109 protein-coding genes and 1 tRNA gene (2 of these 110 cut by a window edge) are annotated in these 109,938 nt (G+C 68.1%); 66 read left to right on the forward strand and 44 right to left on the reverse strand.

Going from position 1 to position 109,938, the window contains the following annotated elements; all coding sequences use genetic code 11:
* The 9 genes from puhB to bchF form a co-directional block, all read right to left on the reverse strand.
* On the reverse strand, positions 1-614 hold the 5' portion of the coding sequence (gene puhB, locus ACQ5SP_RS01420) for a photosynthetic complex putative assembly protein PuhB (RefSeq protein WP_430935668.1). 25 nt of this gene lie to the left of the window's left edge; only the first 614 of its 639 coding nucleotides appear in the window; its start codon is at positions 612-614; the stop codon falls past the left edge of the window.
* Between the two features lie 16 nt (positions 615-630).
* Positions 631-1,404 carry a photosynthetic reaction center subunit H gene (puhA, locus tag ACQ5SP_RS01425; RefSeq protein ID WP_430935670.1) on the reverse strand — a complete coding sequence of 258 codons (774 nt, stop codon included), beginning with the start codon at positions 1,402-1,404 and terminating at the stop codon, positions 631-633.
* A 28-nt stretch (positions 1,405-1,432) separates the two neighbouring features.
* Positions 1,433-2,881: a PucC family protein gene (locus tag ACQ5SP_RS01430; RefSeq protein WP_430935672.1), complete on the reverse strand. Its 1,449-nt coding sequence runs from the start codon at positions 2,879-2,881 to the stop codon at positions 1,433-1,435.
* Positions 2,878-3,558, reverse strand: a complete 681-nt coding sequence (bchM, locus tag ACQ5SP_RS01435; protein ID WP_430935674.1) for a magnesium protoporphyrin IX methyltransferase — start codon at positions 3,556-3,558, stop codon at positions 2,878-2,880. The genes ACQ5SP_RS01430 and bchM overlap by 4 nt, the downstream gene beginning before the upstream one ends.
* Positions 3,558-4,454, reverse strand: coding sequence for a ferredoxin:protochlorophyllide reductase (ATP-dependent) iron-sulfur ATP-binding protein (gene bchL, locus ACQ5SP_RS01440; protein WP_430935676.1), 897 nt, complete (start codon positions 4,452-4,454; stop codon positions 3,558-3,560). The genes bchM and bchL overlap by 1 nt, the downstream gene beginning before the upstream one ends.
* A gap of 109 nt (positions 4,455-4,563) precedes the next feature.
* Positions 4,564-8,139 (reverse strand): magnesium chelatase subunit H, encoded by a 3,576-nt coding sequence (locus ACQ5SP_RS01445; protein WP_430935678.1) that lies wholly within the window; start codon positions 8,137-8,139, stop codon positions 4,564-4,566.
* Complete coding sequence (gene bchB / locus ACQ5SP_RS01450; RefSeq protein ID WP_430935680.1) at positions 8,129-9,658, reverse strand: ferredoxin:protochlorophyllide reductase (ATP-dependent) subunit B; 1,530 nt, start codon at positions 9,656-9,658, stop codon at positions 8,129-8,131. The genes ACQ5SP_RS01445 and bchB overlap by 11 nt, the downstream gene beginning before the upstream one ends.
* On the reverse strand, positions 9,655-10,941 hold the full coding sequence (locus ACQ5SP_RS01455) for a ferredoxin:protochlorophyllide reductase (ATP-dependent) subunit N (protein ID WP_430935682.1): 1,287 nt from the start codon (positions 10,939-10,941) through the stop codon (positions 9,655-9,657). The genes bchB and ACQ5SP_RS01455 overlap by 4 nt, the downstream gene beginning before the upstream one ends.
* Positions 10,938-11,426, reverse strand: coding sequence for a 2-vinyl bacteriochlorophyllide hydratase (gene bchF / locus ACQ5SP_RS01460; protein WP_430935684.1), 489 nt, complete (start codon positions 11,424-11,426; stop codon positions 10,938-10,940). Before bchF ends, ACQ5SP_RS01455 begins: the two co-directional genes overlap by 4 nt.
* Positions 11,427-11,770: 344 nt before the next feature.
* On the opposite strand from bchF, the gene ACQ5SP_RS01465 reads away from it, so the two are divergent.
* From ACQ5SP_RS01465 to bchJ, 8 genes are all read left to right on the forward strand, one after another.
* Entirely contained in the window at positions 11,771-12,574 is an 804-nt protein-coding gene (locus ACQ5SP_RS01465; RefSeq protein ID WP_430935686.1) for a cobalamin B12-binding domain-containing protein, read from the forward strand.
* 35 nt (positions 12,575-12,609) lie between these two features.
* A complete protein-coding gene (gene ppsR / locus ACQ5SP_RS01470; protein WP_430935688.1) occupies positions 12,610-14,040 on the forward strand; it encodes a transcriptional regulator PpsR in 1,431 nt (476 codons plus the stop codon).
* Positions 14,041-14,109: 69 nt separating this feature from the next.
* A complete protein-coding gene (gene chlG, locus ACQ5SP_RS01475) occupies positions 14,110-15,018 on the forward strand; it encodes a chlorophyll synthase ChlG (protein ID WP_430935690.1) in 909 nt (302 codons plus the stop codon).
* On the forward strand, positions 15,018-16,307 hold the full coding sequence (locus tag ACQ5SP_RS01480; protein ID WP_430935692.1) for a BCD family MFS transporter: 1,290 nt from the start codon (positions 15,018-15,020) through the stop codon (positions 16,305-16,307). Before chlG ends, ACQ5SP_RS01480 begins: the two co-directional genes overlap by 1 nt.
* Positions 16,308-16,310: 3 nt before the next feature.
* On the forward strand, positions 16,311-17,489 hold the full coding sequence (locus tag ACQ5SP_RS01485) for a geranylgeranyl diphosphate reductase (protein WP_430935694.1): 1,179 nt from the start codon (positions 16,311-16,313) through the stop codon (positions 17,487-17,489).
* On the forward strand, positions 17,486-18,001 hold the full coding sequence (gene idi / locus ACQ5SP_RS01490; RefSeq protein ID WP_430935696.1) for an isopentenyl-diphosphate Delta-isomerase: 516 nt from the start codon (positions 17,486-17,488) through the stop codon (positions 17,999-18,001). The genes ACQ5SP_RS01485 and idi overlap by 4 nt, the downstream gene beginning before the upstream one ends.
* Before the next feature lie 91 nt (positions 18,002-18,092).
* Positions 18,093-19,748: a magnesium-protoporphyrin IX monomethyl ester anaerobic oxidative cyclase gene (bchE, locus tag ACQ5SP_RS01495; RefSeq protein ID WP_430935698.1), complete on the forward strand. Its 1,656-nt coding sequence runs from the start codon at positions 18,093-18,095 to the stop codon at positions 19,746-19,748.
* Positions 19,749-19,755: 7 nt separating this feature from the next.
* A complete protein-coding gene (bchJ, locus tag ACQ5SP_RS01500) occupies positions 19,756-20,352 on the forward strand; it encodes a bacteriochlorophyll 4-vinyl reductase (protein ID WP_430935700.1) in 597 nt (198 codons plus the stop codon).
* A gap of 38 nt (positions 20,353-20,390) precedes the next feature.
* On the opposite strand, the gene ACQ5SP_RS01505 is transcribed toward bchJ, so the two are convergent.
* A tRNA-Ser gene (locus tag ACQ5SP_RS01505) sits at positions 20,391-20,480 on the reverse strand.
* Between the two features lie 377 nt (positions 20,481-20,857).
* On the opposite strand from ACQ5SP_RS01505, the gene nirK reads away from it, so the two are divergent.
* The gene (nirK, locus tag ACQ5SP_RS01510; protein WP_430935702.1) at positions 20,858-21,976 is read left to right on the forward strand and encodes a copper-containing nitrite reductase; all 1,119 of its coding nucleotides are present in this window, start codon (positions 20,858-20,860) and stop codon (positions 21,974-21,976) included.
* 74 nt (positions 21,977-22,050) lie between these two features.
* The gene (locus tag ACQ5SP_RS01515; protein WP_430935704.1) at positions 22,051-22,836 is read left to right on the forward strand and encodes a formylglycine-generating enzyme family protein; all 786 of its coding nucleotides are present in this window, start codon (positions 22,051-22,053) and stop codon (positions 22,834-22,836) included.
* Between the two features lie 361 nt (positions 22,837-23,197).
* Here ACQ5SP_RS01515 and ACQ5SP_RS01520 read toward each other — a convergent pair whose 3' ends face one another.
* From ACQ5SP_RS01520 to ACQ5SP_RS01530, 3 genes are all read right to left on the reverse strand, one after another.
* Positions 23,198-23,395: a Flp family type IVb pilin gene (locus tag ACQ5SP_RS01520; RefSeq protein WP_430936259.1), complete on the reverse strand. Its 198-nt coding sequence runs from the start codon at positions 23,393-23,395 to the stop codon at positions 23,198-23,200.
* 179 nt (positions 23,396-23,574) lie between these two features.
* A complete protein-coding gene (locus ACQ5SP_RS01525; protein ID WP_430935706.1) occupies positions 23,575-23,874 on the reverse strand; it encodes a hypothetical protein in 300 nt (99 codons plus the stop codon).
* A gap of 261 nt (positions 23,875-24,135) precedes the next feature.
* Positions 24,136-24,900 (reverse strand): DeoR/GlpR family DNA-binding transcription regulator, encoded by a 765-nt coding sequence (locus tag ACQ5SP_RS01530; protein ID WP_430935708.1) that lies wholly within the window; start codon positions 24,898-24,900, stop codon positions 24,136-24,138.
* Between the two features lie 277 nt (positions 24,901-25,177).
* On the opposite strand from ACQ5SP_RS01530, the gene glpD reads away from it, so the two are divergent.
* From glpD to ACQ5SP_RS01615, 17 genes are all read left to right on the forward strand, one after another.
* Entirely contained in the window at positions 25,178-26,779 is a 1,602-nt protein-coding gene (gene glpD, locus ACQ5SP_RS01535; protein WP_430935710.1) for a glycerol-3-phosphate dehydrogenase, read from the forward strand.
* Positions 26,780-26,798: 19 nt separating this feature from the next.
* On the forward strand, positions 26,799-27,890 hold the full coding sequence (locus ACQ5SP_RS01540; RefSeq protein ID WP_430935712.1) for an ABC transporter ATP-binding protein: 1,092 nt from the start codon (positions 26,799-26,801) through the stop codon (positions 27,888-27,890).
* Between the two features lie 11 nt (positions 27,891-27,901).
* Positions 27,902-29,005 (forward strand): ABC transporter ATP-binding protein, encoded by a 1,104-nt coding sequence (locus ACQ5SP_RS01545; protein ID WP_430935714.1) that lies wholly within the window; start codon positions 27,902-27,904, stop codon positions 29,003-29,005.
* On the forward strand, positions 29,005-29,877 hold the full coding sequence (locus ACQ5SP_RS01550) for a carbohydrate ABC transporter permease (RefSeq protein WP_430935716.1): 873 nt from the start codon (positions 29,005-29,007) through the stop codon (positions 29,875-29,877). Before ACQ5SP_RS01545 ends, ACQ5SP_RS01550 begins: the two co-directional genes overlap by 1 nt.
* The gene (locus tag ACQ5SP_RS01555) at positions 29,877-30,776 is read left to right on the forward strand and encodes a carbohydrate ABC transporter permease (RefSeq protein WP_430935718.1); all 900 of its coding nucleotides are present in this window, start codon (positions 29,877-29,879) and stop codon (positions 30,774-30,776) included. Before ACQ5SP_RS01550 ends, ACQ5SP_RS01555 begins: the two co-directional genes overlap by 1 nt.
* Before the next feature lie 15 nt (positions 30,777-30,791).
* Positions 30,792-31,064: a DUF2160 domain-containing protein gene (locus ACQ5SP_RS01560; RefSeq protein WP_430935720.1), complete on the forward strand. Its 273-nt coding sequence runs from the start codon at positions 30,792-30,794 to the stop codon at positions 31,062-31,064.
* Positions 31,065-31,146: 82 nt separating this feature from the next.
* Complete coding sequence (locus ACQ5SP_RS01565) at positions 31,147-32,865, forward strand: ABC transporter substrate-binding protein (protein ID WP_430935722.1); 1,719 nt, start codon at positions 31,147-31,149, stop codon at positions 32,863-32,865.
* A gap of 164 nt (positions 32,866-33,029) precedes the next feature.
* The gene (gene glpK, locus ACQ5SP_RS01570; RefSeq protein WP_430935724.1) at positions 33,030-34,517 is read left to right on the forward strand and encodes a glycerol kinase GlpK; all 1,488 of its coding nucleotides are present in this window, start codon (positions 33,030-33,032) and stop codon (positions 34,515-34,517) included.
* Positions 34,518-34,720: 203 nt separating this feature from the next.
* Entirely contained in the window at positions 34,721-35,977 is a 1,257-nt protein-coding gene (locus ACQ5SP_RS01575; RefSeq protein ID WP_430935726.1) for an ABC transporter substrate-binding protein, read from the forward strand.
* A gap of 58 nt (positions 35,978-36,035) precedes the next feature.
* A complete protein-coding gene (locus ACQ5SP_RS01580; protein ID WP_430935728.1) occupies positions 36,036-36,938 on the forward strand; it encodes a carbohydrate ABC transporter permease in 903 nt (300 codons plus the stop codon).
* The gene (locus ACQ5SP_RS01585) at positions 36,935-37,828 is read left to right on the forward strand and encodes a carbohydrate ABC transporter permease (protein WP_430935730.1); all 894 of its coding nucleotides are present in this window, start codon (positions 36,935-36,937) and stop codon (positions 37,826-37,828) included. Before ACQ5SP_RS01580 ends, ACQ5SP_RS01585 begins: the two co-directional genes overlap by 4 nt.
* A gap of 3 nt (positions 37,829-37,831) precedes the next feature.
* Positions 37,832-38,947 carry an ABC transporter ATP-binding protein gene (locus ACQ5SP_RS01590; protein WP_430935732.1) on the forward strand — a complete coding sequence of 372 codons (1,116 nt, stop codon included), beginning with the start codon at positions 37,832-37,834 and terminating at the stop codon, positions 38,945-38,947.
* 69 nt (positions 38,948-39,016) lie between these two features.
* Positions 39,017-40,762, forward strand: a complete 1,746-nt coding sequence (acsA, locus tag ACQ5SP_RS01595) for an acetate--CoA ligase (RefSeq protein ID WP_430935734.1) — start codon at positions 39,017-39,019, stop codon at positions 40,760-40,762.
* Positions 40,759-42,759, forward strand: coding sequence for a pyruvate dehydrogenase (acetyl-transferring) E1 component subunit alpha (pdhA, locus tag ACQ5SP_RS01600; RefSeq protein ID WP_430935736.1), 2,001 nt, complete (start codon positions 40,759-40,761; stop codon positions 42,757-42,759). Before acsA ends, pdhA begins: the two co-directional genes overlap by 4 nt.
* A gap of 3 nt (positions 42,760-42,762) precedes the next feature.
* The gene (locus ACQ5SP_RS01605; protein WP_430935738.1) at positions 42,763-43,995 is read left to right on the forward strand and encodes a dihydrolipoamide acetyltransferase family protein; all 1,233 of its coding nucleotides are present in this window, start codon (positions 42,763-42,765) and stop codon (positions 43,993-43,995) included.
* The gene (locus ACQ5SP_RS01610) at positions 43,992-44,237 is read left to right on the forward strand and encodes an acyl carrier protein (protein WP_430935740.1); all 246 of its coding nucleotides are present in this window, start codon (positions 43,992-43,994) and stop codon (positions 44,235-44,237) included. Before ACQ5SP_RS01605 ends, ACQ5SP_RS01610 begins: the two co-directional genes overlap by 4 nt.
* A gap of 4 nt (positions 44,238-44,241) precedes the next feature.
* Positions 44,242-45,225, forward strand: a complete 984-nt coding sequence (locus ACQ5SP_RS01615) for a zinc-dependent alcohol dehydrogenase family protein (RefSeq protein WP_430935742.1) — start codon at positions 44,242-44,244, stop codon at positions 45,223-45,225.
* Positions 45,226-45,228: 3 nt separating this feature from the next.
* Here ACQ5SP_RS01615 and ACQ5SP_RS01620 read toward each other — a convergent pair whose 3' ends face one another.
* Positions 45,229-45,600: a hypothetical protein gene (locus ACQ5SP_RS01620; RefSeq protein WP_430935744.1), complete on the reverse strand. Its 372-nt coding sequence runs from the start codon at positions 45,598-45,600 to the stop codon at positions 45,229-45,231.
* Positions 45,601-45,770: 170 nt separating this feature from the next.
* Between ACQ5SP_RS01620 and ppsA the strand changes: the two genes are divergently transcribed.
* Positions 45,771-48,155: a phosphoenolpyruvate synthase gene (ppsA, locus tag ACQ5SP_RS01625; RefSeq protein WP_430935746.1), complete on the forward strand. Its 2,385-nt coding sequence runs from the start codon at positions 45,771-45,773 to the stop codon at positions 48,153-48,155.
* Between the two features lie 28 nt (positions 48,156-48,183).
* Positions 48,184-48,648, forward strand: a complete 465-nt coding sequence (locus tag ACQ5SP_RS01630; protein WP_430935748.1) for a YbhB/YbcL family Raf kinase inhibitor-like protein — start codon at positions 48,184-48,186, stop codon at positions 48,646-48,648.
* Here ACQ5SP_RS01630 and ACQ5SP_RS01635 read toward each other — a convergent pair.
* Positions 48,645-49,571, reverse strand: a complete 927-nt coding sequence (locus ACQ5SP_RS01635) for a 1-phosphofructokinase family hexose kinase (RefSeq protein ID WP_430935750.1) — start codon at positions 49,569-49,571, stop codon at positions 48,645-48,647. The genes ACQ5SP_RS01630 and ACQ5SP_RS01635 overlap by 4 nt on opposite strands.
* A 149-nt stretch (positions 49,572-49,720) precedes the next feature.
* Positions 49,721-50,233 (reverse strand): hypothetical protein, encoded by a 513-nt coding sequence (locus tag ACQ5SP_RS01640; protein WP_430935752.1) that lies wholly within the window; start codon positions 50,231-50,233, stop codon positions 49,721-49,723.
* A 339-nt stretch (positions 50,234-50,572) separates the two neighbouring features.
* Between ACQ5SP_RS01640 and nusG the strand changes: the two genes are divergently transcribed.
* Positions 50,573-51,097 (forward strand): transcription termination/antitermination protein NusG, encoded by a 525-nt coding sequence (gene nusG, locus ACQ5SP_RS01645; protein ID WP_430935754.1) that lies wholly within the window; start codon positions 50,573-50,575, stop codon positions 51,095-51,097.
* A 39-nt stretch (positions 51,098-51,136) separates the two neighbouring features.
* Here the strand turns inward: nusG and ACQ5SP_RS01650 are convergent, their stop codons facing one another.
* The 3 genes from ACQ5SP_RS01650 to dctP form a co-directional block, all read right to left on the reverse strand.
* Positions 51,137-52,486: a TRAP transporter large permease gene (locus ACQ5SP_RS01650; RefSeq protein WP_430935756.1), complete on the reverse strand. Its 1,350-nt coding sequence runs from the start codon at positions 52,484-52,486 to the stop codon at positions 51,137-51,139.
* A 9-nt stretch (positions 52,487-52,495) separates the two neighbouring features.
* Positions 52,496-53,815, reverse strand: a complete 1,320-nt coding sequence (locus tag ACQ5SP_RS01655) for a TRAP transporter small permease subunit (RefSeq protein WP_430935758.1) — start codon at positions 53,813-53,815, stop codon at positions 52,496-52,498.
* Between the two features lie 89 nt (positions 53,816-53,904).
* On the reverse strand, positions 53,905-55,005 hold the full coding sequence (dctP, locus tag ACQ5SP_RS01660) for a TRAP transporter substrate-binding protein DctP (RefSeq protein WP_430935760.1): 1,101 nt from the start codon (positions 55,003-55,005) through the stop codon (positions 53,905-53,907).
* 239 nt (positions 55,006-55,244) lie between these two features.
* Here dctP and ftsH point away from each other — a divergent pair, with 239 nt between their 5' ends.
* From ftsH to bfr, 6 genes are all read left to right on the forward strand, one after another.
* On the forward strand, positions 55,245-57,107 hold the full coding sequence (ftsH, locus tag ACQ5SP_RS01665) for an ATP-dependent zinc metalloprotease FtsH (protein ID WP_430935762.1): 1,863 nt from the start codon (positions 55,245-55,247) through the stop codon (positions 57,105-57,107).
* A gap of 172 nt (positions 57,108-57,279) precedes the next feature.
* Positions 57,280-58,335: a homocysteine S-methyltransferase family protein gene (locus ACQ5SP_RS01670; protein WP_430935764.1), complete on the forward strand. Its 1,056-nt coding sequence runs from the start codon at positions 57,280-57,282 to the stop codon at positions 58,333-58,335.
* Complete coding sequence (metH, locus tag ACQ5SP_RS01675) at positions 58,332-61,004, forward strand: methionine synthase (RefSeq protein ID WP_430935766.1); 2,673 nt, start codon at positions 58,332-58,334, stop codon at positions 61,002-61,004. Before ACQ5SP_RS01670 ends, metH begins: the two co-directional genes overlap by 4 nt.
* 119 nt (positions 61,005-61,123) lie before the next feature.
* The gene (locus ACQ5SP_RS01680) at positions 61,124-61,309 is read left to right on the forward strand and encodes a hypothetical protein (RefSeq protein WP_430935768.1); all 186 of its coding nucleotides are present in this window, start codon (positions 61,124-61,126) and stop codon (positions 61,307-61,309) included.
* Between the two features lie 61 nt (positions 61,310-61,370).
* Positions 61,371-61,649 (forward strand): (2Fe-2S)-binding protein, encoded by a 279-nt coding sequence (locus tag ACQ5SP_RS01685; protein ID WP_430935770.1) that lies wholly within the window; start codon positions 61,371-61,373, stop codon positions 61,647-61,649.
* Positions 61,612-62,100 (forward strand): bacterioferritin, encoded by a 489-nt coding sequence (gene bfr / locus ACQ5SP_RS01690; protein WP_430935772.1) that lies wholly within the window; start codon positions 61,612-61,614, stop codon positions 62,098-62,100. Before ACQ5SP_RS01685 ends, bfr begins: the two co-directional genes overlap by 38 nt.
* 47 nt (positions 62,101-62,147) lie before the next feature.
* Here the strand turns inward: bfr and ACQ5SP_RS01695 are convergent, their stop codons facing one another.
* Positions 62,148-62,882: a response regulator transcription factor gene (locus ACQ5SP_RS01695; RefSeq protein ID WP_430935774.1), complete on the reverse strand. Its 735-nt coding sequence runs from the start codon at positions 62,880-62,882 to the stop codon at positions 62,148-62,150.
* A 687-nt stretch (positions 62,883-63,569) separates the two neighbouring features.
* Here ACQ5SP_RS01695 and ACQ5SP_RS01700 point away from each other — a divergent pair.
* A complete protein-coding gene (locus tag ACQ5SP_RS01700; protein WP_430935776.1) occupies positions 63,570-63,890 on the forward strand; it encodes an H-NS family nucleoid-associated regulatory protein in 321 nt (106 codons plus the stop codon).
* Positions 63,891-63,978: 88 nt separating this feature from the next.
* Here ACQ5SP_RS01700 and ACQ5SP_RS01705 read toward each other — a convergent pair whose 3' ends face one another.
* The gene (locus tag ACQ5SP_RS01705; RefSeq protein ID WP_430935778.1) at positions 63,979-64,290 is read right to left on the reverse strand and encodes a bactofilin family protein; all 312 of its coding nucleotides are present in this window, start codon (positions 64,288-64,290) and stop codon (positions 63,979-63,981) included.
* Positions 64,291-64,465: 175 nt separating this feature from the next.
* Between ACQ5SP_RS01705 and ACQ5SP_RS01710 the strand changes: the two genes are divergently transcribed.
* Both ACQ5SP_RS01710 and ACQ5SP_RS01715 read left to right on the forward strand, forming a co-directional pair.
* A complete protein-coding gene (locus ACQ5SP_RS01710; protein WP_430935780.1) occupies positions 64,466-64,873 on the forward strand; it encodes a DoxX family protein in 408 nt (135 codons plus the stop codon).
* Between the two features lie 237 nt (positions 64,874-65,110).
* Entirely contained in the window at positions 65,111-66,526 is a 1,416-nt protein-coding gene (locus tag ACQ5SP_RS01715) for a phosphomannomutase (protein ID WP_430935782.1), read from the forward strand.
* A gap of 6 nt (positions 66,527-66,532) precedes the next feature.
* On the opposite strand, the gene ACQ5SP_RS01720 is transcribed toward ACQ5SP_RS01715, so the two are convergent.
* A complete protein-coding gene (locus tag ACQ5SP_RS01720) occupies positions 66,533-67,855 on the reverse strand; it encodes an ABC1 kinase family protein (protein WP_430935784.1) in 1,323 nt (440 codons plus the stop codon).
* Between the two features lie 212 nt (positions 67,856-68,067).
* Here ACQ5SP_RS01720 and ctaD point away from each other — a divergent pair, with 212 nt between their 5' ends.
* Positions 68,068-69,759: a cytochrome c oxidase subunit I gene (gene ctaD, locus ACQ5SP_RS01725; protein ID WP_430935786.1), complete on the forward strand. Its 1,692-nt coding sequence runs from the start codon at positions 68,068-68,070 to the stop codon at positions 69,757-69,759.
* Between the two features lie 152 nt (positions 69,760-69,911).
* Here the strand turns inward: ctaD and ACQ5SP_RS01730 are convergent, their stop codons facing one another.
* On the reverse strand, positions 69,912-70,508 hold the full coding sequence (locus tag ACQ5SP_RS01730; protein ID WP_430935788.1) for a hypothetical protein: 597 nt from the start codon (positions 70,506-70,508) through the stop codon (positions 69,912-69,914).
* Positions 70,509-70,534: 26 nt separating this feature from the next.
* Entirely contained in the window at positions 70,535-71,047 is a 513-nt protein-coding gene (locus tag ACQ5SP_RS01735) for an Lrp/AsnC family transcriptional regulator (RefSeq protein WP_430935790.1), read from the reverse strand.
* A 174-nt stretch (positions 71,048-71,221) separates the two neighbouring features.
* Between ACQ5SP_RS01735 and ACQ5SP_RS01740 the strand changes: the two genes are divergently transcribed.
* The 3 genes from ACQ5SP_RS01740 to ACQ5SP_RS01750 are packed head-to-tail and all read left to right on the forward strand — an operon-like array spanning position 71,222 to position 74,179.
* On the forward strand, positions 71,222-72,271 hold the full coding sequence (locus ACQ5SP_RS01740; protein WP_430935792.1) for a pyridoxal-phosphate dependent enzyme: 1,050 nt from the start codon (positions 71,222-71,224) through the stop codon (positions 72,269-72,271).
* Positions 72,264-73,430 carry a M24 family metallopeptidase gene (locus ACQ5SP_RS01745; RefSeq protein ID WP_430935794.1) on the forward strand — a complete coding sequence of 389 codons (1,167 nt, stop codon included), beginning with the start codon at positions 72,264-72,266 and terminating at the stop codon, positions 73,428-73,430. The genes ACQ5SP_RS01740 and ACQ5SP_RS01745 overlap by 8 nt, the downstream gene beginning before the upstream one ends.
* On the forward strand, positions 73,427-74,179 hold the full coding sequence (locus ACQ5SP_RS01750; protein ID WP_430935796.1) for a maleate cis-trans isomerase family protein: 753 nt from the start codon (positions 73,427-73,429) through the stop codon (positions 74,177-74,179). The genes ACQ5SP_RS01745 and ACQ5SP_RS01750 overlap by 4 nt, the downstream gene beginning before the upstream one ends.
* Here ACQ5SP_RS01750 and ACQ5SP_RS01755 read toward each other — a convergent pair.
* A complete protein-coding gene (locus ACQ5SP_RS01755) occupies positions 74,176-75,513 on the reverse strand; it encodes an NAD(P)-dependent malic enzyme (RefSeq protein WP_430935798.1) in 1,338 nt (445 codons plus the stop codon). The genes ACQ5SP_RS01750 and ACQ5SP_RS01755 overlap by 4 nt on opposite strands.
* A 355-nt stretch (positions 75,514-75,868) precedes the next feature.
* On the opposite strand from ACQ5SP_RS01755, the gene ACQ5SP_RS01760 reads away from it, so the two are divergent.
* The 3 genes from ACQ5SP_RS01760 (at position 75,869) to ACQ5SP_RS01770 (ending at position 78,232) form a co-directional block, all read left to right on the forward strand.
* Positions 75,869-76,627, forward strand: coding sequence for an SDR family NAD(P)-dependent oxidoreductase (locus ACQ5SP_RS01760; RefSeq protein WP_430935800.1), 759 nt, complete (start codon positions 75,869-75,871; stop codon positions 76,625-76,627).
* 32 nt (positions 76,628-76,659) lie between these two features.
* The gene (locus ACQ5SP_RS01765; protein WP_430935802.1) at positions 76,660-76,839 is read left to right on the forward strand and encodes a hypothetical protein; all 180 of its coding nucleotides are present in this window, start codon (positions 76,660-76,662) and stop codon (positions 76,837-76,839) included.
* Between the two features lie 127 nt (positions 76,840-76,966).
* Positions 76,967-78,232 (forward strand): MFS transporter, encoded by a 1,266-nt coding sequence (locus ACQ5SP_RS01770; protein WP_430935804.1) that lies wholly within the window; start codon positions 76,967-76,969, stop codon positions 78,230-78,232.
* A gap of 19 nt (positions 78,233-78,251) precedes the next feature.
* On the opposite strand, the gene ACQ5SP_RS01775 is transcribed toward ACQ5SP_RS01770, so the two are convergent.
* Positions 78,252-78,575, reverse strand: coding sequence for an excinuclease ABC subunit A (locus ACQ5SP_RS01775; RefSeq protein ID WP_430935806.1), 324 nt, complete (start codon positions 78,573-78,575; stop codon positions 78,252-78,254).
* A 269-nt stretch (positions 78,576-78,844) separates the two neighbouring features.
* Here ACQ5SP_RS01775 and ACQ5SP_RS01780 point away from each other — a divergent pair, with 269 nt between their 5' ends.
* From ACQ5SP_RS01780 to ACQ5SP_RS01795, 4 genes are all read left to right on the forward strand, one after another.
* On the forward strand, positions 78,845-79,465 hold the full coding sequence (locus ACQ5SP_RS01780) for an exopolysaccharide biosynthesis protein (protein ID WP_430935808.1): 621 nt from the start codon (positions 78,845-78,847) through the stop codon (positions 79,463-79,465).
* A gap of 130 nt (positions 79,466-79,595) precedes the next feature.
* Positions 79,596-80,069, forward strand: a complete 474-nt coding sequence (locus tag ACQ5SP_RS01785; RefSeq protein ID WP_430935810.1) for a DUF411 domain-containing protein — start codon at positions 79,596-79,598, stop codon at positions 80,067-80,069.
* A gap of 178 nt (positions 80,070-80,247) precedes the next feature.
* Entirely contained in the window at positions 80,248-81,066 is an 819-nt protein-coding gene (locus ACQ5SP_RS01790; RefSeq protein ID WP_430935812.1) for a class I SAM-dependent methyltransferase, read from the forward strand.
* A 65-nt stretch (positions 81,067-81,131) separates the two neighbouring features.
* On the forward strand, positions 81,132-82,355 hold the full coding sequence (locus ACQ5SP_RS01795) for an FAD-binding domain-containing protein (RefSeq protein ID WP_430935814.1): 1,224 nt from the start codon (positions 81,132-81,134) through the stop codon (positions 82,353-82,355).
* A 7-nt stretch (positions 82,356-82,362) separates the two neighbouring features.
* Here the strand turns inward: ACQ5SP_RS01795 and ACQ5SP_RS01800 are convergent, their stop codons facing one another.
* The 7 genes from ACQ5SP_RS01800 to ACQ5SP_RS01830 all read right to left on the reverse strand — a co-directional run bounded on the left by ACQ5SP_RS01800 (position 82,363) and on the right by ACQ5SP_RS01830 (position 88,884).
* Positions 82,363-83,391 (reverse strand): biotin-dependent carboxyltransferase family protein, encoded by a 1,029-nt coding sequence (locus ACQ5SP_RS01800; protein WP_430935816.1) that lies wholly within the window; start codon positions 83,389-83,391, stop codon positions 82,363-82,365.
* Positions 83,388-84,158, reverse strand: coding sequence for a 5-oxoprolinase subunit B family protein (locus ACQ5SP_RS01805; protein WP_430935818.1), 771 nt, complete (start codon positions 84,156-84,158; stop codon positions 83,388-83,390). Before ACQ5SP_RS01805 ends, ACQ5SP_RS01800 begins: the two co-directional genes overlap by 4 nt.
* 12 nt (positions 84,159-84,170) lie before the next feature.
* Positions 84,171-85,457: a TRAP transporter large permease gene (locus ACQ5SP_RS01810; RefSeq protein ID WP_430935820.1), complete on the reverse strand. Its 1,287-nt coding sequence runs from the start codon at positions 85,455-85,457 to the stop codon at positions 84,171-84,173.
* On the reverse strand, positions 85,454-86,002 hold the full coding sequence (locus ACQ5SP_RS01815; protein WP_430935822.1) for a TRAP transporter small permease subunit: 549 nt from the start codon (positions 86,000-86,002) through the stop codon (positions 85,454-85,456). The genes ACQ5SP_RS01810 and ACQ5SP_RS01815 overlap by 4 nt, the downstream gene beginning before the upstream one ends.
* A gap of 31 nt (positions 86,003-86,033) precedes the next feature.
* The gene (locus tag ACQ5SP_RS01820; protein WP_430935824.1) at positions 86,034-87,071 is read right to left on the reverse strand and encodes a TRAP transporter substrate-binding protein; all 1,038 of its coding nucleotides are present in this window, start codon (positions 87,069-87,071) and stop codon (positions 86,034-86,036) included.
* A 24-nt stretch (positions 87,072-87,095) separates the two neighbouring features.
* Positions 87,096-87,914 (reverse strand): putative hydro-lyase, encoded by an 819-nt coding sequence (locus tag ACQ5SP_RS01825; protein ID WP_430935826.1) that lies wholly within the window; start codon positions 87,912-87,914, stop codon positions 87,096-87,098.
* Positions 87,915-87,987: 73 nt separating this feature from the next.
* On the reverse strand, positions 87,988-88,884 hold the full coding sequence (locus ACQ5SP_RS01830) for a LysR family transcriptional regulator (protein ID WP_430935828.1): 897 nt from the start codon (positions 88,882-88,884) through the stop codon (positions 87,988-87,990).
* A gap of 185 nt (positions 88,885-89,069) precedes the next feature.
* On the opposite strand from ACQ5SP_RS01830, the gene ACQ5SP_RS01835 reads away from it, so the two are divergent.
* Positions 89,070-89,504, forward strand: a complete 435-nt coding sequence (locus ACQ5SP_RS01835; protein WP_430935830.1) for a CBS domain-containing protein — start codon at positions 89,070-89,072, stop codon at positions 89,502-89,504.
* A gap of 52 nt (positions 89,505-89,556) precedes the next feature.
* On the opposite strand, the gene ACQ5SP_RS01840 is transcribed toward ACQ5SP_RS01835, so the two are convergent.
* Genes ACQ5SP_RS01840 through ACQ5SP_RS01855 form a run of 4 tightly spaced genes read right to left on the reverse strand, consistent with a single transcriptional unit; the run spans position 89,557 to position 92,798 of the window.
* Positions 89,557-90,444, reverse strand: a complete 888-nt coding sequence (locus ACQ5SP_RS01840) for a substrate-binding domain-containing protein (RefSeq protein WP_430935832.1) — start codon at positions 90,442-90,444, stop codon at positions 89,557-89,559.
* Positions 90,445-90,495: 51 nt separating this feature from the next.
* The gene (locus ACQ5SP_RS01845; protein ID WP_430935834.1) at positions 90,496-91,314 is read right to left on the reverse strand and encodes a substrate-binding domain-containing protein; all 819 of its coding nucleotides are present in this window, start codon (positions 91,312-91,314) and stop codon (positions 90,496-90,498) included.
* Between the two features lie 28 nt (positions 91,315-91,342).
* On the reverse strand, positions 91,343-92,098 hold the full coding sequence (locus tag ACQ5SP_RS01850; RefSeq protein WP_430935836.1) for an ATP-binding cassette domain-containing protein: 756 nt from the start codon (positions 92,096-92,098) through the stop codon (positions 91,343-91,345).
* The gene (locus tag ACQ5SP_RS01855) at positions 92,091-92,798 is read right to left on the reverse strand and encodes an ABC transporter permease (RefSeq protein WP_430935838.1); all 708 of its coding nucleotides are present in this window, start codon (positions 92,796-92,798) and stop codon (positions 92,091-92,093) included. The genes ACQ5SP_RS01850 and ACQ5SP_RS01855 overlap by 8 nt, the downstream gene beginning before the upstream one ends.
* A gap of 417 nt (positions 92,799-93,215) precedes the next feature.
* On the opposite strand from ACQ5SP_RS01855, the gene ACQ5SP_RS01860 reads away from it, so the two are divergent.
* Positions 93,216-93,740 carry a GNAT family N-acetyltransferase gene (locus ACQ5SP_RS01860; RefSeq protein ID WP_430935840.1) on the forward strand — a complete coding sequence of 175 codons (525 nt, stop codon included), beginning with the start codon at positions 93,216-93,218 and terminating at the stop codon, positions 93,738-93,740.
* Positions 93,741-93,771: 31 nt separating this feature from the next.
* Here ACQ5SP_RS01860 and ACQ5SP_RS01865 read toward each other — a convergent pair whose 3' ends face one another.
* Together ACQ5SP_RS01865 and ACQ5SP_RS01870 are read right to left on the reverse strand one after the other, a co-directional pair.
* The gene (locus ACQ5SP_RS01865; RefSeq protein ID WP_430935842.1) at positions 93,772-94,620 is read right to left on the reverse strand and encodes a DUF6782 family putative metallopeptidase; all 849 of its coding nucleotides are present in this window, start codon (positions 94,618-94,620) and stop codon (positions 93,772-93,774) included.
* A 347-nt stretch (positions 94,621-94,967) separates the two neighbouring features.
* Positions 94,968-95,300, reverse strand: a complete 333-nt coding sequence (locus tag ACQ5SP_RS01870; RefSeq protein WP_430935844.1) for a YegP family protein — start codon at positions 95,298-95,300, stop codon at positions 94,968-94,970.
* A gap of 216 nt (positions 95,301-95,516) precedes the next feature.
* Here ACQ5SP_RS01870 and ACQ5SP_RS01875 point away from each other — a divergent pair, with 216 nt between their 5' ends.
* Positions 95,517-97,061 carry a helicase HerA-like domain-containing protein gene (locus ACQ5SP_RS01875; protein WP_430935846.1) on the forward strand — a complete coding sequence of 515 codons (1,545 nt, stop codon included), beginning with the start codon at positions 95,517-95,519 and terminating at the stop codon, positions 97,059-97,061.
* A gap of 179 nt (positions 97,062-97,240) precedes the next feature.
* Here the strand turns inward: ACQ5SP_RS01875 and hemN are convergent, their stop codons facing one another.
* Complete coding sequence (gene hemN, locus ACQ5SP_RS01880; protein WP_430935848.1) at positions 97,241-98,596, reverse strand: oxygen-independent coproporphyrinogen III oxidase; 1,356 nt, start codon at positions 98,594-98,596, stop codon at positions 97,241-97,243.
* Positions 98,597-98,918: 322 nt separating this feature from the next.
* Here hemN and ACQ5SP_RS01885 point away from each other — a divergent pair, with 322 nt between their 5' ends.
* Positions 98,919-99,131 carry a DUF1858 domain-containing protein gene (locus ACQ5SP_RS01885; protein WP_430935850.1) on the forward strand — a complete coding sequence of 71 codons (213 nt, stop codon included), beginning with the start codon at positions 98,919-98,921 and terminating at the stop codon, positions 99,129-99,131.
* 15 nt (positions 99,132-99,146) lie between these two features.
* Here ACQ5SP_RS01885 and ACQ5SP_RS01890 read toward each other — a convergent pair whose 3' ends face one another.
* Complete coding sequence (locus ACQ5SP_RS01890) at positions 99,147-99,842, reverse strand: Crp/Fnr family transcriptional regulator (protein ID WP_430935852.1); 696 nt, start codon at positions 99,840-99,842, stop codon at positions 99,147-99,149.
* 100 nt (positions 99,843-99,942) lie between these two features.
* On the opposite strand from ACQ5SP_RS01890, the gene ACQ5SP_RS01895 reads away from it, so the two are divergent.
* The 4 genes from ACQ5SP_RS01895 (at position 99,943) to ACQ5SP_RS01910 (ending at position 102,774) form a co-directional block, all read left to right on the forward strand.
* The gene (locus ACQ5SP_RS01895; RefSeq protein ID WP_430935854.1) at positions 99,943-100,371 is read left to right on the forward strand and encodes a pseudoazurin; all 429 of its coding nucleotides are present in this window, start codon (positions 99,943-99,945) and stop codon (positions 100,369-100,371) included.
* 82 nt (positions 100,372-100,453) lie between these two features.
* Positions 100,454-101,656, forward strand: coding sequence for an NnrS family protein (locus tag ACQ5SP_RS01900; protein ID WP_430935856.1), 1,203 nt, complete (start codon positions 100,454-100,456; stop codon positions 101,654-101,656).
* A 295-nt stretch (positions 101,657-101,951) separates the two neighbouring features.
* Complete coding sequence (locus ACQ5SP_RS01905) at positions 101,952-102,299, forward strand: hypothetical protein (protein ID WP_430935858.1); 348 nt, start codon at positions 101,952-101,954, stop codon at positions 102,297-102,299.
* Positions 102,300-102,465: 166 nt separating this feature from the next.
* Complete coding sequence (locus ACQ5SP_RS01910; protein ID WP_430935860.1) at positions 102,466-102,774, forward strand: hypothetical protein; 309 nt, start codon at positions 102,466-102,468, stop codon at positions 102,772-102,774.
* A gap of 36 nt (positions 102,775-102,810) precedes the next feature.
* On the opposite strand, the gene ACQ5SP_RS01915 is transcribed toward ACQ5SP_RS01910, so the two are convergent.
* From ACQ5SP_RS01915 to ACQ5SP_RS01925, 3 genes are all read right to left on the reverse strand, one after another.
* Positions 102,811-103,194 (reverse strand): hypothetical protein, encoded by a 384-nt coding sequence (locus ACQ5SP_RS01915; protein WP_430935862.1) that lies wholly within the window; start codon positions 103,192-103,194, stop codon positions 102,811-102,813.
* A gap of 32 nt (positions 103,195-103,226) precedes the next feature.
* Positions 103,227-103,856 carry a transglutaminase-like cysteine peptidase gene (locus ACQ5SP_RS01920; RefSeq protein WP_430935864.1) on the reverse strand — a complete coding sequence of 210 codons (630 nt, stop codon included), beginning with the start codon at positions 103,854-103,856 and terminating at the stop codon, positions 103,227-103,229.
* Between the two features lie 249 nt (positions 103,857-104,105).
* Positions 104,106-104,945 carry a CPBP family glutamic-type intramembrane protease gene (locus tag ACQ5SP_RS01925; protein WP_430935867.1) on the reverse strand — a complete coding sequence of 280 codons (840 nt, stop codon included), beginning with the start codon at positions 104,943-104,945 and terminating at the stop codon, positions 104,106-104,108.
* A gap of 103 nt (positions 104,946-105,048) precedes the next feature.
* Between ACQ5SP_RS01925 and ACQ5SP_RS01930 the strand changes: the two genes are divergently transcribed.
* The 8 genes from ACQ5SP_RS01930 to ACQ5SP_RS01965 form a co-directional block, all read left to right on the forward strand.
* Entirely contained in the window at positions 105,049-105,348 is a 300-nt protein-coding gene (locus tag ACQ5SP_RS01930; protein WP_430935869.1) for a hypothetical protein, read from the forward strand.
* Entirely contained in the window at positions 105,345-106,367 is a 1,023-nt protein-coding gene (locus ACQ5SP_RS01935; RefSeq protein WP_430935871.1) for an ABC transporter substrate-binding protein, read from the forward strand. Before ACQ5SP_RS01930 ends, ACQ5SP_RS01935 begins: the two co-directional genes overlap by 4 nt.
* 50 nt (positions 106,368-106,417) lie before the next feature.
* Complete coding sequence (locus tag ACQ5SP_RS01940) at positions 106,418-107,185, forward strand: ABC transporter ATP-binding protein (protein WP_430935873.1); 768 nt, start codon at positions 106,418-106,420, stop codon at positions 107,183-107,185.
* On the forward strand, positions 107,178-107,990 hold the full coding sequence (locus ACQ5SP_RS01945) for an ABC transporter permease (protein WP_430935875.1): 813 nt from the start codon (positions 107,178-107,180) through the stop codon (positions 107,988-107,990). The genes ACQ5SP_RS01940 and ACQ5SP_RS01945 overlap by 8 nt, the downstream gene beginning before the upstream one ends.
* Positions 107,991-108,279: 289 nt before the next feature.
* Positions 108,280-108,699 carry a hypothetical protein gene (locus ACQ5SP_RS01950; RefSeq protein ID WP_430935877.1) on the forward strand — a complete coding sequence of 140 codons (420 nt, stop codon included), beginning with the start codon at positions 108,280-108,282 and terminating at the stop codon, positions 108,697-108,699.
* 89 nt (positions 108,700-108,788) lie between these two features.
* Complete coding sequence (locus ACQ5SP_RS01955) at positions 108,789-109,253, forward strand: hypothetical protein (protein ID WP_430935879.1); 465 nt, start codon at positions 108,789-108,791, stop codon at positions 109,251-109,253.
* Positions 109,254-109,280: 27 nt separating this feature from the next.
* Positions 109,281-109,745: a DUF1330 domain-containing protein gene (locus ACQ5SP_RS01960; RefSeq protein ID WP_430935881.1), complete on the forward strand. Its 465-nt coding sequence runs from the start codon at positions 109,281-109,283 to the stop codon at positions 109,743-109,745.
* Positions 109,717-109,938 carry the 5' end (the start) of a DUF2585 family protein gene (locus tag ACQ5SP_RS01965; protein ID WP_430935883.1) on the forward strand. 375 nt of this gene lie beyond the right edge of the window, so the window shows 222 of its 597 coding nt (coding positions 1-222); its start codon is at positions 109,717-109,719; the stop codon falls past the right edge of the window. Before ACQ5SP_RS01960 ends, ACQ5SP_RS01965 begins: the two co-directional genes overlap by 29 nt.

A 109,938-nucleotide genomic window follows, 5' to 3' on the forward strand; every position in this document is an offset into this window, starting at 1 on the left:
GTGGGCTGACGCTGGAGCTGCGGCGTGCTGACCCGGGCCTCGGCGGCCTCGGCCAGGATATGGGCGACGCGCTCGGCCTCGGGGATGCAGCGCAGGGCCGGCTGCGTGCGGCGCATCACCCAGGGTCGGACATGCGGCCAGCAGACGAGATAGGAGAGCCGGGTCTCGCCCATCAGGTCGAGCGCGATCGTCCCGGTGCCGCCCCGGCGCAGGTCGAGGCCCGCGTTGCGGATCTGCGTGAAGGGCAGGTTCAGCGTCACGGTGAGGGCCGCGCCGATCCGCATGGCGACGCGGCGGTTCGTGATGGTGTAGACGGCGGCGCGGGCCTGGACCCAGCCGACGATCATCAGGAGCGCGCAGACGATGGCGCCGAGGATGATGAAGGGGAAAGAGGCCCGGAACGCGATCACGGCACCGACCTGGTCGGCCATCGTGACGAAGCGCCAGACCGCCAGCGCCACGAAATAGCCGGCCACCCAGTAAAGGCTGAGCGATTCCCGTGTCAGCGCCCACCAGTTCGGGCGGCCCTGCCACAGGATGTGTTCACCCTCGGGCGGGCGTTCCGGCAGGCCCTTGACCGGCTCTACGGCGAAATCGTCGTGATCGTGGTGCATGGCACCCTCCCGTTTGTTAGCCGAGCTGCGGTTCGAGCCGGCTCTCGCTGGCATAGAGCGTGCCGCCGGCATAATAGCCGCAGATCTTGTCTTCCTCGAGCAGCGTCACCTGGTTCGGCGAGGCATGCGCGGGGACCCCCGCGAAATGCTTGCCGAAGATCGAACGAACCTTGACGCGCTTCGACTGGATCCGCGCCATGGTCAGCGGGATCAGGCGCTTGCCGCCGCCATGCGCGGAGTCGAGTTCGACCTCGAGATAGCGGACCAGCTGCTCGGGCTCGTCGATCCACATGTCGGTGATGGTGCCGACCTCCTCGCCGTCGCCGGCCTGCACCGGCAGGCCGCGCGGGTCGCGACCGGCGGCCACGTGGAAATGCTCGGTCGCGGCCATCGGCACGATCTTGGGATGGCCCTGGCCGTCCAGTTCCGGCACGTCGCGGCGCGGCGCCCAAGAGGCCGGGCCCACGCCGTCGGCCATCGGGTCGCCCGTCGGCACGAAGGGAAAGCCGTTCCCGGCGGCGGTCTTCTCGACGGCGATGTCCGCACGTTCCGGCGTCTGGCCCGAGGGCACGGTGACCTCGCCCCGGCCGTGCGGCAGCTTGAAGGTCTTGTCGTCGGGCACGGGGAAAAGGCCCTGGTTGGCCGAGGGGTTGCCGTCGTCGTCCTCGAGCGGGTAGCCCTCGCGCATGTTCTCGCGCTGGATGTAGAAGATCAGCAGCGCGAAGAAGATCCAGAACAGCCAGAGGCTGACACTGGCCAGATCGACTTGTCCAAAGAATGTTTCGGTCATGGGTCTGTCCTTTCGCAGGATCGGCGGGTCATGTCGGGAAGTCGGTCAGGCCGATCCGTCCCGTTCCCGTTTTCGGAGTTTCAGGCGTGGACCGGGCGTAGCGCACCAGCGGTCCGAGAACCGTGAGCGTCACGAACAGCAGTCCGATCTCGATGTGGTAGACGACGGAGTACCCGGTCGCCGGCGTGTTCAGGGCCTCGCCCCAGGCGCCGCTCGTGGCGATGGCGTTGACCGTGTCGCGGATCGCCCCGCCGAAGCCGATCGACAGCCCCGCCGCGGTGGCCTGCGCGGCGCCCCAGGCGCCCAGCGCCAGCCCGTGCCCGGCCTTGCCGCCGCGCGCCGGCATGGTCATGGCGGCGGTGAGCGTCGCCACCGCGAACAGCCCGGCGCCGAAGCCGATCAGCGTGGCTCCGGCGAAGAAGATCGTGGCCGATCCCATCGGCGCGGCGAAGATCACGGTCGAGAAGGCGGCGATGCCGGCAAGCAGCCCGTGCCCGGCGATGCGATAGGGGTTGGCACCCTGTCCGAGCATGCGCGCCGCAAGCCCGAAACCGGCCAGCGCGCCGGCGGCCCAGACGGTGGTCAGCAGGGTGGTCGACGCGACCGAGAGCCCGAGGATCTCGCCGCCATAGGGTTCCAGCAGGACGTCCTGCATGTTGAAGGCCAGCGTGCCCAGGAAGACCACGGCCAGCAGGCGCCCGGCCTGTCCGCCGGCCACGAGGTCGGCCCAGGCGTCGCGCAGGCGCGGGCGCGGCGCCTCGCGCTCGGCCCGGGTCATCGGGCGCACCTTTTCCTGTTTCCAGAGCGCGATCAGGTTCAGCAGGATGCCGACGACCGCCGCGCCCTGAACGACGCGCACCAGCCTGAAGCTGGAGAAATCGGTGAGCAGCCAGCCGATGATCACCGCCGAGAGCCCCATGCCGAGCAGGAACATCACGTAGAGCAGCGCCACTACCCGCGGGCGGGTCTCGTCGTCGGCGCGATCGGTGGCGAGCGCGAGTCCCGCGGTCTGGGTCATGTGCAGGCCCAGCCCGGCCATCAGGAAGGCCAGCGCGGCGAGGACCTCGCCGGCCCAGCCGGGGCCGACGGCCTGCTGGCCGCCCAGGACCAGCAGCGCGAAGGGCATCACGGCAAAGCCGCCCATCTGCCAGAGCGACCCGAACCAGAGATAGGGAATACGCTTCCAGCCGATGGCGCTGCGATGGGTGTCCGACCGGAACCCCAGAAGCGCGCGGAACGGCGCGATCAGGACCGGCAGCGCGATCATCAGCGCCACGATGGTCGCCGGCACGGAAAGCTCCACGATCATCACGCGGTTGAGCGTGCCGAGCAGCATCACGGTCGCCATCCCGACCGACACCTGGAACAGCGAGAGCCGGAGAAGCTGGCCCATCGGCAGCCCCTCGCTGGCCGCATCCGCGAAGGGCAGGATGCGCGTGGTCAGGTGCATCAGCGGCGAGGGACGGCGCGGGCTCATGACGCAAGCTCCATCGCCTGGGAGATGTAGAAGCCCGAGGTCACCCGCTCGAGCGCGGCGAGCCGGCCCGGCGCGCCGGCCTCGGCCAGAGCCTGGGCAAGACTGGCGGGGCTGTGCGGCACCATGGTCGGCGACCGGTCCGCGCGCGGGAACAGCTTGCCCACCCGCCACATCGTCATCAGCAAAGGCGTGCGCGGTGCAACGGTAAAGACGACGCGGCCGTCGGTGCGCCCGCCCAGCGTCGCGAGGGCGCGGGCGATATCCGCATCGGCGTAGTAGATCAGGCTGTCCATCGCCATCACGTGATCGAAGCGCCCGAGCCGCGCGTCCAGCATGTCCCCGGACCGGAAGCTCACCCGCCCCCGCAGGTCGATGGGCAAGCGGGCCTCGGCGATCCCGACCAGCGACGGCGAGATGTCGACGGCCACGACGTCGGCGCCCCGGGCCGCAAGCTCGGCCGTCATCTGGCCGGCGCCGCAGCCGGCGTCGAGAACCCGCGCGCCCTGCAGGTCGTCGGGCAGCCGCGCGAGCATCTGCGCACGCATCCGGTCGCGCCCCGCCCGCACCGTCTCGCGGATGCGGCTGACCGGCGCGTCGCTGGTCAGCCTCTCCCATGTGCGGGTGGCGGTGCGGTCGAAATAGGTCTCGACCCGGCTGAGCGTGCGGTCATAGGACATCAGTCGAACCCCAGCAGTTCGAAAATGTCGCGGTCTTCCATCGGTGCCGGCGCCATCGGGTCGGTGCCGCGATAGAGCGTCTCGGCGAGCCGCACGTACTCGGCCCGGCAGGCGACGATATCCTCGTCGTCGTCCATCTCGAACAGCGTCTTCTTCTTGAGCCGCGAGCGGCGGATCGCGTCCACATCGGGCATGTGCGCGATGCGGCGGAAACCGACTTCCTTGCAGTAGCGGTCGACCTCGTCGGTGTCCCTGGAGCGGTTGGCGACGCAGCCGGCAAGGCGGACCTTGTAGTTGTTCGACTTGGCCTGCACCGCGGCGATGATCCGGTTCATCGCGTAGATGGAGTCGAAATCGTTGGCCGTGACGATCAGGGCGCGGTCGGCATGCTGGAGCGGCGCGGCGAAGCCGCCGCAGACCACGTCGCCGAGAACGTCGAAGATGACCACGTCGGTGTCTTCCAGCATGTGATGCTGCTTCAGCAGCTTCACCGTCTGGCCCACGACGTAGCCGCCGCAGCCGGTGCCCGCGGGCGGCCCGCCGGCCTCGACGCACTGGACGCCGCCATAGCCTTCGGTGACGAAATCCTCGGGGCGCAGTTCCTCGGGGTGGAAATCGACCTCCTTGAGGATGTCGATCACCGTGGGCTGCAGCCGCCCGGTCAGGGTGAAGGTGCTGTCATGCTTCGGATCGCAACCGATCTGCAGCACCCGCTTGCCCAGCTTGGTGAAGGCCGCCGACAGATTGGAGCTGGTGGTCGACTTGCCGATCCCGCCCTTGCCGTAGACGGAAAAGACCTTGGCGCCCTCGATCTTCATCGACGGGTCCTGGTGGACCTGGACGGATCCTTCGCCGTCCTGTCCCCGAAGGGCCGGGATATCGTCGCGCGGGCTCATGTCGCCTCCTTTTCGGAGCGGCGTGCCGCCGCCTCCTGTTGCGTCGGTTGGGTTGGGTCCGCCGGGCGTTGCCGCGCCTGCGGCCGGTCGTCGATATGCGTCGCTGCGATCATTCGGCGGCCACCCCTTCGAGCCTGTCCTCGATGGCGTCCGCCGCGTCGCGAAGCGCGGCCAGCGTCGCCTCGTCCGGCTGCCAGTAGGCGCGGTCATGGGCTTCGAGCAGGCGGTTGGCCATGCGCGACGAGGCGGCCGGGTTGAGATCGGTCAGCCGGGCGCGCATCTCGTCGTCCAGGACGAAGGTCTCGGAAATCCGCTGGTAGATCCAGGGCGCGACCTGGCCCGTGGTGGCCGACCAGCCCATGGTATTGGTCAGCGAGCTTTCGATCTGGCGGACGCCTTCGGCGCCGTGCTTGAGCAGCGCCTCGTGGAATTTCGGGTTGAGCGAGCGCGACCGCGTCTCGAGCGCGACCTGGTCGGCCAGGGTGCGGACCTTGCCCGCGCCCCGCGTCGTGTCGGAGATGTAGACGGCGGCTTCCTGCCCGCCGCGGGCCCGCCGCACCGCGCGCGAGATGCCCCCGAGCGTGTCGAAATAGTGATCGACCGAGGTGACGCCGAGTTCCACGGATTCGAGGTTCTGGTAGGCCAGGTCCACGTCGCTGAGCGCCTGCTGCAACAGGGCCGTGTGCTGCTGGGCCTTGCCGTTGACGCCGTAGGCGAAGCTCTTGCGCGTCTCGTAGGCATCGGCGAGCTCGTCTTCCTCGCCGAAGGCCGAGCTGTCGACCAGCTGGTTGACGTTCGAGCCATAGGCGCCCTCGGCGTTCGAAAAGACCCGCAGGGCCGCCGTTTCCATGTCGCAGCCGATCTTCTCGGCATAGGCGATCGCGTGGGCGCGGATGAAGTTCTGTTCCAGCGGCTCGTCGGCCATCGCGGCCTTCAGCGCGGCCTCGGCCAGGAGCCTGGTCTGCAGCGGCAGCAGATCGCGGAAGATCCCCGAAAGCGTCATGATGACGTCGATCCGGGGGCGCCCGAGCTCTTCCAGCGGGATCAGGTCCGCGCCGCTCAGACGGCCGAAGCTGTCGAAACGCGGCGTCGCGCCGATCAGCGCCAGCGCCTGGGCCAGCGGCGCGCCGTCCGACTTGATGTTGTCCGAGCCCCAAAGCACCAGCGCCACGGTGCGCGGCAGGCTCTTGTGGGTCTCGAGCAGCAGTTCGGCCTGTTTCGCGCCCTCGCGGCAGGCAAAGGCGGTCGGCATACGGAACGGGTCAAAGGCATGGATGTTGCGCCCCGTCGGCAGGATCTCGGGCGTGCGGATCAGGTCGCCGCCGGGCACCGGCGGGGTGAAGCGCCCGTCCAGCGCGTTGAGGATGGCCGGGATCTCGCCGTTTTCCCGGAGCAGCCCATCGACACGGCGCCGGGTCTCGTCGTCGGCATCGGCCATCAGCGCGACATGCTCGGCGCGGGCCTCGGCGCTCATCGGGCGGCCGAGCACATGGAGCCCCTCGGGCACCAGTGCCTCCTCTGTCTCCAGCAGGGTCAGCCAGAGCGCGTCGGGATCGGCTCCGTCCATGTCCACCGCCGCGGCCTGCTCGGCGATCAGCTCTGCAAGCTCGGTCCGCTCGGGGGCTCCCGGCGCCATCTCGCGCCAGCGGGTCAGGCTGTCCTTCAGCTCGGCCAGCGCCTTGTAGAGCCCGGCGCTGGCCAGCGGCGGGGTCAGGTGGGTGACCGTGATCGCGCCCGAACGACGCTTGGCCAGCGTCGCCTCGGAGGGGTTGTTGGCGGCGTAGAGATAGACGTTCGGCATGTCGCCGATCAGCCGGTCGGGCCAGTCCCGCGCGCTCAGCCCGGCCTGCTTGCCCGGCATGAATTCGAGCGCGCCATGCATGCCGAAATGCAGGAGCACGTCTGCGCGGAAACCGTTCTTGAGCCAGAGGTAGAAGGTCGAGAAGGCATGCGTCGGCGCGAAGCCCCGCTCGAAGAGCAGCCGCATCGGGTCGCCCTCGTAGCCGAAGGTCGGCTGAAGCCCCACGAAGACCTTGCCGAATTGCGCGCCGAGGATGTAGACGCCGCGCCCGTCCGACTGCACACGGCCGGGCGCCGGACCCCATTGCGTCTCGATCTCGTCGAGCCAGGGCGTCGTCGCCACGATCTCGTCGGCGCTGACATGCGCCGCGACATTGGCTTCCTGGCCGTATTGCTGGGCATTCCCACCCAGCACGAGGGCGCGCAGGTCCTCGACCGTTTCCGGCGGCGTCAGGTCGTAGCCGCGGGCGGCCAGGGCCTGAAGCGTGTTGTGCAGCGACTGGAAAACGTCGAGATAGGCCGCGGTCCCGGCGGCCCCGGCATTGGGCGGGAAGCCGTAGATCACGATGCCGAGCCGGCGTTCCGCCGCCTGCGACCGGCGCAGCGCCACGAGCCGCGCGGCCCGCGCGGCGAGCGTCTCGATCCGCTCGGGGCAGGGCGCCATGGCGCGGCCGGAGATCGCACCGGGGCAGGCGCGGTCGCACCCGGCGCAGGCCGTGTCGCCGTGACGCCCGGCGAAGACCGTCGGGTTGGTCGCGCCGTCAAGCTCGGGCAGCGCGATCAGCATGGTCGTCTCGATCGGGCCGAGCCCCTGGCCGGAGTCGGCCCATTGCCCGAGCGTCTGGAATTCCAGCGGATGGGCCGCGAGATACGGGATGTCGAGCGATTTCAGGGTTCCGACGGCCGCGTCGGTGTCGTTGTAGGCAGGTCCGCCGACCAGCGAGAATCCCGTCAGCGAGAGCAGGGTGTCGATCGTCGGCCCGGCCGGGCCCTTGAAGAAGGCCTCGATCGCGGGGCGTCCGTCGAGACCGGCGGCGAAGGCCGGCAGGACGCGCAGCCCGCGGGCTTCCAGCGCGCGGATGGCGGCGTCGTAATGGGCGGTGTCGCCGGCCAGCACGTAGCTGCGCATCAGGAGCAGCCCGATGGTGCCGTTCGCCCCCGCCGGGGCGGGCAGGCGCGCGGGATCCGTGGTGATGCGCTCGTCCAGGTCCGGATGGTAGAGTCCGGTTTCGGGATACTCGAGCGGCGCGGGCGCCTGGGCGCCGCGCCATGCATCGTGCCGGCAATAGCGCGAGATCAGGAAGCGCACCATCGCCTCGATATTGTCGTCCGAGGCGCCCAGCCAGTACTGCATGACGAGGAACCAGGCCCGCAGGTCCTGCGCCTTGCCCGGTATGAGCCGCAGGATGCGCGGCAGCCGCCGCAGCATCCGCATCTTGCGCTCGCCGTCCTCGACCGAGGGGCCGTTGGATGCGCCGCGCATCTTGCGCATCAGCTTGCGCAGTTTCGAGTCGGGCGCCGACATGTCCAGCGTGCCCATCCGGGTCAGGCGCACGATCTGGCCGTCTGCGATCACCCCGGCCATTGCGTCGCAGTGATCGCGCCGCGCCCGCAGCGCGGGCAGGATCGCCTGCACGTGTTCCTCGAGGAAGAGGAGATTGGCGATGACGATGTCGGCGCCGGCGATGGCCGCCTCGGCCTCGGCCAGCAGGGCGGGGTTCTCGCCCCAGCCGGCGGCGGCGTGCACGCTGAGCTCCAGGCCCGGGAAATCCCGCGCCATCCGCTCGGCCGCGCGGGCGCAGGGGCCGGCCGAATGGGCGTCGAGCGTGAGGATCACCACGCTGTAGCCGGGCCTCGGCCCGGTTATGCCGGTCTCATCGCGCATAGTGGGCCTTGGCCTCGTAAAGGGTGTCGATCCCGATTTCGTAGAGCCCGCGCTCGGCGGCGAAGGTCTCGGTGTTGCGGCGGGCCTTGCCCCGCACGAAGAAGGGAATCTTCCGCAGCTCGCGCTCGGCCTCGGCGCGCCAGGTGATGGCGTCGGGTGTGGCCGCGGCGGGGGCCTCGGGCCGGTCCGCCGTCGGGACGCGCGGGACGTGCTGGCCGCCGTGATGGCTGGCCCCGGCGTCGTCGTGGAACTCGAAATCGTCGCGGAACATGTGCAGCAGGTGTTCCTCCAGCCCCATGACCAGGGGATGCACCCAGGTGTCGAAGATCACGTTCGCGCCCTCGATGCCCATCTGCGGGCTGTAGCGGGCCGGGAAATCCTGGACGTGGACCGGGGCCGAGATCACCGCGCAGGGAATGCCCAGCCGCTTGCCGATATGGCGCTCCATCTGGGTGCCGAGGATCAGCTCGGGGGCGAGCGCCTCGACCTGGGCCTCGACGTCGAGATAGTCGTCCGAGATCAGCGCCTCGACCCCGTAATCCCGCGCCAGCGCGCGGATCGGGCGGGCCATCTCGCGATTGTAGCAACCGAGGCCGACGACCTCGAAGCCCATCTCGTCGCGGGCGATTCGCGCGGCGGCGGCAACATGGGTGCCGTCGCCGAAGATGAAGACCCGCTTGCCGGTGAGATAGGTCGAGTCGACGCTTTCCGAGTACCACGGCAGGCGCAGCCGTGCCGTATCGAGCCGGGGCGTGACGCCCGCCAGTTCGGCGACCTCGGCGACGAAATCGCGGGTCGCGCCGACGCCGATCGGCACCGTCTTCGTATAGGGCAGGTCGAGCGCGCGCTCCATCCAGCGGCAGGCGGATTCGGCGGTCTCGGGATACATCAGCACGTTGAAATGCGCCGCGCCGAGCCGCGCGAGATCGGCCGGGGCCGCGCCCATCGGGGCGGTGACGTTGACGCCGATGCCCATCTCTTCGAGCAGCGCGGTGACCTCCGTGATGTCGTCGCGATGCCTGAAGCCGAGCGCGGTCGGCCCGACCAGGTTCGCGGTGACCTGCGGCGTCTTCTCGACCGGACGTGCCAGCGCGCGGACGAGCTGATGGAAGGTCTCGTCGGCGCCGAAGTTCTCCTTGCGCTGGTAGCTCGGCAGCTCGAGCGGGATCACGGGGACCGGCAGGCCCATGGTTTCGGCCATGCCGCCGGGATCGTCCTGGATCAGCTCGGCCGTGCAGGAGGCGCCGACGATCATCGCCTGCGGCTTGAAACGCTCATAGGCGCCCTGGCAGGCGGTCTTGAACAGGTTTGCGGTGTCGCTGCCCAGGTCCCGGGCCTGGAAGGTCGTGTAGGTGACCGGCGGGCGGTGGTTGCGCCGCTCGATCATCGTGAAGAGCAAATCCGCGTAGGTGTCGCCCTGCGGCGCGTGGAGGACGTAATGCAGCCCCGTCATGCCGGTGGCGACCCGCATCGCGCCCACATGGGGCGGACCCTCGTATGTCCAGACGCTGAGCTTCATTCCGCGGCCTCCAGCTTCAGCGCCGCGCGACGGCGCAGCGGCCGCGAGAAAAGCCCGGCAAGGTCGCCGGCCTGTTCGTAGAAATGCACCGGCGTGAAGACCAGCTCGATCGCCCACTTGGTCGTCAGCCCCTCGGCCTCGAGCGGGTTGGCGAGCCCGAGCCCGCAGACGGTAAGGTCCGGCCGCGCCGCCCGGCAGCGGTCGAGCTGGAGATCGACGTCCTGGCCTTCGGACAGGGCCGTGCCCTCGGCGAGGAGATCCAGCTCGGCCCCCACGACGCCCTTGTGCAGGTAGGGGGTGCCCACCTCGAGGGCCTCCATCCCGCATTCGCGGGTGAGGAAGCGCGCCAGCGGCACCTCGAGCTGGCTGTCGGGGAAGAAGAAGACCGACTTGCCGTTCAGCGTTTCGGTCGCCTTGGCCACGGCGTGGCGGGCACGTGCGCGGGGCGCGTCGGTGACGGCGTCGAAACGCGCCGGATCAACGCCGAATTCCCGCGCAACGGCGCGAAGCCACGCGGTGGTGCCTTCTTCGCCGAACGGGAAAGGCGCGGGAATGTGACGCGCCCCGCGTCTTTCCAGGGCGGCATGGGTTCCGCCGAGGAATGGTTGTGTCAGCGCGAAGACGGTGTTCGGCCCAACGGCCACGTCGCTGTCGGCATGACGTGCCGGCAGAACGGTCACATCCGTGATCCCCATCTGCGCCAACAGGTCGAGGGCCTGGTCCTCGACGACATCGGGCAGCGCGCCCACGAGCATCAACTGCCGCCGGTCGGTGGCGGGCAGGGCGGGCACCATCGCGGCGAGGCAGGCGTCCTCGCCTTCGGTGAAGGTGGTTTCGATCCCCGAGCCGGAATAGTTCAGCACGCGCACCCGCGGTGCGTGGCGGGCGCTCAGCCGTTCGGCGGCGCGGGCCAGGTCCAGCTTGATGACCTCCGACGGGCAGCTGCCCACCAGGAAGAGCTGGCGGATGTCGCCCCGCCGTTCCAGCAGGCGTTCGACCTGCGCCTCGAGCTCCTCCTGCGCGTCCGCGAGGCCGGCCAGGTCGGTCTCTTCGAGAATGGCCGTGCCGAATCGGGGCTCGGCGAAGATCATCACGCCGGCCGCGCTTTGCAGCAGATGCGCGCAGGTGCGCGAGCCGACGACGAGGAAGAAGGCGTCCTGCATCTTGCGGTGCAGCCAGATGATTCCCGTCAGCCCGCAGAAGACCTCGTGCTGGCCGCGCTGTTTCAGAACGGGGGCGTTGCGGCATCCGGCGGCCGGCGGTGGGGGCGTGTGCCGGGTCATGCGGGCTCCTGCATGTCGAGCCGCGCGGCGCGGAGTTTCAGCAGGAACTGCCCGGCATTGATGACGTAGGCGAAATAGGCCGCCAGCGCGAGCACCATCAGCCCGGCCGGATCGAGCGACCCGGCGAAGAGCGCCCAGATATAGGCGGTGTGCAGCGCGATCACGGCGAAGCTGAACACGTCTTCCCAGAAGAAGGCCGGGGCGAAGAGATACTGGCCGAAGACGACCTTCTCCCAGATCGCGCCGGTCACCATGATCAGGTAGAGAAACCCGGTCTTCACGAGGATCGAAACCGTCGCCGCCTCGTAGCCCGCGCCGGTCAGGAGAAAGCGCAGAACCAGACCGAGCGAGACGAGGAAGACCAGGAATTGCAGCGGGGCGAGGATGCCCTGCACCAAGGTCCAGACGCTTTCGTCGCGCCGTGCGCGCTGCGCTGCGGTGTAGAGCGCAGCCCGGTCGGGTTTCGGGCCATGCGTCGGTGCCATTCTTCCCCCCTGGCGGGCCAGTTTCTGGTCCTTGATGCTAGGGGCCTGGGCGGCAAAGTGTCAACTAAAACTTACACTCCGAACGGGCCTCTGGTGTCAGCGCAACTGGACTCGCCGCGAGCGCCACGCCCGAGTCGGGCATACATGCAAGAGTATGCTTATATTATTGGGTAATTGGCATGCAGGTATTTTCTTGTCATAACAGGCCGATGCGGTTGTTGCGGCTTGCGGCCTGTCAACTATATTTGACATTTTCGAAATTGACTCGCAAGGTTATGGTATCGGCTAGCTGATGTGACGCACCAGACGCACCGCGGCCAGCGCAAGGCCCAGGGGGGTGCAAAATGCCAAATGATTTTCGTAAAGAGCGGGCCGGTTTCTCGCACCAGCAGGGCAGGGGGATACGGTATCTCGCAGAATCGGCGCTGCGCAGCATCGCGTCGTCGCACAGCCCCGCCCACCCCGAGACACGGGCCGAATGGGTGGAGCGTTTCTGCGAGGCGCTGATGTCGCAGTCCGAGACCAGCCACCACGCCGTGATCACCGAGCTTGTCGCCAAGGGGGTGAGTTCGCAGGAGATCTACCAGGCCTACGTCCCCGAGGCCGCGCGCCAGCTCGGCCAGATGTGGCTCAAGGACGAGGCAAGCTTCGTCGACGTGACCGTCGGTGCGGCGCGTCTGCAAAAGCTGTTCCGCCACAGCGGCGACGAGGGCTGCGGCAAGTGGATGGATCGCAGCATCCCGCTCGGGCAGTCGATCCTGATGGCCGTGCCCGATTTCGAGGAGCATTCGCTGGGGGCCTTCGTGGCCGCGGACCAGTTCCGCCGACATGGCATCTGGGTGAACATGGCGATCGGCATGACCGCCGAAGAGATTGCGGAAGTCGTGCGCGAAGGCAGGTTCGCGATGGTCGGGGTCACGCTCGCCGTGCGGAAATCCATTGAACCGCTTGCGGACATGGTGAAAGATCTGCGCGCGAAAGTGGCCGAGTGCCCGCCGATCGTCGTCGGGGGCAAAGCGGTCGAGATCGCGGACGACATAGAAGACAAAACCGGTGTCGATCACGCCGTCAAAAGCGTCCGCGAGGCTGTAGAGCGGTGCGGGCTTGCGTCTGTCGCCGAAACATTGTCTGTTGACGCGTCGCTTTGACCGGGGGCGACGAAAAACGGCATTGAGGTGAAGGTGTGATACGGCAACTGAGGACATCGGAACGGTTCCGCGCTGGTGTCCTGCCAGAAGCTACCGATATCGATCAGGCGATCGAACGGTCTTCAGATATTGCCGTCGTAGTGGACGAAGCCGGTGTCGTCAGCGGAATCTCCGTCAATACAGAATGCCCGACGCTTGGGTGCCTCGACCACTGGGTGGGGCGGCCCTTCGCCGATTTCCTGACCGACGAATGTGTCGACAAGTTCGAAACCCGGGCCCGCGCGCTGCGCGAGAGCCCGGATGCGCAGGTGCGTCCGATCGAGCTCAACCACATCGACAATGCGAAGTGGGAGTTTCCGATCCGCTACACGATGCACCGGATCCGTGGCGGGGAGACGGTGCTGTTGCTCGGGCGGGATCTGCAGCCCTTCGCCGAGGTGCAGCAGCGACTCGTGCGCGAGCAGATGGCGCGCGAGCGCGAACAGCAGCGCATGCGCGGGGTCGAGACCTATTTCCGCGTGGTGCTGGAGGCCTCGGAGACGCCGCTGGTGCTGGTCGATCCCGAGGGTGGAAAGATCCGCGACCTGAACACGGCGGCGGCCCAGTTGCTGGGCAGCACCGTGGACGGATTGTCCGACAGCGGGATCGCGCAGGCCTTCGAGGGGCGGCGGCGCACCGAGTTCCTCGAGGCGCTCAAGGGCGCGGCCTCGACGAGCGAGCTCAAGGGAATAGAGGCGGTGGCGCGGCGCAACGGGCGCGTGGTCACCCTCCTGCCCGAGTTCTTCCGGGCTGCGGGCGATCTTGTGCTGCTGTGCCGCGTGACCGCCATCGACGACCAGGACGTGCGCGGGCCGGAATTCACGCAGTCGCTTGCATCGCTCTTCGCCTCGACGACCGATGCGATCGTGCTGACGGACGCCAAGGGCGTGATCCGCGAAGCCAACGAGGCCTTCCTCGTGATGACCGACGCCGCGCAGCTGCGCGACGTCAAGGATCAGTCCCTCGGCGAGTTCCTGATGCGCGGGACCGTCGACCTGACCCTGATCCTCGAGAACGCGATCAAGACCGGCCGCATTCGCAGCTACATGGCCCAGATCAAGAGTGTCGTCGGAACCCGCCTGCCGGTCGATATCTCCGCGGCACATCTTCGCCAGAGGGGCGGGGATCTCGGGATCGGGCTGATTATCCGGGACGTGTCCCAGGAGGACACCATGGCGGCCGCCGAGCCCGGTTCGATGGTCAGCCAGGATGCCGTCAAGAACGTGATGGACCTGGTCGGCACCGCCTCGCTGAAGGAGTTGGTCTCGGCGACGTCGGACGTGGTCGAGAAGATGTGCATCGAGACGGCGATCCAGATGACTGGGAACAACCGCGTCGCCGCGGCCGAAATGCTCGGCCTGTCGCGCCAGAGCCTCTACGTGAAGCTTCGCAAGCACGGCCTGCTGCATTCGGGCGGCGGCGACTGACGGCCCGCATCTCGCCGGGCGTCGGAAACACCCTTCCAATGAATCGGATTGTATAGTTTAATTGACACCATGAGTGTCAGCGAAACGTTACAATCCGATCTCCGCTACCCCGCGCCGCGCGCCGTGCTGCGGCTGTTGAAGCCGATTACCTGGTTCCCGCCGATCTGGGCCTATCTCTGCGGCGTCGTCGCCTCGGGGGCACCGGTCTCGTCGGCGCCGTTCCTCGTCCTGGTCGGTGTCGTGCTGGCCGGTCCCGTCGTCTGCGGGATGAGCCAGGCCGCCAATGACTGGTGCGATCGCCATGTGGACGCGATCAACGAGCCCGACCGCCCGATCCCGTCGGGCGCCGTGCCCGGGCGCTGGGGGCTCTGGATCGCGCTGGCGATGAGCGGGCTGGCGCTTGGTCTCGGGGCGTTGCTGGGGCCGTGGGGGTTCGGCGCCACCGTCGTGGGCGTGCTGGCGGCCTGGGCCTATTCGGCCGAGCCGGTCCGGCTCAAGCGTTCGGGGATCTGGGGGCCGGGACTGGTCGGGCTCTGCTACGAAGGGCTGCCCTGGTTTACCGGCGCGGCCGTACTTTCGTCCGGGGCGCCCTCCTGGCCAGTGGTCACGCTTGCCGCGCTCTATGCGCTGGGGGCGCACGGCATCATGACGCTCAATGATTTCAAGGCGCTGGAGGGTGATCGCCAGACCGGCGTGAACTCGCTGCCCGTGACGCTTGGCCCGGCGCGCGCCGCGCGGGTCGCCTGCTGGGTCATGGCGCTGCCGCAGGTCGCGGTCGTGGCCCTTCTGCTGGGTTGGGACAGGCCCTGGCACGCCGCCGCCGTGGCCGCGCTTTTGCTGGCGCAGCTCTGGGCGATGCGGGTGCTCCTGTCGGACCCGAAGGGCCGGGCGCCCTGGTATAATGCCACCGGCGTGACCTTCTACGTGACGGGAATGATGATCTCGGCGACCGCCTTGCGGGCAATGGGGGCGGGCTGATGTCGCTGGGCTGGATTTCCATCTTTCGGCTCGGGCTGGTCCAGATGGCGCTGGGCGCCATCGTGGTGCTGACGACATCCACGCTCAACCGGCTGATGGTGGTGGAACTGGCCTTGCCGGCGGTTTTGCCGGGGCTTCTCGTGGCGCTTCACTACGGGGTGCAGATCACGCGCCCGAACTGGGGTTTCCTGTCCGACGCGGGCGGGCATCGAACGCGCTGGATCATCGGGGGCATGGTCGCGCTGGCGCTGGGGGCGCTGGGGGCCGCCGCCGGCGTCGTGCTTTTCGAGACCAGTTTCACCGCGGCCCTGGTGCTGTCGGTGCTGGCCTATGCGCTGATCGGGCTCGGGGTGGGAGCCTCCGGCACGTCGCTGCTGGCGCTGCTCGCGACCGCCACCCTGCCGAGCCGCCGTCCCGCGGCGGCGACCATCACCTGGCTGATGATGATCGCCGGGATCGCCCTGACCGCCGGGACCGTGGGGGCGTTTCTCGATCCCTATTCGCCGGCGCTCCTGCTCCGGATCGTGGCCGTCGTCACGGGGGGCGCGGTCCTGCTGACGATCCTTGCCGTATGGGGAATCGAGTCGCGCGTACAGGCCGTGCGCGCGCGGCCGGACGCCACGCGGTTCCTCGACTGCCTGCACGAGGTCTGGGCCGAGCCCGCGGCGCGCAATTTCACGATCTTCGTCTTCCTGTCCATGACGGCCTATTTCATGCAGGAATTGATCCTCGAGCCCTATGCAGGCCTGGTTTTCGCCATGACGCCGGGACAGTCGACGACGCTCAGCGGTGCGCAGAACGGCGGTGTCTTCTTCGGCATGCTGACCGTGGGGATCGCCGCCACCGGCCTGTGCCTCGGGAGCCTGCGCGGCTGGGTCGTGGCCGGATGCCTCGGCTCGGCCGCCAGCCTCGGGGCCATTGCGCTGCTGGGCAAGACCGCGCTGGCGTCGATGCTGATGCCGGCCGTGGTGGCGCTGGGGTTCTTCAACGGCATGTTCGCGGTGGCGGCCATCGGGTCGATGATGGCGCTGGCCGGGCAGGGGCGCGATGCCCGCGAAGGGATGCGGATGGGTCTCTGGGGGGCGGCGCAGGCCATCGCCGCCGGCTTTGGCGGGCTGCTCGGCGCGGCGGCCGTGGACGTCATGCGCCTGGCGCTGGCCAGCGATGCCGCCGCTTTCGGCACGGTCTTCCTCGCCGAGGCCGCGCTTTTCGTCGTCGCGGCGCTGATGGCGCTGCGGGTCATCGAGCTTGGCCGGGGCCGCCCCGCCGCCATGGTTCCGGGAGAATGAAAGATGTTTGACGTCGTCGTCGTGGGCGGAGGCCCGTCCGGTGCAACAGCCGCAGAAGACCTCGCCCGGTCGGGCCACAACGTGGCGCTCCTGGACCGCGCGGGCCGGATCAAGCCCTGCGGCGGTGCCATTCCGCCGCGCCTGATCGCGGATTTCGACATTCCGGACGCGCAGCTCGTCGCCAGGATCACCACCGCCCGCATGATCTCGCCCACCGGGCGCCAGGTCGACATCCCGATCGAGAACGGCTTCGTGGGCATGGTGGACCGCGAGGATTTCGACGCCTTCCTCCGGGACCGCGCCCAAGGGGCCGGGGCGACGCGCCTGACCGGCACGTTCCAGAGGATCGCGCGCGACGGCGGCACGACCCGCGTGATCTACCGCGACAAGGAGAGCGGGGCCGAACGGGCCGTCGAGACGCGCCTTGTCATCGGGGCCGACGGCGCCCGGTCGCGGGTCGCGCGCGCCGAGGTGCCGGGCGGTGACAGCATTCCCTACGTCATCGCCTATCACGAGATCATCGAGGCACCGGGCAAGGTCGGCGCCTATGACCCGGCGCGCTGCGACGTTGTCTATGACGGCCGGATCTCGCCGGATTTCTACGGCTGGGTCTTCCCGCACGGGAAATCCGCCAGCGTTGGCATGGGGTCCATGGTGCCGGACGTCGATCTCAAGCGGGCGACGGCCGATCTGCGCGCGGCGAGCGGCCTGGCCGATTGCCCGACGATCCGCAAGGAAGGCGCCCCGATCCCGCTGAAGCCGCTCGACCGCTGGGACAATGGTCGCGACGTGGTCCTGGCGGGCGATGCCGCCGGCGTGGTCGCGCCAAGCTCCGGAGAAGGGATCTATTACGCCATGGTCGGCGGGCGCGTGGCGGCCACTGCGGCGGCGGCCTGTCTGGCTTCCGGGCGCGTGCGGGATCTGAAGCTGGCGCGCCAGCTTTTCATGCGCGAGCACAAGACCGTGTTCCGGGTGCTGGCCTCGATGCAGAATGCCTATTACAAGTCGGATGAACGGCGGGAGCGTTTCGTCTCGCTCTGCCATGATGTCGACGTGCAACGGCTGACCTTCGAGGCCTACATGAACAAGAAACTCGTGCGTGCACGCCCGCTGGCGCATCTGAAGATCGGCGTCAAGAACTTGGCGCATCTCGCACGCCTGGTGCCGGCGGCCTACGTATGACCGATCTCATTCCCGCCTGGGTCGAGGGCCGGCTGCAGCCGGTCGAAAAGCTGGAGGCGCATCGCCGCGGCCTGCGGCACAAGGCGGTGTCCGTCTTCGTGATGTGCGGCGACGCGGTGCTGATCCAGCGCCGCGCGCGCGGCAAGTATCACACGCCGGGGCTTTGGGCCAACACCTGCTGCACCCATCCCCGAATGGACGAGGCACCGGCGGCCTGCGCCGAACGCAGGCTGCGAGAAGAACTTGGGATCACCGGGCTGGATCTGTCGCCGCGCGAACAGGTGGAATACCGCGCCGATGTGGGCGGCGGCCTGATCGAGCACGAGGTCGTGGATATTTTCCTCGCGCGGGTGGCGCGGCGCATCCCCGTCAGCCCCAACCCCGACGAGGTGATGGACACCGCCTGGGTCGGGATGGCCGAGTTGTGCGCGCGGACGCGGCGCGACCCGTCGCGCTACACGCCCTGGCTTCGGATTTACCTCGAGGAGCACGCCGCGCAGATTTTCGCGTGACGGCAAGGTCCTGTAAATTTCCGACGCATTGATCTGTGTCAATTAATGTTGACAGATGACGTGCCACCCTTGGGGCAAAGGGGGAGCCGTTATGAAAATCGTCCTGATCCATCCCAACTACCATTCCGGTGGCGCGGAGATCGCCGGGAACTGGCCGCCCGCCTGGGTGGCCTATCTGGCCGGTCCGCTGAAGGAGGCCGGCTATACCGATATCACCTTCATCGATGCGATGACCCACCACATCGGCGAGGACGACCTGCGCGCGCGGATCGCGGCGCTTGCCCCGGATATCGTCGGCTGCACCGCGATCACGCCCTCGATCTACAAGGCCGAGCGCGTGCTGGAGATCGCCAAGGAGGCCGCCCCCGACGCCGTCACGGTGCTGGGCGGGGTGCATGCCACCTTCATGTTCAAGCAGGTTCTCTCGGAAGCCCCGCAGGTCGACGTGATCGTCCGCGGCGAGGGCGAGGAGGTGTTTCTCGATTTCGTCCGTGCCGTCGAGGATGGCCGCTGGCCGGCGGAGCCCAAGCGCATCAAGGGCATCGCCTATAGCGCCGACGGCGAGATCGTGGCCACCGCCGCGGCGCCCACGGTCAAGAACCTCGAGGGCCTGACGCCGGACTGGTCGATCCTCGAATGGGAGAACTACGTCTACATCCCGCTCAACACGCGGCTAGCGATCCCGAGCATGGCCCGGGGCTGCCCGTTTACCTGCTCGTTCTGCTCGCAGTGGAAATTCTGGCGCGACTACCGGGTCCGCGACCCCAAGGCCGTCGTGGACGAGATCGAGGATCTCGTGGAAAACCACGGCGTCGGCTTCTTCATCCTCGCCGACGAGGAACCCACGATCAACAAGCGGAAATTCACCGCCTTCTGCGAAGAACTGATCGCGCGGGGGCTGCCCGAACGGGTCAAATGGGGCATCAACACCCGTGTCACCGACATCCAGCGCGACAAGGAGATGCTGCCGCTCTGGCGGCGCGCGGGCCTCGTCCATGTCAGCCTTGGTACGGAGGCGGCGGCGCAGATGAAGCTCGATCTCTTCAACAAGGAGACCCGCGTCGAGCAGAACAAGGAAGCCATCCGCCTGCTGCGCGAGGCCGACATCTTCACCGAGGCGCAGTTCATCGTCGGGCTCGACAACGAGACCGAGGAAACCCTCGAAGAGACCTACCGTTTCGCGCGCGACTGGAACCCGGATCTCGCCAATTGGACGATGTACACGCCCTGGCCCTTCACGCCGCTCTTCCAGGAACTGGGCGACAAGGTCGAGGTGTTCGACTTCGAGAAGTACAACTTCGTCACCCCGATCATGAAGCCCGATGCGATGGACCGGGCGACGCTGCTCGACCGGGTGATGCACAACTACCGGCGCTTCTACATGAACAAGGCGCTGTTCCATTACCCCTGGCGCGGCACGGGTTTCCGCAGGAAATACCTGCTGGGCTGCCTGAAGGCCTTCGCCAAGGCGGGCTTCGCCCGGACGTTCTACGACCTCGGCAAGGTCGGTTACTGGGGGCCGCAGTCGAAGGAGAAGGTGGACTTCCACTTCGACGACAGCCGCCAGATCGCCGAGGCGCAGATGGCCGACTGGGAAGCCACCGCCGATCGCAAGCGCAAGGCGGCAGAGCGCAAGGCCGCGGTGCGCGACCAGATCAAGGCCGAGAAGGCCCGCCTGGCCGAGATCCAGGCCGGCGCCCGTGCCTGCGGCGGCGAGGACCGCGTCAGCCAAACCCCGGCGGAGTGATCCCGCGATGCCCGGCGAGGGCGCGGGCGTCGCGCGTGTCGGTCCCAACGCGATCACCCAGACCGCCGCGGCGCTGCGCGCCGCGGGCGGCGAGACGCTGGCGCGGACCATGTTCGGGGCCGCCGGCCTGGCTCCCTACCTCTCGGCGCCGCCCGACGAGATGGTGGCAGAGCAAGAGGCCGCCCGCCTTCATGCCGCCATCGCGGCCGGCCTGCCCCCGGCGCAGGCCGCGGCCGTGGCCCGCGATGCGGGGCGGCGGACGGGGGCCTATATCCTCGCCCACAGGATCCCGAAGCCGGTCCAGAAGCTGCTGCGCTGGTTGCCGCCACGGCTTGCCGCGCCGGTGTTGCTCGCGGCGATCCGCCGCCATGCCTGGACCTTCGCCGGCTCGGGGGATGTCACGACCACCGCGGGGCGGCGTCCCGTTCTGACGATCGCCCGAAACCCGCTCGCGACCCCCGGCTGCCCCTGGCACTGCGCCGTACTGGAGACGCTGTTCCGTGCCCTCGTGGCCGCCGACACCCATGTCGAGGAAACGGCATGCTGCGCGACCGGAGCCAGCGCATGCCGTTTCGTTTTCCGGCGCGGCGCGCCGGAGCGGTAAGACCCGACCGGTCACGACGACGGGATCATAGGGGGGGATGGCGGAGACGAAGGGATTCGAACCCTCGAGACGGTTTCCCGTCTACTCCCTTAGCAGGGGAGCGCCTTCGACCACTCGGCCACGTCTCCGCCGACCGATGTAACGGCCGGGCTTCAGGAAAACAAGGCGGAAATTGGCGCCTTTGGACAGGCCGCGCTCAACCCGGAGTCACCCAACCTGCAGAACGCCGCAGGACAGGCGGGGCGCCGTGGCCAATATCGGGAACCTCTGGGGCCGATGGCCACGAACCAGGTCTCTGTCCCGCCGGAGGTTTTGACCCGCGAGAACCGACCGCCAAGATCCCGGGACGTGCCCGAAAAAAATCGTGCGAGACATCGCGTGATGCAATCCATGACGCGTCCCGGCCCCGGGATCGCCCGTGAGTTTGCGAATCCGCAACGTTCTCGGCGGCGTGGTTTCGTAGGTTTTTCGTGACAGTCATCACAGCCGATAAAGGAGTTTGAAGATGCTGACGCGAAGAGCCGCACTTATGGGGGTTGCCGGCGCGGCCGCGGCCCCGATGCTGGCCAGGGCCGCCCGCGCCGAAGAGGCCATGACACCCGTGGCGCCGCCGGCGGACCTGTCCGGTCTGAAGCGCGTCAAGCGGGCCTTGGTGGCCCCGCCCTTCGTCCATGCGCACGAGCAGGTCGCCCCGGCCGCGCCGCGGATCGTCGAGTTCACCATGACGATCGTCGAGAAGGAGATGCAGGTCGACAACGGGGCCTATGTCCAGGCGATGACCTTCGACGGGTCGATGCCGGGTCCGATGATGGTCGTGCACGAGGGCGACTATGTCGAGCTGACGCTGATCAACCCGGCCTCGAACATGATGCCGCACAACATCGACTTCCACTCCGCGACGGGGGCGCTGGGCGGCGGCGCGCTGACCCATGTCAATCCGGGCGAGATGACGGTGCTGCGCTGGAAGGCGACGCGGCCCGGGACCTTCGTCTACCACTGCGCCCCGGGCGGTCCGATGATCCCCTGGCACGTGGTGGCGGGGATGAACGGCGCCATCATGGTGCTGCCGCGCAACGGGCTGAGCGATCACCGGGGCGACCCGGTGCGCTATGACCGGGTCTATTACATCGGCGAGCAGGATCTCTACATCCCGAAGGACGAGACCGGCGCCTACAAGCGCTTCGCGGATGTGGGGTCGAGCTATTTCGAGACCGAGCAGCTGATGAACGGGCTGATCCCGACGCATGTGGTCTTCAACGGTGCGGTGGGCGCGCTGACGGGCGACAAGGCGCTGACCGCGAGGGTCGGCGAGAAGGTGCTCTTCGTCCACAGCCAGGCCAACCGGGACAGCCGCCCGCACCTGATCGGCGGGCATGGTGACCTGGTCTGGGAGGAGGGCAAGTTCAACAACGCCCCGCTCCGCGACCTGGAGACCTGGTTCATCCGCGGCGGCTCGGCGGGGGCGGCGCTCTACGAGTTCCTGCAGCCCGGGGTCTACGCCTATGTGAACCACAACCTCATCGAGGCGGTGAACCTCGGCGCCACGGCCCATGTGAAGGTCGAAGGCGACTGGAACAACGACCTGATGGAACAGGTCGTCGCGCCCAGGGCCATCGGCGCCTGACCCGGCACCGGAGCGGCCACGGCAGGGGGCAGCCGGTCCACCGGCTGTCCCCGAACCTTGCCGGAGGGAGATCCATGAAACTTCTCGCATCGCTGCTTGTCCTGGGGATCGTCTGCCTGCCGTGGCTCGGCTTCGGCGGGGCCGAGCGGACGGGCGCGCGGGCGCCCGGCCCCCGGACGGTTGCCATCCCCGAGGGACAGATCGCCTGGCGCCCGCTCGGCAATTTCAGCCGCGGGGGCAAGCGGGCCACCCCGGCGGCGGCGGCGGTGACGGTCGCGGGGTTCGAGATCATGCAGCACCAGGTCAGCCGCGCCGATTACGCGGCCTGCGTGGCAGACGGGGCCTGCGCGGCGGTGCCGGCCATGGGGGCGGATGACGCGCCGCAGACGCACCTCAACTGGTATGACGCGACCGCCTATGCAGCCTGGCTCGGCGACGAGACCGGCACCGGCTGGCGACTGCCGACGGACGTCGAATGGCAGCGCGCCGCCGCCGAGGTCTTCGGCGAGACGTCACCCCAGGGGGCAGGGGGCGATCCAGGCGCCTGGATGCTGGAGCAGTACGAGGCCGGGGTGCTGCTGCGCGGGCAGGGTGGCCCGGAACGGGGCGCCCGGGGCGTGAACAGCTTCGGCCTGCACGGCATGTCGGACCTGGTCTGGGAATGGACCGCGGGCTGCATGCAGACCGGGAAGCTGGGGGCGGGGGACGTGGTGCGCCAGGCCGAGCCCTATTGCGGGGCCCGCATCGTCGGCGGCCAGCACCAGGCCATCATTATCGACTTCGTCCGCGATGCCAGCGTCGGCGGCTGCGCCGTGGGCCTGCCGCCGGATTACCTCGGCCTCAGGCTCGTCCGGGACTGAGACGGGACGGGGCGACCGGCCGATCGCCGGAACCCGCGCCTGAGCCGCGGCGGATGGCAGGATCGTCGCTTCCCCGCCCGCGCAGGCGAGGCAGGCCCCGGTTTCGGCACAACGCGTGGATGGACGGGGAGTGTCTTTGCGCTCCGCACAGCCGGCCCTGGCGCCCGACGGGGGCGCGAAGACGGGTGCCATGCGATGCCGGCGCATCGGTCCGGCACAGCGCTGCCGCCCGCAACCAGGGACGAGGCGTCGTTTCACGCCGCATCTCATCGGTCGGGGCCGCACATGCGATGGCGGTCGCGCGCAGCGCGTCGCGACGCGCCGCGCGAAGCGGCGCCTTGCCGCGGAACGCCCCGGTCTATCAGAACGAGTAGGCGGTCGTGCTGTAGCCGGACAGGGCGCTGTCGATGTCGGTCGACAGGTTGCCGACGCCACCGGACACGGCGGCCAGAACCGCGATGCCGAGGCCGACGATGGCTGCGGTGAGCACGACCCAGTCCACGGTGACGGCACCGGACTCGTCGGCCTTGAAGGTTTTGATCGCCTGGATCAGTTTCATCATGTTTCTCCAGTTTAGCTCTCTGCGGGGCCACGTCTTTTCATCTTGCATGCGTGGCCTGCCAATGGGGACATATAGCCGTTCAAATACGGCAGGACCGGGGCGCCAATCGTACAATTCAGTAGTGTCTATGCGGCCTTAAAGAGGAAATCGGCCGGGTCCCGCCCCTGTGCGGCACCTTACGACGGGTCGTCCGCCACCGGGTCCCCGGTCGCGTCGTCGCCGGCGAGATCGAAGCCGAAACGCAGGCGGCGCAGCTCCTGCGACGGGCTTACGGAATAGAACACATGCCCCTCGGCGCGCAGCTGGGCCAGCTGGCTGTAGGCATTCACGGCGTCGCGGACGATGACGACGGGATCCGCGCTGTGGGTGTAGCGCGCGTTCTCCTCGATCGCCTTCATCGCGTCGGGCCCGATCATCAGCCGGTAGCCCTGCGGCGTGGTCTCGGTCGGTTCGGGGGTCTGGATGTCGTCGGTCATGCGGATACTCTTCACTTGTTCACGGGAGGCCGGACGCGCCTTGCCCCCGTCCGGGGCGTCCGGTCGATGCGTGGCTGATGCGCGGGGCAGGGATGGCCGCCCTTGCGGCACTTGCGGGAATACCTCACGCGGGAACCTCTTACACAGACCGTTCGCCGCCACGACGGGCCGCGTCCTGGGGCCAGTATGCCGCAGGGCGCCAGCCGGCGCCACGGGCGATTTGACTCTCGTTTTCCGAAATTTCGCCGGGGGTGGGCGCGCTCAGTCCCCGGCGGTGACGATCCGCGTTCCCCAGCCGTCGCAGAGGGCACGGACCGGGTCGGGCGGCGGCGCGTCCGTGAAGAAGGTGTCGATCTCCTCGAGCGACGCGATGCGGACCGGGGCGCTGCGCGAGAATTTCGACGAGTCGGCCACGAGGCAGGATCGCCGCGCCTGCCGGATGACGGCCTGGGTCACGCGCACCTCGCGGTAATCGTAGTCGAGAAGGTCGCCATCCTCGTCCAGCGCCGAGGCGCCGATCACCCCGAAATCCACCTTGAACTGGCGCACCATGTCCACGGTGACGTCGCCCACCAGGCCGCCATCGGCCCGGCGCAGCACGCCGCCTGCCACGATCACCTCGCAGTCGGGGTTCGCGGCGAGCGTGTTGGCCACGTTGATGTTGTTGGTGATCACCATCAGGTTCCGGTGTTCTAGCAGGGCGCGGGCGACGGCCTCTGTCGACGTGCCGATGTTCAGAAAGACCGAGGCGTTGTCGGGGATCGTCGCCGCACAGGCGCGTGCGATCCGTTCCTTGGCCTCTGTGTTGAGCTGGCGGCGTTCCTCGTAGCCGATATTTGTGACGCCGGAGGGCAGGATCGCGCCGCCATAGACGCGGGTCAGTCGCCCGGCGTCGCAAAGCTCGGTCAGATCCCGCCGGATCGTCTGGACGGTGACACCGAAATGCACGGCGAGATCCTCGACCACGACCTGACCGGTTCGTTTCGCGATGTCGAGGATTTCGGTCTGTCTGAAATTCTGCGCCATCCGCCCCTCCTTGCGTGAAATCATACCCGAACATATCAGAAAGGAAAGTCTGCGCGGCTCTCGGCCCGATTCCGCGGAGCTTCGGAACCGGAAACCGGGCCGATCCGACCCCGTTTACCAGGGCGAGCGGTTACCTGGCTCAAAAAAATAGCGCTTATTTTCAGGGGTTTGGAGCGGTTTCTGTTCGATAATTTTCGTTATCTCCTGATAAGCTTGACAGAACGAACATTTTAGAACACGGTTTCTGTGTCACTGATGTGACAAAGGGAGGAGCATCGTGCACGAAGGAGCTGCCGCATCGGCGCCCCTGGACCTGTTCGTGATCGGCGGGGGCATCAACGGCTGCGGGATCGCCCGCGACGCCGCGGGGCGTGGCCTGTCGGTGGCGCTGGCCGAGCAGGGGGACCTGGCGCAGGCCACGTCGTCTTCCTCGACCAAGCTCTTCCATGGCGGGCTGCGGTATCTCGAGTATTTCGAGTTCCGCCTCGTGCGCGAGGCGCTGGTCGAGCGCGAGACCCTGCTGCGGGCCATGCCGCATATTTCCTGGCCGCTGCGCTTCGTGCTGCCCTACCACCCCGAGATGCGCTTCGACAGCGATACGCCGACGTCGCGGCTGCTGTCCTTCGCGATGCCGTGGATGAAGGGCCGCCGGCCGGCCTGGCTGATCCGCCTCGGGCTCTTTCTCTACGACCATCTCGGCGGGCGGAAGATCCTGCCGGGCACCCGGACGCTGGACCTGACCCGCGATCCGGCAGGGCGCGCGCTGCAGGACAAGTTCCGCCGCGCCTACGAGTATTCCGATTGCTGGGTCGAGGATTCCCGGCTGGTGGTGCTGAACGCCCGCGATGCCGAAGCGCGCGGGGCCGAGATCATGACCCGCACCCGGGTCGCCAGCGCCGCCCGCGACGGCGATCTCTGGCGCGTGAGCCTCGAGGGACCGCAGGGGCGCCGGGACGTCTGGGCGCGCGCGCTGGTCAACGCGGGCGGTCCCTGGGTCGGCAACGTGATCCGCAACACGGTGCGCATAAACTCGAGCGAGAACGTGCGGCTGGTGCGCGGCAGCCACATCGTGACGCGCAAGCTCTTCGATCACGACAAGTGCTATTTCTTCCAGGGCACCGACGGGCGGATCATCTTCGCGATCCCCTACGAGACGGATTTCACCCTCATCGGGACGACCGACAAGGATCACCAGGGTGCCCCTTCCGAGGCGGTCTGCACGCCCGAGGAGCAGGACTACCTCTGCAATTTCGCCAGCCAGTATTTCGCGCAGCCCGTCACCCGCGACGATATCGTCTGGACCTATTCCGGCGTGCGCCCGCTTTACGATGACGGGGCGAGCTCGGCCACCGCGGCGACGCGCGACTACGTGCTGTCGCTCGACACCAACGGGCCGGCGCCGCTGCTGAACGTGTTCGGCGGCAAGATCACGACCTATCGCCGCCTGGCCGAGGCCGCGCTGGCCAAGCTCGTGCCCTTCTTCCCGGCCGCGCGCGGCGACTGGACCGCCGGGGTCGCGTTGCCCGGGGGCGACTTCGCCGTCGACGGCGTCGCGGACAGGATCGCCGGGCTCAGGACCCGCTATCCGTTCCTGACGAAATACTGGGCCGGCCGGCTGGTGCACGCCTATGGCACGGAGGCCGAGGCGATGCTGGGCGATGCGGCCGATGCCGCGGAGCTGGGCGAGGATTTCGGCGCCACGCTGACCGCACGGGAAGTGGCGTGGCTCATGGACAAGGAATATGCCCGGAGTGCGGAGGACGTGCTCTGGCGGCGGACGAAACTGGGGCTGCGGCTCGACACCGAGGCCGCCGACCGGCTGGACGCATGGATGCAGGCGCGCGGCGCGGATGCCCGGCTCGGCGCGGTGGCCGAGTGAAGGGCCCGGGAGGACGAGGATGACACTGACACTGGACGGCGTATCGAAACAGGTGGGCGGGGCGACCCATATCTATCCGATCGACCTGACGCTCGAGCGCGGCACGATGAACGTGCTTCTGGGCCCCACCCTGGCGGGGAAGACCTCGCTGATGCGTCTGATGGCGGGGCTCGACAAGCCGGCGACGGGCCGGATTCTGTGGGACGGGCAGGACGTGACCGGCATGCGCGTGCAGGACCGCAAGGTCGCCATGGTCTACCAGCAGTTCATCAATTACCCGTCGCTGTCCGTCTACGAGAACATCGCATCGCCGCTGAAGCTGATGGGCAAGCCCAGGGCAGAGATCGAGGCGGCCGTGAAGAAGACCGCCGATCTGATGAAGCTGACGCCGATGCTGGGGCGCAAGCCGCTGGAACTGTCGGGCGGCCAGCAGCAGCGCTGCGCGCTGGCGCGGGCGCTGGTCAAGGACGCGGGGCTCGTCCTGCTCGACGAGCCGCTCGCCAATCTCGACTACAAGCTGCGCGAGGAACTCCGCGCCGAGATCCCGCGCATCTTCGAGGAATCCGGCGCGATCTTCGTCTACGCCACGACCGAGCCGGAAGAGGCGCTGCTGCTCGGTGGGAATACCGCGACCCTGTGGGAAGGCCGGATCACCCAGTTCGGATCCACACCCGAAGTCTATCGCCGCCCGGCCGACGCGACGACCGCGCGGGTCTTCTCGGACCCGCCGATGAACTTCCTTCAGATATCGAAGGCCGGCACCCGGTTGCTATTCGGCGACGGCCAGGCGGTCGAGGCCGCCGGCAAGCTGGCCGAACTGCCCGACGGGCGCTACACCGCCGGCTTCCGCCCGAACCATCTCGAGATCGACCGGCACACGGATGCGGCGCTGGAGTTCCGCTGCACGCTGGCCGTGACCGAGATCACCGGCTCCGAAACCTTCGTGCATCTCGATCATGCCGGGGAGCGCTGGGTCGGGCTGGTGCACGGCGTGCGCGAGTTGACACCGGGGAGCGTGCTGCCGGCCTATCTCGACCCGACCCATGTCTACGTCTTCGACGCCGAAGACGGGTCGCTGGTCGCACCTGCATCCTACGCGCTGGCGGCCTGAGGGAGGCAAGAATGGCAAAGATCACGCTCTCGAACCTGGCGCATTCCTACCTGCCCGATCCCGCGGGCGAGGAGGACTACGCGCTGAAGGAACTGGATCATGTCTGGGAGGACGGAAAGGCCTACGCCCTTCTCGGGGCGTCTGGCTGCGGAAAGTCCACCCTGCTGAACATCATCTCGGGCCTTCTGCATCCGAGCCGCGGGCGCATCCTGTTCAACGATCACGACGTCACCGATCAGCCGACCGCGGCGCGCAACATCGCGCAGGTGTTCCAGTTCCCGGTCGTCTACGACACCATGAGCGTGCGCGAGAACCTCGCCTTTCCGCTCAAGAACCGCGGCGCGGCGGCGAGCTACGTGCATGACAGGGTGCAGGCCATCGCCCAGATGATCGGCATGGAGCACGAGCTCGACCGCAAGGCGCGCGGGCTGACGGCCGACGCCAAGCAGAAGATCAGCCTCGGGCGCGGGATGGTCCGCGAAGACGTCAACGCGATCCTCTTCGACGAGCCGCTGACCGTCATCGACCCGCATATGAAGTGGGAGCTGCGCACCCAGCTGAAATCGCTGCACCAGGACTTCGGTCACACGATGATCTACGTCACCCACGACCAGACGGAGGCGCTGACCTTCGCCGACCAGGTCGTGGTGATGCATGACGGTCGCGTGGTGCAGATGGGCACGCCCGAGGAACTGTTCCAGCGCCCGGCCCATACCTTCGTGGGATATTTCATCGGTTCGCCGGGCATGAACCTGCTCGACGCCAAGATCGACGGCCGCCGCGGCTACGTGGACGGCATCGAAATCGACCTCGGCGCCGCCTATGGCGCGCCCGTGGGCCGGGTTCAGATCGGTATCCGGCCCGAATTCGTGCAGCTGACCGACGCGGCGGACGGGCTTCCCGTGAATATTCGCCGGGTGGAGGATGTCGGCCGGCACCGGATCGTCCGTGCCGATTTCTTCGGAACCGAGATCAACATCGTGGTGCCCGAAGACAAGCCGATCGGGGCCGACATGAACCGGCTCGCCTTGGATCCGGCCGGCATCAACGTCTATGTCAACGACTGGCGCCTGGCCCCCGAGGCCGCGCCCGGTCCCGTGGGGGAGGCCGCGTGATGGAAAAGACGGTCAATCACAAGGCCTGGTTCCTGGTCCTGCCGGTTCTCGTGCTGGTGGCGTTCTCGGCGATCATTCCGCTGATGACGGTGGTCAACTACTCGGTCCAGGACAGCTTCGGGCAGAACCAGTTCTTCTGGGCCGGGCTCGTCTGGTTCGAGGAGATCCTGACCTCGGAACGGATGCACAACGCGCTGGGGCGCCAGGCGGCCTTCACGGCGATCATCCTGGCGATCCAGGTGCCGCTTGGCATCTTCGTCGCGCTCAACATGCCGAAGAAGGGCTTCTGGGCCACCTTCTGCCTGGTGCTGATGTCGCTGCCGCTGCTGATCCCATGGAACGTGGTGGGCACGATCTGGCAGATCTTCGGCCGCGTCGATATCGGCCTTCTCGGGCGCACGCTCGACTCGCTCGGGATCGACTACAATTACACGCAGGACGCGCTGGACGCCTGGGTCACGCTGATCGTGATGGATGTCTGGCACTGGACGTCGCTGGTCGCGCTGCTGGCCTTCGCCGGGCTGAAATCCATCCCCGACGCCTATTACCAGGCCGCCAAGATCGACCAGGCCAGCCGCTGGAAAGTCTTCTGGTACATCGAGTTGCCAAAGATGCGGGGCGTGCTGACCATCGCGATCCTGCTGCGCTTCATGGACAGCTTCAAGATCTATACCGAACCCTTCGTGGTAACCGGCGGCGGTCCCGGCAATGCGACGACGTTCCTGTCGATCGACCTCGTCAAGATGGCGCTCGGGCAGTTCGACCTCGGACCGGCGGCGGCCTTCTCGATCATGTATTTCCTCGTGATCCTGGCGATCAGCTGGGTGTTCTACACCGTGATGACCAATCTCGACAAAGAGGGGGGCCAGTGATGTCCGACAGCAGGTCCACCGCCGCGGCGCCCGGTGCCGCCGGGATCCCCGGCGATCTCGGGGCGTCCCGCACCGGCGCCCGCGCCCGCAGCCGTTTCGTGCCGAAGGGCTCGACCGTGGTGATGACGCTCTACCTCGTCTTCCTGCTCCTGCCGATCTACTGGCTCCTGAACATGAGCCTGAAGACGAACACCGAGATCCTGAACACCTTCTCTCTCTGGCCGCAGGACCTGACCTTCGCCAACTACATGGTGATCTTCACCGACCCGAGCTGGTACTGGGGCTATATCAACTCGATCATCTACGTCACGATGAACACGGTGATCTCGGTCGCGGTGGCGCTGCCGGCGGCCTATGCCTTCAGCCGGTACCAGTTCCTGGGCGACAAGCACCTGTTCTTCTGGCTGCTGACCAACCGGATGGCCCCGCCGGCGGTCTTCGCGCTGCCCTTCTTCCAGCTCTACAGCTCTGTCGGGCTGTTCGACACGCATATCGCCGTGGCCCTGGCGCACACGCTTTTCAACGTGCCGCTCGCGGTCTGGATCCTCGAGGGCTTCATGCGCGGCGTACCGAAGGAAATCGACGAGACCGCCTATATCGACGGCTACAGCTTCGGGCGGTTCTTCGTGCGGATCTTCATGCCACTCATCGCCAGCGGCATCGGCGTCGCGGCCTTCTTCTGCTTCATGTTTTCCTGGGTGGAACTGCTGCTGAGCCGCACGCTGACCAGCGTCGACGCCAAGCCCATCGCGGCGACCATGACCCGCACGGTGTCGGCCTCGGGGCTGGACTGGGGCGTGCTGGCCGCGGCGGGCGTGCTGACCATCGTGCCCGGCGCGCTCGTGATCTACTTCGTCCGCAACTACATCGCCAAGGGCTTCGCCCTGGGCCGGGTCTGAGGGAGGAACCGACCGATGGAATGGATGGCATGGACCTGGCCGACAGCGATCTTCTTTCTCGTGATCGCGTCGCTGCTGGCACTCTTCACGATCCTGGGGATCAAGTATCCTGAAACGCCGCGCATGGGTGTCCTGCGTATCGAGACGACCCGTGGCGACCGGCTGTTCATCACGCTTCTGGGCTCGGCCTTCATCAACCTGGCCTGGCTCGGGCTGGTCAGCGCACCGCAATGGGGTGCGCTGATCGTCTGCCTTCTCTATGCCGCGGCGGTCTTTCGCTGGGTCTAGGGGAGCAAGAAACGCGGCCGGTCACCGGCAAGAGATCCCGGCCGCGGTGAAACCTTGGGTTCTCATTATGGGAGGAAACTTAATGAACCTACATCTGAAAACAACGACGGCGCTGAGCCTGGCGTTCGCGGTCTTCGCGACGCCCGCTCTGTCCGGCATGGAAGAGGCGCGCGAGTTCCTCGACACCGAGATCGGCGATCTCTCGACGCTCAGCCGCGCCGAACAGGAAGCCGAGATGCAGTGGTTCGTCGATGCCGCCGAACCGTTCCAGGGCATGGACATCACGGTGGTCTCCGAGACCATCACGACCCATGAATACGAGGCCAAGGTGCTGGCCCCGGCCTTCTCGGCGATCACCGGGATCAACGTGACCCACGACCTGATCGGCGAGGGCGACGTCGTCGAGAAGCTGCAGACGCAGATGCAGTCCGGCCAGAATATCTATGACGGCTGGATCAACGATGCCGACCTGATCGGCACGCATTGGCGCTACCAGCAGGTGCGCAACCTGACCGACTGGATGGCCGGCGAGGGCGCCGACGTCACCAGCCCGACGCTGGATCTCGACGATTTCATCGGCACCTCCTTCGCGACCGGCCCCGACGGCAAGCTCTACCAGCTGCCCGACCAGCAGTTCGCGAACCTCTACTGGTTCCGCCACGACTGGTTCACCGACCCGGACATCAAGGCCGAGTTCGAGGCCGCTTATGGCTACGAGCTGGGCGTGCCGGTCAACTGGTCGGCCTACGAGGACATCGCCGAGTTCTTCACCGGCCGCGAGATCGACGGCCAGGAAGTCTACGGCAACATGGACTACGGCAAGAAGGACCCGTCGCTCGGCTGGCGCTACACCGACGCGTGGATGTCGATGGCCGGCATGGGCTCCACCGGCGAGCCGAACGGCTTCCCCGTCGACGAATGGGGCATCCGCGTCAACGACGACTACCAGCCCGTCGGCTCCTGCGTGGACCGCGGCGGCGCCACCAACTCGCCTGCGGCCGTCTACGCGATCGACAAGGCGGTCAAGTGGCTGCAGGACTACGCGCCGCCCGCCGCCGCCGGCATGACCTTCTCCGAGGCCGGCCCGGTGCCCGCGCAGGGCGGTATCGCCCAGCAGGCCTTCTGGTACACGGCGTTCACCGCCGACATGGTCAAGGACGGCCTGCCGGTCGTGAACGAGGACGGCACGCCGAAATGGCGCATGGCCCCGAACCCCAAGGGAGCCTATTGGGAAGAGGGCATGAAGGTCGGCTACCAGGACGCCGGATCGTGGACGCTGATGAAATCCACCCCCGTGGATCGTGCCAAGGCCGCCTGGCTCTACGCGCAGTTCGTCACCTCCAAGACGGTTGACCTGAAGAAGAGCCACGAGGGTCTGACCTTCATCCGCGAGAGCACCATCGATCACGAGAGCTTCACCGAGCGTGCGCCGAAGCTCGGCGGCCTGGTCGAGTTCTACCGCTCGCCGGCGCGCGTGCGCTGGTCGGATACCGGTCTGAACGTGCCGGACTACCCGAAGCTGGCGCAGCTGTGGTGGCAGAACATCGGCGACGCCATGTCGGGGGCCAAGACCTCCGAAGAGGCGCTGACCGCGCTCTGCGAAGCGCAGGAAGAGGTGCTCGCGCGGCTCGAACGGGCCGGTATCCAGGGTGACCTGGGCCCGGTGCTTAACGAGGAGCGTGACGCCGAGTACTGGCTCAGCCAGCCCGGCTCGCCGAAGCCGAAGCTCGAGAACGAGGACCCGGAGCCTGTCACGGTGAGCTACGAAGAACTCATCCAGTCCTGGCAGGACGAAGGCTGATCCTCCCTCCCTGGTCGGGGCCTTCGGGCCCCGGCCGCTTTGTTTACACCTACACGCGGATCGGTTCAGATGGGCCAGTCGCCGATCCGCGGTCGCGGGGGTGGTTTCGCAAGCGGCCACCCCCGCACAGTTTCGGCAGGTTCTTCTAGACGGGATCCAGGCGCATGACCCATATCCTCGCCATCGATCAGGGCACCACCTCGAGCCGCGCGATCGTCTTCGACGGGCAGATGAACATCACCGCCGTGGCGCAGGAGGAATTCGCCCAGCACTACCCGCGCAGCGGCTGGGTGGAACACGACCCGGCGGATCTCTGGTCGACGACGGCCGGGACCTGCCGCGAAGCGATCGAGCGCGCCGGCATCGCGCCCGCGGACATCGCCGCCATCGGGATCACGAACCAGCGCGAGACGACGCTTGTCTGGGACCGGGCCACCGGCCAGCCGATCCACAATGCCATCGTCTGGCAGGATCGCCGCACCGCGGATATCTGTGCCGGCCTGCGTGCCGCCGGGCACGAGGCGGAGATCACCCGCAAGACCGGCCTTCTGGCCGATCCCTATTTCTCGGGCACCAAGCTCAAATGGCTGCTCGACACCGTCGAGGGCGCCCGCGCACGGGCCGAGCGGGGCGAGCTTCTGTTCGGAACCGTCGACAGCTACCTGATCTGGAAACTCACCGGGGGTGCGGCGCATGTGACCGACGCCACCAACGCCGCGCGCACCATGCTCTACAACATCCGCACGGGCGAATGGGATGCCGGGATCTGCGCGATCCTCGGGATTCCCATGGCGATGCTGCCCGAGGTCAAGGACTGCGCGGCCGAGTTCGGCCGCACCCGCGCCGATCTCTTCGGCCGCGAGATCCCGATCCTCGGCGTGGCCGGCGACCAGCAGGCGGCGACGGTCGGCCAGGCCTGTTTCACCCCCGGGATGCTCAAATCCACCTACGGCACCGGATGCTTTGCCCTGCTCAACACCGGCACCGAGCTCGTCGAGAGCCGCAACCGGCTGCTCGGCACCATTGCCTACCAGCTGGACGGCAAGCCGGCCTATGCGCTCGAGGGATCGATCTTCATCGCCGGCGCGGTGGTCCAGTGGCTGCGCGACGGGCTGAAGATCATCCGCGAGGCCGCCGAGACCCAGCCGCTGGCCGAGGCCGCGGATGACGGGCAGTCGGTGATCCTGGTGCCCGCCTTCACCGGGCTGGGCGCCCCCTACTGGAACCCCGAGTGCCGTGGCGCGGTCTATGGCCTGACGCGGAATTCGGGCCCCGCCGAACTGGCGCGCGCCGCGCTCGAGAGCGTGGGCTACCAGACCCGCGACCTCGTCGAGGCGATGACGGCCGACTGGCAGAGCGCGTCCGGCGGCGAGGTGCTGCGTGTCGATGGCGGCATGACCGCCAGCGACTGGGCGATGCAGTTCCTGGCCGATATCCTCGGCGCGCCGGTCGACCGGCCCGCTGTCCTGGAGACCACGGCGCTGGGCGCGGCCTGGCTTGCCGGGATGCGCGCCGGCGTCTATCCCGGCCCGGACGAGTTCGCCCGGGGATGGGCCCTGGAGCGGCGTTTCGAACCGCGGATGGCAGACGCCGCCCGCGACGCGAAATACGCGGCCTGGGCGCGCGCGGTGCAGGCGACCATGACCGTCTGACCCGCCCGGCCGCGGCGCCCGCGCATTGACTAAAGTCAAATTTCCGACTCAGTTTCCGTGTTACCGTCGCTCGCGTGGGTAACGAGTTTGGGCGAGACGGACCGGAGGAGGACAAGGTCCGCCGTCCCGCGTAATCCATTCTTTGACGGGATTTCGGAGCCTGTGCGCGTTGCGCCCCGCTCCGATATGGGAGGAGCTGACTCATGTATCGTTTCAACAGAATTATTGCGGCCACGGCGCTGGCCGGAACCGCCTGGTGCGGGGCCGTGCAGGCCCAGGGCACCGTCGAGGTCCTGCATTGGTGGACATCCGGCGGCGAAGCCAAGGCCGTCGGCGAACTCAAGAACGCTTTCGAGGAGCGCGGCGGCGAATGGATCGACTCGCCCATCGCGGGCGGCGGCGGCGACGCGGCGATGACCGCGCTGCGCGCCCGGGTCGTGTCGGGCAAGCCGCCCACCGCCGTTCAGCTCAAGGGGCCCGGGATCCAGGAATGGGCCGAGCAGGGCGCGCTCAACGACGTCGAGACCGTGGCCGGGGAAGAAAACTGGGACCAGGTCCTGCCGCCCGCGCTCGCCGGGATCATGAAATACGAGGGCGACTACGTCGCGGCGCCGGTGAACATTCACCGCGTGGACTGGATCTGGGCGAATCCCGACGTGCTGGAAGAGGCCGGCGTGGACGCGATGCCGACCACCTGGGCGGAGTTCAACGCCGCCGCCGACAAGGTCGAGGCCGCCGGCAAGATCGCACTGGCCCATGGCGGACAGCCCTGGCAGGACGCCACGATCTTCGAGGTGGTCGTGCTGGGCGTCGGCGGGCCGGAATTCTTCCGCGACGCCCTGGTCGATCTGGACCAGGAGGCGCTGACCAGCGACACGATGGTCGCCTCCTTCGAACAGCTCCGCAAGCTTCGCGGCTATGTCGATCCGAATTTCTCGGGCCGCGACTGGAACCTGGCCACGGCGATGGTGATGCGCGGCGATGCCGCGTTCCAGATCATGGGCGACTGGGCCAAGGGCGAGTTCCTGGCGGCCGGCAAGGTCCCGGGCGAGGATTTCCTCTGCGCCGCGGCACCCGGTGACGGCTTCGTGCTGAACTCCGACAGCTTCACCTTCTTCAAGGTGTCGGGCGAAGAGCGGCTGCAGGGCCAGCAGGTTCTGGCAAGCCTCATCATGTCGCCGGGGTTCCAGGAAACCTTCAACCTTGCGAAGGGCTCGATCCCGGCGCGCACCGACGTGGCGCTCGACAAGTTCGACATGTGCGCCAAGCGCTCGCATGACGATCTCGTCGCCGCCATCGAGGGCGACACGCTGGTGCCGTCCATGGCGCATGAAATGGCGGTGCCGCGGTCGGTGCGGGGCGAGTTTCTCGATCTCGTGACGGAGTTCTTCAACTCCGACATGAGCGCGGAAGACGCGACCCAGAGCCTGGCCGAGGCCGTGACGCGCGCCCAGCAGTGACCCGGACCAAGCCTAGCCGGGGCGGTCTCGTGACCGCCCCGGACCGACCGGGGGGGCGATGACCGACCGCACGGGCACATTACAGAGGATCGGCCGCCTGCTCGAACGGCGCCTGCCGATGATCGTGGTCTCTCCGCTTTTCGCGGCGAGCCTCTTTTTCGTCTACGGCTTCATCGTCTGGACGGCCTATATCTCGCTGACCAAGTCCGGCGTCATGCCGGTCTACGAATTCGACGGGCTGGCACAGTATGTCCGGCTCTGGTCGACGCCGCGCTGGTACGTGGCGATCGAGAACCTTTTCGTGTTCTCGGCCCTTTTCATCGGGATCAGCATGGCGATCGGGATCTTCCTCGCGGTGCTGCTCGATCAGCGGGTCCGGGCCGAAGGCGTGATCCGCACCATTTATCTCTATCCCATGGCGCTGTCCTTCATCGTCACGGGCACGGTCTGGAAATGGATCCTGAACCCCGGCCTCGGCGTCGAACGGCTGATGCGCGAGGCGGGCTTCGAGTCCTTCACCTTCGACTGGCTGGTGAACTCGGACATGGCGATCTACACGGTGGTGATCGCGGCGGTCTGGCAATCCTCGGGCTACGCGATGGCGCTGTTCCTGGCCGGTCTGCGCTCGGTCGATGACGAGGTGCTCAAGGCCGCGGCCATCGACGGCGCCGGGCCGTGGCGGACCTATACGGGCATCATTCTGCCGATGCTGCGGCCGGTCTTCCTGTCCACGGTGATCATCCTGGCCCATCTCGCGATCAAGAGCTTCGACCTGGTGATCGCGCTGACCGGCGGGGGACCGGGCTACGCCACCGACATGCCGGCGACCTTCATGTATTCCTTCGCCTTCCAGCGCAGCGAACTGGGTGTCGCGGCGGCGTCGGCCACCATGATGCTGATGACGATCTGCGCGATCATCGTACCCTATCTCTACTCGGAACTCAGGAAGACAGGCGAATGAAGCAACGGCGGATCAGCGGCATCGTACAGCCGAGCGGTCTCGGCCCGCGCCTCATGCGGCTCCTGCTCTTCGCGGTGTTGGGGCTGTTCTGCCTCTATTACCTCATCCCGCTCATCGTGATGATCTCGACCTCGCTGAAGTCGCTGGAGGAGATCCGCCTGGGCACGCTGCTGAGCCTGCCGCGCGATATCACCTTCGACGCCTGGGCCAAGGCCTGGGACTCGGCCTGTGTGGGCGTGCGCTGCGACGGGCTGAAGCCGTATGTCTGGAACTCGGTGATGATGACCGTGCCGGCGGTGTTCATCTCGACGCTGCTCGGCGCGCTGAACGGCTACGCGCTGACGAAATGGCGTTTTCCCGGCGCCGACTGGATCTTCGCGCTGATGCTGTTCGGCGCGTTCATTCCCTTCCAGGTGATCCTGCTGCCGATGGCGCGGACGCTGGGCTACCTGGGCCTGGCCGGCACGGTGCCGGGGCTGATCCTGGTGCATACGGTCTACGGGCTGGCCTTCACGACGCTCTTTTTCCGCAACTTCTTCATCGGTGTCTCCGACGGCATCATCCAGGCCGCCAAGATCGACGGGGCGGGGTTCTTCCGGATCTTCTTCGGGATCGTGCTGCCGATGGCCATCCCGGCGATCGTGGTCACGGTGATCTGGCAGTTCACGCAGATCTGGAACGATTTCCTGTTCGGGGTCGCCTTCACCATCGGGGATTCGAACCCGGTGACGGTGGCGCTGAACAACGTGGTGAACACCTCGACGGGGGTGAAGGAATACAATGTCGACATGGCCGCGGCGATCATCGCCGCGCTGCCGACGCTGGCGGTCTACGTGATCGCGGGGGCGTATTTCGTGCGGGGCCTGTCGGCCGGGGCAGTGAAGGGATAACGCATGGCATCGGGAATCCGGCTCCAGTCGGTCAGGAAGTATTTCGGCGCGAACGAGGTCATCAAGGGGATCGACCTCGAGATCGAACCGGGCGAGTTCGTGGTTCTCGTCGGGCCCTCGGGCTGCGGCAAGTCCACGCTGCTCAACATGATCGCCGGGCTCGAGACGGTGTCCGAGGGGCATGTCCAGATCGGCGGCAAGACGGTCGACAACGTGCCGCCGCGTGACCGCGACATCGCCATGGTCTTCCAGTCCTACGCGCTCTACCCGACGAAGACGGTGCGCGAGAACATCACCTTCGGCATGCAGACGCGCGGCATTTCCAAGACGGATCAGCGCATGGCGGTCGACGAGTTCTCCAGGCTGCTGCAGATCGACCATTATCTCGACCGCAAGCCCGGGCAGCTCTCGGGCGGGCAGCGCCAGCGGGTCGCGATGGGCCGTGCGCTGGTGCGCAAGCCCGAGGTGTTCCTCTTCGACGAGCCGCTCTCGAACCTCGACGCCAAGCTCAGGATCGAGATGCGCACCGAGATCAAGAAGCTGCACCAGCGCCTCGGCAAGACGGTGGTCTACGTCACCCATGACCAGATCGAGGCGATGACGCTGGCCACCCGGATCGCGGTGATGGACAATGGCCATATCCGGCAATTCGCAGACCCGGCGACGGTCTACGAGGATCCGGTCGATCTCTTCGTCGCGGGGTTCATGGGCTCGCCGCCGATGAACATGGTGCCCGGGCGGCTCCGCCGTCTCGACACGGGGCTGGCCGTCGACGCCGGCAAGGACGGCGAGGATCCGGTGCGCTTCCCGCTGCCGGCGGACAAGGCGGCCGATATCGACGCCCCGGACGGCCACGCCGTTGTGCTGGGCCTGCGTCCCGAGACGATCTTCGCGGCCGGAACCGAACTGCCCGGGGCCAACCGTTTCGTCTTCGAGCGGCCGGTCGAGGTGGTCGAGCCCACGGGCCCGGACACCATGATCGTGTTCCAGATCGCGGGCATCGACATGATCGCGCGCGTCCGCCCCGAGGATGCGCGCGAGATCGGCGCCGCTTTCCGCTTCGAGGTGGATATGGGCAAGGCCAAGGTCTTCGACGCGGATACCGGTCTCGGCATGTGAGGGCGGGTTGACCTGAGTCAATGCCCCGGCGCGCACGGGCCCGGATAGTGGCTGTGGGAGGAGATGCCGATGACCTGGGAGACCATCGCCAAGACCGATGCCGAACGCCGCGCAGCCGTGCTGCCCGATCCCGACCGATACCGAAAGACATTCGGCTGGGACGAGGCCCGCGCCATGCTGGACGGCCTGCCGGATGGCAAGCTCAACATCGCCCACGAGGCGCTGGACCGGCATGTCGCCCACGGCGACGGCGACCGGATCGCGCTGCGCTGGATCGGCAAGGACGGCGAGCGCCGTGACCTGACCTATGCCGAGATGGTGCGCCAGACCGCGCGTTTCGCGAATGTGCTGGCCAAACACGGGCTTTCGAAAGGCGACCGGCTGTATTCGCTCATGGGCCGCGAGGCCGAGCTCTACATCGCCGCGCTAGGCACGCTGAAGGCGGGGCTGACCTTCTCGCCGCTGTTCTCGGCCTTCGGGCCCGAACCGATCCGGACCCGGATGGAGATCGGCGAGGCCAACGCGGTCGTGACCACGGCCTCGATCTACCGCCGCAAGATCGCCAAGCTGCGCGACGCGATCCCGTCGCTGAAACTGGTGCTGATCCTGGGCGACGAGGCGCCTGAGGGCTGCGTGGCGCTCGGCCCGGAAATGGCGGCGGCCTCCGACGCATTCGAGACCGTTCCGATGGATCCCGAGGACACGGCGCTCATTCATTTCACCTCCGGCACGACGGGCCGGCCCAAGGGGGCCGTTCACGTCCACGAGGCGGTGGTGAACCATGCCGCCACGGGGCGCAACGCGCTCGAACTGACACCCGGCGCCGTTTACTGGTGCACCGCCGATCCGGGCTGGGTGACGGGAACCTCCTACGGGATCATCTCGCCGCTCGTGAACGGCGTGACCATGATCGTGGACGAGGCCGATTTCGAACTCGACAGGTGGTACGGCATTCTCCGGGACGAGGGGGTGGAGATCTGGTACACCGCGCCCACCGCCATCCGCATGATGATGCGCGCCGGAACCGAGGCGGCGCGGGACTACGACTTCTCGAAGCTGCGCTTCCTCGCCAGCGTGGGCGAGCCGCTGAACCCCGAGGCGGTGGTCTGGGGCAAGGAGGTTTTCGGCCATCCCTTCCACGACAACTGGTGGCAGACGGAGACCGGCGGGATCATGATCGCCAACACCGCCGCGATGGACATCAAGCCGGGCTCCATGGGCAAACCGCTGCCGGGCATCACCGCCGGGATCGTCGATCGCGCGGATGGCGCGCTGCGCGACTGCGCGACCGGCGAGATCGGCGAGCTTGCGCTGCGCCCCGGCTGGCCGTCGATGATGCGCGCCTATCTCCACGAGCCGGAACGATACGCCAAGGTGTTCCAGGACGGCTGGTTCCTGTCTGGCGACCTGGCGATGCGCGATGCGGACGGGTATTTCTGGTTCGTCGGCCGTGCCGACGACCTGATCAAGTCCTCGGGCCACCTGATCGGCCCCTTCGAGGTCGAAAGCGCCCTGATCGAGCATGACGCGGTCGCCGAGGCCGGCGTGATCGGCCTGCCCGACGAGACCGCCGGCGAGGTGGTGAAGGCCTATGTTTCCCTCAACCCGGGCTTCGACCCCTCCGAGGCGCTGGAGCGCGATATCCGCGGGCACGCGCGCAAGAAACTCGGCCCCGCCGTTGCCCCGCGCGAGGTGGTGTTCCGCAAGACCCTGCCCAAGACCCGGTCGGGCAAGATCATGCGCCGGCTTCTGAAAGCCCGCGAGCTCGGCCTGCCCGAGGGCGATATTTCCACGCTGGAGACCGACGAGTCATGACCGCATCGGAAAAGATCCACCTGACCCGCGCGCATGTGCGCGAATTGCTCGCCGCGATGCTGCGCATCCGCAAGTTCGAGGACAAGTGCGCCGAACTCTACACCCAGCAGAAGATCCGCGGCTTCCTGCATCTCTATGACGGCGAGGAAGCGATCGCGGCGGGGGTGATCCCCCTGTTAGGACCCGAGGACCGGGTCGTCGCCACCTACCGCGAACATGGCCACGCGCTGGTGCGCGGGATCGACATGGGCCGGGTGATGGCCGAGATGTACGGCAAGGCGGCGGGCTGTTCCGGCGGGCGCGGGGGATCGATGCACCTGTTCGATGCGGCGACCAATTTCTACGGCGGCAACGCCATCGTGGGCGGCGGCCTGCCGCTGGCGGGCGGGCTGGCGCTGGCCGACAGGATGAACGGCACCGGCGCCGTGACGGCCTGTTTCTTCGGCGAGGGCGCGGTGGCCGAGGGGGAATTCCACGAGACGATGAACCTGGCGCAGCTCTGGGAGGTTCCGGCGCTCTTCGTCTGCGAGAACAACGGTTACGCCATGGGCACGGCTCTGGCACGCTCCGAGGCGGTGACCGACATCCACGCCAAGGCCGCCAGCTACGGCGTGCCGTCCGAGGTGGTGGATGGCATGGACATCGTCGCGGTCGAGGCGGCCGCGCGCCGGGCGCTGGCCGCGATCCGCGAGACCGGAAAGCCCTATTTCCTCGAATGCCGCACCTACCGCTTCCGCGCCCATTCGATGTTCGATGCGCAACTCTACCGCGACAAGGCCGAGGTCGAGGACTGGCGCCAGCGCGGCCCCATCATCCGTTTCCAGACCTGGCTGACGCAGAACGGGCTGATCCACGACGAGGAAATCGCCAATATCGAGGCCGGCATAGATGCCGAGATCGCGCGGGCGGTGGAGTATGCCGAAACGGCCGAGTGGGAACCGCTCGAGGATCTCGCCCGCCATGTCGTGGCCGAGGATCGCCCGGAACCGCCGGCGCCGGCCAAACCATCAGGCGAAACGGTCGAAACCACCTACCGCGAGGCCATGCGCGAGGCGATCCGCGACGCGCTGACCCGCGATCCGCGGGTGTTCCTGATGGGCGAGGACGTCGGCGCCTATGGCGGCTGTTACGCCGTCACGAAAGGCTTGCTGGAGGAATTCGGCCCCGACCGGATCCGCGACACGCCGCTTTCGGAGTCGGGCTTCACCGGCTTCGGCATCGGGGCGGCGGCGGCCGGGATGCGCCCCATCGTCGAGCTGATGACGGTCAATTTCAGCCTGCTCGCCCTTGACCAGATCATGAACACCGCCGCCACCATCCGGCACATGTCGGGCGGCCAGTTCGGCGTGCCGCTGGTGATCCGCATGGCCACGGGCGCTGGCAAGCAGCTGGCCGCGCAGCATTCCCACTCCCTCGAAGGCTGGTACGCGCATATCCCGGGCCTGCGCGTGCTGGCGCCCGCGACGCTCGAAGATGCGCGCGGCATGCTCTGGACCGCGCTCGAGGATCCGGACCCGGTGCTGATCTTCGAGAACGCGCTCCACTACAACCACGCGGACCGGATCGACACCAATGCCGGGCCGGTCGATATCGACCGCGCCGCCCTTCGCCGGCGGGGCGAGGATGTCACGCTGATCACCTATGGCGGGTCGCTCTGGAAGACGCTGGAGGCCGCAGAGACGCTGGCGGGCGAGGGCATCTCGGCCGAGGTGATCGACCTGCGCAGCCTGCGCCCGCTCGACGACGAGACGATCATGGACTCGGTCGGCCGGACCCGGCGCGCGGTCATCGTGGACGAGGGCTGGCGGTCCGGATCGATCTCCGCCGAGATCGCGGCACGGATCGGGGAACGGATCTTCTGGCATCTCGACGCGCCGGTGGGGCGGGTCTGTTCCGAAGAGGTGCCGATCCCCTATCCCAAGCATCTCGAGGATGCCGCGATCCCGCAGGCCCCGCGGATCGTCGCGGCGGCCAGGGCAACGCTGGGCAAGGGCTGAGCCATGGGTGTCTTCACCATGCCCTCGCTCGGGGCCGACATGGAGTCGGGCAAGCTGGTCGAATGGCTCGTGGAGCCCGGCGACACCGTCAAGCGCGGCGATGTCGTCGCCGTGGTCGAGACCCAGAAAGGCGCGATCGAGATCGAGATCTTCGAGGCCGGCGAGGTCCGCTCGCTGGATGCGGCGCTGGGCGAGACGCTGCCGGTCGGCGCGCCGCTGGCCACGATCGTGAAACCCGGCGAGGACGCGCCGGACCCCGCGCCCCCCCGGACCACGCCCCCCGGATCCGCCGCGCCGCCCGAGCCCCCTGCGCCGCCCGCCACACCGGCAGCGCCGGCAGAGGCCCCCGCGCCCGCCGCCGCGCCCGCGCGACATCCCGCAGCGGCGGCCGGGGAAATCCCGGCGGCCTCTCCCGCCGCGCGCCGTCTCGCCGCCGAGAAGGGCGTCGATCTCTCGACGCTCGTGGGCAGCGGCCCCGGTGGGGCCATAGTGCGCGCCGATGTCGAGGCCGCCACGGGCCGCGGCACGCCAGGGTCCGCCGCGTCGCCACCGGCGCGCAAGCAGGGGCTGGACCTTTCGGCCATGCGCGAGGCCATCGCGGCCGCCATGGCCCGGTCGAAACGCGAGATTCCGCATTACTATCTCGGTCACGACATCGACCTGCAGGCCGCAAGTGACTGGCTGGCGGCCACCAATGCCAACCGGCCCGCAGAGCGGCGCCTCCTCATGGGGGCGCTGTTCGTCAAGGCGGCGGCGCTGGCGGCGAACAAGGTAAAGGCCATGAACGGCCACTATGCCGACGGCGCGTTCGCGGCGTCCGACGCTGTCCATGCCGGGGTGGCCGTGGCGCTGCGCGGCGGCGGGCTTGTCGCGCCGGCGATCCGGGATGCGCAGACGCTCTCGCTGGATGCCCTGATGGAGGCGATGCGTGACCTGGTGATGCGGGCACGGTCCGGGCGGCTGCGATCCTCCGAGATGACGGATGGCACGATCACGGTTTCCAGTCTCGGCGAAAAGGGCGTGGACAGCATGACGGGCGTCATCTACCCGCCGCAGGTCGCGCTGGTGGCCTTTGGCACGCCCCGCAGCGCGCCCCGCGCGGTGCAGGGCGCGCCGGCGCTGCGCGAGGTCGTGACCGTGACGCTTGCCGCCGATCACAGGGTCAGCGACGGGCGCCGCGGGGCGCAGTTCCTGGCCGAGATCGATACCCTTCTCCAGCATCCGGAGGCATTATGACCCGCGACGAGATAAAGGCTGCCTTTCTCGAGGAAGTGAACCGCATCGCGCCCGATATCGACCCGGCCGACGTGGGCGACGACGATCATCTGCAGGACGACCTGGAACTCGATTCTATGGATATCCTGAACCTGATCACGGCCTTGGCCAAGCGCTTCGGTATCGAGATCCCGGACTCCGAGACCGAGGGCATCGCGACGCCGGCCTCGGCGGCGGACTACATCGCCGGCAAGCTCGGCTGAACCGATGCGCGCGATGGTTCTCGGCGCGCCGCGCAGGCCGCTCGCCCTGACCGACATGGATCGTCCCGCGCCCGGCGCGGGACAGGTCCGGATAAGGGTGGAGGCCTGCGGCGTCTGCCGCACCGATCTGCACATTGTCGATGGCGAGCTGGACCGCCCCCGACTGCCGCTCGTGCCCGGCCACGAGATCGTGGGCCGGGTCGAGGAAACCGGGGCGGGGGTCTCGGGGCTCGGCCCGGGCCAGCGCGTGGGGGTGCCCTGGCTCGGCCATACCTGCGGCGACTGCTTTTACTGCCGGAACGGGCAGGAGAACCTCTGCGACGCGCCGGGCTTCACCGGCTACACGCTGAACGGCGGTTTCGCCGAGGCCTGCGTCGCCGACGCGCGCTACGTCTTTCCGCTGCCGGAGGACGGCGACCCCGTGGCGCTCGCGCCGCTGCTCTGCGCGGGGCTCATCGGCTACCGGAGCCTCGCGATGGCGGGGGATGCGCGGCGGATCGGGCTTTATGGCTTTGGCGCGGCGGCCCATATCCTGGCGCAGGTCGCGGTCTGGCAGGGGCGCGAGGTCCATGCGCTGACCCGGCCCGGCGACACCGCCGCGCAGGACTTCGCCCGGCGGCTCGGGGCGGTCTGGGCCGGGGGCTCGGACATGCGTCCGCCCGTGGAACTCGATGCCGCGCTGATCTTCGCGCCGGTGGGGGCGCTGGTGCCGGCGGCGCTCAAGGCCGTGCGCAAGGGCGGGTGCGTGATCTGTGGCGGCATCCACATGAGCGACATTCCCGGCTTTCCCTATGCCGACCTCTGGGGGGAACGCCAGGTCCGGTCGGTGGCCAACCTGACCCGCCAAGACGGCGTGGCGTTTTTCCCGCTGGCCGAGAAAGCCGGGGTGCGGACGGAGACCGTGCCATACCCCCTGGAACAGGCCAACGAAGCCCTTGACGATCTGCGCGAAGGTCGGCTGCAGGGGGCCGCGGTGCTGGTGCCCTGACGGTCAGTCGGCCGGGCGCGCAGCCGTGGCCCTGAGCAGCGCCGCCAGCAGGACGAGGGGCAGGCGCGGACCGTGGCCCACCCCGAGATAGGCGTCGTTGTCGCGGACGCCCGACATCCGAAGCGTGCAGGTCCAGTGGCCGTGGCTGCGGCTGGCCGTGCCGTCCATGGAAATCGCCCAGCCGGGCAGCACCCGGTCCACCAGATCGATCACTGCGTCGGTCGAGAGCAGCCGGTCCGGCGTCAGGGTGCCTTGCGGATCGATCTCGGGGGCGGCTGCGCGCAGCGCCGCGATGATCGCCTCGCCCCGTTCGGCGTCGAGCATCGTCGCGTCCTCGATGCGTTCCGCCATCTCGCGCAGAGTGTTCCCCATCATGACCCTCCCCTTTCTGGCCCCGGATGGCTGCCCCGGGTGGCGTAGTTTGCGCCCTGCGGACTCCGGGCGCAACCACAACGCGATGCCGGTGCCACGGCCTTGATGGAGATCAACGCGACTGCGGCCACGCTCGGCTATCCGGGACCGACGGACAGCGGGAGGAGAGAGACATGCACGGCGACACCCGGAACGTGATCTGGTTCGAGGACCTCGGGCGCGGCGATGTCGCGCTGGTGGGCGGCAAGAACGCCTCCCTTGGCGAAATGGTGCGCGAACTCGATGCCAGGGGCATCCGCGTGCCGCCCGGCTTCGCGACCAGCGCGGACGCCTTCCGCGCCTTCCTGGCCGCGAACGATCTGAACGACCGTATCGCCGAGACCGTCGCGGCCTGGGACGAGGGCCGGATGTCGCTGCAGGATGCCGGGCGCGGCATCCGCGACGCGATCATCGCCGGCGACTGGCCGGATGACATCCGCGACGCGATCCTCGCCGCCTACCGCCAGCTCTCCGACCGCGAAGGGCAGGCGGATCTCGCCGTCGCGGTGCGCTCCAGCGCCACGGCCGAGGATCTGCCGGACGCGAGTTTCGCGGGCCAGCAGGAAACCTATCTCAACATCGTCGGCGGCGCGGCGCTGCTCGACGCCTGCCGGCGCTGTTACGCGTCCCTCTTCACGGACCGGGCGATCAGCTACCGCAAGGCCAAGGGCTTCGACCACGCGCAGGTGGCGTTGTCGGTGGGGGTGCAGCGGATGGTGCGCGCCGATACCGGCGGGGCCGGCGTGATGTTCTCCATCGACACGGAATCCGGGTTCGACAAGGTGGTGCTGATCAACGCGGCCTGGGGGCTGGGCGAGAACGTCGTGCAGGGCGCGGTCACGCCCGATGAATACCAGGTCTACAAGCCGTTCCTCGGCAGGCCGGGGCTGACGCCGATCCTCGAAAAGGGGCTGGGCGCCAAGGAACGCAAGATGATCTATGCCGGCGGCGGCGAGGGCCCGACCAAGAACGTGCCGACCGCGCGCGCCGAGCGCGAGCGCTTCGTGCTCAGCGATCCCGAAATCCTGGAACTGGCCCGCTACGCCGCCACGATCGAGGATCACTACGGCCAGCCGATGGACATGGAATGGGCCCGCGACGGCGAGACCGGCGAGCTGTTCATCGTTCAGGCCCGGCCCGAAACCGTGCAATCGCGGACTGGGGCGGGGGCGCTCAAGTCCTACCATGTCAAGTCGGCCGGCGAGCCGATCCTCTCGGGTCTCAGCGTCGGGGAGGCGGTGGCCACCGGCCGCGTCTGCCTGATCGAGAGCGCGGCAGAGATCACGCGCTTCGTGGACGGTGCGATCCTCGTGACGTCGACGACCGATCCCGACTGGGTGCCGATCATGAAACGTGCCGCCGCCATCGTCACCGATCATGGCGGACGCACCAGCCATGCCGCCATCGTCAGCCGGGAACTCGGGCTGCCCGCGATCGTCGGCACGGGGAACGCGACGCATCTGCTGCACGACGAGCAGGACGTCACCGTGTCCTGCGCCGAAGGGGCCGAGGGCGTGGTCTACCAGGGGATCGCCGACTACGAGGTGGAGGAGATCACCCTTGCCAACGTGCCGGAGACGAAGACGCGGGTGATGCTGAACATGGCCAACCCCGCCGCCGCCGCGCGCTGGTGGCGCCTGCCGAGCAACGGGGTGGGGCTGGCGCGGATGGAATTCGTGGTCAACAACACGATCAAGGTGCACCCGATGGCGCTCTTGCGGTTCGACGCGTTGGAAGACGCCGATGCCAGGGCCGAGATCGAAAAACTGACGCGCGGCTACGAGGACCGCGCCGACTACTTCGTCGAGACGCTGGCGATGGGGCTCTCGCGGATCGCGGCGACGAGCTATCCCGACCCGGTGATCGTGCGGATGAGCGACTTCAAGTCGAACGAGTATGCCGCGCTTCTCGGCGGGCGCCAGTTCGAGCCGCACGAGGAAAACCCGATGATCGGGTTCCGCGGGGCCTCGCGCTACTACGCCGACGCCTATCGCGACGGCTTCGTGCTGGAATGCAAGGCGATCCGGCGGCTGCGCGAGGAGATGGGCTTTGACAATGTCGTCGTCATGATCCCCTTCTGCCGCACGCCCGACGAGGCCGACCGGGTGCTCGAGGTGATGAAATCGGCGGGGCTCGAGCGTGGGAAGAACGGGCTCGAGGTCTACGTGATGTGCGAGATCCCGTCGAACGTCATCCTGGCCGAGGACTTCGCCAGGCGTTTCGACGGCTTCTCGATCGGGTCGAACGACCTGACCCAGCTGACGCTGGGCGTCGACCGCGACTCCGAGGAACTGGCCCGGCTCTTCGACGAGCGCGACGCGGCGGTGCAATGGATGATCCGCACCGTCATCGAGAAGGCCCATGCCGCCGGCGCCAAGGTCGGCTTCTGCGGGCAGGCGCCCAGCAACGATCCGGATTTCGCACGGCTGCTGGTCGAGGCCGGGATCGACTCGATCTCGGTCACGCCGGACAGTTTCCTGGCGGTGAAGGGGCATGTGGCCGAGGCCGAGAAAGGCTGAGATTGCCCGACCGGGAGGAGGCCACGCCATGGCGATGACCTTGACCAGCCCCGCCTTCGCGCAGGGCGGGACGATCCCGACGGCGCATACCTGCGACGGGCAGGACCTGTCGCCCGCCTTTGCCTGGACCGGCGTGCCCGCGGGCACGGTGTCGCGGATGCTGGTCTGCGACGACCCGGATGCGCCAAATGGCACCTTCCGGCACTGGGCGGCCTACAACATCCCGGCGGACTGGACCGGCCTGAAGGCCGGCCATGGCGCCGATCCGGCCGCGCCTGGAGTCCGTCAGGCGGTCAATGATTTCAGGAAGCCGGGCTATGGCGGACCGTGCCCGCCCAGGGGCGACAAGCCTCACGCCTATCATTTCCGGCTGGCGGCCCTCGGCGACTGGATCGTGTCGGCATCCCACGCGGCGCGCTGCCTCGAAATACAAGAGCTTGCCCGCCCGCTGGAGATCGAGGCGGTGGAACTGGTCGGGTTCTACGGCCGCTAGAGCGCGGCCATGCGCTCGTAGAGCGCGAAGACATCCTCGCGCCGGCAGAGCTGGGTGCCCCGTGTCAATAGCGCGGCGGTGCCGGCTGCCATGCCCAGACGGAACGCGTCCTCGACCGGGCGGCCCTCGGAGAGGCCCCAGGTCATGGCGGCGAGAAAGCTGTCGCCGGCACCGACGGCAGAGCGCAGCCGGACCGTCAGCGCCGGCAAACGCAGAACGCCCTCGGGACCCGCGAGAACACCGCCGTCTTCACCCAGGGTGATCGCGGCGTAGGTGAGATTGTGGTGGCGGACCAGCTCGGCGGCCGCCGCGCCGGCCTCGTCGGAGGTCAGCTCGCGCCCGACCAGTTCGCCCAGTTCGCGCAGGTTGGGCTTGGCGAGATAGACGTCGGCGGCCTCCAGCGTCGCGGCCAGGCCGGGACCGGAACTGTCGAGAACGAACCGCGCCCCGCGGGCCTCGGCGGCCTCGGCGATACGGGCGTAGAAATCGCGCGGTGCGCCGGCGGGCAGGCTGCCGCTGGCGACGACCCAGGCGCTGTCATCGGCGACGACATGGTCGAGCACGGCCTGCAGTTCCGCGTCAGTCACCTCCGGGCCTTCGGGCACGAAGCGGTATTCGAGCCCGGTATAGGTCTCCTTGACGTCGAAGCCGATCCGGGTCTGTCCCTCTATGTCGATGCGGTGGCTGGGAACGCCGCGTTCCTCCAGCAGTCGTTTCAGCAACGTGCCGATCTCGCCGCCGGCGAGGATCACCGCCTCCGTCTCGCCGCCGAGCGCGCGTATCACCCGGGCGACGTTCACGCCGCCCCCGCCGGGATAGGTGGCGACCGGGCTGGTGCGGATCTTCCGTGTCGGGCGGACGATATGGGCGTCGCTGGCGAAATCGACGGTCGGGTTCAGCGTGATCGTGAGTATGCGCGGCATGGCCGGGATCCCGTGACGGCGTCGCCGGGGAACGCCCCGGCGCTGGCGGCAGCATAGCGCGGGCCGCGCGGGATTTCACCAGCCGCGAGGCGCCGTTGCCTGTCTGCGGGTCGGAGGGGCATGAGGAAACGCGGCGCGCATGCCCGCGTTCAGCACCATCCCATGCTGTTCAATCGCGTCGAACAGTAGCTGTTCTTCTTTCCCGTCTTTTCCTTCTTGCCGGCACTTTCCTGCTTCTTGGCCTTGTCGGCCCCCTTGCTCTTTTCGGCCTGGGCCTTTTCTGTGTCCTTGTCCTTGTCCTTGTCCTTGTCCTTGTCCTTGTCCTTGTCCTTGTCCTTGTCCTTGTCCTTGTCCTTGTCCTCTTCCTTGTCCGGTCCGCCTTCCCGCGTCTCCGCGCTTCGCTGTTGGTCGCCGCGTTGTCCGCAGGCGCGTTTGTGCGCGGTTTCGTGCGCGTTCACGTTGGGGCCGCAAGCGTCGTCTTCCGGACTGTCGCCTTGCTCTCCCGGATCCTCTTCGGTGCCCGGCGCGCTTTCGGCGTCGATCGCGCTGACCGCGGGGGTCGACCAGACCATGCTGCCGCTGATCCCGTCCCATTCGTCGGCAACGGTGTTCGAGAACCCGTTCACCGCCACGAGGGCGGCCACGGCGATGCCGCCGGCCATGACGATATATTCCGTCAGGCCCGCACCATCCTCGCGCCGCCAGAAGGCTTCGATCAATTTGAACATACGCCACGCTCCGTCCTGTCGCGGGCCGCGCCGATGCGTGCCCGGATTGCCGTTCGCGGGAAATAGGCCATGTCAATGTGGCCGGAGCGTGGAAAGAATACCGTCGGAAGGTGACGAAACGGGGGAGTCTCCCCATCCCTTTTTGCAGTCGGGGCGGCGCATTTGCGCCGATACCCGGGGCTGCGCGCCGGACAGGCGTTGCGTGATGGGCCGCATCGCATATATCGAACCCGACGGCAGCCCCGCCGATTCCCGATCCTGGCACGAGGCAGCATGACCGACCGAGCCGACACCGAGGATACGCGCCGCTGGTACCTGGTCCAGCTGAAGCCGAACGGGCTTGCACGGGCGGAAACCAACCTGAAGCGCCAGGGCTACACGCTTTTCATGCCGCGCATGCCGCGGTCGCGGCGGCGTTCGGGGCGGTTCGTCTCGGGGCTCGAGCCGGTATTCCCGGGCTATCTTTTCGTGTGCTTCGATCCGGCGCAATCCGGCTGGCGCGCGATCAACAGCACTTACGGCGTGGCGCGGCTCGTGGTGCTCGACGGGCAGACGCCCAGCCCTGTCCCGCAGGCGATCATCGACGGGCTGCGGGCGCGGTGCGGCGATGACGGTGTGCTGCAGCCACGCGCCGAGGTGCGGCCGGGCGACAAGGTGCGCACCCTGTCGGGTCCGTTTGCGGATTTCGTGGGAACCGTCGAAGAGGTGCGCCCCGGGGACCGTGCCATCCTGCTGATGGAGTTCATGGGCCGCGAGACGCGCATCCAGTCCGGGCTGGACGGGCTGGAACTTATGTAGCGTGTGGGGCGGCGCACGCGGCGCCGCCCCGCCATCGCGTCATCCGTAGACCAGCCTTGGCAGCCAGGTGATCACCTCCGGGAACAGCATGCAGATCGCCAGCCCGGTGACCTGCAGCGCCAGGAAGGGCAGGGCGGCCTTGAAGATGTCCGTCATCGGGATCCAGGCCGGGGCCACGCCGCGCAGGTAGAACAGCGCGTAGCCGAAGGGCGGGCTGAGGAAGCTCATCTGCATGTTCACCAGGTAGAGCACCCCGAACCACAGCACGAGATCCGCCTCGTCGCCCAGCCCGAAGGCCGCCGCGCCGAGCGCCTTGATGATCGGTACGAAGATCGGCACCGCCAGAAGCAGGATGCCGACCCAGTCGAGGAACATGCCCAGGATCACCAGCAGGATCTGCATGAGGATCAGGATCCCCCAGGGACCGAGCCCGGTCGCCGCGAGGCTGTCCTGCACGAATTGCTGGCCGCCCTCGAGCACGTAGAGCCCGACGAAGATCGTCGCGCCGAACATGATCCAGATGACCATCGCGCTTGCCTTCAGCGTCGTGATCGCTGCCTCGCGCACGGTCGGCCAGTCCAGCTTGCGGTGGATGGCCGCTACGATGAAGGCGCCGAAGGTGCCGATGCCGGCCGCTTCCACCGGTGTCGCCACGCCCGAGAAGATCACCCCGAGCACGATGACGATCAGCGCGAGAGGCGCCGCCATGTTGCCAAGCAGGCGCAGCTTGTCGGCGTTGCTGATACGGTCCTCGATCGGGATCGGCGGGCCGAGCTGCGGGTTCACGTAGCAGCGCAGCGTCACGTAGGCGATGTAGAGCCCCGAGAGCATGAGCCCGGGAATCACCGCGCCGATGAAGAGCTCGCCCACCGACTGCTCGGCCACGACGGCGTAGATGATCGCCAGGATCGAGGGGGGGATCAGGATGCCGAGCGTGCCGCCCGCCATGATCGAGCCCATCGCGATCTTGGGATCGTAGTGGCGCTTGAGCATGGCCGGCAGCGCGATGATGCCCATCGTCACCACCGCCGCGCCGATCACGCCGACCATGGCGGCCAGGATCGTCGAGGCGATGATCGTGGCCGAGGCCAGGCCCCCCTTCACGCTGCCGAGGACCTTGTAGATCACGTCGAACATCTCGTTGATGATCCCGGCCCTCTCGAGCATCGCGGCCATGAATATGAACAAGGGAATGGCCGAAAGCTGATAGTTCGTCATCAGCGGGAAAATCCGGCTGGGCACGATGTTCAGCGCGCGCGCATCCCCCATCACGAAGAGGAACACGCAGGCGAGGCCGCCGGTGACGAAAGCCAGCGGCAGGCCGGCCATCAGCAGCGCGAGAAGGCTGCCGAACATGATGAGCGTAAGCAGCTCGATACTGATTTCCATACCCATCGGTCAGTTCCCCCGCGCGATTTCGCGAATGTCCTTGCCGAGCTTCGAGATGCCTTGCAGCACAAGAAGCAGGGCGCCGATCACCATCACCCATTTCATGGGCCAGAGCGGCACCTCCCATTCGTTGAAGCTGATCTCGCCCCAGCGAATGTTCGGGTCGGTCCATTGCGCCATGCCGAAACTGGCGAACATCTCGATCAGGCCGATCTCGCCGCGCGCCCAGTCCGAGACGAGCGAGTTGCCAGACGGCACGGCGATGGCGTCCATCGCGAAGATGTAGGACGTCACCAGCAGCGTCCCGGCGAAGATGAAGAAGAAGATCGAGGTCAGCAGGTCCACCCAGGCTTTGCGCTTGCGCGACCAGGGGGCATAGAAGACGTCGACCCGCACATGGGTCTCGGTGAGCATCGCGTAGGAGCCGGCGATCAGGTACTGCATGCCGAACATGAGATACATCGCCTCGTGCGCCCAGTTGGTCGGGCTGTTGAAGACGTAGCGCGCGATGACCTCGTAGTAGTAGACGAAGACCGCGATCACCGCCCAGTAGCTGACGAATTCGCCGCAGAACAGCGACAGGCGGTCGATCCAGTTCTCGGCATACTGGCTGTCATGCTTCGGGCCCTCTTCCTCGGCCTCGTATTCGGCGAGCGCCTCCTCGACCGGCGACGGCTCCTCCGGCGGTATCTCGGCATTGGCGCGCCGGATCAGGCCGGGCAGCAGGGCCGCATCGATCAGCAGCATCAGCAGGATCAGGTATAACGCGTAGCCGGCGGCGTTGTCCCAGAACGCGCGTTTGTCCTGTGCGGCCTCCGCGACGGGGCCGATCTCCTGAAGAACGGTGCGGGCCTCTTCCAGGCGCTCGCGGCCTGTCTCCAGGGTCTGTTCGGCCCGGCTGAGGCTGCGCTCGGCGCGGCGCTGGTTCAGCGTGTCGTCTTCCGCTTCCGCGGCCTCGAGATCGGCGCGCAGTTGCGGGAGATTGGCCTCTGCCTCGGCGACGCGGGGTTCCTCGCGCTCGATGGTGCGTTCCGCGGACCGGATCTGGTTGATCAGGGTCGACGCCGTCGTCCGGGCATCCTGTTGCTGTCCGTTCGCGAACAGCACGAAGATGAAGATCGGGATGAAGACGAGGCCGAGCAGATTCTTCACGTAGAAGCGGTGCAGGCCGATGATCCCGCCCGTGACGAGGATCATGTAGCCGAGGGGGGTCGAATAGGTGTTCTGGCGCGGTCGGGGCCGCCGGGCAAGGATCATCGCAATCGCCGGGAATGCGATGAGGCCCACCCAGTAGAGCCAGTGCGGCAGCGTGAAGCTGAGGCCGGGCATCTCTGTGTCCTGTCTGTTCCGTTTGATAAGGTGCCGCCGCCCGGCACACGGCCGGACGGCGGAACGACGGCGCCCCGTAGGCTATGCCGTCAGAGCTTGAGTTCCAGGCCCTCGATCTGCATCGGATCGACGTATCCGAGCGACCCGGACATCATGTAGTCGAGCTGGATCTTGAACACGCGGGCCGCGTTCGGGTCGCGGTTGGCGTATTTGAACCAGATCGGCACCGCGATGTCGGTCATCAGTTCGACGTCGTCCTGGCTGAGGCGCGTGACCTCGGTGCCGTCGGCCTCGAACTTCGCCCAGGCTTCCTGGTCGGCCTGCTGGATCGCGGCATGGTGCATGTCCGAGTAGACATGGGTTTCCATCTCGACGAACTGCTGCATTTCGGGGCTCAGCGCGTCCCAGCTCGACTGGGACACGGTGATGTCCATGAGGTCGACCGGCTGGTAGAGCGACATGAAGCCCGGAGGGCCCATCGAGATGTAGCTCGTCACCTGGCTGAAGCCGAGCGCGTAGTTCACCGCCGGACCCACGTAGTCGGCCACGTCGATGGTGCCCTTTTCCAGCGCCGGGAAGATTTCTGAGCCCGGCAGAACCGTGGTTTCGGCGCCGATCTCGTTGAAGACTTCGGCGACCATGCCGCCCGGCAGGCGCATCTTGCGTCCGCGGAAGTCGTCGACCGAGCGGATCGGAACCTTTGAGTGGATGATGTTCGGGCCGTGATGGACCGGGCCCACGAAATGCATGCCCTGCGCGGCGTAGAGCTCGCGCGCGATGTCGATGCCGCCGAGGCCGTAGTAGAACACGTCCCATTCATGCGGGTTGCGCATGCCCAGCGGATAGCTGGTCAGGAAGGTGGCGGCAGGAATGATGCCCTGGGCGTAGATGGTGAAGGGGTTCACAGCGTCCAGCACGCCGTTCTTCACGGCGTCATAGAGCTGGAAGTCGCCCACGACGTCGTTGGCGCCGAAGGGCTGGAAGGCCAGTTCGCCGCCGGTCTTCTCGGCGATGGTGGCGCACCAGTCCTTGAAGATCTGGAGGCCGGCGCCGCCCGGCCAGGATGTCTGGATTTTCCAGGTGGTGCCGTTCGCCTGCGCGCCGGCGAGATGCGGCGCGGCAAGCGTCGCGGCACCGGCCCCGGCAAGCGTGCGGAGCGCGCCACGGCGTGTGGTCGGTTTGTCTGTCATGATATCCTCCCTATCAATACGGAAGCTGGCCCGCGCCGGGGGCGCCGCGCCGGCTTCGCCCGCCCATACTAGGCGCTTTGGCGGAAATTGGTAAAGTATCTTTTCCAAAATTGTCCGGCCCGGTCGCGTTCCCCCCGGATCGGCGCGTGCGACGGGAGGCAGAGGCTAGCCCACGGCGTTGACATTGGGCCGCGGGCAGGCTTGCCTCGGCCTGACACGCGTGTTCCGAGGAGAGGCAGATGCCAGAGACACCGCCACCGCCCGGCTCCACGCCGCCCGAGAAGCCGGGCAGCTGGGTGATGCTGGTGCTCTGGTTGGCGGTGCTCCTGTCGCTTCTCTCGATCTTCCTGGCCGATACCGGCCCGAGCACCGAGACCGTGTCCTACAGCGCGATGAAGGAGATCATCCGCGAGCGGGACGTCTCGGCCGCGGTGATCGCGGAACACGAGATCACCGTCACCATAGGCACGCCCGGCGCGGCCGACAGCGTCGCGTATCGCGCGGTTCTGCCGGTGCAGGACGGCGAGAGCCTTCTGGCCACGCTCGAAAACCGCGGGGTCGAGATCACCGCCCGGGCGCCGGAAGGCGTGTCGATCCTGACCTACCTGCTGCCCTGGCTGCTGATCTTCGGGGCCATCATCTGGCTCAACAGCCGCATGACGGGCGGGCTCGGGGGCGCACGCGGTCCGGGCAACCTGTTCTCGGGCCGGTTTTCCAAGCCGACCGAGCGACGGCAGCGGGTCACCTTCGACGACGTCGCCGGTCAGGACGAGGTCAAGCGCGAGGTGTCCGAACTGGTGGATTTCCTGCGCGAGCCCGACCGGTTTCACCGCGTCGGCGCCGAGGCGCCGCACGGGGTGTTGTTGATGGGACCGCCGGGCACCGGCAAGACGCTTCTGGCCAAGGCGCTCGCCGGCGAGGCCGACGTGCCCTTCTTCTCGACCTCGGGCTCGGAATTCATCGAGGTCTTCGTCGGCGTCGGTGCGGGGCGGGTGCGCAAGCTCTTCGAGGCGGCCCGCAAGGCGGCGCCCGCGATCATCTTCATCGACGAGCTCGACAGTATCGGCCGGACCCGCGGCACGGGGCTCGGCGGCGGGCATGACGAGCGCGAGCAGACGCTGAACCAGATCCTGGCCGAACTGGACGGGTTCGGCGAGCGCGAGGCGGTCGTGGTTCTGGCGGCCACGAACCGTCCCGACGTGCTGGATCCCGCGCTGTTGCGCCCCGGCCGCTTCGACCGGCACGTGACGCTGAACCTGCCGGACCGCGAGGCGCGGCGCGAGATCCTGGGCATACATGCCCGGAAGCTGCCGCTGGCCGGGGATGCCGGTCTCGACGCGATCGCCGCCGGGACGCCCGGCTTCTCGGGGGCCGATCTGAAGAACCTGCTGAACGAGGCGGCGATCTCGGCCGCGCGGCGCGGCGGCGCGCAGATCACGGGGGCGGACCTGCAGGATGCCCGCGACAAGGTGATGATGGGCACGGTCCGCACGCTGGCCATCCAGCCCGAGGAGCATCACCGCCTCGCCGTGCACGAGGCCGGCCACGCGGCGGTGGCCTATTACACGCCGGGTGCGGACACGCTCTACAAGGTGACGATCATTCCGCGCGGCCGCAGCCTCGGCGGCACGCACATGCTGAGCGAAGAGGAACGCCATACCCTTCCCGAGGACTACCTGCGCGCGCAGATCGTAACGCTGCTGGCCGGTCGCGCCGCCGAGAAGCAGCTGATCGGCACCGTCAGCTCGGGCGCCGACGACGACATCAAACGGGCGACGCAGCTTGCGCGGTCGATGGTCGGACGCTGGGGCATGGATCCCGAGATCGGACCCATAGATCTGCGCCAGAACGAGGATCACCCGTTTCTCGGGCGCAGCATGGCCATGCCGCGCATCCACGCCGAACAGACCGCCGCGCAGGTCGACCGCGCGGTCATGTCGCTGCTCAGCGCGGCCGAGGAAGAGGCGACGGCGACCCTGGCGGCCCATGCCGACGAAGTCGCCAGCCTGATCGCCGCGCTCGAGGAAAAGGAAGTGCTCGATTTCGAAGAGATCCGGCGCTGTCTCGACCCGGAGTCGGCCACGGCCGCTGCTGCGCCCTGATCCCGCGCGCGGTCTGTTTCGTGAAGCAAACTAATCATGTTTATGAGACGGTCTCATAAATACTTGAAAAATTTGACGAAATAGTCAGGTTTGCACGCGACTCCCCCTTTTTATCGCCTGTCGTTTCGATGTATCGAAATAACGAGCCCACAGCATGAAAGGGGTTTTCTCGATGACCGGGACCGGAGACATATCCGCCCATGCCGCCAACCGTATCCTCGTCCTGGACGGGGCCATGGGGACGATGATCCAGCAGGAGCGTCCCGACGAGGCGATGTACCGGGGGAAGCGCTTCGCCGATCACCCGGGCGATGTCGGGGGCAACAACGAACTGCTGAGCCTTACCCAGCCCGGGATGATCCGCGACATTCACGCGGCCTTCCTGGAGGCCGGGGCGGACATTCTCTGCACCAACACCTTCGGCGCGAACGCGATCAGCCAGGCCGATTACGGCATGGAGTTGCTCGTCGGCGAGATGAACCGCGAGAGCGTGCGGCTGGCGCGGGAAGCCGCCGACGCCGCCGCGACGCCGGAACGGCCGCGCTGGGTCGCGGGCGGGATCGGCCCGACGAACCAGACCGCCAGCATCAGCCCGGACGTCAACGACCCCGGTTACCGTGCCGTGACCTTCGATGACCTGGCGGCCGCCTATGGCGAGGCCGCGCGCGCGCTGGTCGAGGCGGGCTGCGACCTGATCCTGGTCGAGACGATCTTCGACACGCTGAACGCCAAGGCCGCGATCTTCGCCATCGAGACCCTGCGCGACGAGGGGCTCGCGGTGCCGCCGCTGATGATCTCGGGCACGATCACCGATCGTTCGGGCCGGACGCTGACCGGCCAGACGCCCGAAGCCTTCTGGGCGTCGGTCATGCATGCGCGGCCGTTCTCGGTCGGGCTGAACTGTGCGCTTGGCGCGGGCGAGATGCGCCAGCACGTCCGCACGCTCGCCGAGGTGGCCGACACGCGGGTCAGCGCCTATCCCAACGCCGGGCTGCCGAACGAGATGGGCGGCTACGACGAGACACCCGAAGAGACCGCGGCCCATCTGGGCGAATGGGCCGAGGCGGGGCTGGTGAACATCGTCGGCGGCTGCTGCGGGACCACGCCCGATCATATCGCCGCCATTGCCCGCGCGGTGGAGGGCAAGGCGCCGCGCCGGGTGCCCGACCGGGTCGACCGGATGCGGCTCAGCGGGCTCGAGCTCTTCGAGGCGGGGAGCGCGGCATGACCGGCAGTGCAGGCTTCATCAATATCGGCGAACGGACCAACGTCACCGGCTCGGCCAGGTTCAAGACGCTGATCATGGAGGGCGACTACGCAGCTGCGCTGGACGTCGGGCGCAGCCAGGTCGAGAACGGCGCCCAGATCATCGACGTCAACATGGACGAGGGGCTGCTCGACTCGGCGCAGGCGATGACGACCTTCCTGAATCTCATCGCCTCGGAGCCCGACATCAGCCGCGTGCCCGTCATGATCGACAGCTCGAAATTCGAGGTGATCGAGGCCGGGCTGAAATGCGTGCAGGGGCGATCGGTGGTGAACTCCATCTCGCTCAAGGAGGGCGAGGCGGAGTTCCTGCGCCAGGCGCGGATCATCCGCCGCTACGGCGCGGCCGTCGTGGTGATGGCCTTCGACGAGCAGGGCCAGGCCGAGACCGCCGCGCACAAGTTCGACATCTGCAAGCGGTCCTACGACCTGCTGACGGACCGGGCCGGCTTCGATCCCTGGGATATCATCTTCGATCCGAACATCTTCGCCGTCGCCACCGGCATCGAGGCGCATAACGACTACGCCAATGCCTTCTTCGAGGCGACGCGCATGATCAAGGCGGCGATGCCGCACGCCCATGTCTCGGGCGGGTTGTCGAACGTGTCCTTCAGCTTCCGCGGCAACAATGCCGTGCGCGAGGCGATGCATTCCGCCTTTCTCTACCACGCGATCCCGCTGGGCATGGACATGGCCATCGTCAATGCCGGGCAGATCACCGTCTATGACGACATCCCCGACGAACTGCGCGAACGGGTGGAGGATGTGCTGCTCAATCGGCGTGACGATGCGACCGATCGCCTGCTCGAGATCGCGGATAAATACAAGGGCTCGGGCGAGGCCTCGAAAAAGGAAGACCCCAAGTGGCGCGAGGCCGCGGTCGAGCAGCGGCTCGAACACGCGCTCGTCCACGGGATCACCGACTATGTCGTCGAGGACACCGAGGAAGCGCGCCAGCGTGCCGACAAGCCGCTCGACGTGATCGAGGGGCCGCTCATGGACGGGATGAACGTCGTGGGCGATCTCTTCGGCGCGGGCAAGATGTTCCTGCCGCAGGTGGTCAAGTCGGCCCGCGTGATGAAGGCCGCGGTGGCCCATCTCCTGCCCTACATGGAAGAAGAGAAGCGCCGCACCGGCGACACCTCGGCCAAGGGCAAGGTGCTGATGGCGACGGTGAAGGGCGATGTGCACGACATCGGCAAGAACATCGTCGGCGTCGTGCTCCAGTGCAACAATTACGATGTCGTGGACATGGGCGTGATGGTGCCCACCGAGGACATCCTCGCCCGTGCGCGCGACGAGAAGGCGGATATCATCGGGCTCTCGGGGCTGATCACGCCCTCGCTCGACCGGATGGTCGAGGTGGCCCAGGAAATGACCCGCCAGGGCTGTGACATGCCGCTCCTGATCGGGGGCGCGACAACCTCCAAGAAGCACACCGCGCTGAAGGTCGCACCGGAATACGCCCATGGCGTGATCCATGTGGATGACGCGTCCAAGGCCGTCGGCGTGGTCTCGAAACTCCTGTCGAAGACGGCGGCCCCGGCCTATCTCGACGCGATCCGGGACGACCAGGACAAGATACGCGCCGGCGCCGCCAGGACCGGCGACCGCCCGACCACCCCGATCGAGCAGGCCCGCGCCAACGCCTTCGACGGTGGCTGGGCGGCGTATACACCGCCGGCGCCGCAGACGCTGGGGCTGACGGTGATCGACGACATGCGGCTCGGGACGCTGCGCGACTACATCGACTGGGGACCCTTTTTCGCCACCTGGGAAATGCGCGGACGCTTCCCCGAGATCCTGGACGACCCGGACAAGGGACCGACCGCGCGCGAGCTCTTCGACACTGCGCAGGCCATGCTGGACCGGATCGTGGCCGAGCGCTGGTTCACGCCGCGCGGCGTCGTCGGGCTCTGGCCGGCCAACCGCGACGGCGACGACGTGATCGTCTGGACGGGCGAGGACCGCACGACCGAGGCGACGCGCTTCCCGCAGCTGCGCCAGCAGGGCAACAAGTCGGGCGAGAGGGCGCATATGTGCCTCGCCGACTTCGTGGCGCCCGTCGGCACGCCGGACTGGATCGGCGGCTTCGCGGTGACCGCCGGGCCGGAGGTGCATGACCGCGCCGAGGCCTTCAAGGCGGCGGGCGACGACTATAACGCGATCCTCGTGCAGGCGCTCGGCGACCGCTTTGCCGAAGCCTTCGCCGAGGCGCTGCACGAGCGCGTGCGCCGCCGGCTCTGGGGCTACGCGCCCGACGAGGCGCTGGAAAACGCGGATCTCGTCGCCGAGCGCTATCGCGGCATCCGCCCCGCGCCCGGCTACCCGGCCTGCCCCGATCACACCGAGAAGCGCAGGCTGTTCGAGATGCTCGCCGCGACCGAGCATACCGGGCTCAGCCTGACCGAATCCTGCGCCATGTGGCCGGCCGCGGCGGTCGCGGGGCTCTACTTCGCCCATCCGGGCGCGCGGTATTTCGGCATCGGGCGCATCGGGGAGGACCAGGTCGCGGATTACGCGGCGCGCAAGGACATGACGCGCGCGGAGGTCGAGACATGGCTCGCGCCGAGCCTCGGCTATACGCCGGGCAAATCCGAAGCGCGCCGGGAGCTTCGGAAAATCGCATGACACCCGGTGCCCGGCCGCCCCGGCGGCGGCCGTGGCCTAATCCCGAGTAAAACGATCCGGATTGACTTTTCCGACAGTTTCTATCAGATAATTGCCAGAGACTCGCCGGAGCCCGGATCATGGACAGCCAGAAACAGCAGCGCCCCCGCCAGACCGTATCGCCCGCCCCGTCCTCCGGCCCGGCCGGCGACCCGTGGCGCGACATCGTGGCGGAGCTTTTCCAGGCCCCGCCCGCCAGCGCCGCGATGGTCGAGGACTTGCTGGACCGGATCGAGCGCGAGGCTGGACGCGGGGCCGGGCTGTGATGGTTCCCGCCCGGCATACGGAGCCGACCGCCCGGACCGGCGGCGTGACGCGAGGTGCCCCATGATCGTCTGCCACTGCATGGCCATCACCGACAAGGATATCCGGGGTGCCGTCGACTGGATGCGCGCCGCCGACCCGGCCACGATCATCACGCCCGGCAAGGTCTACCGCGCGCTCGGCAAGCGCGCGGACTGCGGCGGCTGCTTGTCGCTCTTCGTCGACACGATGCGTGCCTGTGATACTGTCGGGGTTCCGGAAAACCTGCGCGGCCTGCGCTGCGCGCCCACCGAAGGAGGCATGCATGAAAGGCGATCAGAAAGTCGTCGAGTATCTGAATAAGGCGCTCAGAAGCGAACTGACCGCCGTCAGCCAGTACTGGTTGCACTACCGCCTGCAGGAAGACTGGGGCTATGGCCGGATGGCCGCCAAGTCGCGCGAGGAAAGCATCGAGGAGATGCACCACGCCGACAAGCTGATCGAGCGGATCATCTTCCTCGAGGGCCACCCGAACCTGCAGAAGCTCGACGCGCTCCGGATCGGCCAGACGCTGCGCGAGACGCTCGATTGCGACCTCGCCGCCGAGCACGAGGCCCGCACGCTCTACATCGAGGCGCGAAATCACTGCGAGAGCGTGGGCGACTACGTCACCAAGAACCTCTTCGAAGAACTGATCGCCGACGAGGAAGGCCACATCGACTACCTCGAGACCCAGATCGACCTCTTCGAGACGCTGGGCGAGGAGCGGTACGGCCTCCTGAACGCGAAGCCGGCCAACGAGGCCGAGGAATAGGCGCACGCCCAGGTCCGCCCCGCGCGCCGGAGGCCGCCCGGGGCGCCCTAGGTCTCGACGCTGAGCATGTAGCCGACACCGCGAATGGTCTTGATACGGTCCGCGCCCTCGTCGCCGGGATAGAGCTTGTGGCGCAGGCGGCTGATGATCCCGTCCACGGTGCGGTCATAGACCGCCCAGTCCGGACCGCGCACGTGATCCATGATCTGGTCGCGTGACAGCACCCGGTTGCGGTTGCGCGCAAGATAGGCGAGCACGTCGAATTCCATCGTTGTCAACTCGATCGGCGTGCCGTCCACGGCCTTCACGCTGCGCGCCGATGGCGTCAGGCTGATCCCGTGAAATCGGAAGGTTTCCGCGGTGTGCGGATCGTTCGCCGGGGTCCTTTGCGACGCGACCGAAAAGCGCGCGCCGGCGGTCCGCCGGTAGACCGAGTTGACACGTGCGCGGAGTTCGCGGATGCGGAACGGTTTGCCGACATAGTCGTCGGCGCCGAGTTCCAGCCCGACGACTTGGTCGGTTTCGTCGGACCGGCCGGTCAGCAGAATGATTCCGACCGAGGATTGGCGGCGTAGATCGCGCGCGATATCCAAGCCGCTGCCATCCGGGATGGTTATGTCCAGAAGGAAAAGGCTGATATCCTTTTCAGCGACGATTTCTTCGAGTTCCCGCCGCGTTCCAGCCTCAACGACATTGTAACCTTCGATTTCCAAGCCCTCCGCGACAACCTTTCGGATCTCGCGTTCGTCATCAAGGACGAGGACAGTTGGTTTTTCCGTCATATCGGCCTTTCTGCACGCGGAAATAACATCGCCAGGTGCCAAGAACTTGCCACTCCGAAACTATCCCATGTTTCCAGTATGACGCAAGCGATGCCCGGCAAGATCCCGCGTAAGGCGACCGGGGCAAATGCGCGCGGCCCGATGATGTATTGTCGTTTGATCGAAAAAAATACGGCAGGAGTCCCCTCGATATCCTGGCCATGAACTGCCCGCGCGCCAACCCGGGAGAATTGGCGGGGGGTACCCCATTCTGTCTTTTTATCCACGGCGCTTGTGACCGTCCTGGGCTTTGCAGGGCAGGGAAAAAAGACCCCGCCGACATGGCGCCGACGGGGCCGTCGAAGTTTCAGGGACAGTGAGACGAGGGCGCATGCCCGCGGCATGCGAGGGGGAATGTGTCCCTCGTCACAGCATCAACGCCTGGAACGTCAGAAAGTTCCGGACGGTTTCAGATTTGGGTGCACGGCCGGCCAAAAGTTTCTAACCCGGCAAGGCGCATCCAAAAAAACGCGGCGATACGTGCGCAATCGCGGAAAAGGCGAAAGTTTCCCAGCCTGGTTTCGCGCGAAACATCGTCTTTTGTGCGGGCCTCTGAATTATTCGCCGAAGTATTCCAAAAAATATTTGCTTTTCGAGAGAAAAGGCTATTCATTACCGTCAATAGACCAAGTTTTAGGGAAGATTACTATGGCGAAGATTAACCTGGACTCCATGTCTCTCGAGGAATTGCAGCAGCTCAGGAAAGACGTGGAGAAAGCGCTCAAGACTTTCGAGGAACGACGGCAGAAGGAAGCCCGTCAGAAACTTGAAGAAGAAGCGCGCAAAATGGGGTTCTCTCTTTCCGACCTGGTCGGGGGCAAGCCGGCGAAAAAGGGTCGCACGCTGCCGCCGAAATATCGGCACCCGGACGATGCCAGCCTGACCTGGACCGGCCGCGGGCGCAAGCCGCGGTGGCTCGTCGAGGAAGAGGAAAAGGGCAAGAGCCAGGACGATTTCCTGATCGCCTGACCCGTCCCGGTGCCGGTTCACGGACCGGCATCAGGGCCTTCCGATCACGTCCCGATCTTCGCGTGACCGCAGCCGGGCCGGCGGCCGATCAGCCGCCGGTCACTTTCACGTCGCCATGCAGGCGGGCGCCCTTGGCGGTCGTCAGCGTCGCGCATTCGATATCCGCGTCGACCTTGGCCTGGGACTGAAGTTCCACGTCGCCGGCCTTCAGCGCGCCTTCGAACGATCCGCGCAGCTGTGCCGTCTCGACCTTGACGGTGCCTTTCACGCGACCGTTGGAGAGAATGTCCAGTTCGGCGGCCTCGATATCGCCGGTCACGTCGCCATTGATGTCGATGGCGCCGGTGCTGGTCAGGTTTCCGTCGATCTTCAGATCGGCCTGAATGGTCGTTTTGCCCATGTGTCCGTTTCGATCCCTTGTCTCGCTCGCACCCGACAATGAGAGAGGGGCGGGCCGAAAGTAAAGCGAATTCCTGATATGTGCGTCCAGGCACAGAGGCTGTTCGCGCAGTGCTGTTTCATTCTTTTGCGCACGCATATCTAAGGCCGAGATGACGTTACAAAAGGAGAGGGGCATGACCCAGATGAACGCATTCGGACTTCTTGCTGCGCGCCTGGCGCTCGCGGCGCTTTTCATCGTTGCCGGATTCGGCAAGCTCGGCAATGTCGAGGGATTCGCGGGCTACATGGCATCGGGCGGGATACCGGCCGCCCTGGCCTGGCCGGTGATCTTGTTCGAGATCGGCTTCGGGCTGGCCCTGGCCGTCGGGCTCCAGACCCGTCTCGCGGCCCTGGCCCTGGCCGCGTTCTGCGTGGTGAGCGGTCTGCTCTATCATTACGTGCCGGGCGACCAGATGCAGATGACAAGCTTCCTGAAGAATATCGGCCTGGCCGGGGGCTACGTCGCCCTGGCGATCGCGGGGGCCGGGGCCTGGTCGGTCGATGCGAAATTCGGCCGGGGTGCAGCCGCCGCGACGGCCTGACCGGCCGCAGGGTCCGCACCGCTGTCCGGGGTCACCGCCAGATCGGGCGGTGGCCCCATTTTTTGTGCCCCACCGCGATCTGTGACGGGCTGCCCCTCGCCTTGTGGGGCAGGGCGGTCTATACCGGTCGCACGACCCCCGGCGGCCGGGGGCATGCGTCGTTCCGCGAACACCGCTGTCGATGGCGGGCCGACGCCTGCGCCGGCCGGAACGAATTGATCCCTGACGAGGACCGCCATGCGCGCCACCGACACCCAGACCGATACCGCCCCGCTGCCGGACCCGTCCATGACTTGTTTCAAGGCCTATGACGTCCGGGGTCGCCTGGGCGACAATTTCGACGCCGCCACCGCGCGCCGGATCGGCGCGGCCTTCGCGGCCGTGATGGGGCCCCGGACCGTCGTGGTCGGCCGCGACTGCCGCGAGAGCAGCCCCGAGATCCTCGACGCGCTGGCCGCCGGGCTGACCGGCGCGGGCGTCGACGTGCTGGATATCGGCCTCGCCGGGACCGAGGAGGTCTATTTCGCCACCGCCCATCTGGGCGCGGAGGGCGGGATCGAGGTCACGGCCTCGCACAATCCCATCGACTATAACGGCCTGAAGATCGTCGGCCCCGGCAGCCGGCCCCTGTCGGAGGAAGAGTTCGACGCGATCAAGTGCGCCGCGCGGTCGGGGGCGGGCGGCGCGCATGCCGGCCCCGCGGGCACCCGGCAGCCGGCCGCGGTCCGCGAGGCCTATGCCCGCCATCTCGTCGACATGGTCGCGATCGACCGGCTCCGCCCGGTCCGGCTCGTGGTGAATGCCGGCAACGGTGTCGCCGGGCCCGCCTTCGACGCGATCCTCGACGAACTCGAACGCCGGGGCGCGCCGGTCACGGTGACACGGCTGCACCATGCGCCCGACGGGCGCTTCCCGAACGGCATTCCCAACCCGCTGCTGGAGGAAAACCGCCCGGTCACGGCCGAGGCGGTCCTGCGCGAGGGCGCCGATCTGGGCATCGCCTGGGACGGCGATTTCGATCGCTGCTTCTTCTTTACCCATGAAGGCGGCTTCGTGGACGGGGAATACGTCGTCGCCCTGCTGGCCGAGGCCTGCCTCGCCACCGCGCCGGGCGAGACGATCGTCCACGACCCGCGCGTGATCTGGAACACCCAGGACACGGTGTCGCGCGCCGGTGGCGTCGCCGTCCAGTCGCGCACCGGGCATGCCTTCATGAAGCGCGTGATGCGCGCGCACGGCGCGATCTATGGCGGCGAGATGTCGGCGCATCACTATTTCCGCGACTTCATGTATTGCGACAGCGGGATGATCCCGTGGCTCAAGATCTGGGAACTGGTCTCGCGCCGGGAGCAGCCGCTCGCCGCGCTCATCGACAGCATGAAGGCGCGCTTCCCGTCCTCGGGCGAAATCAATTTCGAAGTGCCGGACCCGAAAACGGTGATCGAGCGCGTGGCCGCGCATTTCGAACAGGAGGGCGCGGAGATCGCGCATTTCGACGGGGTGAGCATCACCTTCCCGGACTGGCGGGCGAGCCTCCGGGCATCCAGCACCGAGCCGCTGATGCGCCTGAACGTCGAGGCGCGCGGCGCCGCCGGCCAGGTGCGGCACGGCGTCGACAGGGTGCGGGCCGCCATCGACGCCGCCACGGGCTGAGCAGCGTCAGCCGAGCACCTCGTCCACGATCCGGCGCAGCGGCACCCGGGCCCCGAGCCGCCGCGCGAGCAGGAACATGCCGCCGAACTTGCGCTGGAGATAGAGCGCATCCATGGGCAGGGCTGTCGGGAAATAGCCGGCTTCCGCCAGCGCCATGCCTTCGGCGTTCAGCTCCGTCGACAGCGCCGTTTCGGCAAAATCGAAGTGACCCGCCCCCAGCACCGCGTCGAAGATCCGCCCGGCCATCGCCACGACCCGATCCGCCAGATCGGGCGGGACGCCGTCGTCGAGGAAACCGATCGCGGCGAGGCATGCGACGACCGCGCCCCGGTCGCCGTCCCGCCCCGCCTGCGCGAGCCGCCGGTAAAGCCCCACCAGGTCGGGGTCGAGCACCCGGGTTGCGCCGAAATCCAGCAGAACGATCCGGCCGATCCGGTCGTCGTAGCGGTAGTTCGCGAAATTCGGATCCGATTGCATCATCCCGAATTCGAAAACCTCGCGCAGCGTCAGCCTGATCAACGCCGTGGCGATCCGGTCGCGTGTCTCTTGCGGCGTGTCGGCGGTCTCTTCGATGGGCCGGCCCGGCATGAAGGACATGGCGAGGATCCGGGGCGTCGTCCATTCCGGGTAGAGCCGGGGCACCACGAAAGCCGGGTCGTCGGCCAGCAGGCCGCCGAAGGTCTCGAGGTGGCCGGCCTCGGCCTGGTAATCCGCCTCGGCCCGGAGCAGCCCGCGTGCCTCCTCGAGATAGGGGGCCAGGTCCAGCCCGGCGGGCAACAGCCCCGACATGCGCAAGAGCGCGCCCACGTTGCGCACGTCGCTGTCGATGCTGTCGACGACGCCGGGATACTGCACCTTGACCGCGAGATCCTCGCCGCTCCGGCGCCGGACACGGTGGACCTGCCCGATGGATGCGGCGGCGACCGGGCGGGTGTCGAAGCGTTCGAATTGTCCCAGCCAGTCCGTGCCCCAGTTCGCGTTCAGCACCGACTTGAGCTGGCGGGGGGGCATGAAATGCGCATCCGCCCGGAGCCGCGACAGGATCTCCGACAGCTCGGGCGGCAGCAATTCCCCGGCATCCATGGACAGCAGCTGGCCGACCTTCATCGCCGCGCCCCGCATCTGGGCAAGCTCGTTGGCCAGGCGGGTCATGTTGCCGGGCGTCAGCAATAGCCCCCGGTAACTCGGCCGGGCGCCCCGGCTCAGGTGGCGCACGCCCTCGAGCGCCATGCCGCCCGCGATCCCGGTCGCCATGCTGCCGAGCCGGCCGAGCCGGGCGACCCGGCTCGCGGGAACCCGGACCGGGCGTGGTGTCCATGTGTCGCGCATCGGCACTGTCTCCGCGGGGGCGTCCCCATGCGAGATATCGGGAACCGTCGGACAATCAACGGCCGCGCGGACCGCCACCGCGCAAGCAGCTGGATAGATTGGTCAAAATGCCGCGCCCCGGGGACTCGTCGGGCGGCGATCGCCGCCTAGCATCACCTGTCGAGGCAACAGGACGCCGCCATGCGCGGTCGCAGTGAAGGGAGCGGAAATCGATGGCGAACGCCGAGCTGAACGCCACGGCAGAAAGCCCGCAGCAGGGCTTTTTCACCCGGTGGTTCATGTCCACCAATCACAAGGATATCGGGATCCTTTATCTCGTGACCTCGGCCGTGATCGGCCTGATCTCGGTCGCGCTGACGGTCTACATGCGCATGGAGCTGATGGAGCCCGGCGTTCAGTACATGTGTCTCGAGGGCGCGGGTCTCACGGCCGCGGCGGCCGAGAACTGCACCCCGAACGGGCATCTCTGGAACGTGCTGATCACCAGCCACGGCATCCTGATGATGTTCTTCGTGATCATCCCGGCGCTGTTCGGCGGTTTCGGCAACTACTTCATGCCTCTGCAGGTCGGCGCACCCGACATGGCGTTCCCGCGGCTCAACAACCTCAGCTACTGGCTCTACGTCGCGGGCACGGCGCTGGCGATCGCGTCGCTTTTCGTGCCCGGCGGAAACGGGCAGGACGGATCGGGGCTCGGCTGGGTGCTCTACCCGCCGCTCTCGACGCAGGAGGCAGGGTATTCGACGGATCTGGCGCTCTTCGCCCTGCACGTGTCCGGCGCGTCCTCGATCCTGGGCGCGATCAACGTCATCACGACGTTCCTGAACATGCGCGCGCCGGGGATGGATCTCTTCAAGGTGCCGCTCTTCGCCTGGTCGATCTTCGTGACCGCGTGGATGCTGCTGCTGTCGCTGCCGGTCCTGGGCGGCGCGATCACCATGCTGATCACCGACCGGAACTTCGCCACGACCTTCTTCGATCCCGCGGGCGGCGGCGACCCGGTGCTTTACCAGCATATCTTCTGGTTCTTCGGGCACCCCGAGGTCTACATCCTGATCCTGCCGGCCTTCGGCATCATCAGCCACGTGGTCTCGACCTTTTCGCGCAAGCCGATCTTCGGCTACCTGCCGATGGTCTGGGCGATCGTGGCGATCGGGGCGCTGGGCTTCGTGGTCTGGGCACACCACATGTACACCGTGGGCATGAGCTTGTCGCAGCAGACCTATTTCATGCTGGCGACGATGATCATCGCGGTGCCCACGGGCATCAAGGTCTTCAGCTGGATCGCCACCATGTGGCAGGGAAGCCTGTCCTTCGAGACGCCGATGCTGTTCGCCCTCGGGTTCATCTTCCTTTTCACGCTGGGTGGCGTGACCGGTATCGTGCTGTCCCAGGCCGGGATCGACCGGGCCTACCACGACACCTATTACGTGGTGGCGCATTTCCACTACGTGATGAGCCTGGGCGCGGTGTTCGGGATCTTCGCCGGCATATACTACTATTTCGGCAAGGTGACCGGGCGGCACTATCCCGAATGGGCCGGTAAGCTGCATTTCTGGCTGTTCTTCATCAGCACGAACGTCACCTTCTTCCCGCAGCACTTCCTGGGGCGCCAGGGCATGCCGCGGCGCTACATCGACTATCCCGATGCCTTCGCGCTCTGGAACTACGTGTCGTCGATCGGGGCCTTCGTCGCCTTCGCGTCGTTCCTGTTCTTCCTCGGCGTGATGGTCTGGGCGGTGCTCTACGGGCGCCGGGTGAACGCCGAGAACTACTGGACCGAGTCGGCCGACACGCTCGAATGGACGCTGTCCTCACCGCCGCCGGAGCACTGTTTCACCGATCTGCCGGGGCCCGAACAGTGGGATCCCGCGCAGCGCAAGAAGCGCACCGGTCACGCCTGATCCCGCGCCGGCGCGGTCCGACCGGCACGAAAAAAGGCGCGGCCTGCGGGCCGCGCCAGTGTGGAGGAAGAAACCATCCCGTGAATGGTTTCCCCCGTTGACCTATGCTCCGCCCGGGCCCCCGGCCAGTCCGCCCGGCCGGATTTTTTCGATCACTCCGCCCGGGCCCGGGCCACGGCCACGCGGCTTTGCCGGGCGCGTTTCCAGTCGAAGACGACCTGCCTGGGCTGCCAGCGGTAATCCGCATCCGAAACCGTAGGCGTCCAGTGGAGTTCGCCGCCCTTGCGCCAGGGGTCGAGGACGATCCCGGCGAACATGTCGTCGCCGCGCGCGCTTACGATCACGGTGCTGTGCTCGATGCGGAACGGGTTGTCGGCATTGGCGATCGCCCGGTGAAAGCTGAGCGTTTCGAAGCCTTCCCGCCGCAGCCGCGCCTCGAGGTCGTCGGCCCAGTGGTAGCAGAGCCCGCGGGGACGCAGCCCCATATTGACCTTCATGTTGTGGATGAGCGGGGGATCGGTGATCTCGTAGGCGCGGGCCAGCCGCGCGGTTTCCGCATAGGCGATTTCGGCCAGGCGGCCGGCCTCGCCGGGGGCAACCGCCGGGCCGAGCGCCGCCACCCCGGTGGCCAGGCGCGAGACCGCGTCGCTGTCGGCCGGGCGCGGGGCGTCCGGCGCCACGGCGCAACCCGCAAGAATGGCGGCGGCGGCAATCATCAGCAGGATATGGCGTTTGGCACGTCGGATCATCGCGGGTCCCGGTGGCGGTCGTCAGGTCAACTGGTAGCCTCGGGCGGCGATCCTGTCGAGCCGGGCGCGGCGTTTCCGGTCGTGCCGGGGACCGGCATCGTGAACCCGGTCTTGACGCGTTCCATCACGGCGCTGGTGCGGAACCGCGCGACGTTCTCCTCGTCGAAGAAATGGCGCCGGGTGAACGCCTCGTAATCGGCCATGTCGCGGGCAGAGAGGATCAGGATGAAATCCGCGTTTCCGGTGACGTAGTAGCATTGCATCACCTCCGGCGCCGCGCGCATCCGCTGCTTGAACCGGGCGAGTGCCGCGGGCCGCTCGTTCATCAGCGTCACCTCCACCACCAGCATCAGCCCGCGGCCGAGTCTTTCCGGTGAAAGGCGCGCCACGTCGGCCTCGATATAGCCCGCAGCGCGCAGCCGGTTCGCCCGCTTGCGGCAGGCATCCGCGGAAAGCCCGACCTTTGCGGCGAGCGCTTCGGCGGTCTGGCGCGTGTCGCGCTGGAGCGCGTCGAGGATGAGAGCGTCGAATCTGTCCATCCACGCAGTATAGGCCGCGAAGCGGATCGTGGCGCCCCCGGCAGCCCGTGGGTTTCCGGAATCCGGACGAAAAGGGCGTCTTCGCGCCGGGCTCGGGCGGGGAAGGGGAGCAGTTTTCCGGGAAAAGCCGGCCCGCGCGGGGTATGCTCTGCGAAACGCAGAGGGGGACCGAAGGTGCCAGAGCAACTTGAGAATCCGTTCCGCGGCACCGGGCTGCCCGGGCAAGACGTGCTGCCGATCAGCGATCCGGGCGGAGTGCGCGCCCTGCTCGCATCCTGTCCGGCCCATGCCGTCACGCCGCTGCACGAGGCGGCCGCACTGGCCGGGGAGGCCGGGGTTGGGCGGCTTTACCTGAAGGACGAGCGCGCGCGCATGGGGCTTGGCAGCTTCAAGGCTCTGGGCGCGGCCCATGCCATCGCGCGGGACGCCGCCGCGGTTCCGGACCGCGCCGACTGGGCCACGGCGCTCGCCGGGCGAACCTATGTGACCGCCAGCGCCGGCAACCACGGGCTGTCGGTGGCGACCGGCGCGCGGATCTTCGGGGCGGCGGCGGTGATCTTCCTGGCGGACACGGTGCCGGAAGCCTTCGCGACGCGCCTGCGCGCGCGGGGCGCGCAAGTCGAGCGGGCGGGCGCCACCTACGAAGACAGCATGGCCGCCGCCGAGGCCGCCGCGGCCGCACATGGCTGGGCGCTGCTCTCGGACAGTTCCTGGCCGGGCTATACCGAGCCGCCCCTGCGCGTGATGGAAGGGTATCTCGAACTGGCCGCCGAGGCGGCGGAACAGATCGACCTTCCCCCGACCCATATCCTGCTGCAGGCGGGGGTGGGCGGGCTTGCCGCGGCGGTGGCGGCCCATGCCCGTGCCGTCTGGGGGCAGCGGCCGCAGATCATGGTGGTCGAACCCGACGCCGCCCCGGCCCTGATCGAGAGCATCCGCGCGGGGCGGCTGGTCACGACGACGGGGCCGGTCTCGGCAATGGGCCGGCTTGACTGCAAGACGCCGTCGATGATCGCGCTGGCCGGGCTGGCCCGCGATGCCGACCGCTTCGTGACCGTAACCGAGGACGAGGCCGCGGCAGGGGTCGCGGCGCTTGCACGGCACGGCTTCGCCACGACCCCGTCGGGGGCGGCCGGCGTGGCGGCGCTTCTGGCCGGGCTGCCGGGCCTCGACGCCAAGAGCCGCGTGATGGCCATCCTGAGCGAGGGACCGGAGGATGGCTGACAGCGCCCTGGTCTTTCCGGCAGCGGAGTACCGCGGCCGGGTCGCGGCGCTGCAGGCCGGCATGGAGGCCGCGGGTCTGCACGCGTTGCTTCTGACCACGCCGCCGGATGTCTTCTACGTGACCGGCTTCCTGACCCGTTTCTGGGAAAGCCCGGCACGGCCCTGGTTCGTGCTGGTGCCGGCCGCCGGGGACCCGGTGGCGGTCATCCCCAGCATCGGCGCCGACCTGATGGGACGGGGCTGGATCGCGGATATCCGCAGCTGGGACGCGCCGGATCCCGCGGATGACGGGGTGAGCCTGCTGGCCGAGACGCTGGCCGCCCTGGTGCCAGAGCGCGGAAGGGTTGGGCTGCCCATGGGACTCGAGACGCATCTGCGTATGCCTCTGGCCGACTACGACCGGGTGCGGACCCGGCTGGCGCCGCGCGCCTTCGTCGACGCGACGGCGGTGGTTCAGCGCGTGCGCGAGATCAAGTCCGAGGCCGAGATCGGGAAAATCCGCGCGGCCTGCGCCGTGGCCGACCGGGCCTTCGCCCGGTTGCCGGGGATCGCGGCGCCGGGCCGCGGGCTCGACGCGGTGTTCCGCGCCTTCCAGGTCGCGCTGCTGGAAGAAGGCGCGGACTGGGTCAGCTACGTGGCCGGCGGCGCCGGGCCGGGCGGGTATGGCGACGTGATCTCGCCCGCCGATGACCGGCCCTTGGCGACGGGGGACGTGCTGATGATCGACACCGGCGCGGTGCGGCAGGGGTATTTCTGCGATTTCGACCGGAATTTCGCGATCGGCCCGGCCGGCGACGCGGCCCGGCGCGCCCACGGCGCGCTTTATGCCGCGACCGATGCGGCGCTGGCGGCGCTTCGCCCCGGCATGCGGGCCTGTGATCTGCACCGGGTCATGGCGGAGGCGCTCGTCGCGCGGGGCGTGCGGCCCGGTGGCGGGCGTCTCGGTCACGGGCTGGGGCTGAGCCTGACCGAATGGCCGTCCTTCACCCCGCGCGACACGACCGAGTTGCGCGCGGGGATGGTGCTGACGCTGGAGCCGGGCGTCGCCATCGCGCCGGGCCGGATCATGGTGCACGAGGAAAACATCGTCCTGCGCGAAGACGGCGCCGAGCTGCTGTCCACGCGGGCGCCGGCCGAGCTGCCGGAGATCCCGGTATGAGCCCGTCCGTCTACCGCCTGACCGGTCCCATCGGCGCGACGGGCACGCTGGGCCTGATCGTTCTGCAGGCCGACGAGACCATCGAGCAGGATTTCCGGCGTATCCTTCCGGCGCCCGACCCGGCGCTCTATGTGAGCCGCATTCCCTCGGGGGCGGATCTCAACCCCGACACCATCGCGGCCATGGAGCATGACCTGCCGCGCGCGGCCGCGCTCTTTCCCGGGGCGGCGGCGTTCGACGTGGTCGGCTATGCCTGCACCTCCGGCACCACGCTGATCGGGCCCGCGCGGGTGCGCGCGCTCGTGCAGGGTGCCTGCACGGCGCGGGACGTGGCCGATCCGTTGACCGCCGCGCGGGCCGCCCTGCGCACGCTCGGTGTCGGGGCGATCGCGCTCGTCTCCCCCTATATCGCGCCGGTCGCCGGGCCGGTGCGCCGCGCCTTCGAGGCGTCGGGCCACCCGGTGACGGCGACGGTTTCCTTTGGCGAAGAGGTGGAATCCCGCGTCGCACGGATCGACCCGGCCTCGATCCGCGCGGCGGCACTGGAGGCGGGCGCGGCGCCGGGCACCGAGGCGGTGTTCCTGTCCTGCACCAACCTGCGGACATTCGACGTCATCGACGATCTCGAGGCGGCGCTGGGCCTGCCGGTCATCAGTTCGAACCAGGCGCTGGCCTGGTACATGATGCGCGCGATCGGGCTGTCCTGCCCGGCGGGGGCGCCGGGGCGTCTGTTTCGAGCCCGATCCTAGGGCGCGTCGCCGGTCACGCTGTCACCGTTGCCGAACATCGCGGCCGTGACGGCCCGCACCGCGGCGATGCGCGCGATGGTGTCGTCCCAGACCTGTTCCGGTTTGCGCCGGATCCGTGCGATGCCCTCGGCCTGCGCCGAGTCCGCGGCCGCGGCGGCGACCGCGGCCGCCGATTCCATGTCGTCGAGCCGGGGAAGCAGCGCCATACCGTCCAGCCCCAGCGCACGGGCCCTGCCGACGAGCGCATGGGCCGCGGCAAGCGCGGTTCCGTCCGTGATGCGTTCTGCGCGCACGTCCAGGATCCCGCGGAAGAGCCCGGGAAAGACCAGCGCGTTATTCACCTGGTTGGGAAAATCGCTCCGCCCGGTGGCGACGATGCGCGCCCCGGCGGCCTGTGCGACCTCGGGCCAGATCTCGGGCGTGGGGTTCGCGCAGGCGAAGAGGATGGCGTCGGCAGCCATGCCGCTGACGGCGTCCGGCGGGATCACCCCCGGGCCCGGCCGCGAGAAGGCGATGCAGACATCGGCCCCGTCCAGCGCTTCCGAGATACCGCCGGGCAGGCGGTCCTTGTTCGTCTCGTTGCAGATCGCCCATTTCTCGCGCAGGCGGTTGCGGTCCCCCGCGATGTCGCCGCGATTGGCGTGGAGCAGTCCCTTGCTGTCGCAGACCCGCATCAGGTCGGGATCGGCGCCCGCCGCCTTGAGCAGGCGATAGACCGCCGTGTTGGCCGCACCGATGCCGATCAGCGCGATGCGGACCTCGCCAAGCGATTTGCCCACCACGTCGAGCGCGCTCAACAGGCCGGCCAGCGCAACCGCCGCCGTGCCCTGCTGGTCATCATGCCAGACCGGGATCGGCAGCGTGCCCTGCAGCGCCTCCAGCACGCGGAAGCATTTCGGCGTGGCGATGTCCTCGAGGTTCACGGCGCCGAAACTCGGCGTGATGGTTCGGACGAAATCGACGATCTTGCCGGGGTCCTCGGCGTCGATGCAGAGCGCCGTCGCATCGACGCCGCCCAGGTATTTGAACAGCAGCGCCTTGCCTTCCATCACCGGCATCGCGGCCTCGGCCCCGATATCCCCAAGCCCCAGAACCCGGCTGCCGTCCGAGACGATGGCCACCCGGTCGCCGCGCCCGGTCAGTGTCCAGGCCTCGTCCGGCGTCTCGGCCACGGCACGCGCCACCGCGGCGACGCCGGGCGTGTACCAAAGCGCGAAGTCGTCGATGCCGTGGACCGGGCATTTCGGCAGGCTCTGGATCTTGCCGCGCCAGCGGCGATGCGCGTCCAGCGCGCGGGCCGCGATATCCGCACTGCGTGTTTCTGAATCCTTCATGGCCGGCGTCCCCCCTTGATGCCGCGATCCGGACGCGGCCCGTAATCGGGCCTCTCCGCTCCGGCCGGGCGGTGGCGCGCGCTGGGCAGCTGGTCTTCGCCCGCGATCGCCGGCTTCGGTCCGCCTGGGCCGGTCTCGAACTCGAACGCAAGAGCACGCAACACACCGACGTCGGGAATGGTGCGGGCGGCGGGGACGCCAATCAAGAAAAACTTTGCCGGGTCAGCCGCCTGCGACCTCCCGGCCGCGCCTGGAAAACCCGGGCCCATGCGGGTCGCGGCTTGCGTTCGGCGGGCGATCCCGGCGATGAAGATCGCACATGGCCCTGTGCCGACGTCGAGGAAAGGACACGCCCATGCCGAGCGAATTCGCGATCTATCCAAGCCTGCGCGACCGCACCGTCTTTGTCACCGGGGGGGCTTCGGGCATCGGCGCCGAGGTCGTGGCGGGCTTCGCCGCGCAGGGCAGTCGTGTCGGCTTCGTCGACATGGACGCGGAGAGCGCCGACGCGCTGGCCGAGCGGTGCGGAGAAAATGTCGCCTTCGAGGTCTGCGACCTGCGCGACATCGACGGGCTCAGGGCGGGTTTCGCGGCGCTCAAGGCGCGACTGGGCCCGGCCGAGGTACTGGTCAACAACGCCGCGCGCGACGACCGTCACGACTGGCGCGAGACGACCCCGGCGTACTGGGACGACCGGATGGACACCAATCTCCGGCACATGTTCTTCGCCATGCAGGCCGTCGCGCCGGACATGATCGCGGCCGGGCGCGGCGCGATCGTCAACATGGGGTCGAATTCGTGGTTCGAGGCGGGCGCCGGGTTTCCCGCCTACGCCACGGCCAAGGCGGCCGTACACGGGCTGACGCGGACCATGGCGCGGGAACTCGGCCCGCACCGTATCCGCGTCAACACCGTGGTGCCGGGATGGATCATGACCGAACGGCAAAAGACGCTCTGGGCCACGCCGGAGGCGCTTGAAAAACACCGGCAGGGGCAATGCCTGCCGGACCTGATCGATCCCGTCTATGTCGCCCGTATGGTGATCTTCCTTGCCTCCGACGACGCGGCGATGTGCACGGCGAACAACTACATGGTCGAAGCCGGCTCGATCTGAGCCGCGCCGGGACGGGCGGGGGCGGGGCGCGCATGCACCCGATCATCGCGATGTGGAGCCATCCGCGGTCCGTGTCGACCGCGACCGAGCGCATCATGCGCGAGCGCGACGCCTTCGCGGCGCTGGTCGCCGAGAGGTCGCAATTCGCGGACAATCTCGACCATCACCGGCCGTTCCACCTGCGCTTCGGCGAGATCGCGCGGCGCGGCTGACGCGGTCCGGTCCTGCCCGGTTGACCCGGGGCGGCGACTCAGGCAGTGGGGCGGCTTCGCCGGCCTCGGGACGGGTTCGCCTGCCCTGGTCACGTCCCATGCGACCGAAACACGCAAGGATCTCGATATGCTGCGGGTTCTGGGAAGCGTCTGGGCGCTGCTGATCGGCATGATCCTGATCATGATCGGCAACGGGATGCAGTCGACCCTGATGGGGGTGCGCGGCGGCATCGAGGGGTTTTCCACCTCGGCGCTCTCGATCATCACGGCGGGCTATTTCGTGGGCTTCCTGGCCGGCTCGCGGGCGGCGCCCGTCATGATCCGCCGCGTGGGCCATGTCCGCGTCTTCGCCGCGCTCGGCTCGTTCATGTCGGCGGGGCTGATCGCCTTTCCGCTGATCGCGGACCCGGTCGTCTGGACGGTCTTGCGGGTGATCCTGGGGTTCTGTCTCTCGGGGGTCTACGTGACCGCCGAGAGCTGGCTCAACAACGCCGCCGACAACCAGACCCGTGGCAAGGTGCTGTCGGCCTACATGATCGCCCAGACGCTGGGCATGGTCACGGCGCAGGGGCTGTTGAACCTGGCCGATGCGGCGGGCTTCGTTCTTTTCGTCCTGTCCTCGATCCTCGTCTCGCTGTCCTTCGCGCCGATCCTGCTGTCGGCCTCGCCTGTGCCCGTGACCGAGGCGACCCGGGCCATGACGCTGGCGCAGCTGTACCGGCGCTCGCCGCTCGGCACGGTGGGCACGCTGCTTCTGGGCGGGGTGTTTGCCGCGCAGATGGGCATGGCGGCGGTCTACGGGGCCAAGGCCGGCCTGGCGGTCGGGCAGGTCTCGGCCTTCATCGCGGCGATCTTCGTCGGCTCGCTGGCGCTGCAATACCCCATCGGCTGGCTGTCGGACCGGATGGACCGGCGGCTGCTGATCCTCGTGCTCGGTGTGACGGGGGCGGCGGCCACTTGGGCGGGATTCGTGTCGGGCGGGGCGCTGCCCCTCTTGCTGGGGGCGGCGTTCCTGATGGGCGGCATGGCGAACCCGCTCTATTCGCTGCTGATCGCCTACACGAACGACTACCTCGAGCTGGAGGAAATGCCCGCCGCCTCGAGCGCGCTGGTCTTCATTTACGGCATCGGTGCCATCGCCGGGCCGCTGGTGACCGGCGGCGTCATGAACGTCGTTGGGCCGGATGGCTTCTGGCTGGTGCTGTCGGCGCTGTTCCTGGCGATCGCGGGCTACGCGGCCTGGCGCATGACCCGCCGCCCGGCGATCCCCGTCGAAGAGACCGGCGCCTATGTGGGCGTTTTGCCGACCTCGTCGCCGGTGGCGGTCGAGGCCGCGCAGGAATGGGTCATCGACAATGCCGAGGAGGCCGGCGAGGACGAGGCCGACCTCTAGGGCCCGACCGCCCGCGCCGTCAGTCGAGCACCGCGCCGACCGCGCCGATCAGGTCGAGCACTTCGCGCGTCTCCTCGTCGACACGCACCACCTGGTCGCCGATCCGGTAATAGGTGCCGTCGCGGTCGAGGCCATAGCGCCAGGGCCGGTCGATGCGACGGTAATCGCCGTCGATCCTGTCGCCCACGCGGTAGGGTGGGCCTTTCTTCGCCAGGCCGGGCGGAACGCAGGCCGGATCCTTCTTGGCGAGCCCGGGCGGACATCCCCCCGGCGGGTCCGCGGCCACGAAGGTGGTCGAGAGGAGCAGGCCGCCAAGCAGGCCGATGAGGGCGCCGATACGCATGAGGACTCCTTTCTTCCGGTCTCGGTCACGGCGAGGCCGCTATGCGGCGTAGCATACGCATGGCCCGCGCCGCTGTCCCGCCGACTGTCCTCGCGCCGGCGGATCGCCGCCGTCCCGGCCGCGCTTGCCGTAACGGCCCGGGCGCCACCGTGGTTCCCGCCATCGTGGCGCCCATGCGCGATTCCGGCCCGCCCGCGTGTTTTGTCTCGCACGGCATTGAATCGCGGCCGGAAACCCGCGATATCCGCGGTGCAGCAAGGAGAGAGCGCTTGAATCAGGATCCCGACACCCCGCGCAGGGCCTCTCTGTCGCTGCCGATCCTGAGAACGTCGCGCGCGCTCGAGGAGGCGGGCACGCTGACGCTCGGCAATCTGCTCGCGGCGCTGGGCGAGCGATCCTTCGGCTGGGCGCTGTTGGTGTTCTCGCTGATCACGCTCCTGCCGCTGCCACCAGGCTCTTCGCTGGTGACCGCGCTGCCGGTGATGGTGGCCACGGCACAGATGGCGCTGGGCTTTCCCTATGTGCGGCTGCCCTGGGTGCTGGCGCGCATCCGCATCGATCATGCCAAGCTGCGCCGGACGCTTCTGCGCCTGCGGCCGGTCACCCGCCGGCTCGAGCGGATCCTGCGCCCCCGCTCGCGTCACATCTTCTCGGCCCGCTACGAACGGGCGCTCGGCGTCGCGCTCTTCGCCATCGCCTTCACGCTGTTCCTGCCCGTGCCGGGCAGCGGCTGGTTTCCGGCGGTGGCGCTGTTCATTTTCGGGGTCGGCCTGATCGAACGCGATGGCCTGGTCGCGGCCTTCGGCCTGGTGTTCGGCGCCGGCGCGATGGCGCTGACGCTGTTCATCATCCTGTCGCTCGCCAGCGGGGCGGAGACGTTGCTTCAGTGACGCCGTCACCGCACCGCCTGACGGGCCGAAGACGGGACAATCCCGGCGTGATGCACTAGGTTCAGGGCTAGAGGGGCCTGCGCCGGTGTCCGACCGGCGTGCGGGCCGCGCGGACAGAGGAGAACGCGCCATGACAGACATGACCCGTCGCAGCCTGCTTGTCGGGGCGGCAAGCCTTGCCGCGACCGCGCCGGCCGCCCTGCGCGCGCAGGGCGCGGCCCCCGGGATCCACGTTCTGAAGGATCCGAACTGCGGATGCTGCATGGCCTGGGTCCGCATCCTGCAGGATGCCGGTTTCGAGGTGACCACCGAGGACAGCTACGGCGCGCTCCTCGTGCGTCACAAGCTCGACAACGGCATCCCGCCGGCGATGGCCTCGTGCCACACCGCGGAAATCGCGGGCTACATGATCGAGGGCCATGTGCCGGCGTCCGATATCCGCCGCCTGCTGCGCGAACGTCCCGACGCGGTCGGCCTGGCCGTGCCGGGCATGCCCTACGGGTCACCCGGCATGGGACCGGAAGACAGGCGCGAGGCCTATGACGTGTTCCTCATCCGGCGTGACGGGACAACCGAGGTCTTCACGCGTTACGCGGCCGCCTGACCCCGGAACGCGCGGCGCGGATCGACGCGGATTTCCCCGGCCGGCCGCGGACCTGAACCGGGCGCCGCGGACGCCGCCGGCGGAAAATTTCCGGAACGCGGTCTTTGCGTGTATGATTGACCATGTTTCCCAGCGTGCGTGCAGTCGCGTTCCCGCCCGAGAATCCGGAGGTCAAGCCATGCCCGCATACGAGGATTTTGCCGCGCTCGAACAGGAGGGCTGGACACGCGCGGACACGGCGCAGGGCTATGTCGACCTGTTCGCGCCTGCCAGCGACATGGCGATCCCGGCGATCCGGGACGCGCTGCGCGATCCCGGGCCGGTGCTCGATCTCTGCTGCGGCCAGGGCAACGTCACGGAGGCCCTGCTGCGCGACGGGCACCAGGTCACGAGCGTCGATTTTTCCGCCGCGATGCTGGGGCATGCGCGCCGCCGCGTACCCGGCGGCAGTTTCGTCGAGGCCGACGCCCAGGATCTGCCCTTTCCCGACGGAACCTTTGGGACCGTCGTGTGCAGTTTCGGGTTGATGCACGTCCCCGACCAGCCACGGGCGCTGGCCGAGATCGGTCGCGTGCTGGCCCCCGGCGGCCGGTTCGTCATGACCTGCTGGGCGGGGCCGGACGTCTCGCCGGTGTTCCGGCTGTTCTACGGCAGTATGCGCGACCACGGTGCCGCCGGCGTCAGCCTGCCGGACTCGCCTGACTTTCACCAGTTCGCCGATGCGGCGACCGCGCGCGGTTTGCTGGAGGAGGCCGGGCTCGCGCTGGAAAGCAGTCAGCCGGTCGATTGCCATTGGTGGCTGGAGCAGGCGGATGATCTCTTCGAGATATTCCGGCAGGGGGCGCCGCGGGCCGGCTACCTGCTGCGTCAGCAACCGCCTGAGGCTTTGAGCGCCCTGCGCGCGGCGATCGCTGCGGGCGCGCGGGAGAGCTTCGCCGACGGCGCCGGTCTGCGCGTGCCGATGCCGGCAGTCATGGTGATCGCGTCCCGGCCCTGAACCGGCGTTGATTTTCCCGCGCCGCGGTCCAGTTCGCCCTGCATGCGACATGCGGAGACGCTTTCATGACAGGATTTCCCCAGGCCAGCCGGGCCGCCGGCCTGGCGCGGCTTGCGGCCTTCGCGCCGCGGATGGGCACGCGCTATGCGCGGGGGCGCAATTTCGACCGCGGCCCGGGCGCGCACCGGGACGTGTCGATGCTCTCGCCGTATCTGCGCCGCCGCCTGGTGACCGAGCGCGAGGCGGTCGCGGCCGCCGTCGATGCGCATGGCCCGGAAGCGGCCGAAAAATTCATCCAGGAGGTGATCTGGCGGGGCTATTTCAAGGGCTGGCTGGAACGCCGCCCGGGCGTTTGGGACAGCTATCGCGACGGTCTCCACCGGGACCTCGTCGCGCTCGAGGCGGATCGCAGGCTGTGCCGGGCTGTCGCCGCGGCCGAGGCGGGCGAGACCGGCCTGGCCTGTTTCGACTCCTGGGCTGCGGAACTGGTCGAGACCGGCTACCTGCACAATCACGCGCGGATGTGGTTCGCCTCGATCTGGATCTTCACCCTGGGCCTGCCATGGCGCGTCGGGGCCGATTTCTTTCTCCGCCATCTTCTGGACGGCGACCCGGCCTCGAACACCCTGGGCTGGCGCTGGGTCGCCGGTCTACACACGCGGGGAAAGGCCTACAAGGCCGAGGCGTGGAACATCGCGAAATTCACCGACCGGCGGTTTGCCCCGCGTGAGGCGGATCTGTGCGAGGCCCTTCCGGATCTGGCCGGCGCCGAGGAACCGCACGGCCTGCCCGATGTCGCGCCGCTGCGCCCCTTCGCGGTGCCCGATCCGAGTCTCCCCGCCGCGCTACTCCTGACCGAGGAAGATTGCTGCCCCGGGGATTTCGACGCCGGGGCGCTCGATCTGCGTGCGGTCGCCACGCTCGCGGCCAGTCACCTGCGCTCGCCCCGGTCCGTGGCGCCGCATGTCGCGGCGTTCGACGACGCGGCGCGCGCGGATGCCTTGGCACGGCTCGGGCGCGACGGCGCCGCCCTGCATGCCGGGGTGCCGGACGACCTGGCCCGATGGGCCGCCCGCGCCGGGGCCCGGCAGATCGTCACGCCCTACGTTCCGCGCGGTCCCCTCCGGGACTGGCTGGACGCGGCGCAACCGGCGCTCGACCGCGCGGGGATCGTCCTGGCGGAATGGCGGCGCGATTGGGACGGCCTGATCTGGCCGCATGCGACGGCGGGCTTCTTCAAGGTGAAAAAGAAGATCCCCGCCATCCTCGAGGCCGCCGGCCTCGACTGATCGCCCGTCAGGCGGCGCCAGGGTCGCCGTCATCCCCGGCGGTCACGCCACCGACGAGCTGGTAGGCCAGCAGGTCGCGGATCTCGGCGGGGTCGCGGACCAGCGGGCGAAGGGTGCCGCGCAGCCCGTCACGGTGCACCTGCGCGCTGCGTTCGGCCGCCAGCGCCGCGTGCAGCGTGACGAAGCGAAAGCGCAGCCCCGCCCCGGGCGGCGCCTGCACCACCCACGGCAGGTCGCAGGGCAGGACCGAGCCGATCCGCGGGTAGCCGCCCGTGGTCTGGCATTCGCAGAGCAGCACGAAGGGCGTTCCGTCTCCGGTGATCTGGATGTCGCCGGGGATGACGATTTCAGACAGCACGCTGAGACCGGCATCGCTGTGAAAGCCGTCGGTATCGAAGGCGAGCGGCACGCCCATGCGGCTGCCGCGCGCGTCCCGGCGAAAGCCCGTGGACTCGAAGCGCGCGATTTCGCTGTCGGCGAAGAACCCGGTCTGCAGGCTGGGCACGACGCGGATGGTGCCGCCGTCGAACCGGGGGGTGCCTGGCAGGCATTGGCCGGTCTCTCCCGGATGCGGATCGGCGCCGATGGCAAGCGTCGCGCCTGCCGCCAGCGGCCCGCCCAGCCCGCTGGCCAGATGGGCGCTGCGCGAGCCGAGCCGTTCGGGCCCGGCCACGCCACCGCCGACATGCAGGTATCCGTAGGTGCCCGCCTCCGCCCCGCCGATGGAAAGACGCGCGCCGGCCGGCAGCGCGTGGCTCGCGTTCCAGGCGATGCGGGTGCCGTCGATCGTGGCGCGCATCGGCGCACCGGTGAGCGCGATGCGCAGGTCGGCATGGGCCTCGAACTCGCCCCCTGTCCCGGCCATTTCCAGCGCGGCGCAGTCGCAGTCCTGGCCGAGCAGCGCGGCGCCTTCGGCGAGGGCCAGCAGGTCGGCCGCGCCGCCGCGCGACAGGCCGAAGCCCAGATAGCCGGGGCGGCCCCGATCCTGGATGCTGACGCCGGGCCCGACGCGATGGACGGTCAGGCGGCGGGTCACCGGATCGTCTCGAAGGTCGCGCCGCCGTCGGGGCCGGCCTGCCGCATGTTGTCCAGCTCCTCGGGCGTCACGGCGTCGAACAGCACCTCGTCGCCCGGGCGCAGGACGAAAGGCGTGTCCGCGTCCGGCCGGAATAGACGCAGCGCGGTCTGGCCCACATGGCGCCACCCCGTCGGCGTGCTGACCGAGAAGAGCACCATCTGGCGGATCGCCACCGTCAGGGCTCCCTCGGGAACCCGTGCGGTCAGGGCTTTCTGGCGGGGAATGTCCCAGGCCTCGTCCAATTCGCCCAGATAGGGCTGGCCCGGCGCGAAGCCGATCGTCTGGACCCGGACGCGGCTGGTCGAGAGCGACTCGATCGCGGCCTCGGGCGTCAGCCCGGCCGCCGCCGCGGCCTCGTCGAGAAGCGGTCCGTGATCGCCGCCATAGACGGTCGGGATGCGCCAGAACCGCCGGCCGTCCGGCAGCGGGGCCGCGTACCAGTCCCGCGCGGCGAGCAGATCCCCGAGCGCGGCACGCAGCGTTTCGTGATCGGCATGGACCGGGTCGAAGCGCAGATAGGTCGAGACCAACGAGGTCGAGCTTTCCGCGACGCCGTCCCAGCCGGCGGCCTCTACGGCGTCGCGGAAGGCCAGGGCGGCCCGGTTGGCCGGCTCGCTCAGGCGGGCGCCGAAGCTGACCAGCAGGCCGTCGACGCCGACGGTCCGGATCGTGGGCCGGTCGGCCCCCGCGGCGGCGGTGGATATATCGTCCGTCTCGGGTGTCATGGTGGCTTCAGACTATGGCTGGACCGCGCCCGGAAGCCAGAGCGCAATGCCCGGAACGGCGATCAGGGCCACCACCATCAGCAGCATGGCGATGACGAAGGGGATCGCACCCAGCATCACCTCGCTCATCCGGCCGCCCTCGCGCGCGCCCTGGACGACATAGAGGTTCAGGCCCACGGGCGGCGTGATCAGCGCCATCTCGATCAGCACGATCATCAGGATGCCGAACCAGATCGGGTCGTAGCCCAGCTCGACCACCAGCGGCACGATGATCGGGATCGTGACGACCATCAGCGAGAGCGTTTCGATGAAGAAACCGAGCACGATGTAGATGCCGACGATCACCAGGATCGTCATCAGCGGCGACAGGCCGAGACCGTCGAGGAACGCGCGCAGCTCGTTGCCCAGTCCGGCCGAGGCGAGGGTGAAGTTCAGGAAGGACGCCCCCAGCACCACCAGCATGATCATGGAGGTGATCTTTATCGTGCCCAGAATGCTCTCGGTGAACATCGCCAGCGAGATGCCCCCGAAGACCGCCGCGATCGCGATGGCCCCGGCCACACCCACGGCGGCGGCCTCGGTCGGTGTGGCCCAGCCCTTGTAGATCGTGCCGATGATGACGGTGAATAGCAGGATGATCGGGACGAGGTGCACCAGCGCGCCCAGCATTTCGGGCAGGGCGAAGACGCGGCGCTCGCCGCCAAGCTCGGGGCGGACGGTGCAGATCAGCGCGGTGATGATGATGAAGCCGATGGCGAGGCCGATGCCGGGCACCAGCCCCGCGAGGAAAAGCTGCGGGATCGATGTCTGGGTCAGGAAGCCGTAGACGATCAGGTTGATCGAGGGCGGGATCATGATGCCCAGCGTGCCGCCCGCCGCGATGGCGCCGGAGAAGAGCTTGGGATCGTAGCCGAGTTTCTCGGCCTGCGGCATGGCCACGGTCGCGACCGTGGCCGCCGTGGCGACGGAAGATCCCGACGTGGCCGAGAACATCGTGGCCGTGGCCACGTTCGCATGAACCAGCCCCCCGGGCAGCCACGAGATCCAGCGGTCCAGCGCGGCATAGGTCTTGGCGGCGACGCCGCTGCGCACCAGGATCTCGCCCAGGAGCACGAAGAAGGGGATCGCGATCAGCGTCGCGTTGTTGGAGGTCGACCAGACCATGTTGCCCAGCCCGCGGATCAGCGGGAAGGCGCTGAAGAAGCTGTCCACCCCGAACCCCAGCAGGAACAAGACGATCCCCACCGGGATCGACAGGCTGAGAAGGGCCAGCAGCCCGATCGAGACATAGGTGATCATGGCGCGGCCTCCTTCTCGGCGAAGGCGCCGATGGCGCGCTCGGTGGCCGCGAAACGGCCCTGTGCCACCAGTGTCAGCGCGACGAGGAAGGTGAGCCAGGCCATGAGCGCGAACCACACCCATCCCGCGAACCAGGGCAACTGCACGATCCAGAGCGGCGTCTCGAGCGGGGTGTTGGCCCGCGACGACATGCTGAGCGACCGCTCGAGCACCGGCCAGCACTTGACCGCGATCAGCGACACGGTGCCGCTGAGCACGACCATCGAGAAAAGATCGAAGAGCACGCGGCCGCGCGCACCGGCGCGGCTGCGCAGCAGGTCGATGCGGACATGGCCGAGTTCCATCAGCGCGTAGCCCATGCCCCAGGAGGTGGCGATCGCCATGGCATAGCCGCTGATCTCGTCCGTGCCGCCCAGCGAGGATCCCGCCTGGCGCAGCACGATGTCCAGCAGCACGACGCCGGCGCAGGCCAGCAGCATGATGCCGACCAGCACGGCGACCAGCCGGTTGAGCCGGCGCAGCGCCGAAAGGACACGGTCCGCCATCGGGATCCCCACCTGTTGCCTCGTCCGCGTCTTACTCGGTCGCGATGGTCACGCCGACCACCTCGCCCACGGAGGCGTTCCAGCGTTCGGCCCAGTCGCCGCCCGCACGCTCGGCCCATTCGGGCAGCACCTGGCTCACGAGGATGCTCCGCGCCTTCTCGAAATCGGCGTCCGACACCTCGACCAGGGTCATGTCGCGCGCCTCGCCGGCCGGGCATTCGCCGTTGCCGGTCAGGCAGGCGATGTCGTTGACCAGCGCGTCCTGCGCCACGGCCCAGGCCGGATCCTCGAACTCGGTCTCGATCTGCGAGGTGATCAGAGCCTGCGTCTCGGCGTCCAGGCTGTTCCACTTGTCGAGATTGATCGCCGTCACGACCGAGTCCCAGCCGCCCAGCGGGATCGGCATCAGATGCGTGGAGACTTCCCACCAGCCCGCGCTGTAGCCCGAGCCGGCGCCGGTCACGGCGCAGTCCACTACGCCCTTCTGGAGGGCGCCGGGCACCTCGGAGAAGCCGACATTCACGCCCTCGGCGCCGAGCGCTTCGAGGAACTTGGCGGTCATCCGGCCCGAGGCCCGGATCTTGAGGCCTTCGAGATCGGCCAGTTCGCTGACCTCCGCGTTGCAGAACACGACCTGGGGCGGGTAGGGCGCGACGGCCAGGACGTGGCTGTTGAAGGTGTCGCGGAAGATCTCCTCGACCATCGGGCGCGCGGCCTCGACCATGGCGCGGGCCTCGGACGCGGAGAGCGCCACGAGCGGCACGTCCAGCCCCTCGAGCGCCGGCGCGTCGGCCACGGCATAGTCCGCCACGGTCATCGCCACGTCGTAGACGCCCTGGCCCAGCAGGCGATAGACGTCGGCCACCCCGAGGTTCATCTGGCCATGCGTGGTCATCGAGACGTCGATCGCGCCGCCCGAGGCCTCGGGCAGGGTCTCGGTCCAGAACGGGGCTTCGAATTGCTGGTGCAGCGGCAGGCTGGACCAGCTGCCGACGACGGAAAGGTCCTGCGCGGCGAGCGGGCTCGCGGCGAGCGTCGCGACGGCGGCGGTGGTGAGTATCTGTTTCATCTCTCTCTCCTTGTTGGTCTCGTCTTATCGTTTGGGGGGAATTACCGGGACCTCGGCGTCCTCGGCGACGTCGGTGATCAGCATGCGGCCGGGCCGGTGCGTTATGCAGAGCGGCAGGCCCGCCTGTTCGACCGCGACCTGCGGCGTCACCCCGCAGGCCCAGAAAACCGGCACCTCGCCGGCCGCGACCGGCGCCGGGTCGCCCCAGTCGGGCCGGCCGATATCGGCGATGCCGATCGCGGCGGGGTCGCCGGCATGGACCGGTCCGCCATGGGCCAGCGGGAAGCGCCGCGAGATCGCGCGCACTTCGTCCAGCCGGTCCGCCGGGATCGCGCGCATGCTCACGACCATCTTGCCGGCGAAGGGCCCGGCCGGGGTCGTGTCCATGTCCGAGCGGAACATCGGCACGGTGGTGTTGTGATCGATATGCCAGAGCGGCACGCCGGCGTCCTGCAGGGCGCGTTCGAAGGTGAAGGAACAGCCGAGCGCGAAGGCCACGAGATCCTCCCGCCAGAGCGCGCGGATGTCCGGGACCGTATCGGCCAGGATCCCGTCGCGATAGACGTTGTAGGCGGGCACGTCCGTGCGGATGTCGATGTCGCGCCCCAGCGTCGTCATGCACGGATCGCCCGTATCGGTGACGCCGGTCAGCGGGCAGGGCTTGGGATTGCGCTGGCAGTAGCGCATGAAGTCGAGCGCGTAGCGTTCGGGGATGATCACGACGTTGGCCTGCAGCTTGCCCGCGCCCAGCCCGGCCGTGTGCCCCCTGTACCGACCGGCACGGATCGCCGCGCGCACCGCGTCGGTGTCCATCGTCCTGAGCCTGTCGTATGTGCAGTCCATTCCGCGACTCTCCCGTTGCGGAAAGCATCACCATAGCCACGCATAAAGACAAATCGAATAATATTTGCCGAAACTATAAAGAATTTTTATGCATTTCGTGGTCGATCGCCACTTGCCGCGCGGTTTCGGCGGCGGTGGCGAGCATGTGGCTGCGCGGCTCGCCCATATAGGAGGCCGAGAAGCGCAGCGGCGCCGGGTGCCAGCCGGGGTCGAACTCCGCGATGCGTCCGCTCTCGACATAGGCCGTGCCGAGCGCCCGCGGCAGTGCGGCAACGCCGAGCCCGGCCTCGACCAGGCGGAAGCAGGCCGACAGCGACGTCGAGGGAAAGAGCGGGATTCCCGGGCCGACCCGGCGGAACAGCTCGGCCTTCAGCTCGCGGTAGGGCCGGGTATTCCGGGCATAGGTGATGACCGGCCTCGTGAACGGGGCGGCGGGGTCGGGCCGGGTGTCGGCCGCGCAGTACCAGGCGAGATCGAAGCCCGGCAGCTCGATATTGTCGACGGAGTATTCCGATATCGGTCCCAATAGGATCGCGAGGTCGATCTCGCGATCCAGCAGCCCGGCCCGCAGGTTCATCGAAATGTCGACATTGATCTCGATTTCAAGCTTGGGATAGCGCTGGTGCAGCCGCGAGATGAAGGCCGGCAGCCAGCACTGCGCGATGGTTTCCGAAACACCGAGCCGCAGGTGACCTTCGGTGCCGCCGGGGTCCACGACGTCGCGGGCCACCAACTCGCCCAGCTGTTCGAACTGCTCGGCGTATTTCAGCAGCATCTCGCCCCGCTTCGTCAGCCGCAGCCCGGCGCCTGTCCTGTCGAAGAGGTCGGTGGCCAGCGACTGTTCGAGCTTGCGGATCCGCGTGGTCACCGCCGGCTGGGTCAGGTTCAGCGCCTGCGACGCCTTGCTGATGCCGCCCATGCGCACGACGGTCAGGAAACTCCGGAGCTGTTCGAGGTTGATTCGTGCCATCGGGTCCAGTTTACAGGACGATCCGCGGGGCCGCAGGCCGGATGTCGCGTGCCGGGCTGCGCGGCGCCCGCCCCGCGGCCCGTCCTCGGCAGCGGCACGATCGGCGCCGCCATCTTGTGATCGCCCGGGCCCGCGACTAGGCTCGGCCGGATGGCACGGTTTCGCAGACCGCGTAAGGAGAGCCCATGAGCGTCAGGACCATTCGCGAACTTCTTGGAGAGCGTCCGCTGCACAGCGTGTCCCCCGACACCCCGCTGTCCGATGCCGCCCGGCTCATGGCGAGCCGGGGCGTGGGCGCCGTCGCGGTGCTCGACGGTGACCGCCTGGCGGGTGTGTTGTCTGAAAGGGATATCGTCTTCCGGGCCGTGGCGCGTGATCTGCCGCCGGCCGAGACCACCGCCGGGGCGGTGATGACGGCCGACCCGGTCACGGTGGGGGCGGACGAGGCGATTTCCGATGCGCTGGCCGCGAAACTGGGGGATGCCTTTCGCCATCTTCCGGTGCTGGAGGACGGGCGCATCCTGGGGCTGCTGTCCTATCGCGACGTGCCCGCCGAATACCTGATGATGTTCGAGCGCTTCAAGGAGATGTCGTCCGCGAAGCCCGCCGACGGGGCCTAGCGGGGTCCGGCCCCGTGGCCGGGGTGTCTCGTGTCGCGGCGCAGGTGATCCGTCACGCGTTCCAGGCGACGGTGCCGAGCGCGGCCACGTCGTAGCCGCCGTAGCTCTCGGCCTGGGCGCGGAAGGCATCGCTCCCGCAGAAGGCGAGGAAGGCCTGGAAGGGCGGCTCGAACCAGGCCTTGCGGTCGACGAGCAGCGCGAACTCCTCCTCGATCACCGGCGCGAAGTCGAGCCCGAAACGACGGGCCACGGCCTCGAGCCCGAAGGTGACGTCGGCGGTCCCGCGCCGGACGGTCTCGACCGCGTCGTCCTCGGTCCGCGCCGCGGCCGTGACGGTCACCGCCGAGAGGTCGAGGCCGCTCTCGGCCGCCAGCGCGTCGAACAGCCCGGCGGTGCCGGATTCCTCCTGCCGCGGGGTCATGCGCAGGCCGGCGATGTCGGCAAGCCGCGCCGGCCGCGGGCCGTCCGGGCGAAAGACCAGTCCGCGCTGGCGCCGCGCGAAGGCCACGAGCACCGCGTTCTGCTCGGCCGCCGCGCGCGCGACCGCCGGGACGTTCCAGACCCCGGACCTGGCGTCGTAAATGTGCATCCCGGTGGCGACGCCGTCGTTCCGGGCGAAGCGGTCCAGCCCGTCGAGCGAGCCGTCGAAATAGGTGGCCAGCCCGCAGCGCGACTCGCGGATCGCCCAGTCGAGCAGCGGGTCGTGGCTGCCGAGCAGGATCGGCGGGCGCGCCGGGGACTTGAGAGGGCCGCCCGACTTGGCGCGGTCGATCCAGGCGCGCACCTCTGCGGCGGGGAAAAGCAGCTTGCCGGTGGCCCGCGAGCAGGGCACTTCGCCCGAGGCCGCGAGATCGTAGACCTTCCGCTCCTTGAGCCGCAGCAGCTCTGCCAGTTCGCGGACGGTCAGGAATTCGTGGGCGGGCGTCTCAAGCTCTGTCATGGGCTCCGGCAGGGTCGTCGGGGCGGCGCCGTCGCCGCCCCGGGGATGCTATCAGCTTTCTGGCGCGTTCGGGAAGAACAGTTGCTGCCCGTCCACCCTGTAGGCCCCGATGGCCGCCTGGCCCGTCTCCGAGAGCAGCCAGTCGGCGAAGGTCTCGGCGGCGGCGATGTTCACGCTGGGGCATTTCTCGGGGTTCACCGGGATCACGCCATACTGGTTGAAGAGATCCGCGTCGCCCTCGACCTGGATCTCGTAGTCCTGCTTGTTGCCGAAGCTGATCCAGGTGGCGCGGTCGGTCATGACATAGGCGCCCATCCCGATCCCGGCATTGAGCGTCGCCCCCATGCCCGAGCCGGTCTCGCGGTACCAGTCGCCGGACCCGGTGCCCGGATCCACATCGGTGTCCGCCCAGAGCGACACCTCTTTCTTGTGGGTGCCGGAATCGTCCCCGCGCGAGGCGAAGAGCGCCCCGGCCTCGGCGATCCGGGTCAGCGCATCCTGCGCGTCGGTCATGCCGCCGATGCCGGCCGGGTCGGCCGCGGGGCCGACGATGACGAAGTCGTTATACATCAGGTCGGTGCGCCCGGTGCCGAATCCGGCCTCGACGAAGGCCTGTTCCGAGGGCTTGGCATGCACGAGCAGGACGTCCCCGTCGCAGTTCTCGGCGTTCCTGATCGCCTGGCCGGTGCCGACCGCGACGACGTTGACCGTGATGCCGGTCTCGTCCGCGAAGATCGGCAGAAGGTGGTCGTAAAGGCCCGAGTTCGCCGTCGAGGTGGTCGACTGCACGATGATGGACTGGTCCTGCGCGGCCGCCGGGGCCGCGAGGATAAGCGCGATGGCCGTTGCACCGAAGGCCGTCCTGATCATTGAAACGCACTCCCTGTCTTGTCTTGGGTCACATGACGACATTGCCGTCCAGGTAGTCCCGCGCCGCGCGGCTCTGCGGCTTGGGGAAGAAGGCGGCGGCGGGGGCGTGCTCGGCCACCCGGCCGCGATGGAGGAACACCACGTCGTCGGCCATGCGGCGGGCCTGGCCGATGTCGTGGCTGACGAAGACGACCCGGACGCCGCGATCGCGGGCGTCGGCGACGATCTTCTCGATGGCGAGCACCGAGGCCGGGTCGAGGCTGGCCGTGGGTTCGTCGAGGAACAGAACCTCGGGCTCGGTCGCCAGCGCCCGGGCGAGCGCCAGGCGCTGCGCCTCGCCACCCGAGAGCCGCCGCGCGGGCTGGCCGGCCTTGTGGGCCAGCCCGACATGGTCCAGCAGCGCGGTCAGCCGGGCGCGGTCCCGGCCGCGGTTCTTGAGGACAAAGTCGAGATTGGCCGCGACCGTGCGGCGCAGCAGCACCGGTTTCTGGAAGACAAGCGCCTGGCGCGCGGTCACCGCCCCGGGTGGCTGGCCGCCCCAGGCGATCTGGCCCGCGGTCGGCGTGATCAGGCCGTGCAGCAGCTTCAGAAGCAGGCTCTTGCCGGACCCGTTCGGGCCCAGGATCATGGTGCAGCCCGAGGGGCCAAGATCGAGGTCCAGCCCGTCGATCACCGTCGTCTCGCCGAAGCGCAGCGTAAGCCCGCGGGCGGTCAGCGGCAGGACCGGCGCGGATGCCGGGCAGGCGGCGCGTGGCAGGCCGGTCATGGCCGCGGCATCAGACATAGGCCTGCCTCGTCGCCGTCAGGCGTACCGTCTGCACCGCCGCGTTCACGCCGAGCGCGATCACCAGAAGGATGATGCCGAGCGCCAGCGCGAGCCCGAGATCGCCCTTCGAGGTCTCGAGCGCGATGGCGGTGGTCATGACCCGCGTCAGGTGGTCGATATTGCCGCCCACGATGATCACCGCGCCCACCTCGGCCACCGCCCGGCCGAAGCCGGCGAGCCCCACGGTCAGCAGCGAATACCGTGCGTCCCAAAGCAACGCCTGCACGCTTTGCCACCGCGTGAGGCAAAGCGAGCGGAACTGCTCGGCATACTCGGCATGGAGGTCTTCCAGCACTTGCCGGGACAGCGCCGCGACGATGGGGGCGATCAGGATGGTCTGGGCGATGATCATCGCCGTCGGCGTGTAAAGAAGCCCGAGGAATCCCAGCGGCCCCGAGCGCGACAGGTGCAGGTAAACCAGGAGCCCGACCACCACGGGCGGCAGACCCATCAGCGCGTTCATGACGACCAGCACGAGGTTGCGACCGCGGAAGCGGCTGATCGCGACCAGCGCCCCGACGGGCAGGCCGATCAGGCAGGCGATCACGGTCGCGCTGAGGCTCACCCGCAGGGACAGCAGAACGATCTCGATCAGATCGGCGTCGCCCGCGAGAACGAGCTGGAGCGCGAGCGTGAAGGCTTCCCCGATGCTTTGCACAATTTACGCCCTTGCGGAAAAGTTGCTGCACACAGCCTAGGGCCATGATCCGAACCGATCAAGCAACGTTTGCCGGACGCCGGTTTCCGCGGCCTCCCGCGTGGGGGGCACTTGTGAAATCATGCGGAATTTTCGCGACCCGCCGCATCGAAGCCGGGGCGACCGGGCTGTGATCCCGTGGCCACGGTTGCGCGGCGATGCCCCCGAATGGGGGGGCGGGCGTATTGGCAGAATTGCGACCGGGATGTACCCTTTTGGGTGTTAGTTGAGTGCGTTTCATACTCCCATGCAGCCGGTTCCCGTGATCGCGGGGACCGGCCTTTTCAGTCCGGCCGCGCGGCGTCCAGAGACCGTTCGGCCAGGGGGCAGGTGGCCCGGTTGTGCGCGGTCCGCGCGCCCCTCCCGGAGGAGAACGCGATGACTCGGATCCGGCCTCTCGGCGTGGTCGACGACATCACCGGGCTCAAGGCCCTGGTGCGGGCCTTCCTCGCGCATGAACTGGCCCAGCTCAAGCAGGTGTCGGGACTCGCCCCGGCGCTGGAGCCGCTGTTGGCCGGCACCTTCGATCACATGGATCGGTACATGCCGCCGCGGGGGGCCGTCCGGGTTGCCGAAGACGACGCGGCCAGGCTGATCGGATGCGTCTTTCTCAAGACGATCCGCGGCGATGCGGCCGAGATTAAGCGGCTCTATGTGCGGCCGGAAGCGCGGGGCGCGGGGCTCGGGCGCCAACTCATGGACGCCGCCCTGCAAGATGCGCGCCGCCTGGGCGCGGCACGGGTTCTGCTCGACACAGGCATCTACGATACCGCGGCCCACAGGCTCTACGAGGCGCTCGGCTTCCGCCACATCGCGCCCTACCCGGAAAGCGAGAACGATCCGGAACTGGCGCCCTATCTCTACTACATGGCATGCGAGCTCGACACGGACCGCGCGCGCTGACGGGCGCTGCCCCCGGCGCGGGGGCGGCGGGTCACTCGGTCGCGCCTGCCGCGCCCCCGGCGTCCTTCGGTTCGGCGCAGGGATAGACCCGCCCGTCCGGCAGACGGCACAACTCCGCGAGATAGGCCTGGTCGAGCGACCCGTAGCGCGGCAGGGCATGGGTTCGTTCCTGGCGATCCAGGTAGTCGCTGCAGGCGGCGACATAATAGGTCTGGCGCCGCCACTCGGACTCGTACCAGGTGCCGAACGCGCGGGCCGTTGCCAGCGCCAAGGCACCGCTTGCACGCATTTCCGCCTCGAAGGCCAGTGCAAGGTCTGCATGGGTCGGCCAGGTTTCGAGCGCCGTCCAGACGGACGGATCGCCGGCGGCGCGCAGCTGCCAGGCGACGGCGAGGCTGACCGCGCTGGCGTCGGCCTCCATGGCCAGGGTGACCCGCGCCGTGGCTTCCATCGACAGGTTCGGGTCCGGGCAGATGCCCGTCCGGGTCTGATGGACATGGCGCAACTCGTGGATCGCGACCGCGCGCATCAGCGGCGTGGACAGGCCGCGGCGCAGAACGATGCGATGGGCCTCGAGGTCGAAATAGCCTTGGATGCCGAAGAGATGTTCCGAGAGGCAGATCTCCGGCGGGCGCTCCTCGAGGATGCGTGAGAGGCTCCGGTGCGGTGCGAGCGCGGAGCGGAGCCAGACCGCCAGTGAACGGATCCGCCGCTGGGCATCCGTCCGAGCGCCGTCATAGGGGGGCGCGAGGCAGGTTCGGACGGGATCCTCGACCTGGGCCGATGCGGGGGCCGATGCGGGCGGCGCGCCGAGGCACAGCACGGCCAGCGCGAGCGCCCGCAGCAGCGCGGCGGCCTTCCCCCGCCTCAGCCCCGGCATGACAGGCGTCCCTTGGCGCCGGCGGCCCGGATGCGCGGACCGCGCAACGGATATGATCCGCCCGGGGGCACGCTTTTCGGCATTCGCAACCTGCTCCTGTTCCTGCCCGGCTTCGCGACCGGTCCACCCGGAAACGCCGGCTCCGTCCCGTACCGACCCAGACCTAACCTGCAAAGCGCGCGGACTCAAAATGCGCGCGGTCGGGAAAATGAAACGGGATACCCGCCCGCCACGGCGCGGTGGCGGCGTGCCGGGCGTTGTCCGGCCCGGCAGTCTGTCGCGGCCGGCCGTCGACCGGACGGGGCCGTCGACAGGTCATTCCGGCGACGGGGCGCCGGCCGCGCGGGTCAGGCCTGGTCGTCCACCTTGGCGTCGGGCGCGTTGGACTTCACCGACTCGATCCCGTTGTCGCGCGCCGATGCGCTTTCATAGTTCTCGCTGGTGCCGATGACCTGGCCGTTCGTGGACTTGAGGTTGAACCTGAACTTGCCGTTCTTGGTCTCTGTCCGGTCGAAGCGCGCGTCGTCGGCGGCGTTCTTGCGGACCGACTCGATTCCATTCTCGGCGCTGGCCTTCTGTTTATAGCCCTCGCTCGCCAGAATGATCTGCCCGTTCCCGGCCTTCAGCCGAAAGCGGAATTCCCCGGCCTTGTCAGTGTAAAGTTCGAATTTCCCAGCCATGCCACTTTTCCGGTTGCTATGTGCCCATATCAATACCCGATACTATTCTCGCAAAACGAGAAAACGCCAAGGAATTTGTGACCCGTTCCGCACGGCGCGCCGGGCCGGGGCGGGCCGTCGCATGTGTGGGCGGCAGAATTTTCTTCTCAGCCGCGCGCGGACGGGTACCCTTGGGGTCCGGAAACAAGGCGGGACAGGGGGCGACGGATGCCGGACATGCAGGACAGGGTATTCATCGGTGGTGGCGGCGCGGGATATGCCACGCCGCAGGGGTTGGCGCTGAAATACGCGAACAGGCACGGGCTTGTCGCGGGCGCCACCGGGACCGGAAAAACCGTGACGCTGCAGATTCTTGCCGAGGGGCTGTCCGAGGCCGGGGTCCCGGTGTTTCTGTCTGACGTCAAGGGGGACCTGTCCGGCCTGGCCGCGGCCGGAAGCGCGGAGTTCAAGCTGCACGAGGCTTTCATGAAGCGCGCCGGGACCATCGGGTTCTCGGACTATCGCTACGCGCGTTTCCCGGTCACCTTCTGGGATCTCCTGGGCGAACAGGGGCACCCCGTTCGGACGACCGTGGCAGAAATGGGCCCGCTTCTGCTGTCCCGGCTGATGGACCTGACGGAGGCGCAGGAGGGGGTGCTGAACATCGCCTTTCGCCTGTCCGACGAGCAGGGGCTTCCGCTGCTCGACCTGAAGGATCTGCAGGCGCTTCTGGTCTGGGTCGGCGAGAACCGCGCCGATCTCTCGCTGCGGTACGGCAACGTCTCTCCGGCATCCATCGGGGCGATACAGCGCCGTCTCCTGGTGCTGGAAAACCAGGGTGGCGCAAAGCTTTTCGGCGAACCTGCGCTGGACCTGGCGGATTTCATGCGCACCGACGCGGACGGGCGTGGCCGGATCAACATCCTGGCCGCGGACCGGCTGATGGCCAGCCCGCGGCTTTATGCGACCTTCCTGTTGTGGCTGATGAGCGAGCTGTTCGAGGAACTTCCCGAGGTGGGCGATCCGGACAAGCCGAAGCTGGTGTTCTTCTTCGACGAGGCGCATCTGCTCTTCGACGACGCGCCCAAGGCGCTGGTGGACAAGGTCGAGCAGGTGGCGCGGCTGATCCGCTCCAAGGGGGTCGGCGTCTATTTCGTCACCCAGAACCCCGCCGACGTGCCCGAGGACGTGCTGGGACAGCTGGGCAACCGGATCCAGCACGCATTGCGGGCGTTCACGGCCCGGGACCGGAAGGCGCTGAAGCTGGCGGCGCAAACCTACCGCGAGAACCCGCGCTTCGATACCGCGCAGGCAATCCGCGAGGTCGGCGTGGGAGAGGCCGTCACCTCGATGCTGATGGAGAAGGGTGTTCCGGGCGTGGTCGAACGGACCCTTATCCGCCCGCCGTCTTCCCAGCTTGGCCCGATCGATTCCGCGCTGCGTGACCGCATCGTGGCGGCGTCGCCCGTCGCCGGGAAATACGAGGCCGTGCTGGACCGCGACTCGGCGCATGAAATCCTGACCCGGCGCGCCGAGGCGGCCGCCCGCGCCGCCGCGCAGGCGGAGGCCGAAGAGGAAGAGATGGCGGCGGCGGAACGCGAATACCGCGCCGCGCGCCGCTATTCCGGCACCAGGGTTCCGCGCTCGTCATCGCGCCGCCGCACGGCGGAGCCCGAAAGCATCGCCAGTGTGATCGGATCCGTCGTGATGAAGGAGTTGAAGGGCACGACCGGGCGGCGGATCGTCCGCGGTATCCTTGGCGGCCTCTTCCGTGCGCGCTGAGAGAGCGGCGCGACGGTGTGGATCGTGGCGTTCGCCGGCGCGCAGGCGGTCGACCTGATCGAGCTGTGTGACCGGGGGGGGGCGACAGGCGTCCCGCGCACGGTCCGGGCCTGTCGGAAGGGCCTGTCCCGGCGGCGCGACCTGCCCGCGTCGCGGCCGGGCGCGCGGCGGCGTCGGTATCAGGACGCCCGGCTGAACCGCGCGCCGCCGTCGAGATGCGCGTCGTAGGCGCTGGCAATGATCCGGGTCAGCGGTCGTCCGTCCGGATGGATCGCGAGCCGCTCGGCGTCGAGCGACACGAGATCGCCGTAGCGTGCCGCCACCTCGGCGTGGAACGGGTCCAGCGCCCCGGCCGCAGCGCCGAAGGTCTCGGCCAGTTCGGTCCGGTCCAGCGCGAAGTCGCACATGAGCATCTCGATGGCCCGGGCGCGCAGCCGGTCATCGTCGGTCAGGGCATGGCCGCGGGCCCCGGGCAGGTCGCCGGCCTCGATGCGCTGGACATAGGCCGGCGTGGCGGCGGCGTTCTGCACGTAGCCGCCCGGCAGACGCGAGATCGACGAGGCCCCGACCCCGATCAGGGTCTGGCAGTGGTCCGCGGTGTAGCCCTGGAAGTTGCGGCGGAGCCTGCCGCTGGCGGCCGCCTCGGCCAGCTCGTCGCCGGGGCGGGCGAAATGGTCGATGCCAATGGCGTTCAGCCCGGCGCCGCGGAACATCTCGGCCGCGCGCTCGGCCAGGCGCACGCGGGCCCGGTCCCCCGGGAGCGCGGCCTCGTCGATCAGTTTCTGGCGTTTCGAGGCCCAGGGCACATGCGCGTAGCCGAAGAGGGCCACGCGGTCCGGTCCCAGCGTCAGCACCTTGCGCACGGTCGCCTCGAGCCGTGCGAGGCTCTGGTGTGGCAGCCCGTAGACGAGATCGGCATTGAGCGACTCGACCCCGGCCGCGCGCAGGCAGGCCACGCAGGCCTCGGTGACGCTGTAGGGCTGTTGCCGGCCGATCGCGTCCTGGACCTCGGGATCGAAGTCCTGGATCCCGATCGAGGCACGGGTCATGCCCTCGTCCGCGAGGGCGAGCACCTTGTCCCGGTCGACCATGGTGGGGTCGATCTCGACCGAGAATTCCCAGCCGTCCGCCGGCGTGAAGGTCGTCTTGAGCGCGCCGGCGAGCCGGTGGATCAGCTCCGGCGGCAGGATCGTCGGCGTGCCCCCGCCCCAGTGGAGCCGCCCCATCCGCATCCCGTCCGGCAGCGTCTCGCGCAACAGGGCGAGTTCCCGCTCGACCGTCGCGAGATAGCTCTCGACCGGCCCGAGCGTCTTTGTGCCCTGGGTATGGCAAGCGCAGAACCAGCAGAGCCGCTCGCAGAACGGAATATGCACGTAGACCGATACCGGCTCGGCCGGATCGAGCGCGGCCAGTTCGCCGCGCTGGAACGTCGCGCCCGTCGCGGGCGAGAAGACCGGCGCGGTCGGGTAAGAGGTGTAGCGGGGCACCCGGGCATTGAAGAGGCCGAGGGTCTCGAGGCGGTCATGCTGTGTCATGCGCTAGAATTGCCCGGAATCTTCGCCGCAAACTTTGCGACGGATCAAACTTCGCGCCGGAAACGGCGAAACCGCGCAGAGAACGCGTGCGGATCCGAGGCTCCGCGGCTCTAAAGCGGCCCTCGAGCCCCGGGGGCCGCGCCTGCATGCCCCGTGGACCTCGTGTCCGGCCGGGCTTTCATGCGCAGTCCCGACATCTCGCGGGTCCGCTTGCCGTCGGGGATGGCGGTTGCCAGAACGGCCGAAGACCCGACATTTTGCGGAATCGCAAAGTGCGGCGCGGAAAGCCGGGGCAGTGTGTAGGCCTGGGAGGGAGACCGGCATGCCCCGTGCTTACATCGACATAGACGACCCCGACCTGCCGCTGGCGGACCTGTTCCGGGACTGGCCCGAGGCGATGCGGCCTTTCCTGGAACGCCGGATGCTCTGCCCCGGCTGCCCGATCGCGCCGTTTCACACCGTCATCGACGCCGTCGAGGAATACGACCTGGACGAGGATGCGTTCCGGCTGGAGATCCGCAGCGCGGTCGGATGATCGTGGCGCGGGCCGTCAGCCGTGGCCGCCGCTCAGCAGCACCAGCCGGTGGGGATCGGTGACCACGATATGCTTGCGAGTCGACTTGACCATGCCGTCCTTCTGCCAGGCCGCCAGCAGCCGGCTGACGGTATGCACCGTGGTTCCTGTCATCTCCGCGATGTTCTGGCGGGTGATCGGGAAGGCGATCTCGATCCCGTCGCCGCTCTTGCGCCCGCTCTGGTTGGCCATCCGCAGGAGCGCCCCGGCGACCCGCTGTTCCACGGCGCGGGTGGCCATCTCGGTCAGGGTCCCCTGGATCTCGCCCAGGCGCTCGCCCAAGGTCTTGTAGGTCTCGGTCGCGAAGCCGTCATGGCGCGCGGCGAAGTCGTGCCAAAGCCGCGACGGCCATTCCAGCGCGATCGACTCCGCGGCCGCCATCGCCGTGGCCGGGTAGGTGTCGCGGCGCAGCGCCGGCGCGATGCCGAACAGCTGGCCCGGCGCGATATGCAGCACGATGATCTGCTCGCCGTCCGCGGTGGTGCGGATCACGCGGATATAGCCGTCGAGCAACAGGAAGAAACGATCGGCGTCATGCCCCTCGCGGAAGATCGCCCGGCCTTCCGGGTAGCGCCGCGACGTCGCCTGGTCCAGCACCGCGCGGATCTCGGGACGGGACAGCCGGCTGAAGGGCGGCAGGTCGGTCAGAAGGCTTTCGTCGAGCTTGGGCAAGAAACCACCGCGAGTTTGTGGAAACGCAACGTCCCGGGACCTGGCCTATCGCATACCGGCAGCAGTCGAAACAAGCGGATGTGACAGAAAGGACGATCCGATGATCAAGACCCTCGTGATGGCCTCGGCCCTCGCGCTCGGGGCCGCCGCGGCCCAGGCCGAGACCTTCGAAATCGAGATGCTCAACCGGGGCGAGGCGGGCGCGATGGTGTTCGAGCCAGCCTTCGTGAAGGCCGCGCCCGGCGACGTGATCCGTTTCCTGCCCACCGATCGCGGGCACAACGTCGAGAGCATCGACGGGATGCTCCCCGCCGGTGTCGAGAGCTTCAGGACCCGCTTCGACGACGTGTTCGAGATGACCGTCGCGGCCGAAGGTGTCTACGGCGTCAAGTGCACCCCGCACTACGCGATGGGCATGGTCGCGCTGATCCAGGTCGGCGACGCGGTCAACGAAGATGAGGCAGCCGCGGTCAAACAGCGCGGCAGGGCCGCCGCCGTCTTCGGTGACCTTTTCGCGAAGGTCGAGTGATCCCGTCCGGACGGATCGTCCGACGCGGGCGGGGCGCCCCGGACAGGCGTCCCGCCGATCCCATTTTCCAGGAGGTGCCCCGATGCAGACCCGACAGGACTTCACCGGCCCGGCGCTGTTCTCCTACGGCTTCCGGCCCTTCTTTCTGGCCGCCACGCTTTTCGGGCTGGGCGTGGTCCCGGCCTGGCTTTTGGTCTGGCGCGGCGACCTGATGCCGGGCGGTCCCATGGCGCCGGTCGACTGGCACGTCCACGAGATGATTTTCGGCTACGGGGCCGCCGTCGTGGCGGGGTTTCTCTTTACCGCCGTTCCGAACTGGACCGGCCGGATGCCGGCGCGCGGCTGGCCGCTGGCCGTGCTGCTCGCGCTTTGGATCGCCGGACGGCTCGCCATGGCGGGGGCGTTCGGGGATGACCCGGTGCTTGTCATGTGTGCCGATGGCGCCTTCCTTTTGGCGGTCGCCGGCATGATCGCGCGCGAGATCGTGGCGGGGCGGAACTGGCGCAACCTCAAGGTCGTGGTGCCGGTGTCGCTGCTGGCCGCGGCCAATGTCTTCTTTCATCTCGAGGCCATGCGCACGGGGCTGGCCGAAACGGGCCACCGTCTCGGGATCGCGCTGCTCGTGTTCCTCATCATGCTCATCGGGGGGCGCATCGTGCCGAGTTTCACACGCAACTGGCTGGCAAGGAGCGGCTCGCCCAGCCGGCCGGTGCCGTTCGGCCCCTATGACGTGGCGAGCCTCGTGGCCGGCGGTGTCGCCCTGGCCGGGTGGGTGGCGGTCCCGGATGCCCCGGCGACCGGCGTGGCGCTCGCGCTGGCCACGGTGATGCATGTCGTGCGGCTGGCGCGCTGGCTGGGGGTTCTGACGGCGGGTGCGCCGCTGCTGGTCATGTTGCACATCGCCTACGGTTTCCTGCCGGCAGGCTTTGCAGCGGCGGCGCTGGGGGCTTTCGGACGGGCCGGGCCGGACCAGGCCGCGCATCTCTTCGGGATCGGCGGGATCGGCGGCATGACGCTGGCCGTGATGATGCGCGCGACGCTCGGGCACACGGGGCGCCCGCTCGTCGCCGGGCCGGCGCTGACCGTCGGCTTCGTGGCGGTCGCGCTCGCCGCCCTGGTCCGGCTCTATGGCGCCGATGCGTTCTTCCCGGGGCTGGATGGCATTCACCTCGCCGCGCTGCTCTGGACGGCGGGCTTCGCGCTGGCCGTGCGGCGATTGCTGCCGTGGCTGGCGACGCCGCGCATGGCGCCGCGCCGCCCCGGCCGGGCATCGCTTCGGACGTGAGCGTCCGGGCGGGCCGGTGGCCGGGGAACGTGTCCACCCCAGCGCGGCGGCGCGTCGGCACATGCAGGCTTTCGCCCTTAAGGGGAAGTCTTGATGGCCGGGAGCGCGCGGCCGGGGTGCACGCGCCCTGCACAGAATTCCACGCGGCTCACATATTGCGGCAACAATCCATTGAAATTGTGAACGGTATCTGATTCGGATTTGTCCAAAGTTTTACCGGCCTGGCTTTTCCTGATACAATTATCGGTAGAACATGAATGCGCACCCGAATTCCCATGAAATGGCCAGGTTCCCGATGCTGCCTCCCAGCTTGAGATACTTCATCAAGCACGAAATCGAAGATATCTTCGACCTCGTCCCGGTTTTGATCCTCGGCGTCGGTCTGGCCTTCGCGATCTTGATCCTGCTGCTTTTCGTGAACACGGAGCGGGACCCGGCCGCGACGCCAGGCCCGGCTGGCGTATCCGCGCCCGTGGCCGAAGACGCCGCGGCAGCGGGACCGGGCGCGGCATCCACCGCGGCCGATGCCGGTGACGCCGGGATCCCGCGCGAGCCCGGGGCCGCGCCGGAGGAAGAGCCGCGCTCGAGTGACGCGGCGCAGCGCTTCAGATTGCTCGAGCGCCCGTCCGACTTTCCGCCCTAAGGCAGGCCTTTCGCTACGACCATGAACGTTCACGGGGGTTCGATACGTGTCATTCTTTCATTCTTCACGGGGTCGCCGCGCCGTTGGCCGCGGTGATTGTGCAGCGCCGCGCGTGTCGGGGCCCGCGGGTGTCCTGCGACTGCTCGGTGTCGCCGCGTGCTTCGCCATGCTGGGCGTGGCAAGCGCGGGGGCGGCCAGTGACACCCCGGCATGGGATGAGATCGCGTGCGAGCCCCTCGAGGAGCTCGGCGAGGAAATCATGTTCGCACGCCAGCAGGGCGCCTCGACAAGCCTTCTGATCGAAAAGGGAGAAGCCTGGATCCCGCCGGATTCCATCCTGGCGCAAGAGACCCGGGCGCTCATCCGGGAGATCGTGAAGTTCACCGAGCGCGTGCCGCGGGTGAAGGACTTTCAGGAACGGAAGCGGGTGTCCGAGGATTTCGGAGACACGCTGTCTTCCATGTGCGAGGGCTAGCGCCCGGCGCGGGGCAGAGCGGCCCGCCCGGATGCCTCAGGGCAACGAGCCGCGGCAGGCATCGGCGACCCGCGTGCGGAACGCCTCGGCGGCTTGCCGTCTTTGCCGCTCGGTTTTTTCGCGGGGTTCGCGATAGGCGAACACGGCGATTTTCCGCAACATCTCCCTGGTTCCGGACATGTAGGCCGCTGACCAGCCCATGCTCTCGATGGCCATGTCGGTCGCCATGCCGATGGCGAGCCTGTTCTGCCGGGCTTCCATCATCGTGTAGGCGGCCTGTCCCAGGAGGGTGCAGGCGGGCGAGAACCGGTGCGCGCCGTGATCGCTGGCCACGCCTGGGGCAAGGGCGCCCAGGGCGAAGGCGACCGCCAGGATCAGGCGCGGCAGGGTTCTTGCCGGGAGGATCGCGGGGTGGGTCATGATCCGTTCACTTCCGGGCGGGCCGCCCGGTGTCAGTAGGGTTGCACGCATTTCGTGATGGACGATGTCGGCCCATCGTCGAGAACGCCGCCGCGCAGCACCATGTTCCATCCGTGCGGGGCGCGCGGGTTCTGAACCCGCATGAAGATGTAGCCGGTTTTCGCCCAGCCCAGCAGCTTGTTGTTCAGGTTGTCGAGCACGAAATCCCCCGTCTCGTGGCGGAGCACCAGAACCGCATGGGGACTCATGTTGGTGTCGAGAACCGTCGCGAGCAGGAGCCGCGCCGGATCGACGCCACTGGCGTAGAGGATCTGCTTTTTCCGGAGCGCGTAGTCCTCGCAATCGCCGCCGCGTGGTGTCGGCAGGGCCCAAAGCTCCTCCCGGCCGTACTGCTTGAGGTCGGATATCGGGCGGACACTGCGGTTCACGTCCCGATTGACCCGGTGGGCCATCATCAGCATGTCGTCCAGGCGGCCGTCCCGGTTCGATGATCTTGCACAGGCCCAGGAGAACCGGTTGCAAAGGTCCACCGCGCCTTCGGGGGGTGGAACCGCTTCGCCCAGCGGCAGGTGCCGGGGCATTGCGGCCTGCTGTGCCCGCGTCGCGGTTGCGGACGCGGCGATCGACGCAAGCAGGCCTATTCCGAGAATGAGACAGCTCAACAGGCGCAGCACGATGACCCTCCGGGATATGGCATTATCCCGCGGGACTATCGCTAAACGTGGGCTGCGGTTTTCAGGACACTTTTAAATTGTTGGCCTTATGTGCAGTTGTGTGGAAAATTGTGGAACTTGTCCGACGTCTGCGACGTCTGCCAGCCCGCCCGCCCGTCGAGCCGCGCGGGCGCCACCGGCGGGTCCGGTGCCGGCGATGGTCCCGCCGCCGCGCGCCGGTGCCGATCCGCGTTGCCGCTATGTCCTGTCCCGCGGCGCTGGGGGCACCACGCGCGTCACCGCCCCGGCGCGGGTGAACATCCGGTCCCGCTGCCACCAGACGACGACGGCCGCCACGGCGACCAGGATCCAGGTGTCCCACGGCTGCGCGTCGGGCCAGAACGGGTTGATCAGCTGCCAGTGGAACAGCATCGGCAACAGAAGACTGCCGCGCCCGGCGTTCAGGATCGGCGTGACAAGGATCGCGAGGGTCACGTTCCCGATGAAGAAGGGCAGGAAACTCCAGTTCTCGTAGACGACCCCCGCAAGGTAGAAGACGGGAAGGTGCCAGACCCCCCAGACCGCACCGATCAGGGCGCCGGCCCAGAACGGGGCGACGTGTCGTTGCAGCAGCGGCTGCGCGACGCCGCGCCAGCCGAATTCCTCCATCGGGCCGAGAAAGAGCATCATTCCCATCAGGCCAAGCATCGGCGCCGCGCCGCCGGGCGGCAGCGGTGCGAGCAGCGGGCCGCCCTTGAGCAGCGATCCGGCCATGAAGACCAGCGGGATCCCGGCAAGGATGAAAAGCCACCAGGCCACCGCGCATCGCCACAGGAGAAGCCGCGACAGGAACAGCCGTATCCCGCCCGGTCCCGTATGGACCAGCACGAGCGTCAGCCCGGTGATCGCCGGCGCCCAGGTGGCGACGAAATACAGCGGATGGCCGCCGCTGATCTCTCCGAAGAGCGCGAGGGTCGGCCCCGGCGCCAGGATGTAGCTGCCGATGATGCCCCAGGTGATGGCGAAGGTGCCCAGCAGAAAGAAGGCAAGCGCCCGGGATGGAACCGGCGCGCGGCCCGCGCGGCGTTCAGACGACATCAGCCAAATCCCCATCCCGAAATATGCGCTCGTCGAAAGCCTAGGCCTTGCGGCGTGCCGACACCATGATGTCGGTCAAGCTGCAGCCGCGGCCGTGATTGACATGCCTTGGACAACCGGTAGGAATATCCAGTATCCGAAGGGGCCGATCGTGATTTTCCGACCGCGTAAAGACGCCGACGAGACCGTCGTCGCCATGCTGGCTTCGGCCCAGCGGCGCGGGCGGCGGAACGATGCCGAGCGCCACGCGGTCCGGCGGCATGGCCTGCGGGCCGCGATGCCGGACCGTGACGCGGCGCGCGCGTGCGGCGCGCCCGACGGTTGCATCCGCGAAGACATCGCCCCCAGCGCCTGCGCCGGGGCGGCACATCGTCATCCACAACAAAAAGGGAGGAGATCATGACGACATTCAGCAGACGGCAGGCCCTGGGCCTGATGGGCGCGACCGCGGCGGCGGCGGGGCTGGGCGCCCCGGCGCTGGCGCAGCGCGGCAAGGTGGTGGTGGGCGCGCTGCCCTTCACCAGCCATTCCGGCAGTTTCGTCGCGCTTCAGCGCGGTTACTTCGAAGAGGCGGGGCTCGACGTCGAGCTCAAGTTCTTCCAGGCCGCGCAGCCGATGGCCGTGGCCATCGCCTCCGGCGACGTCGATTTCGGGGTCACGGCGATCTCGGGCGGGCTCATCTCGCTGGCTGACAAGGGCGCGGTGAAGGTTATCGGCGGCGCCCTCAGCGAGGAGCCGGGGATCGACGGCCAGAAGATCCTCGCCTCGAATGCCGCCTTCGAGGCGGGGCTGACCTCGCCGGCCGCACTGGGCGAGGCCCGCTACGGCATGACGACGGCCGGCTCGTCCTTCCATTACATGGGGTCCAAGATCGCCGCGGCCGAAGGCGTCGCGCCGACCTTCGTGCCGCTCCAGAAGGTGGGCGCGATCATCGGTGCGCTAAAGTCGGGCCAGATCGACGCCTGGTCGATCGTGCCCCATATCGCCAAGCCGCTCGCCGGCGCGGGCGCGGTCAAGATGATCGGCAACGTCTCGGACTACCTGCCGGACTACCAGGTGACCACGGTCTTCACCTCGACGGGGAATGCCAGTTCGGAACGCGAGCTGACCTCGGCCTTCCTCGGCGGGTTCAGCCGGGGCGTGGCGGACTACAACGCCGCCATGGTGGACCGCAGCGCCGGCGAGGAGGCGATGGACGAGATGGTCAGGCTGATCCACACCTATGTCTATACCGACCGCCCGCTCGAGAAGGCGGCGCCATCGATCGTCAACGGCTCGATGCGGCTCAACGCGGATGCGGCGCTGAACCTGGCCTCGGTGCGCGACCAGCTGGACTGGTTCCAGTCCGAGAACCTCGTCGATGCCGACATCACGCTCGAGACGCTCGTGGACAGCAGCTACGTCGAGACCATCGGCAGCTGATCGACGCCGGAGGGCGGCCGCGGCCGCCCTTCGCAACCGGCGGGGGGATGATGGATATTCGGCTCGAAGGGATCGCGCACAGCTACGGTGCGACCGAAGTTCTGCGCGACGTGTCGCTTGATATCGACACGGGGCGGATCGTGTGTCTCGTCGGTCCGTCGGGCTGCGGAAAGTCCACGCTTCTCCGGCTCATCGGCGGGCTGGAGCGTCCGTCACAGGGGCGGGTTCTCCAGATAGGGGCGCCGCCCGAGGGCTGCCTGAACCCGCTCACCTACATTTTCCAGGATTTCGCGCTGCTGCCCTGGCGCACGGTCCGGGGCAACGTCTCGCTCGTGCTCGAGGATCACGGCATCCGGGGCCGCAAGGCCGCGCCGATCATCGCGGACGTGCTGGCACGGACCCGCCTTTCCGATTTTGCCGACGCGTTGCCGAAGCAGCTGTCGGGCGGGATGAAACAGCGCGTGGCCATCGCGCGGGCGCTCGCCGTCAACCCGGCCGTGATGCTGATGGACGAACCGCTCTCGGCGCTGGACAGCCAGACGCGCGAACTGCTCATGGACGACCTGATCTCGCTCTGGACGCGGGAACCGTTCACGGCCGTCTACGTCACGCACAACCTCGCCGAGGCCGTGCGCCTCGGCCATCGTGTCGTGGTGCTGTCGCGCCGCCCGGGCCGCATCCGCGAGATCGTCGAGATCGGGAAGCCGCTTGCTGAGCGGGGCTATGCCGATCCCGACCTGGACCGGGTGCAACAGCATCTCTGGGCTCTCATGCGCGAGGAGGCTCGCGCCGCCGACGAGGAATTGATCGATGTCTGACGCCCGTCTCGAAACGCGCCCCATGCGCGAAGTGCGGTTCCGCGGCGGCGGCTTCCAGCCTGAGCGCCGCCGCTGGATCGGCGTTGCGGTCTTCGTGCTGGTGATCGGCCTGGTGGAATGGGGCACGCGGGCCGGGTGGATCTCGGCGCTGACCCTGCCGCGGCCCTCGGAGGTGCTGGCGACCTTCGGCGAGCTCTGGGAGTCAGGCCTGTTCTTCGCCCATCTCGTGCCGTCCCTGACCCGGCTCGCGGTCGGTGCGGCGCTTGGCGCCAGTGTCGGGATCGCGACCGGTATCCTGATCGGCCTCTTCTCTTACATGCGCGCGGCGCTCGTGCCGGTGATCGCCGCCATCTTCCCGATCCCGAAAATCGCGCTTCTGCCGCTCTTCGTGATCTGGTTCGGGATCGACGAGGGGTCGAAATACGCCCTGATCGCGTTTGGCACCTTCACGCCCACGGTGGTGGCGACCTACGGCGCGGTGGATAATGTCGACCGGACGCTGATCCGGATGGGGCAAAGCTTCGGGCTGTCATGGCTGTCGATCGTGCGCAAGATCGTCCTGCCGGGGGCGATGCCGGGCATCCTCTCGGGGCTTCGCATCAGCCTTGCCATCGCCATCATCCTGCTGGTGGCGGCCGAGATGCTTGGCGCGCAATACGGGATTGGCGCCTATATCCTCGAGGCGGGGTCGCTCTACGATCTCGAGCGTCTCTTCGCGGGCGTGGTGATCCTGTCGATCCTCGGCGTTCTGGTCAGCATGACCATCGGCTTCATGGAACAGCGCCTGCTGGGCTGGCGGACATGACGCGGGCCGCCCCGCCCCCGCCCGAGCGGCCCAGGCACGCCCGAAATTCTCGACGGGGCCCGGTCGATACCTGATACAGCCCTGATCCTTCCCGTCGGTCCAGGAGGCTAGGGGCGGGCAGGTGGCGAACGGACCCGGAGGGCGGCCGTCGATCCCAGGCGCATTTTTCTGGATGATGGCTGGGGTGGTCCTGACCCTAGTAAAGACAGGCTGGCAATTCCCTTTCGCCAGTGCTTTGAGCTTGGCGTGGTCCAGACTAGGCTCGAGCTGGTCTGATAGGATGGGAAAGGTGAGCAAGTTTCCGATCTTGACTCTCGTGATGCTGCTAGGAACAGCCGTGGCGGTTCATGCCGACGAAGCTCCAGCGCCGCCGGGCGACTACCGCGCGCAACTTCAGCAGTGCCGCGACGTGGAAGGTGAGATCAGTCAGCTCGCCTGCTTTGGCGCAATCTCGGGGAGCACAGACTTCTGGATCAGCCGGAAACGGGGCACTGAGCTGCCCATCGTTGAAGACCTGTACTTCGCCGAAATCATGCGCTGTGACGAAGAGCACCGCCCAATGGAACGGCTCGACTGCTTCCTTGCGACCTCTGCACCCAGCTCGATCCGCTCCCTGAATGCGCGGAGCCTCGTCAAGGAGCTTCTGAAGTCGCCCGAAGGTGTCGATGCTATGAGGCAAGCCGTTGGTGAGGCGCGGGATGGTGAATGACTGCCCAGAGCTCATCGAACACGGAACGGCCCCGGATAGGTTGATCAATATCAATCCAGACAATCAGATTGATCAATAAAGTGCATTGCGTGGCAAGCCTGGAGGAGACGATGGGAAAAATATTGTCAGCAATTGCGGTCTTTGCCTTCCTGGCGGTTGCGGGACCAAGTGTTGCTCAGGGCTATTCTGAACCAGCCACAAGTGAGAATCTCCATCTCGTCGCAACGGATTCTGATCAAGTCGCTACCAGGGTCGTGATGCTCGACAAGCGGCGCCGCGGCAACCTGATGGATTTTGAAATACGGGTAGAGTTCGATAACGTGCCTCAGGGGAAGGACTACCAGTTTTTCATTTACGACGCGGGGATGCAGCGGGATGGCCTACCACCGGCACCGGTGCCGAACGCATCGCATAGGTTCAAGCCGGATAGCCGGGGTCACCTGGAATTCAGTTTTGTACTCGACGGGTTCTCAAAAGGTGAGTGGGTTCAATGCAGATTGATCTCCTCCGACCGTTCAGTCGAGAAAGCGCTCCGCTTCACACCCTTCAGGTAGCACAGCTACGGAATCAGAAATGGGCGCATGAATTCTCTTGGTTGTTCTGGTTTTCCGGCTGTGTGGGTCGTCCATGCGCAGAGTCCCCGTGACGCCTCTTTCCAACTGCCTCCGAGCCTGCAGCAGGGACATCAATCCCTAGCCGCCAATCGCCATTCTGTGGCAGAGCCTTGGTCTCTTTGGTTCGGCGCGCTCCATACCGCCCACCTTATTCTTAGGGAGCTTCTGGCGACATCCAAGGCAGAGACCGAGATCCTTGAAGGGGGTTGGGTGAAGCCGAAAACTGTCCTGATGCGGTTCCGGTCTGTTCAGGACGCCAAGGCCTGGCACGCAGACCCTGAATACGTGGAGCTCACCAAGATCCGCCACCGCACAGCACGCACGAACCTGGTGGTGGTTGACGGTATTCTCCGAGGCGGCGGAGGAGAGCCCAGCTTGGCAAAGGAAGCGCAGAGTACGGGTCATGAAAAGGCAGAAGACGATTTCTTTTGACGGATACCTGTACGCTGTCGCCGTGATCGGAGCCCTGCTGATCGGCGTAACCCTTTGGTCCTGGGGTCAGCCGCTGATTTGTAACTGTGGCTACGTGAAGCTCTGGGAGGGGCACATCTGGTCCTCCGGGAACTCGCAACACGTTGCAGACTGGTATTCCTTGTCCCACGTGGTTCACGGCATGCTGATCGTG

Origin of the sequence: Rhodovulum sp. YNF3179 (assembly GCF_050586465.1) — a bacterium.
In the GTDB taxonomy this organism is placed as follows: Bacteria; Pseudomonadota; Alphaproteobacteria; order Rhodobacterales; family Rhodobacteraceae; genus CAJXYS01.

What these genes read in the sequence shown, in the direction of transcription:
- puhA (WP_430935670.1), bottom strand. Translation starts at nt 1,404, where the DNA reads ATGACCGAAACATTCTTTGGACAAGTCGATCTGGCCAGTGTCAGCCTC.
- ACQ5SP_RS01430 (WP_430935672.1), bottom strand. Translation starts at nt 2,881, where the DNA reads ATGAGCCCGCGCCGTCCCTCGCCGCTGATGCACCTGACCACGCGCATC.
- bchM (WP_430935674.1), bottom strand. Translation starts at nt 3,558, where the DNA reads ATGTCCTATGACCGCACGCTCAGCCGGGTCGAGACCTATTTCGACCGC.
- bchL (WP_430935676.1), bottom strand. Translation starts at nt 4,454, where the DNA reads ATGAGCCCGCGCGACGATATCCCGGCCCTTCGGGGACAGGACGGCGAA.
- ACQ5SP_RS01445 (WP_430935678.1), bottom strand. Translation starts at nt 8,139, where the DNA reads ATGCGCGATGAGACCGGCATAACCGGGCCGAGGCCCGGCTACAGCGTG.
- bchB (WP_430935680.1), bottom strand. Translation starts at nt 9,658, where the DNA reads ATGAAGCTCAGCGTCTGGACATACGAGGGTCCGCCCCATGTGGGCGCG.
- ACQ5SP_RS01455 (WP_430935682.1), bottom strand. Translation starts at nt 10,941, where the DNA reads ATGACCCGGCACACGCCCCCACCGCCGGCCGCCGGATGCCGCAACGCC.
- bchF (WP_430935684.1), bottom strand. Translation starts at nt 11,426, where the DNA reads ATGGCACCGACGCATGGCCCGAAACCCGACCGGGCTGCGCTCTACACC.
- ACQ5SP_RS01465 (WP_430935686.1), top strand. Translation starts at nt 11,771, where the DNA reads ATGCCAAATGATTTTCGTAAAGAGCGGGCCGGTTTCTCGCACCAGCAG.
- chlG (WP_430935690.1), top strand. Translation starts at nt 14,110, where the DNA reads ATGAGTGTCAGCGAAACGTTACAATCCGATCTCCGCTACCCCGCGCCG.
- ACQ5SP_RS01480 (WP_430935692.1), top strand. Translation starts at nt 15,018, where the DNA reads ATGTCGCTGGGCTGGATTTCCATCTTTCGGCTCGGGCTGGTCCAGATG.
- ACQ5SP_RS01485 (WP_430935694.1), top strand. Translation starts at nt 16,311, where the DNA reads ATGTTTGACGTCGTCGTCGTGGGCGGAGGCCCGTCCGGTGCAACAGCC.
- idi (WP_430935696.1), top strand. Translation starts at nt 17,486, where the DNA reads ATGACCGATCTCATTCCCGCCTGGGTCGAGGGCCGGCTGCAGCCGGTC.
- bchE (WP_430935698.1), top strand. Translation starts at nt 18,093, where the DNA reads ATGAAAATCGTCCTGATCCATCCCAACTACCATTCCGGTGGCGCGGAG.
- bchJ (WP_430935700.1), top strand. Translation starts at nt 19,756, where the DNA reads ATGCCCGGCGAGGGCGCGGGCGTCGCGCGTGTCGGTCCCAACGCGATC.
- nirK (WP_430935702.1), top strand. Translation starts at nt 20,858, where the DNA reads ATGCTGACGCGAAGAGCCGCACTTATGGGGGTTGCCGGCGCGGCCGCG.
- ACQ5SP_RS01515 (WP_430935704.1), top strand. Translation starts at nt 22,051, where the DNA reads ATGAAACTTCTCGCATCGCTGCTTGTCCTGGGGATCGTCTGCCTGCCG.
- ACQ5SP_RS01520 (WP_430936259.1), bottom strand. Translation starts at nt 23,395, where the DNA reads ATGAAACTGATCCAGGCGATCAAAACCTTCAAGGCCGACGAGTCCGGT.
- ACQ5SP_RS01525 (WP_430935706.1), bottom strand. Translation starts at nt 23,874, where the DNA reads ATGACCGACGACATCCAGACCCCCGAACCGACCGAGACCACGCCGCAG.
- ACQ5SP_RS01530 (WP_430935708.1), bottom strand. Translation starts at nt 24,900, where the DNA reads ATGGCGCAGAATTTCAGACAGACCGAAATCCTCGACATCGCGAAACGA.
- ACQ5SP_RS01540 (WP_430935712.1), top strand. Translation starts at nt 26,799, where the DNA reads ATGACACTGACACTGGACGGCGTATCGAAACAGGTGGGCGGGGCGACC.
- ACQ5SP_RS01545 (WP_430935714.1), top strand. Translation starts at nt 27,902, where the DNA reads ATGGCAAAGATCACGCTCTCGAACCTGGCGCATTCCTACCTGCCCGAT.
- ACQ5SP_RS01550 (WP_430935716.1), top strand. Translation starts at nt 29,005, where the DNA reads ATGGAAAAGACGGTCAATCACAAGGCCTGGTTCCTGGTCCTGCCGGTT.
- ACQ5SP_RS01555 (WP_430935718.1), top strand. Translation starts at nt 29,877, where the DNA reads ATGTCCGACAGCAGGTCCACCGCCGCGGCGCCCGGTGCCGCCGGGATC.
- ACQ5SP_RS01560 (WP_430935720.1), top strand. Translation starts at nt 30,792, where the DNA reads ATGGAATGGATGGCATGGACCTGGCCGACAGCGATCTTCTTTCTCGTG.
- ACQ5SP_RS01565 (WP_430935722.1), top strand. Translation starts at nt 31,147, where the DNA reads ATGAACCTACATCTGAAAACAACGACGGCGCTGAGCCTGGCGTTCGCG.
- glpK (WP_430935724.1), top strand. Translation starts at nt 33,030, where the DNA reads ATGACCCATATCCTCGCCATCGATCAGGGCACCACCTCGAGCCGCGCG.
- ACQ5SP_RS01575 (WP_430935726.1), top strand. Translation starts at nt 34,721, where the DNA reads ATGTATCGTTTCAACAGAATTATTGCGGCCACGGCGCTGGCCGGAACC.
- ACQ5SP_RS01580 (WP_430935728.1), top strand. Translation starts at nt 36,036, where the DNA reads ATGACCGACCGCACGGGCACATTACAGAGGATCGGCCGCCTGCTCGAA.
- ACQ5SP_RS01585 (WP_430935730.1), top strand. Translation starts at nt 36,935, where the DNA reads ATGAAGCAACGGCGGATCAGCGGCATCGTACAGCCGAGCGGTCTCGGC.
- ACQ5SP_RS01590 (WP_430935732.1), top strand. Translation starts at nt 37,832, where the DNA reads ATGGCATCGGGAATCCGGCTCCAGTCGGTCAGGAAGTATTTCGGCGCG.
- acsA (WP_430935734.1), top strand. Translation starts at nt 39,017, where the DNA reads ATGACCTGGGAGACCATCGCCAAGACCGATGCCGAACGCCGCGCAGCC.
- pdhA (WP_430935736.1), top strand. Translation starts at nt 40,759, where the DNA reads ATGACCGCATCGGAAAAGATCCACCTGACCCGCGCGCATGTGCGCGAA.
- ACQ5SP_RS01605 (WP_430935738.1), top strand. Translation starts at nt 42,763, where the DNA reads ATGGGTGTCTTCACCATGCCCTCGCTCGGGGCCGACATGGAGTCGGGC.
- ACQ5SP_RS01610 (WP_430935740.1), top strand. Translation starts at nt 43,992, where the DNA reads ATGACCCGCGACGAGATAAAGGCTGCCTTTCTCGAGGAAGTGAACCGC.
- ACQ5SP_RS01615 (WP_430935742.1), top strand. Translation starts at nt 44,242, where the DNA reads ATGCGCGCGATGGTTCTCGGCGCGCCGCGCAGGCCGCTCGCCCTGACC.
- ACQ5SP_RS01620 (WP_430935744.1), bottom strand. Translation starts at nt 45,600, where the DNA reads ATGATGGGGAACACTCTGCGCGAGATGGCGGAACGCATCGAGGACGCG.
- ppsA (WP_430935746.1), top strand. Translation starts at nt 45,771, where the DNA reads ATGCACGGCGACACCCGGAACGTGATCTGGTTCGAGGACCTCGGGCGC.
- ACQ5SP_RS01630 (WP_430935748.1), top strand. Translation starts at nt 48,184, where the DNA reads ATGGCGATGACCTTGACCAGCCCCGCCTTCGCGCAGGGCGGGACGATC.
- ACQ5SP_RS01635 (WP_430935750.1), bottom strand. Translation starts at nt 49,571, where the DNA reads ATGCCGCGCATACTCACGATCACGCTGAACCCGACCGTCGATTTCGCC.
- ACQ5SP_RS01640 (WP_430935752.1), bottom strand. Translation starts at nt 50,233, where the DNA reads ATGGCCGGCGGCATCGCCGTGGCCGCCCTCGTGGCGGTGAACGGGTTC.
- nusG (WP_430935754.1), top strand. Translation starts at nt 50,573, where the DNA reads ATGACCGACCGAGCCGACACCGAGGATACGCGCCGCTGGTACCTGGTC.
- ACQ5SP_RS01650 (WP_430935756.1), bottom strand. Translation starts at nt 52,486, where the DNA reads ATGGAAATCAGTATCGAGCTGCTTACGCTCATCATGTTCGGCAGCCTT.
- ACQ5SP_RS01655 (WP_430935758.1), bottom strand. Translation starts at nt 53,815, where the DNA reads ATGCCCGGCCTCAGCTTCACGCTGCCGCACTGGCTCTACTGGGTGGGC.
- dctP (WP_430935760.1), bottom strand. Translation starts at nt 55,005, where the DNA reads ATGACAGACAAACCGACCACACGCCGTGGCGCGCTCCGCACGCTTGCC.
- ftsH (WP_430935762.1), top strand. Translation starts at nt 55,245, where the DNA reads ATGCCAGAGACACCGCCACCGCCCGGCTCCACGCCGCCCGAGAAGCCG.
- ACQ5SP_RS01670 (WP_430935764.1), top strand. Translation starts at nt 57,280, where the DNA reads ATGACCGGGACCGGAGACATATCCGCCCATGCCGCCAACCGTATCCTC.
- metH (WP_430935766.1), top strand. Translation starts at nt 58,332, where the DNA reads ATGACCGGCAGTGCAGGCTTCATCAATATCGGCGAACGGACCAACGTC.
- ACQ5SP_RS01680 (WP_430935768.1), top strand. Translation starts at nt 61,124, where the DNA reads ATGGACAGCCAGAAACAGCAGCGCCCCCGCCAGACCGTATCGCCCGCC.
- ACQ5SP_RS01685 (WP_430935770.1), top strand. Translation starts at nt 61,371, where the DNA reads ATGATCGTCTGCCACTGCATGGCCATCACCGACAAGGATATCCGGGGT.
- bfr (WP_430935772.1), top strand. Translation starts at nt 61,612, where the DNA reads ATGAAAGGCGATCAGAAAGTCGTCGAGTATCTGAATAAGGCGCTCAGA.
- ACQ5SP_RS01695 (WP_430935774.1), bottom strand. Translation starts at nt 62,882, where the DNA reads ATGACGGAAAAACCAACTGTCCTCGTCCTTGATGACGAACGCGAGATC.
- ACQ5SP_RS01700 (WP_430935776.1), top strand. Translation starts at nt 63,570, where the DNA reads ATGGCGAAGATTAACCTGGACTCCATGTCTCTCGAGGAATTGCAGCAG.
- ACQ5SP_RS01705 (WP_430935778.1), bottom strand. Translation starts at nt 64,290, where the DNA reads ATGGGCAAAACGACCATTCAGGCCGATCTGAAGATCGACGGAAACCTG.
- ACQ5SP_RS01710 (WP_430935780.1), top strand. Translation starts at nt 64,466, where the DNA reads ATGACCCAGATGAACGCATTCGGACTTCTTGCTGCGCGCCTGGCGCTC.
- ACQ5SP_RS01715 (WP_430935782.1), top strand. Translation starts at nt 65,111, where the DNA reads ATGCGCGCCACCGACACCCAGACCGATACCGCCCCGCTGCCGGACCCG.
- ACQ5SP_RS01720 (WP_430935784.1), bottom strand. Translation starts at nt 67,855, where the DNA reads ATGCGCGACACATGGACACCACGCCCGGTCCGGGTTCCCGCGAGCCGG.
- ctaD (WP_430935786.1), top strand. Translation starts at nt 68,068, where the DNA reads ATGGCGAACGCCGAGCTGAACGCCACGGCAGAAAGCCCGCAGCAGGGC.
- ACQ5SP_RS01730 (WP_430935788.1), bottom strand. Translation starts at nt 70,508, where the DNA reads ATGATCCGACGTGCCAAACGCCATATCCTGCTGATGATTGCCGCCGCC.
- ACQ5SP_RS01735 (WP_430935790.1), bottom strand. Translation starts at nt 71,047, where the DNA reads ATGGACAGATTCGACGCTCTCATCCTCGACGCGCTCCAGCGCGACACG.
- ACQ5SP_RS01745 (WP_430935794.1), top strand. Translation starts at nt 72,264, where the DNA reads ATGGCTGACAGCGCCCTGGTCTTTCCGGCAGCGGAGTACCGCGGCCGG.
- ACQ5SP_RS01750 (WP_430935796.1), top strand. Translation starts at nt 73,427, where the DNA reads ATGAGCCCGTCCGTCTACCGCCTGACCGGTCCCATCGGCGCGACGGGC.
- ACQ5SP_RS01755 (WP_430935798.1), bottom strand. Translation starts at nt 75,513, where the DNA reads ATGAAGGATTCAGAAACACGCAGTGCGGATATCGCGGCCCGCGCGCTG.
- ACQ5SP_RS01760 (WP_430935800.1), top strand. Translation starts at nt 75,869, where the DNA reads ATGCCGAGCGAATTCGCGATCTATCCAAGCCTGCGCGACCGCACCGTC.
- ACQ5SP_RS01765 (WP_430935802.1), top strand. Translation starts at nt 76,660, where the DNA reads ATGCACCCGATCATCGCGATGTGGAGCCATCCGCGGTCCGTGTCGACC.
- ACQ5SP_RS01770 (WP_430935804.1), top strand. Translation starts at nt 76,967, where the DNA reads ATGCTGCGGGTTCTGGGAAGCGTCTGGGCGCTGCTGATCGGCATGATC.
- ACQ5SP_RS01775 (WP_430935806.1), bottom strand. Translation starts at nt 78,575, where the DNA reads ATGCGTATCGGCGCCCTCATCGGCCTGCTTGGCGGCCTGCTCCTCTCG.
- ACQ5SP_RS01785 (WP_430935810.1), top strand. Translation starts at nt 79,596, where the DNA reads ATGACAGACATGACCCGTCGCAGCCTGCTTGTCGGGGCGGCAAGCCTT.
- ACQ5SP_RS01790 (WP_430935812.1), top strand. Translation starts at nt 80,248, where the DNA reads ATGCCCGCATACGAGGATTTTGCCGCGCTCGAACAGGAGGGCTGGACA.
- ACQ5SP_RS01795 (WP_430935814.1), top strand. Translation starts at nt 81,132, where the DNA reads ATGACAGGATTTCCCCAGGCCAGCCGGGCCGCCGGCCTGGCGCGGCTT.
- ACQ5SP_RS01805 (WP_430935818.1), bottom strand. Translation starts at nt 84,158, where the DNA reads ATGACACCCGAGACGGACGATATATCCACCGCCGCCGCGGGGGCCGAC.
- ACQ5SP_RS01810 (WP_430935820.1), bottom strand. Translation starts at nt 85,457, where the DNA reads ATGATCACCTATGTCTCGATCGGGCTGCTGGCCCTTCTCAGCCTGTCG.
- ACQ5SP_RS01815 (WP_430935822.1), bottom strand. Translation starts at nt 86,002, where the DNA reads ATGGCGGACCGTGTCCTTTCGGCGCTGCGCCGGCTCAACCGGCTGGTC.
- ACQ5SP_RS01820 (WP_430935824.1), bottom strand. Translation starts at nt 87,071, where the DNA reads ATGAAACAGATACTCACCACCGCCGCCGTCGCGACGCTCGCCGCGAGC.
- ACQ5SP_RS01825 (WP_430935826.1), bottom strand. Translation starts at nt 87,914, where the DNA reads ATGGACTGCACATACGACAGGCTCAGGACGATGGACACCGACGCGGTG.
- ACQ5SP_RS01830 (WP_430935828.1), bottom strand. Translation starts at nt 88,884, where the DNA reads ATGGCACGAATCAACCTCGAACAGCTCCGGAGTTTCCTGACCGTCGTG.
- ACQ5SP_RS01835 (WP_430935830.1), top strand. Translation starts at nt 89,070, where the DNA reads ATGAGCGTCAGGACCATTCGCGAACTTCTTGGAGAGCGTCCGCTGCAC.
- ACQ5SP_RS01840 (WP_430935832.1), bottom strand. Translation starts at nt 90,444, where the DNA reads ATGACAGAGCTTGAGACGCCCGCCCACGAATTCCTGACCGTCCGCGAA.
- ACQ5SP_RS01845 (WP_430935834.1), bottom strand. Translation starts at nt 91,314, where the DNA reads ATGATCAGGACGGCCTTCGGTGCAACGGCCATCGCGCTTATCCTCGCG.
- ACQ5SP_RS01850 (WP_430935836.1), bottom strand. Translation starts at nt 92,098, where the DNA reads ATGTCTGATGCCGCGGCCATGACCGGCCTGCCACGCGCCGCCTGCCCG.
- ACQ5SP_RS01860 (WP_430935840.1), top strand. Translation starts at nt 93,216, where the DNA reads ATGACTCGGATCCGGCCTCTCGGCGTGGTCGACGACATCACCGGGCTC.
- ACQ5SP_RS01865 (WP_430935842.1), bottom strand. Translation starts at nt 94,620, where the DNA reads ATGCCGGGGCTGAGGCGGGGGAAGGCCGCCGCGCTGCTGCGGGCGCTC.
- ACQ5SP_RS01870 (WP_430935844.1), bottom strand. Translation starts at nt 95,300, where the DNA reads ATGGCTGGGAAATTCGAACTTTACACTGACAAGGCCGGGGAATTCCGC.
- ACQ5SP_RS01875 (WP_430935846.1), top strand. Translation starts at nt 95,517, where the DNA reads ATGCAGGACAGGGTATTCATCGGTGGTGGCGGCGCGGGATATGCCACG.
- hemN (WP_430935848.1), bottom strand. Translation starts at nt 98,596, where the DNA reads ATGACACAGCATGACCGCCTCGAGACCCTCGGCCTCTTCAATGCCCGG.
- ACQ5SP_RS01885 (WP_430935850.1), top strand. Translation starts at nt 98,919, where the DNA reads ATGCCCCGTGCTTACATCGACATAGACGACCCCGACCTGCCGCTGGCG.
- ACQ5SP_RS01895 (WP_430935854.1), top strand. Translation starts at nt 99,943, where the DNA reads ATGATCAAGACCCTCGTGATGGCCTCGGCCCTCGCGCTCGGGGCCGCC.
- ACQ5SP_RS01900 (WP_430935856.1), top strand. Translation starts at nt 100,454, where the DNA reads ATGCAGACCCGACAGGACTTCACCGGCCCGGCGCTGTTCTCCTACGGC.
- ACQ5SP_RS01905 (WP_430935858.1), top strand. Translation starts at nt 101,952, where the DNA reads ATGCTGCCTCCCAGCTTGAGATACTTCATCAAGCACGAAATCGAAGAT.
- ACQ5SP_RS01910 (WP_430935860.1), top strand. Translation starts at nt 102,466, where the DNA reads ATGCTGGGCGTGGCAAGCGCGGGGGCGGCCAGTGACACCCCGGCATGG.
- ACQ5SP_RS01915 (WP_430935862.1), bottom strand. Translation starts at nt 103,194, where the DNA reads ATGACCCACCCCGCGATCCTCCCGGCAAGAACCCTGCCGCGCCTGATC.
- ACQ5SP_RS01925 (WP_430935867.1), bottom strand. Translation starts at nt 104,945, where the DNA reads ATGTCGTCTGAACGCCGCGCGGGCCGCGCGCCGGTTCCATCCCGGGCG.
- ACQ5SP_RS01930 (WP_430935869.1), top strand. Translation starts at nt 105,049, where the DNA reads ATGCCTTGGACAACCGGTAGGAATATCCAGTATCCGAAGGGGCCGATC.
- ACQ5SP_RS01935 (WP_430935871.1), top strand. Translation starts at nt 105,345, where the DNA reads ATGACGACATTCAGCAGACGGCAGGCCCTGGGCCTGATGGGCGCGACC.
- ACQ5SP_RS01940 (WP_430935873.1), top strand. Translation starts at nt 106,418, where the DNA reads ATGGATATTCGGCTCGAAGGGATCGCGCACAGCTACGGTGCGACCGAA.
- ACQ5SP_RS01945 (WP_430935875.1), top strand. Translation starts at nt 107,178, where the DNA reads ATGTCTGACGCCCGTCTCGAAACGCGCCCCATGCGCGAAGTGCGGTTC.
- ACQ5SP_RS01960 (WP_430935881.1), top strand. Translation starts at nt 109,281, where the DNA reads ATGAATTCTCTTGGTTGTTCTGGTTTTCCGGCTGTGTGGGTCGTCCAT.